This window comes from Rhizobium sp. P38BS-XIX (genome assembly GCF_012641435.1).
GTDB lineage: Bacteria > Pseudomonadota > Alphaproteobacteria > Rhizobiales > Rhizobiaceae > Rhizobium.
Window position 1 is genome coordinate 111961 of the sequence record NZ_JABAIJ010000001.1, and the last position, 110250, is coordinate 222210.

Here is a 110250-nt window from a genome sequence, read left to right on the forward strand (position 1 = left end):
GGAGAAGATCATGATGAAATAGAGGACCGCCACGAAGCCCCATATCGCGAAGGAAGCGAAGGTTTCGGAGATCACGATCTCGCCCTTGTAGACCAGCTCGGCAATGCCGACCGGCGCGAGCAGCGAGGTGTCTTTGATCGTCTGTGCGGCCTGGTTCACCAATGGCGGGATCATCCGCTTGAAGGCCTGCGGCAGGACGATGTAGCGCATCGTCTGGAAGCCGTTCATCGCGATGCTTGCGGCAGCTTCTTTCTGCCCCCGGTCAACGCCCAGAATGCCCGCGCGCACGATTTCCGTGACGTAAGCACCTTCGTTCAGGCTGAGGGTGAGGGCGGCTGCGAGGATCGGGTAGGTGAGCTGCCCGAACCACGCGTTGACAGGCAGAATAGCCGGCAGTCCGAGCACGATGAAGAAAAGCTGGACCAGTAGGGGCGTCGATCGGAAAATCTCGACATAGGCGGTGGCGATCCATCTCAGCGGCGCAACCTTCGAAAGACGCATGAGCGCCGCGACCAATCCGATGACCACCATCAGGACGATAGCGACGAGCGAATATTCGATCGTCAGGAGCAGACCGTTGAGGATCACAGGTAAATTTTGCCGAATGGCGTCCATGAACCGTGCCTTGTTTGTTTATTGTATTTATCGAAGAATTGAAGAAAGTGCGCAGCGCAAATTTGCGCTGCGCAACCTATCATCCAATCACGGAACTTTCGGGAGGCATGAAATAGCGTCTTTCGAGACTATTCCGGAAGTGCAGCCTTCGCCGGGTCCAGTGCTTCATTGACTTCGCCGCTCGTGTCACCACCGAAGTACTTCACGAAGAGCTGGTGATATTCGCCGCTCTTCTTGATCTTCTCGAGGCCGTCATTGATCTTGTTGACGAGATCCGGCTTGGTCTTGCTGATGGCGATGCCGTAATATTCGCCTGTGAGCAGCGGGCCGACGGTCTGCACGCTGTCGGCGTGCTTAGCCTTGAAGTCGATGTTGACGGGGTTGTCGAAGATCACCGCATCCGCACCGCCAGTCATGAGCGCCTGATAGGCGGCGTCGATGTTCTGGAACTGCTTGATGTAGTCGGCCGAGAAGCCGTGGCCGGTGAGGTAATCGACCGAGGACGTCGCCTTCTTGGTGGCGACGACATGGCCCTTGAGATCGTCGAAGCTCTTGATCTCCGAGTCCTTCTTTACCAGGACCGACAGGCCGGACTTGTAATAAGCGTTGCTGAAATTAGCGTTTTCCAGACGGCTCTTCTTGATCGTGATGCCGGCGACGGCGGTATCGATCGAACCGGCCTGCAGGCTCGGAATGAGGCCGTTGAACGGCAGGGTCTTGACCGTGACCGTCATGCTTTCGGCCTTGGCGATGGCATTGATCATGTCAATGTCAAAGCCCGTAACGGCGCCGTCCTTCTCGCTTTCGAAGGGCGGGAACGTCGTATCGGCGCCAACGACGATGCTGGTCGCAGCATCTTCAGCGACCGCAGCGGACGTTCCGCAAATTGTAGTTGCAAGACCGGAAGCCATTGCGGCGACCAAGAAAATAAGTGCTTTGTTTCTCAAGGGGGCTCTCCTTCTTATGGGAGAGCATACATTTGGGCCGCCGCAACAAAATGGATAGCGCGTAACCTTGGACTGCAAGCATCTCCCAAGAATGGTATTTAACGTCAAACTTCGCGGGTCAAGGGTCGAGCGGAAACATTTTGAGCACGATAAAGTGTTTGGATATCCCGAAGATCGGGAATTCTTGTCTTGAATCGTCGAAAATCCGAAAATGCGTGAAGGTTAAGAGTCTTGCTCATAGCATATCGTTTTTCGACCATCCGACGTCCTTGTTGTTGTAATGATGCGGGCAGAAGCCCGTCGCCGCGCCGCAATCCGACTTCAACTTACACGACAGGTTGGCGATGGCGACGAGTGGGCGTGCTTTACCCTTAAAGCTTGTTTGACCTTTTTCCTGCACTCTGATGCCGTCATTTCGATGCGGGCTATCATGAATCAGAAATCCCACGACCTGCTGCTGTCCATCGTTGCTCCCTGCCATAATGAGGAGGAGGGGCTTCGCGAATTTTGCCGCCGGTCGGTCGTGACTGCGCGGGGGATCGCCGGCGAAGCCTTTGAGATCATCCTGGTGGATGACGGCTCCACCGACGGAACCTGGGGTGTCATTGCTTTGCTTGCCGAGGAGGTGCCGCAGGTTCTCGGCGTCCGGCTCATGCGCAATCACGGCCACCAGCTCGCCGCCACGGCCGGCCTTGCCGCTTCGCGCGGTGAACGCGTGTTGCTGATTGACGCCGATCTGCAGGATCCGCCGGAACTGTTGCTGATGATGATGCCGATCATGGATCGCGGCGCGGATGTCGTCTATGGCCAGCGCGTGCGCCGGCAGGGGGAGAGCTGGTTCAAGCTTGCATCGGCTTCGCTCTTTTATCGGTTGCTGTCACGGCTCGCCTCGGTGGCGATCCCGCGCGATGTCGGTGATTTCAGGCTGATGCGTCGGCGCGTGGTCGACATTCTGCTGGCGATGCCGGAGCGCGATCGGTTCATCCGCGGTATGGTCAGCTGGATCGGCGGGCGGCAGGTGGCGCTACCTTACGAGCGCGATGCGCGCTTTGCCGGCACGACGAAATATCCGCTGCGCAAGATGATCAATTTCGCGATCGATGCCATCACCAGCTTCTCGACTGTTCCCTTGCGGATCAGCACATGGCTGGGTCTTGCCAGCGCCGGCTGCGCGGCCTTGCTCTTGATGTATACGCTTGCCCGCTGGATCGCCGGCGAGACCATCGTCGGCTGGTCGAGCATCATGGCCGCGATCACGGCCTTCAGCGCCATTCAGCTGATCTGCATCGGTATCATCGGCGAATATGTCGGCCGACTAGTTCAGGAAAACAAGCGGCGTCCGATGTTCATGATCGAGAGCCTGCTGCAGGGAAATCGTTCCATGGAGATCCCCGGCGATTTCTCCGATATGACTGCAGCTGCCAAGCGCAATGCGCTTGAGGAACTGCTGGCCCAGCCGGCTGAAGTGACGGGCGGCATGCCGCAGGTCAGGGCCAGCCGTTGATGGCACATCAATCCGCGGAAGTGCATACGGACGGCAAAACGAACATGCCCGCCAGCGCAGAAGGCCAACCTTCAGCCGATGCGGATGCCGTCATCGTCAAGCAAAGGCCAGGGATCGTCATCGCCGTCTTCATCGCGACGGTTGCGGTCTTTGTCGCGGTCTTCAAGTTTCCGCCGATCCTCGACTATCCCAACCATTATGCGCGCATGTGGCTTCTCGCCGGCGGTATCCATACGCCGCCTTTCCAGCAGATTTATACCATCGACTGGAACAGAAGCTTCACGAATGTCGGCATTGATTTGCTGGCCTATTGGCTGGGGCCGCTGATCGGTGTGTCGCTGCTGGCACGCAGCCTGCTTTTCCTGGCGATCGTCCTGCCGCCGCTTGGCGCGATCGCCCTTCACCGGCGTCTCCATGCCGGCAGCTATTACTGGCAGATCGCCATCCTCTATTTTGCCTGGTGCGCGACGCTGATCGGCGGCTTCATCAATTTTCAGATCGGGCTTGGCATGGCGCTCCTCTTCGCCACTGCCGATCATGCGCTACAATCGCGAAATTGGCTCTCGCTGTTTGCCTGGCGCCTCCTGGCCGGCCTGTTGTTGACGGTCATGCATATCTTCTCGCTGGGTTTCTATGTGGCGCTGGTCTGCGGCCTCGAATTCTCCCCGACGCTGGCAGCCTTGAGATCGCCGCGGGATTTCCTGCGGCTGTGCGGCAGGCTTGTCGTGGCGATGGTCGCCTGTGCGCTGCCGGCGATCTGCCTCTTTCTCTATCAGCCGGTGTTGCCTAACGGCGGGGATGGTGGCCTTGGCGCGTCCTGGAACGATAATCCGGTTCTGATCCTTTCCAACCTCATGTCTGCCATCTGGAGCTACACGCTTCTGGCGGATATGTTGCTTCTGATCCCGATCGCGCTCATCTGCAGCAATGCGATGCGCACACGCCGGCTGACTTTGCATGCCGGTCTTGCGGTCACCGCCGTTGGTTTGCTGTTGCTTGCCTGCGTCTCGCCCCGTCACGTCCTTGGAACCGGCTGGATCAGCTGGCGGTTTCCCATCATGGCAGCGTTGGCGGCCATGATCATGATCTGCCCTTTGCCGCGTCTGTCGCGCAAACAGGCATTCTCAGTTCTTGCCGTGCTGACCGTAGTGACGCTCGGCCGCACGGCCTGGATCGGCTTCAACTGGTGGGAGGCCGATAGCGAAGTCACCGATGTCCGCACCGTGCTTGCTGCCGTCCCGCAAGGTTCCGCAATCCTGCCCGTTACGATGCAGAGCAAGGACGGACCTCGCATCGCCGATCCCCGCTATTTCGCCTGGAGCCAGGATACATTCCGGCACCTGCCGACGCTCGCCGTGCCCTATGCGCATAGCTTCGTGCCGACAGTGTTTACCGCCAAGGGCAAGCAACCGCTCGGCGTCTTGCCGCCCTGGAGCGATATCGCCGTGCCGGAAGGCAATCTCTTTTCCATCAGCGTGCTGGACTGCCCGCATGAAATCGAGGGAATCTCCGGCTTCACGCCGTATCTTCTCCATTGGCGTCAGCGTTTCGATTTCATCTTGCTCGTCAATGCCGACGTTGAGGATCGCTTCGGCGGGACGATCCCCGGCGGCGTCACATCGGTCGCCGAGACCCCCTTTGCCAAGCTTTATGCCATCGACAAGACCTTCGCGCCGTCTGCCGATGCGCCCCCGCCGAAGAGCTGTGCCGCCTTTGCCGCCGAAAATCATTGACGCTGGAAACGACAACAGGCGGCCCTTGCAGGCCGCCCGCTGGTATTATCTCGTGATGAAGCTTTAGCCTCAGCTGTCAGCGTCAGCCTTGTCGGCCTTTTCCGGCGGCGCCAGAAGTTCGGCGCAGTAGGACGAGCTGTTGACGCCGGGCTGGTCGCCGAGAATCTTGACCGAGCGGATTTCGTAATTCTTGTCGGTGACGATGTCGGCCTTGCAGCTCAAAGAGCGCTTGCCAGCCTTCTTGCCGTCCTTGTTGACGACGGAGACGTTCTTGTAGCCGCCACGCCAAGTGTAGACGCGATCGCCGCTTTCGTCGCGATCGGAGATCGGCGGACCGTAGGCGGCAAAGAAGCGGCCTGCGGACTGGCCCTGCCAGCGATCCTGAACGGGGTTTTTCGCCAGCAGCGGCAGGGCTGCTGTCGTTGTCGTCGTCGTGGTGCTGCAGCCGGCCAGAGCCAGCAACAGTCCAGCCGCGGTGATCATGCGGATATTCATCGTTTCGTCCTTGAGCTTCTGTCACGCATTCGGTCGCGGAAAAGCCGCTGTCCCACGACGTTTCCACCTGTCCCGCCTAGCGCTTTACCGCCAAAGCCGGCAAAAGAAAATTCCCATCCGCGTGTACAAGTCGGATTTTACTTAATCTGTTGCGTGTTTTGCACGCCGGTGGTTTTGGCGCATCTTTCCTGCCGATTTTATAGGCAGCCGCCGCTGTAATCTTTTCGTCAAAAATCAAAAGTTTTTCTGAGATAGGTGCTTGTGCATCAAAAATGGCTGGTCTATAGAAGCGCCGCTGGTCACGGAGTGTAGCGCAGTCTGGTAGCGCACCACGTTCGGGACGTGGGGGTCGAGTGTTCGAATCACTCCACTCCGACCAGCTTAAATCACTGATCTTTTTCCCGAAAAATCCCCTCACATTTTACGCAAAGCCAATTGGCGTCAGAGCATTTTGCGCCATTCTGTCAGCCCGCACGGTCATGCTCCCGATGCCGCGGTTTCGCGCATCCTGTTTCGCTCTGCGCATGCTTTTGCAAAACCTGCTCTTTTTGTCGCGGCAAGCACTATATAGAAGGGAGAAGCGGATGCGGCCGACTCAGGGTACGGGGCGGCTTGTGGGCGCTGGAGCGGAGTGACGGGATGAGTTTTATTGCAGGAGTGGCCGATTTGGCCAGGGAGGGGCTGGCATCTTTAAGGCGGCGCGGTGGCGCTTGGTCCTGCGGTGTCGTCGGCCAAAAGCTCGGGGTAGCAGGCGGCTACGGCATGTTGGCGCTGAGCACTGCTTTCCTTCTGACATCCAGCGACGCTACGGTGCGAGCCGCCGATTGTGGCAATGTCGCCGGTCCTGGCCTTGACTGGAGCGGCTGCAGCAAGTCCAACATCATGCTGCAGAACAGCGACCTCAAGGGTGCAAATCTTTTCGGTGCGCATTTCGACAGCACGGATCTCAGCGACACCAATCTGACCTCGGCCAATCTTGAGAAGGCAACGCTGGTGCGCGCGTGGGTGAAGAACGTCCATGCCGATGGCGCGAACTTCAAGCGGATCGAGGCATATCGTTCCGATTTCAGCAACGTCTCCGCCAATGGCGCATCCTTTGCGAATGCGGAGCTGCAGCGCGCCGTCTTCCGTGGGGCTCAGCTTGTCAATGCCGATTTCCAGAAGGCGGAGCTTGGTCGGGCCGATTTCAGCAAGGCCAATCTCACCGGCGTCAATTTCTCCTTCGCCAATCTTTCCCGTGCGGGGCTGAGCGGTGCCGTCATGCAGGGGCCGGTCTCCTTCAGCGGCGCTTTCATGTATCTCACCCGCATAGAAGGTCTCGACCTGTCGAACGCGACGGGTCTTCAACAAGCCCAGCTCAATCTGGCGTGCGGCGACAAGGACACCAAGCTGCCATCGTTTCTGAAGGCGCCGACAGGTTGGCCATGTCCGCCGGACGATCCGGATGACAAGGACTGAGTTCGGTCCTAAACGGCGAGACTTTCAGGAAGGCGGAATAAGATGTTTGCAGAGAAGACGATCCAGAGTGAGAGCAAGCCCGAATTCTTTCGGGAGTTGGCATCCCAGCTTGAGGCCCTGCTTGCAGGTGAGGCGGATCCGATCGCCAATGCCGCCAATACCTCCGCATTGATCTTTCAGATGCTGCCGGATCTCAACTGGGCCGGCTTCTATTTCCTGAAACAGGAAAACGAACTCGTGCTCGGACCGTTTCAGGGCAAGCCGGCTTGCGTGCGTATCGCAGTCGGCCGTGGCGTCTGCGGGACAGCAGTCGAGCATGCGCAGTCTGTCCTCGTCGAGGATGTGCACGCTTTCCCGGGCCACATCGCCTGCGACGCTGCGTCCCGCTCGGAGTTGGTCGTGCCGCTTCTTCGCGATGGAGCCGTGTTGGGCGTGATCGATCTCGATAGCCCGATTGTCCGTCGCTTCGATCGTGATGACCAAGCCGGAATCGAAGCTCTTGCCGCGATCTATGCTGCGTCATGCAAAGCGGATCGTTGAGAAACCGTCTGAGCCAAGGCGTCACGCAGTCGTGATCGATATGGCAAATCGACTGCGCGATACCTATATTGGCTCTGCAACCACTCCCTTAGCGCTGATCGAGCTTCATCCGGCCCTTTCGAGTCCTCATTCAGGACACCCGGCCAAGCTCGGAAGGCGTGCCGAGGGGCAAGGAGAATAACAATGGGCACATACAGCAAGACGGCAGAGGCGATAGCCAAGCTTACCCCCGAGCAGTATCGCGTGACGCAGGAAAGCGGCACGGAACGTCCCGGCTCCGGTGAATATCTCTACAACAAGAAGTCGGGCATCTATGTTGACATCGTCTCGGGCGAGCCGTTGTTTGCCTCGGCGGATAAATTCGATTCCGGCTGCGGCTGGCCGAGCTTTACCAAGCCGATCGAACCCGCGAATGTCAGCGAACTCACCGATATCTCGCACGGCATGGTGCGTACGGAAGTGCGCTCGGCCAGCGGCGACAGCCATCTCGGCCATGTGTTTCCGGACGGTCCCATCGATCGCGGCGGACTTCGCTATTGCATCAATTCGGCTTCGCTTCGTTTCGTGCCGCGTGACCGCATGGAAGCAGAAGGTTATGGTGCCTACATCGATCAAGTGGAGGATGTAAGATGACAACGGAACGTGCAGTTCTCGCCGGCGGTTGCTTCTGGGGCATGCAGGACCTCATCCGCCGCTATAACGGCGTCATCTCGACGCGCGTTGGCTACAGCGGCGGTGATGTCCGCAACGCCACCTATCGCAACCATGGCAGCCATGCCGAGGCGATCGAGATCATTTTCGATCCGCAGAAGATCAGCTATCGGGACCTCCTGGAATTCTTCTTTCAGATCCACGATCCGAGCACGCGCAATCGCCAGGGCAACGATGTCGGCATGAGCTATCGCTCGGCGATCTTCTACGCCAGCGAAGAGCAGAAGCAGGTTGCTCTCGACACGATCGCCGATGTCGACGCGTCAGGCCTGTGGCCTGGCAAGGTGGTCACCGAGGTAACGCCGGTCAGTGATTTCTGGGAGGCCGAGCCGGAGCATCAGGATTATCTGGAGCGCTATCCGAACGGCTATACCTGCCACTTCCCACGGCCGAACTGGAAGCTGCCACGTCGCCAGGTCGACGCGGCACAGCGCGCGGCTTCCTGATGGGAGGATCGGCCGGCATCGACCGGCTGAGCGCTTTCCTCGGCACGTGGGACGTGAAGCGACGGATCATCGATCGCTTCAACCGCTCCCTGATCACATTCGAGGGGCAGGCGTTCGTAACGCCTGTCCAGTTCGAGGAGCACGGCGATACGCGTAGCGAACACGCGACGCTGAGAAGCAGCCGTACCTACCGGCTCGACAACGCAGGCGGCGATCTCGTCGTGCGTTTCCCCAATCTTTCGGAATTCGTTCGCGTCGGTGTAGGAGCCTCGCAGCGCGTTACCCATCATTGCGGCGCCGATCTATATCGCGGTCGCCTGTTCTTTCGCTCGCCCGATATATGGGCAGAGATGTGGCATGTGCGCGGGCCCAGAAAAAACTATCTGAGCCTCGCGCACTACCGGCGGATTTGACCCGAGCCAGTCTCCCGCAAGGGAGGCGGTATCAGCGCGCCTGTCGTCGAGCCTGGACGGCCTTGGCCAGATCTTCCAGCGTCTTCACGGAGGTCGGCCAGTCGATGCAGCCATCGGTGATGCTTTGGCCGTAGACCAGCGGCTTGCCGGGAACGAGATCCTGGCGACCGGCCACCAGATTGCTTTCCATCATCATGCCTTTGATCCGCTGATCACCCGCCGCGACTTGCTCTGCGACAGACGCAACGACGAGCGGCTGGTTCTCCGGATTCTTGCTGCTGTTGGCATGGCTCGCATCGATGATGATGCGCGGCTCCAGCCCGACCTTCTCAGATTGCTCCGCCGTCGACTGCACGCTGGCCGCATCGTAATTGGTCTGCTTGCCGCCGCGCAGGATGATGTGGCAATCCTCATTGCCGCGCGTCGAGGCGATTGCCGCCAGGCCTTCCTTCGTCACGGCGGGGAAGTGATGCGGCTGTGACGCGGCGATGATTGCGTCGAGCGCGATGCGCACGTCGCCATTCGTACCGTTCTTGAAGCCGACGGGGCAGGAGAGACCTGATGCCAGCTGACGATGCACCTGGCTCTCGGTCGTTCTAGCGCCGATCGCGCCCCAGCTGACGAGATCTGAAATATATTGCGGCGTGATCGTATCGAGATATTCGCAACCAGCAGGCAGGCCGATCTCATTGACATCGACCAGAAGCTTGCGGGCGATGCGCAGGCCTTCCTCGATACGGTAGCTGCCGTCGAGGTGCGGATCGTTGATCAGGCCCTTCCACCCCACAGTGGTGCGCGGCTTCTCAAAATAAACACGCATGATAATTTCGAGATCACCGGCGAAGCGACCGCGCTGTTCCTTCAGCCGCGCGGCATACTCGCGTGCAGCCTCCGGGTCATGGATGGAGCAGGGGCCGATGACGACGATCAGGCGGTCGTCCTCGCCGCGCAGGATGTTGTGAACGGCATTGCGGGCCTGGGTGACAGTGTTCGTCACGGCCGCATCGCGGGGGATTTCGTCTATGATGCCAGAGGGCGGCGTGAGCGCGGTGATCTCGAGGATGCGCAAATCATCAGTAGAATTCAACACGGTATCGGTTCCTTGTGGGGTCCTACCGTGGCGACAAAAAAGCCGCCAGGTAGACTAGCGGCTGTTCGGGTCTTTGCTGTCGTGTCTTGTTTAACTACGCACAGGCCCGGCTCCGCTGGAAGCAGCGGTACGAATAAAATCGCGAGGCATATGCGTAAACGTTCGACATAGGCTGTCTCTACGACAAAAAAAGCTTGTTGTCGATGAGGGGCAAAGAGAAACGGAGAAGTCGGCTCATGGTGTCGCCATTCGGCATCAACACACCAGTGTAAGCGCGGTCGGGAAAGGGCTGCCAAAATAGATTAACCCCTGCCTCGGAAAGACCGGTCCGACTTCGCTGGAAGCCGGACCAGTCCCCATCCGATCAGGGGTCAAGTCAGATCAGATCTCGTAAACGAGGTATTAGAAGCTACGCTGGAAGCGAAGAACGCCAGCCCACTGGTCCTGGTTGATGGAGTCCCAGTTGGTGTAGGAAACTTCCGGCTGAACCAGGAGGTTCTTGACCGGGTTCCAACGCAGGTTGGCGGTAGCAGCGAAGATCTTCGAGTCGGTGTAGGCAACCTGAGCGTTGGCCTGCAGCTTTTCGTTGAACGGAACGGTTACGCCGCCCCAAACAGCCCAGTCACCCCAGCCGATGGTCTTGGCCGGGCCGGTGCCGTTCGAGCTTGCGTACTTGTTCAGCTTGTCGCCGTCGGTGTTCCAGCCACCCATGACGAAGGCCTTGAAGACGCCGAAGTCGGCATCGACGCGAGCCTTGATCGCGCCTTCTTCAACGATCGAGTCGTAACCGCCGACGATCTTGAAGCCGAAGTTGCCAGCCTTGTAACCAGCACCGGCAACAACGTCCGGAGCGTAGTGGTTGGAGCTGTCTTCGCCGTTGACGCCCTTGGCGCCCGAACCGGAGTTGCTATCTTCGAGCGAGACGACAGCGGTGAAGCCGTTGCCTGCGTCGTAGTTGTAGGTCAACTGGTTGAGTTCGTACGGGCCGTCATAGACAACGTCGTCGTTGATGACGTTGCCGGCGTAGCCGACGTACAGGTTGTACTGCGAGTCGAGCTTACCAACGGTGAAGCCGCCGAGGCTGATGTTTGCGAACAGCAGCTTCGAGGTGGTTGCGCCGCCATCCTGCCAGTCGAAACGGTAGATGGTGTTGGTCTTCAGCGGACCGTATTCGGTGTCGCTTGCGGTGTCGATGCTCAGCTGAGCGCGGGTGTGCCAAAGGGTGCCGTAACGGTCAGCCGGGTTGTAAGCATTGTACCACTTACCTTCGGTACGAACCATGCCGCCGATCTTCAGGCAGGTTTCCGTGCCCGGAATGAAGAAGTAGCCAGCGCCGTACGCGTCGCAGATGCGAACGTATTCGAGCGGTTCCGGCTCGGCAGCAACGATTGCGTCAGCAGCGTGAGCACCGGAAACGGCTGCCAAAGCGGCAGCGGAGCCGAGAAGAAGGCTCTTGATATTCATAAAAACTCCAATCCAATATAGATTGGGCACAGGCTATAGCGCCGAAAAATCGACGTGCCTTAACCCCATCCCTGTTTAAAAACCCCGACTCGGGAGAAACGGGCCCCACCCGCTTCTGGTCGCTATTAAAGACGAATACCGAGAAAGTTATATGATATATTTTTCTCCGGATGACGTTTTTGTGATTTTAAAAACTTAGTTGCATGATTGCCACATACACAAACATAGATGGTAAGTATCCCATAATATTGGGCACGCAATAGTCATTGGACGGGACAAAGTATATCTTTGAGAACATCCGGATATACTTCTGCAACGATAGGAAAGTCTGGAATCTAAGCTTGCAATTAAATGTTGTGCATGCCGACGGCTCGCTCCGGCTTAACCGGAGGCGTGCGTTCTGACGAATTCAGGTTCGCTTTTATCAGTAGGATGGAGTGCGCTTGGCCGCTGGTACAATCAGCTTGCTCAGGACCGAACCGAGCATGATCCCCCAAAGCCCGCTCGCCATGCCGACGATGATATCAAGCGTCGAGCCGTAATTCCCGTCCACCAGGAAATGTGAGAAGGACAGGGCAAGAACGCTGCCGATCATGAGAAGGCAGGTGAAAGAGGGGGATTGCGGATAGGCGAGCCGTGCGAGCATGCCCGCCAGGCAAAGAGCCCCGGCACGGAAGATATCGAACGGATTGCCCAGCGCAGCCTGCCAGTTGAGATGCGCAAAGGTCACGGCAACGAGTGCCGCGATATAGGTCCATGCGATGATCTTCAAAAACCGGTCTGATATCATGAGGATATGCTATAGCAGCGAGACGTTTAAACGCCAGTATCGTACCGTTTCAAACATCGAGGCGGATGGCATTTCGGTGCGCACATTTTATGTGGCTGCGAAACATTCTGTTGCGACGCAAAATCTTTCCGACGTCTTTCCGCCTTCGATTAGCCGCGTTGCCATGCCGGCCGGAGGTCTTGTCCGGCCGACATATGGGCGCATCACGCCTTTGAGACGCAGAGCGCTTCTTCCTCTTCCATCAACGGCGCCGTTTCATCGGCCTGCGCATCGGATGATCCTCGGCCGAGGAAGGAAAAGACGACGATCGCAGTGATGACGGTGATCGCGGTCAGCAGCCAGAGCAAGGCGCTGAAGGCATTGCCATAGCCCAGGATCAGCGCGTCGTGGCCGATTGCCGGCACGCTCGAAGCTGCGGCGACAACATCGCCGGTCACCAGCCGCTGCGCCGCCGCCGATGCATGCTCGCCCGCGGCAGTCCCGAGCCGCGATTGAATGAAGGCGGACAGGATGGCGCTGACCACCGCAAGTGCAACACCTTCGCCGGCAACGCGGGTCGTGCTGAAGATGCCCGTCGCCATGCCCGCGCGCTCCTTCGGAACGACGCTGACCGCAAGACCGTCCATCAGGCCCCACGGCAGGCTGATCCCGACGCCGATCGTCAACAGCGGACCGATCAATGCCGACGGCGCGGAGCCGGTGGTGAAATGGCTGAGCCAGAAAAGTCCTGCGGCCGAAACAAGAAGGCCTGTGCCGCAGATCGTTGCCGGGCTGAACCAGCGAGTGAGAAAGCCGGCGACGATCGGCAGGATGAGAAGCGGTGCCGACAGCGCGACCATCATGCGGCCGGCACCGATCTCGCTCATGCCTTCGATACCGACAAAGCGCACCGGCAGCAGGATCAGAAGCACCACGAAGGCATAGGCGGGCGCGGCCGCCAGCAATTGCACGCCGACAAACCGGGGATAGCGAAAGAGGCTGAGATCCAGCATCGGTCGCTTCACAACGCGTTCGATGATGCCGAAGGCGAGAAACAGGATGGCCGCGCCGGCAAGGAGGGCAACGACGAGCAGATCGCTCCAGCCGGTTTCGGGTGCGCGCAGCACTCCATAGGTGAAAAGGGTGAGAGCGAGCGTAAAGGTGAGGGCGCCGGCCCAGTCGAGCCCCGCCGCTTCAGGATCGCGGGATTCGCGCAGGAAATATGCGCTGAGCGCAAGAGAGAGTATCGCCAGGCCGACGACGAGCAGAAAAATCGAAGGCCAGCCGAAGGCATCGATCATCAGTCCGGATGCAATCGGTCCGAAGGCGAGGCCGATCCCGAAGCTGGAGCCGACGATGGAGAACGCCCGCATGCGGGCCGCGCCATCGAATTCCTGTGCAAGCGACGCCATGCCGCCTGAGAAGGCTGCCGCCGCGCCGAGCCCCTGCAAGGCTCGCAATATATCGAACCAGACGATGTTGCCTGCGAAGGCCAGTCCCGCCGAAAAGAGCGCGAAGCAGGCGACACCGGCGAGAAAAACACGTCGGCGGCCAAAGCTGTCGGCCAGAGCGCCTGCCGCCATCAGGCTGCTGCCGAACGTCAGCATGAAGGCGTTGGTGACCCAGTTGAGCGCGATGGGGCTACCGCCAAGCGTGCGGCTGATGGCCGGTAGCGCGACGGCTGGGCCGGTGAATGTGAGCGGCATGGCCGCTGCGGCGCAGCAGACCGCGACGAGCACAAAAAATTTCTCGGTCGGACTTGCGACCCTTGTCTTGCTGGGGGGCATCGGATTTCCATTCGATTTGATGCGGGCGAACGATGAGCGTTCTTGGACAGGATGCCGTCGCTCACGGGTTTGAATGACCCAAGCAAGATAGTTTTGCTGTAATCTCATGATAATAAGGCTATAACTCCACATATACCGGAAGAAAACGCTCGAATGGAGTGCCCGTGGATCGTCTGAGTGGCTTGAATGCTTTTGTGAGGACGGCGGATCTCGGCAGTTTCACCGCCGCCGGCCGGGTGCTCGGTCTTTCAGCCTCTGCTGTCGGCAAGGCTGTCAGCAACCTGGAGCGCCAGCTCGGTGTTCGGTTGCTTCAACGGTCCACACGCAGCATTCGGCTGACCGAGGAGGGCCGTCTTTTTCACGAGCGCTGCCGGCGTGTGCTCGATGATCTGGACGGCGCCCAGGCCTCTCTTGCACAGGCCGTGGCCATGCCGCGCGGAAAGCTGCGTGTGAGCGTTCCCATCATCAGCTACCACTTCCTGCTGCCGGTGGTGCCGGAATTCGTGGAGCGCTATCCCGAGGTCGAACTCGATATCGATTTCAACGACCGTATCGTCGATCTCATCGAAGAAGGGGTCGACGTCGCGATCCGCAGCGGCGATCTGCCGGATTCGCGCTTGATCTCGCGCACCCTGCGGCCTTTCCGCATGCTGCTTTGCGCTGCCCCGCGCTATTTGGAGCGCCATGGCGTGCCGCATTGCCCGCGAGCGCTGGATCAGCATCTGGCCGTGCGCTTTCGCTATCCCAACAGTGGCAAACTGCAGGACTGGCCGTTGACCTTGCCGGAGGGAGAGCCGGAGCTGCGCATGCAGACGGCACTGTCCTGTAACAATATGGAGGCGGTGCGCGGCGCCACCGTCGCCGGTCTCGGCATCGGCTGCATGCCGGATTTCCTGGTGGGCAGTTCGCTTGTTGACGGCGTGCTCCAGATCGTTCTTGGCGATTTTGTCGATGAGCCGGGTCACTTTCATCTGCTCTGGCCGTCCAGCCGCCATCTGTCGCCCAAGGTCCGTGTTTTCGTCGATTTCTTGAGCGAGCGTCTCTTTTCCAACAACTGTGATCTGCTGCCGGGCATGGCCGCGGCGTAGTCGCGCAACCGGCGTCAAGGCCACGTTGCCCGCGATCATTCCGCTCGGCATATTTTCAGCAAAACGCCTTTAAGCTGTTGCCGTGAAACGCTGTTTTTGCAACGGTGCGGGCGTTATCAGCATCGGCCGGAATCCTCGGCCGCTAGAATTTGGAACTTACGATGAGCCGCTTCTGGAGTCCTATTGTTCATTCCTTGACGCCCTATGTGGCCGGCGAGCAGCCTGCCATCAGCGACATCGTCAAGCTGAACACAAACGAAAACCCATACGGCCCATCACCGAAGGCGCTGGCGGCGATTGCGAAGGCAACTGCCGATACGCTTCGCCTTTATCCAGATCCGACCGCACAGAGTTTGCGTGCTGCGATCGCTGAAAGCCATGGTCTCGACAAGAGCGAGGTGTTCATCGGCAACGGGTCAGACGAGGTGCTGGCGCACACATTCCAGGCGCTGCTCAATCACGATCAAGCGCTGCTGTTCCCCGACATCACCTACAGCTTTTATCCGACCTATTGCCGGCTCTACGGGGTCGAATTCCAGGAAGTACCGCTCGATTCCGAGATGCGCGTCCGAGTGGAGGATTATCGCCGGCCTTGCGGCGCGATCATCCTGCCGAATCCGAATGCGCCCACGGGAATCGGCCTGCCTTTGTCCGAGATCGAGGCGCTCGTTAAGGAACATCCGGATCAGGTTGTTGTTATCGATGAAGCCTATGTGGATTTCGGCGGCGAGAGCGCCATTCCGCTTGTGCGCCAATACCCCAATCTGCTGGTCATCCAGACCTTCTCGAAATCCCGGGGGCTGGCCGGGCTTCGCGTCGGCTTTGCCGTTGGGCAACGCCCGCTGATCGAGGCTCTCGAGCGGGTGAAGGACAGCTTCAACTCCTATCCCATCGACAGGCTCACGCTTGCAGGCGCCGTTGCGGCCTGGGAAGATCAAGAGTGGTTCGATCGCCATCGCGCAATGGTCATTGCCAGTCGGGAGCGTCTGGGCGATCGACTGAAGCAACTCGGTTTCGAAGTGCTTCCCTCGTCGGCAAATTTCGTATTTGCGAGACATCCGCGCAAATCCGGCGCGGATCTGGCAGCCGAACTTAGGAGCCGGTCGGTGCTGGTCAGGCGCTTCTCGTCTACCCGCATCGCCGACTTTCTGCGCATCAGCATCGGCACCGACGCCGAATGCGATCGCCTGCTGGCCGCGCTCGGCGAGATATTGAGCTAACGGCAAGGACAGAAACCGTCACGAGTTCATAAAGAAAGAGGCCGATCGATGTCGGCCTCTTTGCTTTCAGCTATGAAGCGGGCGATCAGATGTCGCTGGCCGCATTGGCCCAGATCTCCGCAGCCTGTGCGGAGGTCACGCGACGCACATCCGTCTCGTCGCGGCGGCTGGCGAAAAGCTCACTCGCCATGATCTGCTCGGCGAGATCGGCCGGCAGGGACAGGAGCACGCGCTGGCCGTCCTTATGAAGGCCGCCAACATCCGAGCGCTTGCCGGTGATCATGCCGCCAGCGACCGTGTTGTTGGTTTCCGGATCGATCAGGATGAAAGAGCCGGTCGAGCGGTTCTGGTCATACGGATCGAATACGGCGGCCTCGTCGAAGGAAAGGCGAACCTTGCCGATGGCGTTCATCCAGAGCGCCTGTGCCGGAGCCCAGGCGCCCGTCTTGAGTTCAAGCTGGGCAATCGGCTGCACCTGAACCCGCTGGCGGCGGCTGCCGCTCTTCAGCCAGTAGCGCTTGCCGGGTTCGATGCCCTCAGGCTGCAGTGCGACGATCTGCGCATCGAAGGAAAGACCAGTTTGCGGCTGGCTGTCGATCGCAACGATCATATCGCCGCGCGACACATCCACCTGGCGATCGAGAACGAGCGTGATGGCGTCACCCGCAACCGCTGCATTGCGCACGAGATCGAAGGTCACGATCTTCGAGACATTGGCGACCATGCCCGACGGCAGGATCATCACGCTGTCGCCCGGCTTGACCGAGCCGCCGGCAACCGTGCCCTGATAGCCGCGGAAGCTTTCGCCGGGGCGCGAGACACGCTGCACGGACAGGCGGAAGCCGACCGTCTGCGCTGAGCGAACGGTTGCCAGCTCCAGCGTTTCGACCAACGTCGGGCCAGTGTACCAAGGCATGGCAGCCTTGCCGGAATAAACGACGTTTTCGCCCTTCAGCGCCGACATCGGGATGGCCGTAATCTGCTTGACGCCGAGCGACAGGGCAAATTCGCGGAAGTCGTTGGAAATTTTCTCGAAACCGGCGCGATCGTAGTTCGTCAGGTCGATCTTGTTGATGGCCAGTACGAATTGCTTGATGCCGAGCAGCGAGGCGATCGTTGCATGGCGGCGGGTCTGTTCGAGAATGCCCATGCGAGCGTCGATCAGCAGCACGGCGAGATCGGCGGTCGAAGCGCCGGTCGCCATGTTGCGGGTATACTGCTCGTGGCCGGGCGTGTCGGCGACGATAAAGGAGCGCTTGTCGGTCGAGAAATAGCGATAGGCGACATCGATGGTGATGCCCTGTTCGCGCTCGGCCTGCAGTCCGTCCAGCAGCAATGCGAAATCGGGCAGGCCGAGATCGTTCTGCTTGCCGGTGGAATCGCGCTGGAGCGTGGCGGCCTGGTCTTCCTTGACTGCCTTGGTATCCCAGAGGAGACGACCGATCAGGGTCGACTTGCCGTCATCGACGCTGCCGCAGGTAATCAGGCGAAGCGGGCGCGAGTCGCGAACGGCCTTGGCAGGCTCGGCGGCCAGTCCGGCAGCCGGAATCGTAACGACGTTTGCGTTTACGGTCATCTCAGAAATATCCTTCGCGCTTCTTCTTTTCCATGGAGCCAGACTGGTCGCGGTCGATAGCGCGACCTTGGCGTTCGGAAACCGTGGCAATTTCCAGCTCTGCAATAATCTCTTCCAGCGTCGTGGCCGTCGAGCGGATGGCGCCCGTCAGCGGGAAGCAGCCGAGCGTACGGAAGCGGATATGCTCCTCACGCTTCACCTCGCCGGGCAGCAATTCGAGACGCGGATCGGCCGCCATGATCATCATTCCGTCGCGCTCGACGAAGGGCCGCTTTGCCGCAAAATAAAGCGGCACGATCGGGATCTCTTCGGCCTGGATGTAGCGCCAGATATCGACTTCGGTCCAGTTGGAGAGCGGGAAGGCACGCACGCTCTCACCCTTGCGGATCTGGCCGTTGTACACGTTCCAGAGTTCCGGCCGCTGGTTGCGCGGATCCCAACGATGGTCAGGCGTACGGAAGGAATAGATGCGTTCCTTGGCGCGCGAGGCTTCTTCGTCGCGGCGGGCGCCGCCGAAGGCCGCGTCGAACTGGCCGGCATCGAGCGCATGGCGCAGGGCTTCCGTCTTCATGATGTCGGTGTAGCGCGCCGAGCCATGCGTGAAAGGCGTGATGTTCTCGGCCTTGCCGCGCGGATTGATGTGCTCGATCAGATCGAGATCATATTCTTTGACGATGTTGTCGCGGAACGCGATCATCTCGGCAAATTTCCAGCCGGTGTTCACATGCAGCAACGGAAAGGGCACGCGGCCGGGATAGAACGCCTTGCGCGCCAGATGCAGCAGCACGGACGAATCCTTGCCGATCGAATAGAGCATCACGGGGCGCTCGAATTCGGCGGCAACCTCGCGGAAAATATGAATGGACTCGTTTTCCAGTGCTTTCAGATGCGGGTCGAGCGGCGGCTTGGTGCTTTGCGGATTGGAGATTTCCGTATCAGGACGGCTATCGGGCATTGATGACTCCAGAACTTTCAAGTGTGCCGACCGAAGCTTGGCCGGAAAGATGGATGCGTTGGTTCCCGAGAGATCGGCGGCGTATAAGACGCGCCTTGTATCGGAATTCAGGAACTGGCGGGTATTTTATTGTGCGGCGGCGGCGCCTTCTTCATGGACATGAAGGCCGCATTCGCGCTTCTCGTCGTTTTCCCACCACCAGCGGCCGGCGCGCTCAGGTTCGCCCGGCTTGATGGCGCGCGTACAGGGCTCGCAGCCGATCGAAGGATAGCCGCGCGCGTGCAGTGGGTTTACCGGCACACTGTTGTCGGCGACATAGGCGCGGATGACATCGATATCCCAATCGGCGAGCGGGTTGATCTTGATCAGATTCCGTTCGGGATCGAATTCGGCGAATGGCGTGTCGGCGCGATTGGCGGACTGGCCACGGCGCAGGCCGGTGATCCAGATGGTGGCACCTGAAAGAGCGCGCGCAAGCGGCTTCAGCTTGCGCACGCCACAACAGGCATGCCTGGCTTCAACACTCTCATAAAAACCGTTTAGACCGTATTTTTCAGCATAGGCATCGATATCTGCCTTTTCCGGCTCGTAGCTGACGATATCGATATCGTACTGGCTTTTCGTCTCGTCGATCAGCGCGAGCGTTTCGGGGAAAAGGCGACCGGTCTGGAGGGTCGCAACTTCGATCGGCAGGCGGTGATTGCCGATCTCCGCCGTGATCACCTGGTCCTCAATACCGAGCGATGTTGTAAAGACGACGCGGCCACCGAGGCTGGAGACGAGGGACAGACGGCCAGCAAGATCGAGCGATGCGAGCTGGCTGTTGAGCGTCGCGGCGTCTTCAATGGATGTAATGGCAGTCATGGGAGGATCCTGTCCTTATGTTGCCGGGAGTATCGCAGCTCGGAAGGATCGCGGACAGAAAAATAGATATCGAAAGCACGCGGATGGAGGGTAAATATCTCCATGAAGCAGCGTCGATAAGGAAAAGCGACCGCCTCGGCTGTTAACCAAGGCGTTTTGCCGTCAATTACGGCTTATCGAAAGCGCTTTGCACGGTCATCCATGTTTCAGCGCTTGCTTTAATGTCTATAGAAATAGTAGAGTTACACATAGCTTGTCAAATGGAAATCGGAAGTGATGCCCGAAATGATGCGCTGCGGCGGATTTTGAGCTAAACTATGGGCATAGCGACGAAGAACGACGACAAGTCTGGGTTGCTGGCGTCTCCTGGCATTGCGCCATGGGTGTGAGTGCTTCGACATTGCCCGGGGACGAGGGCTGAGGAGTTCTGGAGCGGACCGGCCGAATCGATCGGCCGAACGTATCGCATGTGTGTGTGAAGCGGTTCGATAATGATTACTCAGAAAGCAAAGTATGCGCTGCGCGCGCTATCGGCCCTGGCTCAATCCGAGGCAGGCGAGCCGATGATGATTTCCGACATCGCGACTCAGCAGAAGATCCCGAAAAAATTCCTGGAACAGATCCTCCTCGATCTGAAGCATCAGGGCATCGTGATCAGCCGTCGCGGCAAGCAGGGCGGTTATCTCCTGCGAAAGCCGGCAAACGAGATCACGTTCGGCGAGATCCTGCGGGTCATCGATGGGCCGTTGGCCCCGCTGCCCTGTCTGTCGCTGACAGCCTATCGCCGCTGTGACGATTGCGATGGTGAGCAGACCTGCGAAATCCGTCATGTCTTCGCCCGGGTGGCGGATGCGACCCGCAAGGTCCTCTTCTCGACGACGATCGCCGATGCGATCGAGCGGCCGGAAGGCGCCGAAGTCACGCGGCTCATGGCCTGACACAACTGACGGTCTCTCAAGGCCAAGCGTCGCCCGTCAGCCGGCGGCGTGCTCTTCGCTGCCTTCCTTTTCCATCGCCCGCCGGGCGCGGATGGCCGCCGCGATGAAGACGCGCGACAGCCCATGATACAGTGGCTCGCGTGACAGCAGTCGCGAGGTCACATAACCGATCATCGAAACGGCCATGATCGGGATGACGGCCTGGTGATCGCCGGTCATTTCCAGAATGATGACGAAGGCCGTCATCGGCGCCTGAACGACGCCGGCGAAATAACCGGCCATGCCGAGGATCGCGGCGAGCGCGATGCTGCCGCCGACCAGCGTGCCGACCGTGCTGCCGAAGCCGGCCCCAACCGCAAGCGATGGCGCGAAGATACCGCCTGGAATGCCCGAGATCATCGACAGGAAGCTCGCAAGCAGCTTTTCGACAAAGAAAAGCAGGGGAAGGGCGTGTCCTTCCACAGCGCCGCGGGCCTGGTCGTAACCGGTACCGAATGTCTGGCCGCCGGTCACGACGCCGACGGCCGCGACCACGAGACCGCAGAACCCGGCCAGGATCAGCATGCGCTGCAGCGGCTGCGGCTGCGCCCAGCGACGGATGCGGATGCCGGCGTAAAGCGCCAGTCCGCTGAACGTCGCGCCGAGCGCCCCGCCGCCGACACCGCAGATCAACATGACGATCCAGTCGCGCAGCATCGTCGGTGCGGCATCGGCCGTGCCGAAATAGTTGTAGCTGCCGGAAAGTCCGAGTGCTGCAAGGCCTGAGAGAATGACGGCCATCAGCACCAGGCCGTTGGCGCGGGATTCATAAGTTCGGCTCATTTCCTCGATGGCGAACACGATACCGGCCAGTGGCGTGTTGAAGGCTGCCGCGATACCCGCTGCCGAGCCGGCAAGGATCAGCCCCTTTGCCTGCGCCATGCCGCCGAAGCGGGCAACGGCCAACATGAAGGAGGCGCCGACCTGCACAGTCGGTCCTTCGCGACCGATCGAGGCGCCGCTCAAAAGACCCAATATTGTCAGCACAATCTTGCCGAAGGCAAGCTTGAGGGAGAGCAGCTTGGTGCGATCCTCGTCGTGATGCAGGTGTCGCGCCGCGATCGCCTGCGGAATGCCGCTGCCTTGCGAATTGGGAAAGAGGGTTGCCGCCAGATAGGCCGACAGAACGAAACCGAGCGGGGTGAGCAGCAACGGCAGCAGCCAGGTCCATTCGCCTGATTGGGTGACGCCTGTAAAAGCCTTCTGCGCGAAATCCGCCAGCTTCGCAAAGCCAACGCTGATCACGCCGATCGCCAGAGCCCCGGTCCAGAAAACCAGACGCGGCCGCCAGAGATTGAACGAGCCCCAGATGACACGGGAACGACGGAGCAGCTTGGACTTGCGGTAGATTGGGGGCATGGGGCGTGTGACCAGCAGATTGATGGACGGGTCTTTACGGACTCTGTTCTGGCAATCTGCTTAAAAACGACGTCTTAAGATAGTCACACTGTCTTACAGAGCTTCACTTTGCTGAAGGTCTCTTTGCGCCCCCTAAGCATCGACGTCAACCTATTATGTTCATCTCTCGGCTATCAGCGATCGCTCATCTCCCAACGCGGATTGATCCACGGCTCCTGGTTCGAGCGCGCGAGCCTCGGCTTGCCGAGAATATGGTCGGCGGCCTTCTCGCCGGTCATGATCGAAGGGCCGTTCAGGTTGCCGTAGGTCACATGCGGGAAGATCGAGCTGTCGGCGACGCGCAAGCCATCGACGCCGATGACGCGGGTGTCGGGGTCTACGACCGCCATCGGATCGTCCTTCGCGCCCATACGGCAGGTGCCGCAGGGGTGATAGGCACTTTCCAGATGCTCGCGCAGGAAGGCGTCGATCTGGTCGTCGGTCTGGACGTTTGCTCCCGGCTGGATTTCCGCGCCGCGATAATCGTCGAAGGCCTTCTGCCCGAAGATCTCGCGGGTGAGGCGCACGCAATGGCGGAATTTCTCCCAGTCTTCCGGGTGGCTCATATAGTTGAAGCGGATGACCGGATCGGCCTTCGGATCGGAGGAGCGCAGCGTGACGTTCCCGCGCGATTTCGACAGGTTGTAGCCGACATGCACCTGGAAGCCGTGGCTCTTGGCGGCCGCCTTGCCGTCATAGCTGATGGCGACAGGCAGGAAGTGATATTGGATATCCGGCTGCTTGACACCCGGCGCCGAGCGCAGAAAGGCGCAGGCTTCGAACTGATTTGACGTACCAAGTCCCTTCTTGAAGAAGAGCCACTGCGCGCCGGCGATGCCCTGCATGTACCAGGGCAGCCAGGAATAGAGCGACACCGGCTTCAGGCTCGTCTGCTGGAAATAGAATTCCATATGGTCTTGCAGGTTGGCGCCGACGCCCGGTCGATCAACCTTCACCTCAATCCCCATATCGCGCAGATGCTGGCCCGGTCCGATGCCCGAAAGCATCAGCAGCTTCGGCGAGTTGAACGAGGAGGCGGAGACGATCACCTCGCGGTTTGCCTTGATCACCTCGATCTTGCCGTCCCGTTCGACTTCGACACCGGTTGCGCGGCCGTTTTCGATGACGACCTTGCGGGCGAAGCAACGGATGAGCTGCACGTTCGGCCGCTTGAGGGCAGGCTTGAGATAGGCAGTGGCCGCAGACCAGCGCCGACCCATCCAGGTCGTCTGCTCCATCAGGCCGAAGCCCTCCTGCTTCCTGCCATTATAGTCCTCGGTTGCCTCGAAGCCCGCCTGCTTGCCGGCTTCGATGAAAGCGTGGAAGAGCGGATTGCGAGCGTCGCCCCGGCGCACATGCAGTGGGCCGTTCGTGCCGCGCCATCCCTCTTCGCCACCATGCGAATGCTCCATCCTCTTGAAGTAGGGCAGAACATCGGCATAGCCCCAGCCCTGAGCGCCGAGCGATTCCCAACGATTGAAGTCTTCCGCATGGCCACGCACATAGACCATGCCGTTGATCGAGGAGGAGCCACCGATCACCTTGCCGCGCGGAGCGGTGATGCGGCGATTGTTGAGGTTTGGTTCGGGCTCGGAGAGATAGCCCCAATTGTAGCGGTCCATGCTCATCGGCCACGCAAGGGCGGCCGGCATCTGGATGAATGGGCCGAAGTCGCTGCCGCCGAACTCCAGAACGATGACCGAATGCTTGCCGTCCTCGGACAGGCGGGAAGCCATGGCGGAACCGGCCGAACCCGAGCCGACGATGACGAAATCTGCTTGTTCCATACTCATCTCCTGTGGCCGTCTCGATCCTTCGAGGCCGGCCTTTGGCGGCACCTCAGGATGAGGCGGATTATCGTCCGTGCTTGCGATTAGCTGCTCTCGACCTCACCCTGAGGCGCCACAAGCGGCCTCGAAGGGCGAGGTTGAGCCCCTAGGTTGCATCAATAAGGCGCCTGTACCGGGCCCATGCCGACGTAGACGGTCTTCAGCTCCGAATAATGCTCCAGCGCCGCCAGCGAGTTCTCGCGGCCGAAGCCGGATTGCTTGGAGCCGCCGAAGGGAATTTCGACCGGGCAGAGATTGTAGGTGTTGATCCAGAGCGTGCCCGCCTCGAGCTGATCGACGACGCGGTGCGCGCGGGTCAGATCGGCGGTGAAGACGCCGCCGGAAAGGCCGAATTCGGTTGCGTTGGCGCGGGCGATGACCTCGGCCTCGTCGTCGAAATCGAGAACGCACATGACAGGCCCGAAGATCTCTTCGCGAGCGATCGTCATGTCGTCAGTGACATCGGCGAACACGGTCGGCTGGATGTAATAGCCTTCGCCGGAGACATTGTTCGGGATGCCGCCGCCGGTCAAAAGCACCGCGCCCTCGGCCTTGCCCTTTTCGATATAGGCGAGCACCTTTTCGCGCTGCGCCCAGGACACCATCGGGCCGATCTGCGTTGCCTCGTCCATCGGGTCGCCGATCAGCATGGCATCGGTGCGGGCCTTCAGGCGCCTCAGGAATTCGGACTTGATCTTGCGGTTGACGAAAACGCGCGTGCCGTTCGAGCAGACCTGGCCCGTCGAATAGAAGTTGCCGAGCATCGCGCCGCCGATGGCGCTGTCGATATCGGCGTCTTCGAAGACGATGAGCGGCGACTTGCCGCCGAGTTCCATGGTGACATGCTTGAGATTGCCGGCGGCGGAAGCGGCGACCTTGCGGCCTGTTGGCACCGAGCCGGTCAGGGATACCTTGGCGACGTCAGGATGATTGATGAGCAGTGGCCCAGTTTCGCGGTCACCCTGGATGACATTGTATAGGCCCTTGGGAAGGCCAGCCTCGATGAGGATTTCGGCAATCTTCAGCGCGCCGAGCGGCGTGTTTTCCGAGGGCTTGAATACCATGGCGTTGCCGGCAACGAGCGCGGGGGCACCCTTCCAGCAGGCAATCTGCTGCGGGTAGTTCCATGCGCCGATGCCGACGCAGACGCCGAGCGGCACGCGCTTGGTATAGGCGAAGTCACCACCGAGCGGGATATAGGAGCCGTTGAGGCCGGCTGCTGCGACGCCACCGAAGAACTCGAAGCTGTCGGCGCCCGAAGTCGGGTCGGCAACGATGGTCTCCTGGATTGGCTTGCCCGTATCCAGCGTCTCCAGCTCGGAAAGTTCGCGGTTACGCTCGCGCATGATCTCGGCCGCCCGCTTCAGGATGCGGCCGCGCGCCGTCGGGCTCATGGCCGCCCATTCCGGCTGCGCCCGTTTGGCGGCAGCGATTGCCTGTTCGACGATATCTGGCGTTGCGGCGTGCAGGCGGGCGATTACCTCGCCGGTCGCGGGATAGATGCTTTCGATAAGAGAGCCATCAGCGTCCTCGACATATTCGCCGTCGATGAAATGCGAGGCCTTCGGTTGTGCGCGCATTATAAAACCCTCAATTCTTCGTAGGACACCATGACATGCTCTTGGAAGGCAGGCCGCTCGGTCAGGTTTTCGTAGTAACGCTCAAGCCGCGGATGGGCAGGGCGCTGGATGTCGATCTCGAAATAGCGATAGAGAACATGCCCGAACTGGATGTCGGCCAGCGTCAGATTATCGCCGGCGAGGAAGCGATGCCGTCCGAACTGCGACTCGGCGATGTCTAGCTTCGCAGCGAGCGCGGCGATGCCCGTGGCGATCGCCTTTTCATCCTTGAGGGCCGGCGCCGTACGCACCGCGCGCCAGAAGATCGGACCGGTGAAGCCTTGGGCAACGTTGATCTTGGCCCACTCTGCCCATTTGTCGACCTGGGCGAGCTGTCGTGCACCCTTGGGCCAGAAGGTATCGTCGCCATATTGCGTGGCGAGATAACGCAGGATCGCGCCTGTTTCCCACAAGGGTTCGTCATCGCCATCGCGCAGCACCGGAACGGTGCCGTTCGGGTTCATCGCCAGAAACTCGGGAGTATTGTTGACGCCATAGGTGAAGCCGGCATCGATGCGCTCATAGGCGAGACCCAGCTCACCGATGCACCACATCAGCGCCTGTACGTTGGATGACGATTTGCGACCCCAGACGGTCAGCATGGCTTCAGCCTTTCACCGCGTTCAGGTTGGTCGTCAGGTAATCCTCCGTCAGTGCGATCGACGCATCGGTACTGATCGGCGCCGACCGCAAGCTCTGCCGGATATAGAGGCCGTCGATCATGGCAGCTGCGCCCTCGGCGATGCGCGTGGCATCGGAGGCAGCGCACAAAGCCTTGAGATTGGCGACGAGGTTCGAATGCAGGCGGCGCGCGTAGATGACGAGAAAGCGGCGCGTTTCTTCCGAGCGCTGCGCCTCGGCATAGAAGGCGAGCCAGGCGGCAATCGTCTCAGGCGCGAACTGATCCGCCTGGAAGCTGACGCGGATGACCGCAGACAGCTTTTCGCGCGGCGTTTTCGCCTCGCGGAGCGCCGTCACCACGCTGTCGCGCAGCCGCTGTAGATTCACGCGGACAGTCTCGATCAGCAACTGCTCCTTGCTGCCGAAATAGTGATGCGCCAGTGCCGGAGAAACGCCTGCCTGCTTGGCGATTTCGGACATGGTGACAGCCAGCGAGCCGTGATCGCCGATCACGCGCATCGCAGCATCCACCAGCGCCTTGCGGCGCACCGGCTCCATTCCGACTTTCGGCATGCATCAATCCCCAATCTTGAAGGGATTGTATTTTTGATTGACTGATCAATCAATAAAAAAATGATGCACGCCTAACCCCCTGATGAATCCGCCGCTCTTTTCAAGCTGAAGATCTGCGCCATACTCATTGAGAGGAGGAGGTGCAGTCATGGTTGATAGTTTCGACGAAGTTCCACCATCCGTCATGCATGAAAAATGGGGCTGGTTTGCCGGGCTCGGACTGCTGCTGCTGATCTGTGGGGCTATAGCGCTCGGCAATCTGCTCGTCGCCACGGTGGCGTCGGTCTATTATGTCGGCATGCTGATGTTGATTGGCGGCATCGTTCATCTCGCTCATGCGTTTCAAATGAGGGGATGGGAGCACGTCGTCTTTTGGGTGCTGAGCGGTATTTTATACACGCTTGCCGGCATCCTTGCCTTTGCAAATCCGCTGCTGGCTTCGGAAGCGCTGACCCTCTTCCTTGCCATCGCGCTGGTGATTGCCGGTACGTTTCGCGTATGGGTGGGCCGCAGGTTGAAGCCGTTGCCGGGCTGGTTCTGGATCATTGTCAGCGGCTTGGCAACCGCCGTCGCCGGCATCGCCATCATGGTCGGATGGCCCGGAAACAGTCTCTGGATTTTAGGTCTTTTCCTGGCGTTCGATCTGATTTTCCAGGGGTGGACACTCGTGGTGTTCGGCCTTGTTCTCCGTCGCTAGGCGCTTGGTCGGCTCGGATAACGCGGTGCTATTTTTTGACAAGAAGCGTGAGCGGCAGTAATCTCCTGCTTCTGCCTGACGGGCAGAACGTCGCCGAACTGATGTAGCGACGGTGCCTCGATCTCGAAAATGCATGTCGAAAGGACATGTTTCGAAGGCACCGCTGAACACCGCGGAATAGGCTGTTAGCGAAAATTCCGCCCGATAACATCAAGGGAGGACTATCATGCCAATGGTAACGGTTTCCATCTCCCCGCTTCAAGCTGCCGGCATCCGTGATGCGGTCGATACCGGCACCTATGCCTCGAGCAGCGAAATCGTGCGCGAAGCGCTTCGCCTGTGGGATGCAGCCCGCAAGCGCGATGGCGTTTACGATTTACGCAGCGCCGCAAACTATCGGGAAAAGACGGCAGGTGGTGGCCGTTGCGTCGCTGACATGTTCGCGGATTATGAGGCTGAGAAGCACTCGCATAATTAGTTGCGAGACATTGATTGCTGCCATTTACGGGATATTGGTCCAAGAGCGGGAGCATCCTGTAAATGGTTAATATTGCTTTACCATTCACGAAACTTTCACACAGGGGAAAGGTTTCGTTGATGGTTCTGGCGCATCTTGGGCCGAAAACGCGGTAAATCCAAAGTTTTACCAAAAATAATTTGAGTCAAGAATTCGCAAGTGGAGATGGGCATGTCCCTGACTGCCGCAATCGAGCCGGGCGTGTTGCGCCGGTATGCCAGCGACCAGATCGTCACTCTCGCCAAACTCGTCATCGAGAATGCCTTTCAGCCGATCGTCGAGGCCGGCACCGGTGCGGTCTTCGGTTATGAATCCTTGATGCGGGGCCAGGAGCGCATCGGCTTTGAAACCCCCGTCGACATTCTTGATGAAGCAGAGCGCACCGGCCAGCTTCTCGGTCTGGAACAGATGGTCACCAGCCGCGCGCTGGCCAAATTCGCGACGCTTCCCAACATCGCTTCGGCAACGCTCTTTCTCAATCTCGATGTTCGTCTGATCCCGCGGGGAGAAGTCCTGGTCGACAGCCTTCTGCAGCATATGAAAAAGGCCGGAATCGCGCCGTCCTCCGTATGTTTCGAATTCTCCGAGCGCTTCGACAATACCATCGTGCCCGAGTTCGGCGATCTCGTCGCCAAGATGCGCAATGCCGGCTTCAAGCTGGCGATCGACGATTTCGGCGTCGGCCATGGCGAAATGAAGTTATTGTCCGACTACCCGATCGACTATCTCAAGGTCGATCGCCATTTCATCGTCAATATCGATCGCAGCGCCCGCAAGCGCCATATTCTGAGAAACATCGTCAATATCGCCCATGTGCTTGGGACGCGCGTCATCGCGGAAGGTATCGAGACCGAGGCGGAGTTCCTGACCTGTCGCGAATTCGGCGTCGATCTCGTGCAGGGCTGGTTCATCGCCCGCCCGACGACCCTCGTCAACGAACTGAAGCCGAGCTTCCCGCATCTCCAGGATCTGGGCAAGACGGTGCGCAATAGTCAGTCGCTCGATGAAATCCTCATCCGCAAACAGATCGAGGTCCTGCCGACGATCCGTGAGAGCGACAGCATCGACAGCGTCTTCGAGCTTTTCCGCCGCAATCCGCGTCGTGCTTACTTCCCGGTCGTCAACGCCAATGACGAGCCGCGCGGCATCATCCACGAATATCAGCTGAAGGAATATATCTATCAGCCCTTCGGCCGCGATCTTCTGAAGAACAAGGTCTATGAACGTTCGATCTCGCATTTCGTCGAGATGGCACCAATCGTCGGGCTTGATTCCGATGCCGACACGCTGATGGCGATCTTCGCCAATATGGAAAGCAGCGATTGCCTGATCGTCACCGAAGGCACGCATTATGCCGGCATTGTCTCGGCCGCCTCGCTCATCAAGGTCATCAACGAGAAACAGCTGAAAATCGCCCAGGACCAGAACCCGCTGACCGGCTTGCCGGGCAACAGGGCGATCCATGATTTCATGCAGCATGCCGGTCGCGATGGCGATGAAGTCAGGCACTTCTGCTATTGCGATTTCGACAACTTCAAGCCATTCAACGATGCCTATGGCTTCCATCTCGGCGACCATGCCATTTCGCTGTTTGCCGCGCTGATGCGCCGTTATTTCTTTGCTGAACGGCATTTCCTCGGCCATGTCGGCGGCGACGATTTCTTTATCGGCGTTTCCGGCTGGAGCACGCAGGAGGTGCGCGAGGTTCTGGACAGGCTGCTTGCCGATTTCCATGCCGATGTGCTCGAGCTCTACTCGCCGGAAGATCGCGCCGCAGGGCGTATCCGTGGGCATGACCGCAGTGGCGCCAAAGCGGAGTTTCCGTTGATGCGCTGCTCGATCGGCATCCTGCAACTGCCCGAGGGGCTGGTCATCGATAACATCAACCGCGTCAGCACCTCGATCGCCGGCATCAAGGCGAAGGCAAAAGAGAGCGCCGCCGGCGTTGCTTTCCTCGGTTTAACCGAGACGAATTGACGCCCTGGCGCCGCGCCACCTTTTCAAGCGCGCTGCGCTAAACTATCTCCACTGCTTTGCTGGGAGAGGAGAGCGCCCCATGTCCTTGCCAACTGAAATGCGTTTCGTGGATCTACCGTCCTTCGGCGGCCCTGAAGTCATGACCATCGGCCGCAAGCCTTTGCCGGTGCTGAAACCGGGGGAAATTCTCGTCAGGGTCGAAGCGGCCGGCGTCAACAGACCCGATATCGCGCAGCGACAGGGCAATTATCCCGCGCCGAAGGATGCCAGTCCCATTCTGGGGCTGGAGATTGCCGGCGAAGTCGTCGATGTCGCGCAGGGCGTGACGGAGTTTTCGATCGGCAACAAGGTTTGCGGTCTCGCCAATGGCGGCGGCTACGCGGAATATTGCGTGCTCCCTGCCGGTCAGGCGCTCCGTTTCCCCAATGGCTATGATGCCGTGCGCGCCGCGGCCGTGCCCGAAACTTTTTTCACCGTATGGGCCAATCTCTTCCAGATGGCGGGCCTCACCGAAGGAGAAAGCGTGCTGATCCACGGCGGCTCCAGCGGGATCGGCACGACGGCGATCCAGCTTGCCCGCGCGTTCGGCGCCACGGTCTACACGACCGCCGGATCGAAGGAAAAGTGCGAGGCTTGCGAGAAGCTCGGCGCCAAGAGAGCCATCAACTACAAACAGGAAGATTTCGCCGAAGTCATCAAGGCGGAAACGGAGCATGGCGTCGATATCATTCTCGATATGATCGGTGCTGCCTATTTCGAAAAGAACCTTGCTTCGCTCGCTCGCGATGGCTGCCTTTCGATCATCGCGTTCCTCGGTGGTGCCGTGGCCGAAAAGGCAAATCTGCAGCCGATCATGGTCAAGCGCCTGACGGTGACCGGTTCCACCATGCGCCCGCGCACGGCGGAGGAGAAGCGGGCCATTCGCGACGATCTTGTGTCGCAGGTCTGGCCGCTGCTGGACGAGGGCACGGTTGCCCCCGTCATTCACAAGGTGTTTTCCTTTGACGACGTGGTCGAGGCACATCGCCTGCTGGAGACCAGCGATCACATCGGCAAGATCATGCTGACGCTGGCCTGATCGTCACCGACAGCACGATCGCGATCAGGCCCGGGAGCGCCATAAGCGCAAAAAGCCAGGTGGCGGCCGAAAGGCTGCCGGCTGTGCCTCCCGGGTGAGTGAGGCCTGCGCCGTTGACGATGACGCCGGCGAGAGCGGCACCGAACGCGCCGCCCAGGGATTGGGTCATCGAGATTGCCGCCGAAGCCTTGTCCTGTTCGCTCTTTCGAGCGATCGCGATGACCTTGGTGATTAGATGTGCCCATCCGAGGCCGACGCCGAAGCCCATCAGGAACATGGAAATCACGGCGGGCGCCAGCTCTGCAACCCCGTCGAAAGGCGTTGCCGTTGCCAGGAACGGGATCAGCGAGGCGGTCGCCGCAGTTTCCAGAATGCAGCCAAAGATGATTGCGATTGCCGCCTGCCTGCCTGAAAAGGATGCGCTGAAAAAGGCGGCGATGGTCCAGCCCAAGGCGACAAGCGCGACCAGATATCCTGAAACCAGCGGCGTGACCCCATGCAGCGTCTGCAGGAAATAGGGAATGTAGATGTCGCTGGTCAGCACCATCATCAGCGTGAACATCGTCAGATACAGCGCGGAAATCGGATTGCTCAGCATGACGGCGCCATAGGGAAGCAGCCGGATGTCGCTCTTCCGTTCGACGACGACCATCGCGGCGACGAGCGCCAGGGAGGCCGCAATCAATATGGTCTTGTATGATCCATGCTCGATCGTGCTCGCGACATTGACGAACAGGACCGCCACCAACAGCAGCACGATCTGGATCAGCGGCGTGCGCGTGTCGGCGCGGTCGTCGGCAACGTTTGGCAGTAGCCAGCGCGCTGAGAGCGCCATGATGACGGTCAATGGCACGAGGATGATGAAGGCCTCGCGCCATGCGCCGCCGGCGGCAAAGAAGCCGCCAAGCGTCGGGCCGAGCACCGTGGCGACACCCCAGATGGCGGCATAGAGGGTGGAGGCCTTGCGCCACAGAACTTCAGGATAGACGAAGCGAATGAAGGCATAGGCGAGGCCGGACAGCATCCCGGCGCCATAGCCCTGGATGGCGCGCCCGGCGATCAGCACGGGCATGATCGGCGCAATGGCGCAGACCAGGCTGCCGATGCCGAAAGTGATCGCCGCCGCCACATAAACGGCGCGCAGTCCCATGCCCTGCGGCCGCGTCGCCACGGTGATCGAGCCGAGCACGCCAGCGGCCACAAAAAGCGTCGTCATCCACGAGAAGAGCTCGAGGCCGCCGATGTCGCGGACGATCGAAGGGGCGATCGTGGCGGTGATGTAGGACTCGACGGCGTAAAGCGTCACGCCGCCGCCGAGCATGAGTGTCGCGGGCAGAAGGTTAGGCGAAAACAATGTGAAGACGGATGAGGATGGGGTGGCAATTTCGATGTCGGACATCGGAGGGTCCTCGGCATTTCCTAGGGGATGATTATTTTCAAAGATATTAATTGGAAAATTGCATAGGCTACAAAATAAAACAAGAAAAAACTTGGAAAATTAACCGACCTTCGCCGCGCGGCGTTTCGGTTTATTTGCAAAGGCATGGTGCGCGTGTGGGACGGCTGACGCAGCAAGCGACGCTCCCGAGACGAGCTTTGGCGGCGGATCGACAGCCAGGCGATTGGCAATTCCGGACGCAGAGGCTATCACTGGCCATCCCGCAAATCAGAGGCCGCTTTCATCATGTCCAATCCCGTCTGCGTCGAAGTCACCCGTGGCAATCTGGTCGAAAGCAGCCACAGCGGTTCCGTCGTTGTGGTCGATGGCGATGGCAAGGTGGTCTTCTCTCTGGGCGATATCGAAAGTGGCGTCTTTCCGCGTTCGGCCTGCAAGGCGATGCAGGCCCTGCCGCTGGTCGAAAGCGGGGCGGCGGATGCCTATGGCTTCGGCGACAAGGAATTGGCGCTCGCCTGTTCCTCTCACAATGGCGAGGATGAACATGTCGCCCTGGCTGCTTCGATGCTTCAGCGTGCCGGTCGCGATGTCGGGGCGCTCGAATGCGGCGCGCATTGGTCCTTCGATACCAAGACCGTCATCCATCAAGCCCGCACGATCGATAAGCCGACCGCGTTGCATAATAATTGCTCGGGCAAGCATGCCGGCTTCGTCTGCGCCTGCTGCCATCAGGACATCGATCCGAAGGGTTACGTCGGTTACGATCATCCGCTGCAGCAGCAGATCCGCGATGCGATGCAGAGCCTGACTGGCGCAGTTCTCGCCCATGACAATTGCGGCACCGACGGCTGCTCAATTCCGACCTATGCGGTGCCGCTCAAGGGGCTGGCGCATGGCTTTGCCAAAATGGCGACGGGTGTCGGCCTGGAGCCGTTGCGCGCCAAGGCGTCGCGCCGCCTGTTCGAAGCCTGCATGGCCGAACCCTTCTATGTTGCCGGGACAGATCGTGCCTGCACCAAGCTCATGCAGATCGCGCCGGGCCGCATCTTCGTCAAGACGGGTGCCGAGGGCGTCTTTTGCGCCGCGATCCCGGAGCAGGGGATTGCCGTCGCACTCAAATGCGATGACGGCACCGGCCGTGCGGCGGAGGTGATGGTGGCGGCGGCGCTTGCCCGCTTTTTCGAGAAGGATAGCGCGGTTCATGCCGGCCTGATGGCGATGGCCAGCCGCTCCTTCAAGAATTGGAACGGCATTCATGTCGGCGATATCAGGCCGGCTTCGGCCCTGATGGCATAAGCCGCCTCTGTCTTCAGCCTCGAGCCTGTCCTGCCGGCAGATGGTGCCGTACGATCCGGTATTCCTTCCAGATCAGCACCATGACGATGAGGTCGAAGACGGTGAGGACGATAAGCCCGATACCATGCGTATCGGTGAAGCGGTAAAGCTGGTAGGCGATGAAAAGCCCCAGTGCGATCAGCGATGCCGGATAGGCCCACATTTTGCCTCTGAGCAGGCCGATCACCAACAGCACCTTCACCAGCCCATGGCTGAGCAGGTAATAGGCGTAAAAATTCTTGGTGCCGACGGAGAAATCCTGCGCCCATGTCAGCAGATGCGTTGCAACGAAGTCATGGGGATCGTTCAGCAACTCCGGCTGCGTGATCCTGTTTGCCAGACGCAGAATGGACTCGGTGCTGACGAGCGCCAGCACGATGCCGCCGACGCACTCGATCAGCGCATGCGCCCCTTTTAAGAGGACGCTGATTTCGAAGAGCTGGTGAATGCGGTGTTCGTTCATGGACGCTCGCAACCTCTGATCAGGAATGAGGTAGGTTCGATCGGCTGTGACGGCAAGGCGAGCCGCCATCCGGATGGCATAGGATCAATCTTCGACGGCATCGTGATGATGACGACGAAATGCAGAGCGTATGGCTTTAGAGCAATTCCAAGAAAAGTGCGCAGCGGTTTTTCGTCCGGAATTGCGCGAAAACTAAGAGATAGAGCGGTTCGAGGATTCCGTGAAAAGCTGAACCGCTCTAGGTGAGGCCTTTGTCACGCCAGGAAGATCTGGATTTCCTTATCCCGATAGGGCGCGAGGCTCGCATCCGGAACTTCCGCCGGCATGATCAGCCCGGAAACACTCTGGAGCGGCAGGATTTGGCATGGCGAGGCAGCGTCGAGCTTTTCGCTCGTCGCCAGCACATAGGTTTCCGCCGAACATTGCGCGATATGCCGCTTGATGGCCGCTTCCTCGAAATCGCCGGTCGAAAAGCCGCGGGCAGGATGGATGGCGGTTGCGCCGAGGAAGAAGATATCGGCCCTGATGGATGCGATGGCGGCCATGGTGATGGCGCCCGTCGCGACCATGGAATGCTTGTAGAGCTTGCCGCCGATCAGGATTACCTCAGCCAGCGGATGATGCTCCAGTTCGCCCGCGATCGTCGGGCTATGGGTGACGATGGTGACGGCGAGGTCCCGAGGCAGCTGACGCGCAATCTCGGCATTGGTGGTGCCGCCGTCGAGGAATACGGTCTGCCCCGGCTGGATCATGCTGGCCGCATAGGCCCCGAGCCGCCGCTTCGCATCCGATGAGACCGCCTGACGCGCAGTAAAATCCGGCAGCGCCGGCGAAAGCGGCAAAGCGCCGCCATGCACCCGCTTCAGCAATTTTTCCGCCGCCATTTCCCGCAGATCCCTGCGGATCGTGTCTTCGGACAGACCGAGATCGTCGGCCAGAGATTTGGCGACGATCTGGCCGTCTCGGCGCAATCTGTCGAGAAGGAGGGCTTTGCGTTGGCTGGTCAACATGATGGTCTCTGCACGATATTTCACGAATAATCCCGAATTTACCAGATTAGATTCGACATTCAAGAAAATATGCGCATATTCGTGCAAATTCCTGCAGGAAGCGGGTGTATAAAAATGGAGACATGACATGTTGATCCTGATTGCCGGCCCTTATCGCTCCGGTACTGGCGACGATCCAAAGAAGATGGCTGAAAACCTCAAGCGCCTCGAAGAGCCGTCCTATGCGCTCTTCAAGGCCGGGCATCTGCCGATGATCGGCGAATGGGTCGCGTTGCCGGTCTGGCACGCCGCCGGCGGCAAGAGCATCGGCGACGATCTCTACGAGGAGATTTTTCATCCGACAGCGGGCCGTCTGCTGCAGCTTTGCGAGGGCGTGTTGAGGTTGCCGGGCGATTCCAAGGGGGCGGATAATGACGTCCGCATCGCCCGCGAGCGCGGCATTCCCGTCTGGCACAGGCTGGAAGACGTGCCCGGCTGCGCCTGACCTCTATCGCCCATCTCCGTCAAGTCAGCCGATGGAGATGGGCATCGCTTCCGAATCATCAAAACCTTTTGTAGCGCCCATTCGCGCCAGCCACTTCCGTATTGGCCGGGTTGCCTTTAGCTTCCCGTGGAATCCAATCGAGGAATGAAACATGCTGACATTCTATTTTGCGCCTGGAACCTGTGCGCTCGCCAGTCTCATCGCCCTGGAAGAAGCCGGTCTGGCTTATGAGCCTCATCGTCTCGTTTTCGCCAACAACGACCAGCGCCAGCCGGACTATTTGGCTATCAATCCCAAAGGGCGCGTTCCCGCACTGGTAACCGATAAGGGCGTGATTACCGAGAATATCGCGATCCAGGCCTATATCGCCCAGATCGTACCGGCCGCGAAACTTGCGCCGCTCGACGATCCCTTTGAGTTTGCCCAGATGCAATCGTTCAACAGCTACCTGTCATCGACCGTTCATATCAATCATTCGCACAAGGCGCGCGGCGCGCGATGGACCGACGATGCGGCGGCCATCGAGTCGATGAAAGCAAAGGTGCCGCAGACCATGGCCGAGAGCTTCGCGCTTCTCGAAGACAAGATGTTCAAGGGGCCTTGGGTGATGGGTGACCAGTACACTGTCGCCGACGGCTATCTTTTCACCATGGCCCGGTGGCTGTCGGTAGACAACGTCGATATCAACAGATTCCCCAAGGTGAGCGCTCACTACGCGCGCATGCTCGAGCGTCCCGCAGTCAAGAAGGCACTTGAAGTCGAGCAAGGTAATCCCGGTTGATGGAGAGTGGCGAGATCTGGTTTGGCAGGCCATGAGTGATAAAACATATCCGGCAAACATGGACTGCATGTGGCTGGCAACTGATCAAAATGGTCAGTTGGCGGCCTTCCTTACGGCAGGCTTCGGTCCGATTCCGATGGACGCCCTGATGCAGGTGAATTCTGAGTCCGGACGCGTCGAGCGGTTGGTTCAGGATATGGTGGCAACGGGCGAGGCGCATTTGTTGGTGACGGTTCCTCGCCCGGATGACTTCACTGATCTTGCTCGACGCGGCTTCTTCGTCTTCGATTGGACCGACATTCACAGGACTGCCCGCCAGAAAGTTGACGGATATGAGGTTGTCGCGGTGCCGAATGAGCCAAAAAAGCTGGGAGCGCTCCCGCACGAATTAGCGCTGCTGGTGCAGCCTGTGAAGTTTGCAGGAATTACGTTTTCGACCAGTTCGCGACTGGATGTGCGCGAGTATTTCAATAGTGTTGAAGCGTAATCGGCGGACGCCATACGTCATGCTTCGTTAAAAGCCGCCCGCAGCTTCTTCGGCGCGCGGTATTGCCAAGCCTCGATCAGACGTTGCTGCAGCTCTTCGTCGCCGATCGCAGCGATACGAAGGGGCAGGGACGGCCAGCCGACATAGTGGTCGGTCTGGAAATAGATATCCGGCGCCATTTCGATGAGCTGTTCTTTGCGATCGATTGGCAGCGAGAGCACGATGGTCTCGTTGTTCTTGATCGTCACGAACGCTTTGCCGCCGACTTTGAGAGCGGGCAGGCCGTAATGCGTCCCGGCTTCGACGTCAGGCAATCCAGCAGCGGACGCAAGACGTTGAACCCGCTGAAAAATGGCATCGATATTGAGGTGTACTACCATTCCTGCGCTCGGTTCGATTGTATATGCGAAAAAGAGAGTATATCTCTATTTTCAGGAAACAACCTGGAACCTGTCGCCAATGCGATTGAGCCGCGAAGCCCGCGTATCGCTTTCCAGCTTTATCATCGCCACGGCGCTGCTAGCGACTATAGCAGGTCATTTCCAATATCATGAAAATTGGAGCGCCGCTTTCGGTACGATCATCGCGGGCGATACGGAAGATGTTGTCCTTCGCAAGCTCGGGTCTCCGACGGCGCGCGAGAAACCCGACCACCTCTACCCCGGTTACGCCTTGGCCAATTGCGTCAGCCCGTGTGCCGAAAGGCTATGGTATGAGAACTCAGTCCTAGGCCTCGAGGCGTGGTCCGTGTCTCTCTCGGACGATCGGCGCGTTCTCAGTACCTATCATTGGGTTTCGCCCTGAGAGATCAGGCGCATTGTTTCAAATGTGCCTGCTGGCTCTCAATCTGCCGCCCAAGGTTTTCCGGCATCAGCGGCAAGTCGGCGAGTTCTTCCAAGGACATGGTTGCGAGCAAGGGATGTTGCAGCGGATCATTGTCCGGCTCGCGAGCCTCATCTAGAAGGTGACTGAAGAAAAGCTTCACGATCGACATGGCATGCCTCCTCATTGGCGGCAGTTTCTCGTTTCACGCTGCTATAATCGCGCCTATCTTTCCGTCGTTCAATTGAGAATGCCGAGACACTCCTATAGATATTCTATAATGAGAAACCTCAACAATGTTCATCTGAACGGCCTGCGCGCCGTCGAAGCGGTCGGTCGGCTGGGCTCGTTGCAGGCGGCGGCGGAAGAACTCGGCGTGACGGTCGGCGCGGTCAGCCAGCAGGTCATCAAGGCAGAGGCGCAGCTCGGGCGTCCGCTTTTTGAACGAACGCCGAGAGGTCTGGCGATCACGCAGGCGGGAATTGCGGTGCTCGCGAGACTTGGCGAAGGCTTTCAGGCGCTTTCGGCGGCAATCTCTCTGGCGCAATTCAAGGACGAGAACATTCTGACCATATCGGTGGCCCCGGTGTTTGCCGCTCGTTGGCTGGTATACCGGCTCGACCGCTTCGCCAGCCGCCACCCAGATATCCGTCTGCGCATCGATGCCACCACGCGCCTGATCAATCTGGCGACATCGGATGTCGATATCGGCATTCGGGTCGGTACGGGTCAATGGCCCGACGTCAAATCGGAGCTGTTGCTGGCGCAGGAGGTGTTTCCCGTCGTGACGCCACAGATCGCCGCATCGCTGAAAGAGCCCGCCGACCTGCTGAAAGTGCCTGCCGTCATCGACGGGCACGCGATGTTCGGCTGGGATGTGTGGTTGCGCAAGGCTGGGTTATCGGGCCACGGCATGGAAGAGCGGCATATTTTCAACGATGCGTCGCTCTGCCTGGATGCGGCTATGGCAGGGCAGGGCGTAATGCTTGCCTGGCAGACGCTGGCGGCCTATGCGCTCGAGCAGAAATGCCTTGTCGATCCGTTCGGCATTCGCGCCAAAACCGGCTTTGGCCATTATTTCGTTGCAGCCGAGAGCGTGCGCGAACCGAAGAAGGTAACCGCTTTCAAGGCCTGGATCCGCGAGGAAATGGAAGAGAGCATGCGTCTCTTCCAATAAATCTCGTCGCACATGTCGCGTGCTGCTTTGCGCGAAGCAATTTGGCGCCTGTCAGATCGTCTCTTTGCCGCGTGTTGCCTGCATGGCCTTGTAGGCATCGCGCGCCTGGCAGCGTGCGAGCCACGCCTTCATCTTCGGACGAGCGTCGAACAAATCCTGCTCGGTCTGGGCGTAGCGCATCACTTCCGCAAGATTGAGGTCGGCGGCGGTGAAGCGGTTGCCGACGAGATAGTCCTGATCTTGCAGATGCTTTTCCAGCACGTCGAGCGGCCTCTTGAGCGAGCGGCAGGCAACCGCGATGCCGGCCTTGCCTTGCTCGCTATTTTCCCGGGCGTTGTCATAGATGCGAACGAGCGCGACGCTGTAGGGCTCGACTTCCGTTGCCGCCCACATGGTCCACATCGACATCTGCCCTTCTTCCTCCACCGTCTTGCCGGCAAGAGGACCGACATATTTGCGCGCAAGATAGAGGTTGATGGCAAGCGACTCGTGCAAGACGAGGTCGCCATCCTTGATGCAGGGGATCATGCCCATCGGATTGACCGCCAGAAACTCCGGCGACATCGTGTTGATCGGCGCATCGGCGGCAAGCGGGTTGGGCAGCCGGCCAGCCTGGATGACGGGCACGGAGTTGAACTCGATACCGAGCTCTCCGGCCATCCAATAATTGCGCGAAGCGCGCGAGCGATAAACGCCGTAGATCGTCAGCATATGCGTCTCCTAGATTCGGTCAGGCGCGACCTTATGGGGCAGCTCGAACGCGTAAAAGCCCTTGCGGCTGATATCTGAGATGAAAGCTCGTGATGGATGGGCGCACGCACGGTGGTCCAAGCACGAAAATATCCGTCATCTGCCCCAATTCTTTGCAGATCATGCGGCCGACCCCCAGCCTTCGTTCGGAAATTAGCGTGAGCGCATGTTAGAGTTCCACCATGGTTTTTGTCGGAAGCGGTAGGAGGTTTCCGGCGAAACATTACAGCGCATTCGGTGACTGCGATCTCGGGAGGAGAGCAGATGCTTGCAACCAGCGTATCGTTGGACGACAAATACACAGCTGAAGAAGGCCGCGTTTTCATGACTGGCCTGCAGACGCTGGTGCGGCTGCCGATGACCCAGATGCGCCGAGACCGCGCCGCGGGTCTCAATACGGCAGCGTTCATATCAGGGTATCGCGGCTCGCCGCTCGGTGGCTATGACCAGCAGCTTCTGAAAGCCAAGGCTTACCTGGACGCGTACGATGTCACGTTCCAGCCCGGGATTAATGAGGATCTTGCGGCAACGGCGGTCTGGGGCTCGCAGCAGGTCGGTCTTTCCCCCGGCGCTCGCAAGGACGGCGTGCTTGGCATCTGGTACGGCAAAGGCCCCGGTGTCGACCGTTCGGGCGACGTACTGAAGCATGGCAATGCCGCCGGCACCTCCAGACACGGTGGCGTCCTCTGCATTGCCGGCGACGATCACTCCGCGAAATCCTCGACCATCCCGCATCAGACCGATCATGATTTCATGTCGGCGGTCATCCCGGTTCTCTATCCCTCGTCCATCCATGAATTCCTGGAATACGGCCTGCTCGGTATCGCCATGTCGCGCTATTCCGGCTGCTGGGTCGGCATGAAATTCATTGCCGACACCATCGAAACGACGGCGGCCGTCGATCTTTCCGGCGAGCACCGGCAATTCGTGCTTCCGACTGACTTCGAGATGCCGCCCGGCGGCCTCAATCTGCGCTGGCCCGATCCGCCGCTGATGCAGGATGATCGCCTGCAGACTTACAAAGCCTACGCGGCGATTGCCTTTGCGCGCGCCAATCGCGTCGACGAAGTCACGCATGATGTGCCCAATGCCCGGTTCGGCATCATCTCGTCAGGCAAGGCCTACGAGGATGTGCTGCAGGCATTGCGCGAACTCGAGATCGGCCCGAAGGAAATGGCGGCGATCGGCCTGCGCATCCTCAAGGTGCGCATGCCATGGCCGCTGGAGCCGGAAGCAGTCCGGCATTTCTCCGAGGGGCTGGACGAAGTTCTCGTCGTGGAGGAGCGTCGCGAGATCATCGAAAACCAGATCAAGCAGCAGCTCTTCAATTGGCGCGCCGATGTGCGTCCGCGCATTGTCGGCAAGTTCGATGAACACGACAAACCCTATCTCAGCCTGTCGGCGGCATTGACCGTCGGCGCGGTCGCGCGAGCCATAGCCGGGCGCATCGTCAAGCTCGATCTCGATCAGGGCCTGCATGATCGCATTGCCGCCAAGCTTGCCTATCTTGCCGAGCGCGGCCAGATCAGCCGCAGCCATGTCGCTCCGCTGAACCGCACTCCATTCTTCTGTTCGGGCTGTCCGCACAACACGTCCACCAAGGTTCCCGAGGGCAGCCGCGCCATCGCCGGCATCGGCTGCCACTACATGGTCACCTGGATGGATCGCAACACCGAGACGTTCACGCAGATGGGCGGCGAAGGCGTGCCTTGGACGGCGATCGCCCGTTACACCGACGAAAAGCACATGTTCGTCAATCTCGGCGACGGCACCTATTTTCACTCCGGCATTCTCGCCATCCGCCAGTCCGTCGCCTCCAAGGTCAACGTTACCTACAAGCTGCTTTACAACGATGCTGTTGCCATGACCGGCGGCCAGCAGATCGACGGCTATCTGACGCCGCAACTGGTGACGAAGCAGCTGCACGATGAAGGCGTGAAGCCGATCTACCTGCTGTCGGACAATCCGGATGCCTATCGCGCTTCCGAACTGGCTCCGGGTGTCAAGGTTCTGCATCGCGACCATATCGATCAGGTGATGTTGACGCTGCGCGACACCGAAGGCTGTTCGGCGATCGTTTATGTCCAGACCTGCGCGGCCGAGAAGCGCCGTCGCCGCAGCCGCGGCCTCATGGAAGATCCCGCCAAGCGCGTCTTCATCAACAAGGCGGTCTGCGAAGGCTGTGGCGATTGCTCGGTACAGTCCAACTGCATCTCAGTCGAACCGTTGGAGACCGAGTTCGGTCGCAAGCGCCAGATCAACCAGTCGAGCTGCAACAAGGATTTCTCCTGCGTCAAAGGCTTCTGCCCGTCCTTCGTGACCGTCCATGGCGGCAAGCGCCGCAAGCGCAAGGCGCTCGACCATGCTGAGATCGACGTGCCGATGCCTGAAATTCCCGTCATCGGCGATCGGCCATGGAATATCGCGATTGCCGGCGTCGGTGGCACCGGCATCCTGACCATCGGCGCGATCCTCGGAATGGCCGCGCATCTGGATGGCAAGGTGCCGATGATCCTCGACATGGCTGGTCTCGCGCAGAAGGGCGGCGCGGTGATGAGCCATCTGCGCATCGGTCACAATCAGGCCGACGTCACCTCATCGCGCATCGTCAATGGTGGCGCGGACCTGCTCTTTGCCGCCGATGAAGTGGTGGGCGCCTCCAAGGATGCGATCACGCTCTGCTCGTCAACGCGGACGACGGCAATCGTCAACACCGGCCTCATGCCGGTTGCCGATTTCGTCCGCAATCGCGATTTCGATTTCAAGGTCGGCTCGATACAGCATGCGATCGCCAAGACCGTCAGCGACCAATCGGTGTTCCTCGATTTCAATCGCGTTGCGACCGAAGTGACAGGCGACGCCATATCGACCAATATTCTGCTGACCGGCTTTGCCTGGCAGCGAGGCTTGCTGCCTCTTTCGCTGGAGGCGATCGAAAAGGCGATCGAGCTCAACGGCGTTGCGGTCAAGGCAAGCCTGTCCGCGTTCAAGTGGGGTCGCCTGCTGGCGTATGACCCGCAGGCTGTGCACGCCATGATGGCCGAGCCCGAAGCGGGCAGGACGCTTGCGGATATGAGCCTCGAGGAGCTTATCAAGCATCGCAAGGCGCATCTGACCGCTTATCAGGACGTCGCCCTTGCCGAACGCTACGCAGCCTTCGTTGCCCACGCCAATGCACTGGCGACAAGGGAGCGTCTTTCGGACAAGGTGCCCTTTGCTGTCGCCGTCACCTATGCGCGCGTTCTGGCCTACAAGGACGAATATGAGGTCGCGCGTCTTCTGACCGATCCTGCTTTCGAGGCGCATTTGCGCGATGAGATGGAAGGCGACTTCAAGCTGGCTCTCAACCTTGCTCCGCCTATCCTTGGCGGCAAGGATCCGAACGGTCGTCCGAGGAAGCGCGAGTTCGGCGCCTGGATCCTGCCAGTGCTCAGGGCGCTTGCGCCGATGAAGCGGCTGCGCGGTACGCCTCTCGATCCCTTCGGCTATATGGCGGAACGTCGCTTGGAGCGTCGCCTGATCACCGAATACGAAGGGATCGCCGCGCGGGTGCTTGCTGGCCTGCGCCACGACAACGAAGCGGAAGCACTTGCCATCCTCACACTGTTCGATGAGATAAGAGGCTTCGGCCCTGTCAAGGAGGAAGCCGTCCGCAAGATCATGGTTGGCATCGCTGACAAGCTGAAGGCCTATGAGGCCTCTGAGGAAAAGCCGGCCAAGCAACCTGCGCCCGCCGATGCCGCATGATGGCACCGGCCAAAACTTGAAGCGGGCATAAAGAGATATAGGTTCATACAGATCGCGCGTTCGGGATGATCGGGAGGATAAGCCGGATGTTTGAAGGGGGATTGAACTTCGCGCTGGGAGAGGACATCGAGGCGCTGCGTGAACAGGTGCGCCGCTTTGCTGCCAATCGTATCGCGCCGTTTGCCGACGAAATCGATCGCAACAACAGTTTCCCCATGCATCTGTGGCGGGAGATGGGTGATCTTGGGCTGCTGGGGATCACGGTCGATGAAGCCCTTGGCGGCTCCGGCCTCGGCTATCTCGCCCACACGGTGGCGATGGAGGAAATCAGCCGCGCCTCGGCCTCGGTCGCTTTGAGCTACGGCGCTCATTCCAATCTCTGCGTCAACCAGATCCACCGCAACGGAACGATGGCGCAAAAGGAGCGCTATCTGCCGAAGCTGATTTCAGGCGAGCATGTCGGTGCCTTGGCAATGTCCGAGCCCGGCGCCGGTTCCGATGTGGTTTCGATGAAGCTGCATGCCGTGCGGCGTGGCGGCCACTATGTGCTGAACGGCAGCAAGATGTGGATCACCAACGGCCCGGATGCCGACGTACTCGTGGTATACGCCAAGACGTCTCCGGATGCCGGAGCGCGAGGGATTACCGCGTTCCTCGTTGAAAAGGGCTTTCCCGGCTTCTCCGTCGGCCAGAAGCTCGACAAGCTCGGCATGCGCGGTTCCAACACCTCCGAGCTGATCTTCCTCGATTGTGAGGTGCCGGCGGAAAATGTGCTGGGTCAGGTCGATGGCGGCGTGCGCGTGCTGATGTCCGGGCTTGATTATGAGCGTGTCGTACTGTCCGGCGGTCCCGTCGGCATCATGGCCGCCTGCATGGACGTGGTGCTGCCCTACATGCATGAGCGCAAGCAGTTCGGCCAGTCGATCGGCGAGTTCCAGCTGATGCAGGGCAAGCTTGCCGACATGTATGTGACGATGAATGCCGCGCGCGCCTATGTCTATGCGGTTGCTGCCGCCTGCGATCGCGGCGAGACGACCCGTAAGGATGCCGCCGGCTGCATTCTCTATTCCGCCGAAAAGGCGACAGGGTTGGCGCTAGAATGCATCCAGGCGCTCGGTGGCAACGGCTATACCAATGACTATCCCGCCGGCCGGCTGCTGCGTGATGCCAAGCTTTACGAGATCGGTGCCGGCACCTCCGAAATCCGACGCATGCTGATCGGCCGCGAACTGTTCGGCGAAACCGCCTGATTTCGAATTCCATTTCACTGATCGGCGAGGCCGCATGACCGTCCTGAAATCAGAGATATCGACGCACACGGATCGCTTCCGCGACAATCGCGCCGCCATGCTGGAGGCGATCGGTGTCGCCGAGACGGCGGCGTTGCAGGCGGCCGAAGGCGGCGGCCCACAGGCGCGTGAGCGGCATGTCAGCCGAGGCAAGATGCTGCCGCGCGATCGTGTCGCCGGCTTGATCGATCCCGCCACGCCGTTTCTAGAGATCGGAGCGACGGCCGCGCATGGTCTTTATGGCGGCGATGCGCCGGGTGCCGGCCTGATCGCCGGCATCGGCCGGGTTTCCGGCCATGACTGCATGATCGTCTGCAACGACGCCACGGTCAAAGGCGGGACCTACTACCCGATCACCGTGAAGAAGCATCTTCGGGCGCAGGAGATTGCGGCGGAAAACAACCTTCCCTGCATCTATCTCGTCGATTCCGGCGGGGCCAATCTGCCGAACCAGGACGAGGTCTTTCCGGATCGCGATCATTTTGGCCGCATTTTCTACAACCAGGCCAACATGTCTGCATCAGGCATTCCGCAGATCGCCGTCGTCATGGGCTCCTGCACGGCAGGCGGCGCCTATGTGCCCGCCATGTCGGACGAAACGATCATCGTCGAAAAGCAGGGAACGATCTTTCTCGCCGGTCCGCCGCTCGTCAAGGCGGCGACGGGCGAGGTCGTCTCGGCCGAGGATCTCGGCGGCGGCGATGTCCATACACGCCTCTCCGGCGTTGCCGATCATCTGGCGCGTGACGATGCCCATGCCCTTGCGCTCGCTCGGCAGGCAGTCGCAAACCTCAATCGCCGCAAGCCCGAGGGTGTCGAGCTTCGCAAGCCCGAAGCGCCGCTCTACGATCCAGAAGAAATACCGGGCATCATCCCCTCGGATCTGCGCACACCCTATGACGTGCGTGAGGTGATCGCGCGCACGGTGGACGGTTCCCGCTTCGACGAGTTCAAGGCGCGATACGGCACGACGTTGGTCTGCGGCTTCGCTCATATCCACGGCATTCCCGTCGGCATCATCGCCAACAACGGCGTCCTGTTCTCTGAATCGGCGTTGAAGGGCGCGCATTTCGTCGAGCTTTGCTCGCAGCGCAAGATTCCGCTGGTTTTCCTGCAGAACATCACCGGCTTCATGGTTGGCCGGAAGTACGAGACCGAAGGCATCGCCAAGAACGGCGCCAAGCTGGTGACGGCTGTCGCCACGACCAGGGTCCCGAAGGTGACGATGTTGATCGGCGGCTCCTTCGGAGCAGGCAATTACGGCATGGCCGGTCGCGCCTATTCGCCGCGCTTCCTCTGGACATGGCCCAACAGCCGGATTTCCGTCATGGGCGGAGAGCAGGCGGCGGGCGTGCTCGCCACTGTGCGCGGGGAATCGCTGGCGCGTGCCGGCAAACCCTGGACGGCAGAGGAAGAGGCCGCCTTCAAGGCGCCCACGCTCAGGATGTTCGAAACCCAAAGCCACCCGCTCTACGCCTCGGCCCGCCTCTGGGACGACGGCATCATCGACCCGCGCAGGAGCCGCGATGTGCTGGCTCTGTCGCTTTCGGCAGCACTCAACGCGCCGATCGAAGACACGCGCTTCGGTCTGTTCAGGATGTGAGGCGCCGATGTTTTCAAAGATATTGATCGCCAATCGCGGAGAAATCGCCTGCCGGGTCATTCGTACGGCGAAGCGCCTGGGTATCCGGACGGTAGCGGTCTATTCCGATGCCGATAGGGATGCCTTGCATGTGGCGCTGGCCGACGAGGCCGTTCACATCGGCCCGGCAGCCGCGAGCGACAGCTATCTTTCGAAGGAAAAGATCATCGCGGCAGCGAAGCGGACCGGCGCGGAGGCCATCCACCCCGGTTATGGGTTTCTCTCGGAGAATGCCGGTTTTGCCGAAGCCGTCGAAGCGGACGGCCTGGTCTTCATCGGTCCGTCGCCGGCCTCCATCCGGGCCATGGGCCTCAAGGATGCCGCCAAGGCGCTGATGGAGAAGGCAGGCGTCCCCGTCGTTCCCGGCTATCACGGCGATGGGCAGGAGGCCAGCTTTCTTGCCGAGCAGGCGGCTGCTATCGGCTTCCCCGTTCTTATCAAGGCGCGGGCGGGCGGCGGCGGCAAGGGCATGCGCCGTGTCGACCGGCCGGAGGATTTCGGCGTGTCTCTGGAAGCGGCAAAGCGCGAGGCGAAATCCGCCTTCGGCGACGACGCCGTGCTGATCGAGAAATATCTGATCAAGCCGCGCCATATCGAGATCCAGGTCTTCGGCGACAGCCAGGGCAATGTCGTGCATCTCTTCGAGCGCGACTGCTCGCTGCAACGCCGGCATCAGAAGGTGATCGAGGAGGCCCCGGCGCCGGGCATGACTGCGGAAATGCGCAGCGCCATGGGCGAAGCGGCTGTTCGCGCCGCCCGCGCCATCGATTATCGCGGCGCCGGCACCGTCGAATTCATTGCCGATGTCTCCGACGGCCTGTCGCCGGATCGCTTCTTCTTCATGGAGATGAACACGCGGCTGCAGGTGGAACATCCCGTCACCGAGGCGATCGCCGGCGTCGACCTGGTGGAATGGCAGTTGCGGGTCGCCAGTGGCGAACCGTTGCCGAAGATCCAGGACGAACTCACCATCAACGGCTGGGCCTTCGAAGCGCGCATCTATGCCGAAGATCCGGCACGCGGCTTCCTTCCGGCGACCGGCACGCTCGCGCGCGTACGCTTTCCAGAAAGTGATGTTCGCATCGATGCGGGCGTGCGCGAGGGCGATAGCATCACCCCGCATTATGATCCATTGATCGCCAAGCTGACGGTTCACGCACCGGATCGGGCCGCCGCCCTTGCCAAACTCACAGGAGGGCTCGAGCGGACGCAGGTCGCAGGAACCATAACCAATCTCGATTTTCTCGTTCGGTTGAGCCGCCAGCCGGACTTCGCCGCCGGCTCTCCCGATACGGGATTGATCGACCGGGACATGGAGGTGCTGACCTCCGTACAACAGCCTGGCGATACGGCCCTTGCCATCGCCGCTATGGTCGAGGCAGGCGGTTTTGCGCCATCCGTCGGCAGCGACCCGTGGCTTTCGCTTGGCGCCTGGCAGATCTGGGGGCAATCAAGCCGTCCTGTCACGCTGCATTTTGCCGAGGATCAAAGGAATGTTCGGGTGATCGCAAAGGCACCGTCGCTCTTCGACATTGTCTTCGATGACCGCTCCATTTCCGTGCGCCTTCTCGAGAATGATGGCGTCTCCCGACGCGTCGAGATCGACGGCCGGCAAACCCATGTCGATCTTTTCGAGACATCCTCAGGCGTGACGCTTTTCCTGGATGGGCACACACATCAATTCCATCGCCTTGATCCGCTCGATGGCGGCGAGGAGGCGGCGAGCGGCGGCGATCGCGTGATTGCGCCGATGCCGGGCCTCGTCAAGATCGTGCGTGTGCGTGAGGGCGATGCCGTGTCCAAGGGACAGGCGCTGATCGTCATGGAAGCCATGAAGATGGAGCTGACCTTGTCCGCCGCCCGGGATGGCATCGTGGAAAGCCTGCATGTCGGCGAGGGCGATCAGACCAGCGAAAGCGCCGTGCTTCTGTCGCTTCGGCCGGAGGATGCGACATGAGCGAGAAGCCTTCCAACCACGTGACCATTGTTGAAATGGCACCGCGCGACGGCCTGCAGAATGAGAAGCAGTCGGTCGATACCGCCCGTAAGATCGAGCTGGTGGACCGGCTCTCCGATTGCGGCTTCGAGCGCATCGAGGTTACGAGCTTTGTCAGTCCGAAATGGGTGCCGCAGCTTGCCGATGCCGCCGCCGTCATGGCCGGAATAGAGCGGCGTCCGGGTGTTCGCTACGCAGCGCTGGCGCCCAACATGCAGGGGTTCGAAGCAGCGCTTGCGGCCGACGCCGATGAGGCGGCGATCTTTGCGTCCGCGTCCGAAACCTTTTCGATGCGCAATATCAACTGCTCGATTGCCGAAAGTATCGAGCGCTTCCGACCGGTTGCCGCGGCCAGCCGGGATCGTGGCGTTCCTTTGCGCGGTTATGTCAGCTGTATCGTCGAGTGCCCCTATGAGGGTGCTGTGCCGCCGCAGAATGTTGTCAGTGTCGCATGGCAGCTGCGTGCGCTTGGCTGCTACGAAATCAGCCTTGGCGATACGATCGGCAAAGGCTCGCCTGAAGCCGTCGACCGTATGCTCGCCGCAGTGCTGGGCGAACTGCCCGCCATGGTGCTGGCAGGACATTTTCACGATACGTCGGGTCGCGCGCTGGAGAATATTGCCGTTGCCCTGGAGCGCGGCCTGCGCGTCTTCGATGCGTCGGCAGGCGGTCTTGGCGGCTGCCCTTTTGCCCCAGGCGCCAAGGGAAATGTCGATACCGTCGCGGTCTGCGACTATCTGGAGGCACAGGGTTACGAAACCGGTCTCGACAAAGACAAGCTTGAAATGGCCGCCGCCTTTGCCCGTAGCCTCAGGAGTGCGTCATGACATCGCAAACGATCCGTATCACCACCGACGAGCGCGGTGTCGCCCATCTGATGCTGGCTCGCCCGGAAAAGCACAATGCCCTGTCGGCCGAGATGATCGATGACGTCACGAACGCAACGCGCGAGCTGGCCCAGGACAGTGCCGTCCGGGTCGTGGTGCTCACCGGCGAGGGAGCAAGCTTCTGCTCCGGCGGCGATCTCGGTTGGATGCGCGCGCAGTTCGACGCTACGCGCGATGGGCGCATTGCAGAAGCTCGCCGGCTCGCCATGCTGTTCAAGGCGCTGAACGAGTTGCCGAAGCCGCTGATCGCCCGCGTCCACGGCAACGCCTTTGGCGGCGGTATCGGCATCCTGAGCGTCTGCGACATGGTGATCTCGGCATCGACGGCGCGCTTCGGCCTGACGGAAGTGCGCCTCGGCATCATCCCGGCAACGATCAGCCCCTATGTCGTTGCCCGGATCGGGGAGACGAACGCCCGCCCGCTTTTCCTTTCCGGCAAGATCATCGATGCGTGGCAGGCGCATGCGACAGGTCTCCTGTCACGCGTCGTCGCGGAAGAGGCGCTCGATGAGGCCGTGGAAGCCGAAGTCCGCCATTTCCTGGCGGCATCTCCGCAGGCGGCCGCCCGCGCGAAGGTTCTGGCCCGCTCGGTCGGCAGGCCGATCACCGATGGCATGATCGATCACGTCGTCGAGCAACTGGCGGATGCGTGGGAAACGGAGGAGGCGAAGGAGGGTATTACCGCCTTCTTCGAAAAACGGCAGCCAAGCTGGCGAATGGCCTAAACGAGCCTGTTGTTTTCAACAGTCAGCTGCGGGAACTGCGTGCTTCCCTTGATGAGATCGCCGGATGCAGGCTTGTCCCAGCGGAAGCCCATGATCGCGGCCTGTTCCATTTTCTGGAAGAGATTGCCTGTAATCACGGCCGACCCGGCGCCGTCCGCAACCGAAACGACGCAGCCGATACCCGCATGCTTGACGATATTGCCTGTCGCGACGACGTTGCGGAGATACTGACCCCAGCCGAGCCGCATGCCCCAGAGCGGCGCATTCTCGATGACATTGTCTGAAATCAACGTATCGGCCTCTGCCGAGATGCCGATACCAAAGCCGCCATCCTGCGCGTAAGGGGCGGTGAGCGACAGGTTGCGGATGACATTGCCCGTCACCGAAGCGAGCCTTCCGCCCTTATCAAAATTGGTGACCGCAATGCCATTGGCAGCGCCATCGACGAGATTATTGTTGATCGTGGCGCCGACGAACTCGAATTCGCAATAGATGGCGGTTTCGCCTGAGCGCAGGCACTGATTATTCGATATCTGCACATTCGAGGCCGAATTGGCGCGGATCGCGGTGAAGGCGCAATCGGCAATCTGGTTGCCCGAAACCGTTACGCCATCGGCGCGGAAGACATTGATGCCGTTGCCATTCTGGCCGGTGCCTCCATCATTGGCGCGGATGCGCGCAATGCGGTTGTCGATGACGCTGCTGCCGTCCTCCGCCTTTTCCCACCGATGGATCAGAATGCCGCCATTGCCGCAATCCTCGACGCGATTGCCGGTCACCGTCAATCCGGTTGATTGGACGGAATAGATGCCGGCTCCGGCGGCACCCGAGATTCGACTGCGTTCGATCCGGCCGCCGCAGCGCTCCAGCTGCAGCGCATGCTTGCGGCTGCCGGTTACTTCGCAATTGTCGATGAGCACCTCGTCGACGCCGGTGAACTGCAGCAGGCCGCCGGCATAGTCGGCAAGCCAGCGATTGCCGCCATCAAGCACGAGGCCGGAAAGCTCGATGCGCTTGGCCTTGTCCGCATTCATCATATGGCCATCGCCGCTATAGACGAGCCGCGAAGCACCGGGAACGCCGGTGATGCGCGTATTATCGGGCAGTGTCAGATTTGAGATGCTGTATGTACCCGGCGGAAGGAAGAGCGGCATGTTCGTGCGCGCCGCATTGTCGATCAACGACTGGAGCTTGCCGCTCTTGAAGTCGCTGGCGCCCGGCGTGGTCTTGAGCGCGATAGCGTCGATCGGTCCACGCAGATCGGCACCCGTCATTTTGGCCAGCGGCGCGGCAAAGACGCGGGGTGCGAGCAAGCTAGCCGCTGCCGAAGCGGCGAGTGAAGCGATGACTGCGCGGCGTTGGATCATTGCAAACTCCTGAATATCATCGCTGAAGCAGAAAACATGCCAGCTCCATCTGTCCCGATTTGATACATAGGCGCTATCATCCGCGCGTTCAGGGCCGGCTTTCATTGACCAATCTGTTTGCCGTAGGAGCGACTCGCGGCAGATGTTACCCCTGCCGCATGCGGATAGCGGCCTTTCAACGTCTGGCACTTTTTGACGCCGTCGAGCAAGCGGCCGAGGTTTTGGCGCGTGATCTGGCTTGGGCGGAAGCGCAGGGCATCGATCTCGCCCTTTTTCCCGAATGCTATCTGCAGGGCCACAGTTACGACAAGGCCATCGCGAGACGGCGCGCAATGTCTCTGGATGATCCGCATTTGAGCGCTCTTGTTGCTCGTTTCGCCGCCAGAAAAACCACGGCAATCGTCGGTCTTTTCGAGCGCAGGAGCGATGGCATTTATAACAGCGCCCTCGTCGCCAAGTCCGGACGGATCAGCGGGGTCTACGCCAAGGCTCATCCGCTTGAGAAAGGCTGCATGCCGGGACAGGATTTTCCGGTATGGGACGAGGGACATTGGCGCTTCGGCATCAATATCTGCGCCGATCTCAGATATCCCTATACGGCGCGTCGACTGGCCCGAAAGGGAGCGGGGCTCATCTGCAATCCCGTCAATCTCATGCTCCGGCCCCACAAGGCGGAAAGATGGCACAAGCCTGGGATTTCGGGCCTGCAGACCTGCGCCAGACATACGGGCTGCTGGGTAATGGCATCGGATGTCGTCGGCAGCAACGATGATGGGTGGGTCAGTTACGGCAGCAGCGCCATCGTCGATCCAAACGGTGTCGTTGTCGCCAAGGCCAAGCCTTATTGCGAGGATGTTCTCGTTTTCGATCTGCCGGACCGGCAACCCGAGCGCAGTTTCGATCAAAAAGCTGCTGTGATCGCTACCTAATCGTGCAAATCGCGCTATCCTCATAACTTATGAGACCTGATCAACTGCTTTATCCGGCGCCTGAGGGCCTGTTCTGTCCGATCGGCGGCTTCTACATCGACCCCGTCCAGCCGGTTGAGCGTGCACTTGTCACGCATGGTCATTCCGATCATGCCCGCTCCGGTCATGGCCGCGTTCTCGCCACGCGCCAGACGCTCGATATCATGCGTATCCGCTACGGCGATGATTTTGCCGGTTCGGAGCAGGCGGCCGCCTTCGGCGAGGAAGTGACGATCAACGGTGTCAAGGTTCAGTTCTATCCGGCCGGTCATGTGCTCGGCTCGGCGCAGATCGCCGTCGAGAAGGATGGGCTGCGCATCGTCGTTTCCGGCGATTACAAGCGCCGGCCCGATCCGACCTGTGAGGCCTATGTGCCGGTCCCGTGCGATGTCTTCATCACCGAAGCCACCTTCGGCTTGCCGGTCTTCCATCATCCCGATCCTCTGGCCGAAACGCGTAAGCTCCTGGCCTCGCTTCGCCAGTTTCCAGAGCGCACGCATCTGGTCGGCGCCTATGCGCTCGGCAAGGCGCAGCGCGTCATTCGCCTGCTACGCGATGCCGGTTACGACAAGCCGATCTACATTCACGGCGCGCTTGAAACACTGTGCGATTATTATGTGAGCCAGGGCATCGCACTCGGCGAGCTCAAGCCGGCGACCATCGAAAGCCGCGATCAGTCGATCTTCCACGGCGCCGTCGTCGTCGGGCCGCCCTCGGCATTTCAGGATCGCTGGGCGAGGCGCTTTCACGATCCGCTCCCAGCCTTCGCCTCAGGTTGGATGATGGTGCGCCAACGCGCCAAGCAGCTCGGCGTCGAGCTGCCGCTGGTCATATCGGATCATTGCGACTGGCCGGAACTGACCGAGACGATCTCCGATCTGAAACCGAGCGAGGTCTGGGTCACCCACGGGCGTGAAGAGGCCCTGGTGCGCTGGTGCGAGCTGCAGGGCATCGCCGCAAAGCCACTACATCTCATCGGTTATGAAGACGAGGGCGATTGATGAAAGCCTTTGCCGACCTTCTAGACCGCCTGGTGTTGACGCCGAGCCGCAACGGCAAGCTGAAGCTGCTGACCGACTATTTTCGCGATACGCCCGATCCTGATCGTGGCTATGGTCTGGCTGCTATCGCAGGCACGCTCGAAGTCCGCAACGTCAAGCCCGCCATGCTGCGCGAACTTGTTCTTGAGCGCATGGACGATGTGCTCTTCCGCTATTCCTACGATTATGTCGGCGATCTCGCAGAAACGATCTCGTTGGTCTGGGACAAGGAGAGCGACATCGAGCGTCCTCCCGGCGAGCAGCCGAGACTTGGCGACGTCGTGCGCAACATGAATGCGCTTGGGCGCACCGAGGTGCGCGGCTTCGTCCGAGATCTGCTCGACAGGCTGGATACATCAGGCCGCTTTGCCTTCCTGAAGCTCGCGACGGGCGCGATGCGCATCGGCGTCTCGGCGCGACTTGCCAAACAGGCTCTGGCGGAGCTGAGCGGCAGGGACGTCACCGAAATCGAGACGCTCTGGCATGGCCTGCAGCCACCCTATGAAAGCCTGTTCCGCTGGCTTGAGGGCAAGGGCGATCGGCCGATATTGGCGACGCCGGCGATCTTCCATTCCGTAATGCTTGCCAATCCGGTCGAACCCGGCGATCTCGATGGGCTCGACCCCGCAAATTTCGCCGCCGAATGGAAATGGGACGGCATTCGCGTTCAGCTTTCGCGCGCCGGGGAAACCAGCAAGCTCTATTCGCGCTCGGGCGATGACATATCCGGCGCTTTTCCCGATATCGTTGATGCGATGAATTTCGAAGGCGTCATGGATGGCGAGTTGCTGGTTGGCGGAACTGTGCGGTCCAACAGTCCGACGCGCTCCTTTTCCGATCTGCAGCAGCGCCTGAACCGCAAGACCGTGACCTCGAAGATGCTGGAGGAATTTCCAGCCTTCATCCGCGCCTATGATCTCCTGTTCGATGGCGCCGAAGACGTGCGTGCTCGCGGCTTCCTCGAGCGGCGCGAGCGGTTGACCGAGATTATCGAAGCTGCGCCGCATGATCGTTTCGATCTGTCACCGCTCGTCGATTTCACCTCATGGGAGGACCTCGACCGACTGCGCTCCTCGCCGCCCGATCCGGTGATCGAAGGCGTGATGATCAAGCGAAAGGATAGTTCCTATCTTGCCGGCCGCGCCAAAGGCCCGTGGTTCAAGTGGAAACGCGATCCCTACAATGTCGATGCCGTGCTGATGTATGCGCAGCGCGGCCACGGCAAGCGATCCAGCTACTATTCCGATTTCACCTTCGGCGTTTGGGCGACGACGCCGGAGGGTGAGCAGCTTTTGCCCGTCGGCAAGGCCTATTTCGGTTTTACGGATGCCGAGCTGGAAGTGCTCGACAAGTTCGTGCGCAACAACACGGTCGATCGTTTCGGCCCTGTGCGAGCCGTGCGCGCCGATCGCGATTTCGGCTTCGTTGTCGAGGTTGCCTTTGAAGGGATCAACCGATCCAACCGCCATAAATCCGGCGTTGCCATGCGGTTTCCGCGCATCGCCCGGCTGCGGCAGGACAAGCCACCTTACGAGGCCGACAGGCTGGAAACTTTGATCGCGATGATTGACGCGAAGGCTCCCACTGTTGATGAATAGCGCAGGGCGATTCCTCACCACAATGTGAGTTGGCCTTGCCGCGCAACCCGTGCAGATTTCAGCTGGCGCCGGGATATTTGGACAGAGCCTATGACCCAGTCTGACGACAATATATTCCGTCCCAACCGCCGCGGCGTCCTTGCCGGCCTTGCTGTATCTTTGTTTGCGCCGGCCATAGTCAGGGCTGCCGATGACAGCACCACCGCCACCAAGCCGGCGGAAAACAAAGTTGCCATTCCCAGAAGCGATGAGAAGGCGGCCGATGCGCCGCCGCAATTGTCGGGCGATTATGCCAAGGAACGACATGTCTTCCGCACGGATCTCCTGAGCAAAGGGCCTGCACCGGATATTTATGAGCCGTTGGTGACGCCCTCGAACGCCGATCAGCTGTTTTACCGCAGCGGCCTGGGGAGCCAATTGGAACTCGTCGCCTGGGTATCTCGCTACACGCGCACGCCCAAGCCAAAGCCGGCGGTACTTTTCCTGCACGGCGGCAACGCCATCGGCCAGGGCCATTGGCAGTTGATGAAGCCCTACATCGATGCCGGCTATGTCGTCATGATCCCTTCGATGCGTGGCGAAAACGGCCAGAAGGGTAATTTCTCGGGCTTTTACGATGAAGTTTCGGACGTGCTGGCCGCCTCCGATCGGCTGCGGCACCTGCCGGGTGTCGATCCGCATCGCATGTTTATCGCCGGGCACAGCATCGGCGGCACCTTGACGATGCTGGCTGCCATGTCGACGAAGCGTTTTCGTGCGGCCGTGCCGATCTCGGGCAATCCGGATGCCTACGCCTTTTTCAGCCGCTATCCCGAGGATATCCGTTTCAACACCAAGAACCCGCGTGAATTCCAGATGCGGTCGCCGCTTTGCTATGCCCACAGCTTCAAATGCCCGATGAAGCTCTTTCACGGTACCGAGGAGGCGCATTTCGATGCTCGGCTGGCTCTGCTGACAAAGCGGGCAACGGCAAGCGGCGTGAAGATGGAGATGGCGACTGTGGCAGGCAGCCATAATTCCGCTCTGCCGGCCGAAATCGAACAGAGCATCCAGTTCTTCAAGAGCGTTGCCGCCTAAAGCACGTTCGTTTCAAGGAGCGATGGAAACGCTCTCTCTGTTTTGCGTTCAGGCAATCGCGGAAAACCCGAGATGGTTTTGCTTTCGTTGAAACGCCGCGCGACTGTCTGTGCTTATCCCGTCAGCTTCTCGATCAGCGCAGTCGCTGCCTGAGCAATGACAGTGCCGGGCGGGAAGATCGCATCGGCGCCGGCTGCCTCCAACGCGGCAAAATCCTGAGGCGGTATGACACCTCCGACGGCGATCAGGATATTGCGGGCGTTGCGGCGGATCAGCGCTTCCTTCAATTCCGGCACCAGCGTCAGATGGCCCGCGGCCAGCGATGATGCGCCGAGAATATCGACGCCTTCGCGCACGGCGACATCGGCCACTTCTTCCGGCGTCTGAAACATCGCGCCGACGACAACATCGAAGCCGAGATCGGCAAAGGCCGTGGCGATGACCTTCTGTCCGCGGTCGTGCCCGTCCTGGCCCATTTTGGCGATCAGGATACGAGGCTTCTCGCCGCGCTTCCTGCGGAAGGCTTCGACGGTGGCGACGGCCTTGTTGAAGACGGGATCCGCTTCTCCGACCTCCTGGCGATAGACGCCCGAAATGGTTCGGATTTCGGCGACGTGGCGACCGTAGGCTTTTTCCAGCGCCAGCGAGATTTCGCCGACCGTGGCTCTGGCCCTTGCGGCCTTCACGGCAAAATCGAGCAGATTGCCCGTGCCGTTGCGTGCAGCATCAGTGAGGGCGTCCAGAGCCGTTTCGACGGCTGTCGTCTCTCGCGTGCCCTTCAACTGCTGCAGCTTGGAGAGCTGCCGTGCCCGCACCTCGGAATTGTCGACCTTCAGAACATCGACTTCGATATCCTTTTCCGGCTTTGAGAAATTGATGCCGACCAGGATCTGTTGGCCGCTGTCGATACGGGCCTGCGTGCGGGCGGAGGCCTCCTCGATCCGCAGTTTCGGAATGCCCTTCTCGATCGCTTTCGCCATGCCACCCAGCGCCTCGACTTCTTCGATGTGGGCAAGTGCACGGGCGGCAAGATCATGGGTCAACCGTTCGACGTAAGCCGAACCGCCCCATGGATCGATGATCCCGGTCGTGCCGGATTCCTTCTGCAGCAGGATCTGCGTATTGCGCGCGATGCGGGCGGAATGATCGGTAGGAAGGGCAAGCGCTTCGTCGAATGAGTTCGTGTGCAGCGATTGCGTATGTCCCTGCGTCGCCGCCATCGCCTCGACCATGGTGCGGATGATGTTGTTCATCGGATCCTGCGCCGTCAGAGACCAGCCGGAGGTCTGGCTGTGCGTCCTGAGCGCCAGGGATTTCTGATCTTTCGGTGCGAAATTCTTCTGCATCAGCGCAGCCCAGATCAGGCGTCCGGCACGCATCTTGGCGACCTCCATGAAGAAGTTCATACCGACGGCCCAGAAGAACGAGAGGCGCGGCGCGAAGCTGTCGATATCAAGACCTGCCGCGACGCCGGCCCGTGCATATTCGATGCCGTCGGCGATCGTATAGGCAAGCTCTAGGTCGGCGCTCGCTCCCGCTTCCTGCATGTGGTAGCCGGAAATCGAGATCGAGTTGAATTTCGGCATGCGCTCGCTGGTGTAGCTGAAGATATCCGAGACGATACGCATCGAAGGCTGTGGCGGGTAGATGTAGGTGTTGCGAACCATGAACTCCTTGAGGATATCGTTCTGGATCGTACCCGACAGCTTGTCTTCGGAGACGCCCTGTTCCTCCGCCGCGACGATATAAAGCGCCATGATCGGCAGCACCGCGCCGTTCATCGTCATCGACACGCTCATCTCATCGAGCGGAATGCCATCGAAGAGCTGGCGCATGTCGAGGATGGAATCGATCGCCACACCGGCCATACCGACGTCGCCGGCAACGCGCGGATGATCGCTGTCATAGCCGCGGTGAGTGGCGAGATCGAAGGCGACGGAGAGGCCCTTCTGTCCGGCCGCGAGATTGCGGCGGTAGAAGGCGTTGGATTCCTCGGCCGTCGAGAAGCCGGCATATTGCCTGATGGTCCAGGGCTGCTGGACATACATTGTGGGGTAGGGACCACGCACGAACGGCGCGGCTCCGGGATAGGTGCCAAGAAAATTCAGGCTAGCGAGATCGCTTTCAGTATAGGAGCGCTTGACGGCGATGCCCTCGGGAGTTTCCCAAGTGGCAGCATCGGTCGTTGGCGCCATTGCTTGCGACTTGGCCCAGGGAATGCTGGCGAAGTTTGGGATATGGGTCATGGAGCCGATGCCTCCCCGGATGCAATATTCATTCTCATCCCTCCACCCCGTCACTCAATCGTATCGGCATCAGCCCCATGCCGCCGGTAATCGGGCCCAAAGATCCCAAAACGACAACCGGCCGCTCGGTCTTCATCGCAAACAGCGTCGTTCCGACGATCGGCTTGGCGACGCGACTCTGCCGCGCTGTCGCAACCATTGCCATAAGCTCGCCGCTGGCGATCACCTTTGGGAGGCCGCCTTTGCGCTCGATATCGGCAAAGATGTTCCACGCCTGTTCGGCCAACGCGTCCGTCAGGGCCTCGATAGCGCCGGCTCCGGCAGCGGGGTCGATGACGTGATCGAGGTGGCTCTCGGCCACGAGGATCGTCTGCATGTTGCGCGCAAGGCGTCGCGCGAGCGGATCGGGGATCCCGTGCGTGAGACTGTGCGGCAAAACGGAAATCTCGTCGGCGCCGCCGACGCCGGCCGAAAAGGCGGCGATCGTGTTGCGCAGAATATTCGTTTCCGGATCGAGCCGGGTGAGCATGCGATAGCTCGTTTCGGCATAGAGATGCGCCTGCGGCGGCTCGGCGACGCCGCATGCCTCGGCGATGCGGGCAAAGATCAGCCGCGCAGCGCGCATCTTTGCGATCGTAGTGAACTGGTTCTGGTCGGCCGATAGGCAAAGGCTGGCGGCCGCAAGCGCGGCTTCCAGAGAAAGGCCGGTTTCTTCAAGCAATCGCAGGTGGCCGACGAGGCTTGCGGCCATAACGGCGAGCTCCTGCGCCTCCGTTCCCCCCGCATTGTGGACAGAACGTCCGTCCGCGTTGATGACGGTGCCAGCCACGTTCAATTCCAATAAATGACTGATGTCGTTATGGAAATTTGAAGAATAAACGGCTGCCAAGAAGGCGTCGAGGCCGAGATGCGCGCTTTGAACTCCGGCATCCGCCAACGACCCAATCAACCCTTTGACGGTGAAAGGCGGAACGCCGTCGAGGCGCAATGTTGTCGCTCTGCCTGCTGCTGCGGCCACTTTCGAGATGTTTGGTTCTGCCGCATCCATGCCGATGCCGAACGAGGAAGCGGAATCCTGCGCGACGAGACAGATGCCGCTCGCACCGTTGGCCAGATCGTCGTCGAGCTGTGCCATTGCCCTTTCGTGATTCGGATCGTCCACGCGCTGCGTTATCGTCCAAGGCAGCTCGGTGTGTTGACGAGAAAGCGGCATGGAATCTCCGCGTCGCTGATAAAGCGGCTCTATGGCGATGCCGTCATCCGTTCGCGACACCAGCGTTTCCTGGAAGTCTTTGCCCTTGAGCGCCCGGTCCACCAATTTCAGCCAGGCCTCGTGATCCGTTTGGCTGAAGATGTCCGGGTCGAGACTGTCGATGTTCATGCGATCCTCCGTCCCGTAAAGGTCTAGCCCATGACGTGGCAGGGGAAAACAGCAGTTTGGCCAATCGGTGCAATATCTTGCCGGTGTAGACCTTGATGTCGACGCCAGCCTCGCTCCAGCCGCGCCGTTCATCATGCGGCCGATCCGACATATGTTCCAACTGGTTCCCGATGATGGCCGATCTGCTGACCGTTTCCCGCTACCTGCTCTCAACTGCCGCCTTGGCGACATTGTCGGCCTGCAGCATCATTCCCGATACGGGCGCGACCGACCCCGATCGCTTCGTGCAGGAGACCACGCCAGTCTTCTATCGTCCGGAGGGCATCGATCCGCAGAAGGTGCAGCGCCTGCCGGTGCAGCCCGTGCCGCAGTCGCGTGATCTTTTCCGGACTCAGTTCCATCAGACCTACGGCTTGCCGACCTTCAATCCAGTGCATCAGGCGATGTATGCTCAGCACAGTGAAGACGACTTCACGCTGCCGGCAATCCCTTACAAGCGCATCGATCCGCGTTTCCTGCGTCAGGAAGTGGACTACAGAACCAATGAGCGCCCGGGCACGATCGTCGTCGATACCAAAGACCATTTTCTCTATTTCATCGAGCCGGGCGGAAAGGCCATGCGCTACGGCGTCGGGCTTGGCGCGGCGGGTTACGCCTGGCATGGCAGGGGCTTGATCCAGTGGAAGCAGAAATGGCCGCGCTGGACGCCGCCGGCCGAAATGGTTGCACGCGACCCGCAGATACGACCGCTATCGGCCGAGCGCGGCGGCATGAATCCCGGGCCGACCAATCCGCTCGGCGCGCGCGCTCTTTACATCTATCAGAACGGCAGGGACACGCTTTATCGCGTTCACGGAACCCCGGATTGGCAGTCGATCGGCCATGCGGCTTCCTCGGGTTGTGTGCGCATGCTCAACCAGGACGTGATAGATCTCTACAACCGAGTGCCGAATAAGGCAGAAATCGTCGTTTTGTAGTGACATTTTACCACAAATTTTCGTGATGTTGCATAAGTGCGATAGCGGCGCCCTGCGGCTCTCTTTAGTTTCGCCTTTGTCTCTGCAAACCTCTCGGGGAGCCGAATCAGCTGATGTTGGCGGGTTCTCGCTTCCTCTTCAACAGGAACTATGCTGTCGACATGAGCCTCCCTTCATCCATATCCAGACGTAATTTCCTCACCCTTGCTGGTATCGGCGCCGTTTCGACGCTCGCCGGCTGTGCCTCCTCAATCAACAGCGGTCCTGTCGTCAGCCCGGTTCAATATACCGGTTCGCCCAGACCGTTCCGTACCTGGTTTTCCAGCTACGATGGCGAGCAGCCTGATCCAGCCGTGATCTATGCGGCGCTGGACGATGGTGGCTTCCATGTTCCGGCTGTCCCCTATCAGCAGATCGATCCGCGCTTCTATCGCCAGCGCGTCGTCGACCCGACTGGCGAAGCGCCCGGCAGCGTTGTCGTCAACACAACCCAGCGCATGCTTTACGTCACCGAGCAGGGCGGCACTGCGATGCGTTACGGCATCGGCGTCGGCCGCGAAGGCTTTGCCTGGCAGGGTCGCGGCGTCATCCAGTGGCGCAAGAAGTGGCCGCGCTGGAACCCGCCGAACGAAATGGTCGACCGCCAGCCGGAACTCGTCAAGTATTCCATCGCCAATGGCGGCATGGATCCGGGTCTCAGAAACCCGCTCGGTGCGCGCGCACTCTACATTTTCGAAGACAAGCAGGATTCGCTGTATCGTCTGCACGGCAATCCCGAATGGCGCTCCATCGGCAAAGCCGTTTCGTCAGGCTGTGTCCGCCTGCTGAACCAGGATGTCATCGATCTCTACGATCGCGTGCCCGAGCATGCGCCGATCCTCGTGACGACGTGATCGACGCACATCATTGCAAACAAAAGGGCGCCGCATGCGGCGCCCTTTTGTTTTCGGTCTATTGCATGGCCCCGCTGGACGCAGCGTCTATTCCGCCGCCAGATTGACCTTTAACTGCTGCAGCCGGTCACGCAGATTGGCCATTTCCGTCATGTCGCAGCCGGTCGCTTGACCGATGGCATCCATGATCACGCCGACCTGGCATTGCATGTCCGCACCTTTTTGCGTCAGCGAAATGATGACCTGCCGTTCGTCCCTGGGATCGCGTGCACGGCTGATGAGGCCGGCTTGCTCGAGACGCTTCAAAAGAGGGGAGAGCGTGCCGGAATCGAGATCGAGCTTCTCGCCGATGGTCTTTACGGACAATGTGCCCTTCTCCCACAGCACGAGCATGACGAGATATTGCGGATAGGTGAGGCCGACTCGGTCAAGAATCGGTTTGTAAGCCCGATTGAACGCATGCGCAGCGCTATAAACGGCAAAGCAAAGCTGCCTCTCCAGCCGCTTTTCCTCATCCTGTATCATGGTTTGCCCATCCACCTTATCCGTCATTGCTGCTCCGTCTTTTTTCTTGTTGGATGCATTGTCACAAATTCACTTTGCAAAATCAAATTGCAAAAAATACATGTTGCGCACGATTAAATCGTGGCGTATATAAAATCCATCCAAACCGAAAAGGAGATCTGACATGCCTATTCTCTACACGACCAAAGCTTCCGCCACCGGTGGCCGCGCTGGCCATGCAGTTTCCGAAAATGGCGTACTTGACGTCACGCTGACCGTGCCGAAGGAACTCGGCGGCGACGGCGCCACCGGCACCAATCCCGAGCAGCTCTTTGCGGCAGGCTATTCCGCTTGCTTCCTCGGCGCTTTGAAATTTGTAGCTGGCCAGCAGAAGGTCAAGATTCCGGAGGACGCCAAGGTCACCGCGACCGTCGGCATCGGCCCGCGCGCAGATGGCGGCGGCTTCGGCATCGAAGTTTCGCTGGCAGTTCACATCCCCGGCATGGACAAGGCCGAAGCTGAAAAGCTCGCCGCTGCCGCTCACATCGTGTGCCCCTACAGCCACGCGATGCGCACGTCGACCGAAGTGGCTTACGCCGTCGTCTGAGCAATCGGCCGTCATACGCTGCCGAATAACGTAGTATAAAAGAAAAGGAGCGACGGCATTGCCGATCGCTCCTTTTCTTTTGCAAGAAATATGCTATATATTTTCCGAGGAAAGGATATGGCGATGGCAAAAGCTCAAGCAATAGGCCAGACAATACCCAGTGAAGCGCTTGTGATCACAAAGGCCGTGGTCAACGCCGCTGACCGTCTGGGATTGAATGCGCGCATACTCGCTGCTGTTATCGGCGTTTCCGAAGCGACCGTCTCGCGCATGAAGCGGCAGGATCATCTTCTGGAGCGCGATAGCAAGCCGTTCGAACTCGGTGTGTTGTTCATCCGCCTCTTTCGCTCGCTCGATGCCATTGTCGGGGGAGACGAGGTCGTCGCACGGCAATGGCTGCGCAACGCCAACCTGGCTTTGGGTGCCGCTCCGCTCGATAAGATCACCTCGATTTCTGGTTTGACCGATGTCCTTGGATACCTGGACGCCCGCCGCGCTCTCGTCTGAGGCAAAGGCGATCTCCGGCCGCTATTGGCGGCTGGTGGAATCGCAGCATCAGGTTTCGACGCTGAAGCTGGTCGATACGCTCGAGGAGCAGGCGCTGCTCGAAAATCTGCTGGAAGAAAGCAAGCCGGTGCTGCCGCCGGAGTGCGCCGGGCTGGACTATCTGCTTGCCACGCCCTTTCGCTACGGCGCGATCTATCCGCATGGCTCCCGTTTCCGGAGGGCCGGTCGCACGCTCGGCGTCTTCTATGCGTCGGAGCATGTGGAAACGGCTTTGGCGGAAATGAGCTTCTATCGGCTGCTTTTCTTCCGCGATTCTCCCGAGACTGCGTTGCCGACGAATGCCGCGGAATACACGGCGTTTGCAGCCGCTATCGCCACCAAGCAGGCGATCGACCTGACGGGGGCGCCATTCGATCAGGATAACCAGCGATGGACGGATCCGGTCGAATATGAGGCGTGTCAGGCTCTTGCCGAGGCGGCGCGGGTGGGTTGCATCGATGCGATCCTCTATCGTTCCGTTCGCGATCCGCAAGGTGGCCGGAACATCGCACTGCTGACCGCCAGGGCCTTTGCCGCGCGCGAACCTGTGGAGCGTCAGACCTGGCGCATTCGGCTGTCGCGTGTCGGTGTGCAGGCGCTTTGCGAATTCCCCCGCCGCCGCATCGGCTTCGAAAGGCAGGATTTCGGCAACGATCCACGCCTGTCCGATTAGAGCAATTCCAGGAAAAGTGCGCAGCGGTTTTCCGTCCGGAATTACGTGAAACAAAGAGATAGAACGGTTCAGGGGTTCCGTGAAAACCTGAACCGTTCTAGGTCCTAAAGCAGGATTGCCAGGTCTTGGCGCAGGCGGTCGCCATTGCCATCGGGCAGGCGCTCTTCGAGCAATGCATGCGTGATCTTCCAGGTCGGCACGGCGGCGGCGAGGGCCGATTTGCCTGCTGCCGTCAGGGTCAGAAGACGCGCACGGCGATCGGCGGGATCGGCTTCCACATTCACCCATCCGCGGCGCTGCAGCGGCTTCAGCGCGGCCGTCAGCGTTGTCTGATCGATCGCAAGCAGTGTGCAGACGGATTTCATCGACGCCGGCACCGGTCTGTTCAGCGACATCATCAGGGAAAACTGGCCGTTGGTCAGCCCGAAGGGTCTTAGCGCATCATCGAAACGGCGAGCCAGGGCCCGTGCTGCGCGCTGCACATGCAGGCAGAGACAGCTGTCGCGCACTAACAGCGTGGTTTCAAAGGGAATTTCAACTGCGTTTGACATGCGTTATTAATATTGATATCAATGTAATTGTCAAGCTTTGGGAAAGAGTAAGCGCCGGAGGAGGGCGCGAACGATGAACCAGGTTGTTTCAAGGGATGTATGGCTCGAAGCCCGTCGTCAATTGCTTGCCAGCGAGAAGGAAGCGACGCATCTGCGCGATCGCGTCAATGCGGAACGTCTCGCTTTGCCTTGGGTGAAGGTGGACAAGACCTACGTCTTCGATACGCCCGCCGGCGAAAAGACGCTTGCCGATCTATTCGATGGTCGCAGCCAGCTTATCATCTATCATTTCATGCTCGGTCCGGACTGGGATGCCGGCTGCACCGGCTGTTCCTTCCTTGCCGATCATTTCGATGGCACAATTGCCCATCTCAATCATCACGATGTTTCGTTGGTCGCAGTCTCCCGCGCGCCGCTGGAAAAGGTGGAGGCTTACAAGAAGCGCATGGGCTGGCGTTTTCCCTGGGTGTCGTCCTATGCGAACGATTTCAATTTCGACTATCATGTCTCCTTCTCGAAAGAGGAGCTCGCAGGCGACAAGGTTTTCTACAACTTCACGGCCATGGATGCGGCCGAAGGATTTGATGAGCTTCCGGGCCTGAGCGCCTTCTACAAGGACGAAGCCGGAAATGTCTTCCACACCTACTCGAGCTACGCCCGCGGTCCGGAGGAGTTGATCGGAACGCTGATGATCCTTGATCGCGCGCCCAAGGGGCGCAATGAAAGCAGCACGATGAATTTCATCCGCCGACATGACGAATACGAGGATGCTCCAAAGGCGGATTCCTGCTGCCATTGAAGCGGATAAAGGCTCGCTATCGGGATGGGGGTCGAATTATTTCAGCTCGTGCCTACTTAAAAGATGAACGCTTGCTTGTCGGGGAGGCGGCTGGATGTGTCGATCGACCATTGCTTGGCCGTCATTGTCATCGGCAATAATGCGCCCTGGCCGTCACAGGCGCGGGACGAAACGAATGAATGCAGCGATCACAATAGGGAGAGAGATGCGATGGCTGAGAAGGGATATTTTGTCTGGTATGAGCTGATGACCTCGGACATGAAAGCCGCTGAGGCTTTCTACACCAAGGTCGTCGGCTGGGATGCCGCCGATGCCGGCATGCCCGAAGTTGGCATGGACTACACGCTGTTCAGTGCAGGTGCGGGGCCTGTTGCCGGCCTGATGATCTTGCCCGACGAGGCAAAGGCCATGGGAACGCCTCCCTGCTGGACAGGCTACATCGGCGTGCCCAACGTCGACGAAGGCGCCAAGACCGTGGCAGCCAAAGGCGGCAAGGTCTATCGCGAACCGACGGATATTCCGGGCGTCGGCCGATTTGCCGTCGTTTCCGATCCCTATGGCGCTGCCTTCTGCCTGTTTACCCCGCTGCCCGGTCAGGATTGGGAGCCCCCGGCACCCGCCACTCCCAGTTATTTCGGCTGGCATGAACTCTATGCCGGCGATGGCCCGAAGGCGTTCGATTTTTACAGCGATATGTTCGGCTGGGAGCTGAGCTCCGATTTCGACATGGGCCCGATGGGCAAATACAAGATCTTCAAGATCGGCGACCGAGACTTCGGCGGCATCATGACCAAGCCAGCGGAAATGCCGGTGCCGGCCTGGAATTTCTACATCAATGTCCCGGCGATCGATGCGGCCATCACCCGTATCACCGAAGGTGGCGGCAAGATCGTCAACGGTCCGATGGAAGTCCCCGGCGGCAGCTGGATCGTCCAGGCCACCGACCCGCAGGGCGCATTCTTCTCGCTGGTCGCGCCAGTACGCTAAGGCCAGTACGCTAAGGATGGAATAGAATAGCCCTCCCGCTAAAGCGGGAGGGCTATCTCTTATCGCTTCAGGCTGCCGAGGATGCCTCGGACCAGCGCCCGCCCGACCTGCGTGGCAACCGTGCGCGCCACGCTTTTCAATGCGGCTTCCATGATTGTTTCACGCTGGTAGCCGGATCGGCGGCCAGTCGATTTGTTGCTGTCGCCGCCAAAGCCCGGCAGGGTCCAGCCGTCCCCGGCGCTTTCGTTTTGTGGCGCGGCTGCCTTGCGTGCACGCTCCGTCAGAATTTCGAATGCGGACTCCCGATCGATCGTCTCGTCATAAACACCGGCAACCGGGCTGGCGTTGATGATGGCGCGGCGCTCCGCATCGCTTACCGGGCCGATGCGGCCGGCGGGCGGCCGGATCAGCGTGCGCTCGACGACGGAGGGCGCGCCTTTGCCTTCGAGCATCGAGACCAGCGCTTCGCCGGTGCCGAGCGTCGTGATGACTTCGGCGCAATCGAAAGCCGGGTTGGGCCGGAATGTCGAGGCCGCCGTCTGCACCGCCTTCTGCTCGCGCGGCGAATAGGCACGAAGTGCGTGCTGCACACGATTGCCGAGCTGCGCCAGCACCGTTTCCGGCACATCGAGCGGGTTCTGCGTGACGAAGTAGACGCCGACGCCCTTGGAACGGATCAGGCGCACCACCTGTTCGACACGCTCGATCAGCACCTTCGGCGCGTCGTTAAAGAGCAGGTGCGCCTCATCGAAGAAGAAGACCAGCTTCGGCTTCTCCGGATCGCCGACTTCGGGCAGTTCCTCGAACAGCTCGGACAGCAGCCACAGCAGAAAAGTGGCGTAAAGACGCGGGTTCATCATCAGCTTGTCGGCGGCAAGCACCGAAACCTGGCCATAGCCATCATTGCCGACCCGCATGATGTCGGAGATCTTCAACGCAGGCTCGCCGAAGAAGTTTTCGGCGCCTTGTTGCTCCAGCACAAGCAGAGCGCGCTGGATCGAGCCGACGGAGGATTTCGAGATCAGGCCGAATTTGCTGGAAAGCTCGCTGGCATTCTCGCCCATGTAGTTGAGCAGCGCCTGCAGATCCTTGAGGTCGAGAAGCGCCAGTCCGTTTTGATCGGCGATCTTGAAGGCGATGTTGAGCACGCCTTCCTGTGCTTCAGATGCATCCATCAGCCGTGCCAGCAGCAACGGACCCATCTCGGCGATGGTCGTGCGCACGCGATGGCCTTTTTCGCCGTAGAGATCCCAGAATATGACCGGAAACTGATCGAACTCATAGGGCGCAAGGCCGATTTCCTCGGCGCGCTTCAGTAGGAAATCCTTCGGCTCGCCTTTGACCGCGATGCCGGAGAGATCGCCCTTGATATCGGCGCAGAAGACGGGCACGCCAGCCTTGGAAAACCCTTCCGCCAGCACCTGCAGCGTCACCGTCTTGCCGGTCCCGGTCGCGCCGGTGACGAGGCCGTGTCGGTTGCCGAATTTCAGCGTCAGAAATTCGTCCTTGTTGATGCTTTCATCCGGATTGCGGCTTGCGCCGACGAAAATCTGTCCGTCCTGCTGCGGCATGGTGTCGTCTCCCTCAGCGCATGATGCCGAAAAGTGTCACCGGTTTTCGGACGACATCATGCTCTACCTATCTGATTCTAGAACCGGATGACTTTGCATCGTTTCGATTCAAAGTCATCCGGTTCCAGGGCGGCGGCACGGCAACCGTCCAGGTCGCCAGGGCCATTCATCGATTTGTCCTGACACTGTTATAAGAACTGACTTGAACGGGGACAACCATTCGCGTCGAGGTTCCGCTTCTGGTAGTATGGCGAGCTGCGGCGCGGCTTGTGCCGGTTGATTCATTCAGTTACGTTGACGTTAACGTCGTAAAGGCAGGAGGCCACAGTGAACGAAGTTATTGATCAGATCGCGACCAGAGCCGGCATCGCTCCCGACCTTGCGGAGAGAGCCGTCGGCATGATTCTCGGCTTCCTGCAGCGCGAAGCGCCGGATGGCCCTGTCACCAAGATGATCCAGGCCATTCCCGGTGCCCCTGATCTCGTCGCGCAGTACAATGGCGAAGAGACCACCGGCGGTGGCGGCGGTTTGCTTGGCGGTCTGCTCAGCGCAGTCGGTGGCGGCGGTGGCCTGATGGCGCTCGGCCAGCAGCTGATGAGCAGTGGCCTCAGCATGGGCGAGATCACCTCGCTCGCTAAGGAAACGATCACGACCGCCCGTCAGCATGCCGGCGATGATGTGGTCGACGAAGTCGTCAACTCCGTCCCGGGCCTGCATCAGTTCCTCTAGGAATATCCGCTTCGTTCAGAGGCGGATTGATCGCCGCGATATCGGCGGACCGAGGAAATCTGTTCGGTCCGTCGCCCATAACGGATAGTGCATCAGAATATTTGCAACAGCGGGCCATGCGTTGCATCAGCAAAATATGCACCTCATGGCCGTGGCCCGACTTTCACGCCCAAAGGCGCTTAGTCCCTGACCCGCCCAGCCACTCGCATCCGTCACATTACATCTGTAGGCCGATCCTGAAGCCGCTCATGGCCCTGTAATACTGGGCGGCGATTTTCTCTCTGTTTCATCGAGAGGAGATACCCGCGTTCATGAAGCAGGATCAGCATGTCCCGTGCGATAAACAACCCGTATGCAAGTTGATATGGCTTGGCCAAGAGGTGATTGACAGCAATACGGTTGCAGGGAACAGCGATCCGTTCCTGTCGCGAACTGTTCATCTGCGTCTGCCCGAAACAGAGGCGGCAGGCGCTGTCGTTCCGTCAACCATCACGCCGCAATTCTTCTCTTCAGCAATTATCCGTTATTTAAAAAAGCACCTGTTCGCCATTCGCCGGAAACGAACAGGCAGACGTGAGGTGTCGCAATTAGCGGAGCTCAGCGATCACACTCTCAAGGATATCGGCTTGCAGCGCTGGCAAATCTAGATCTGCGTCGCCACCCGCAATGACGGTCAGTCAGGTGTGAAGTCAGGTTTGGGAAAAATCGTCGCGGCGATCGCGCGGTAGGAAGCGGGCCGATTCCCTTCTAGAAATCGGCCCGTTCGATCTCAAGCTTTTTTACCGTCCAGCTTGTCGTCCGGTTGATGCCATTTGCGACCGTCGCGTTGGATGAGGTCGTCTGCGCAGGCCGGGCCCATGCTGCCGGGTGCGTAAGGATCCGGCTTGCCGCCTTCCGCCCACAGATCGAGAAACGGCTGAACGGCGGCCCAGCCGGCTTCGATGCCGTCGGCGCGTTGGAAGAGCGTCTGGTCGCCGACAAAGAGTTCGTAGAACAGGCTTTCGTAACCCGTCTGCTTGCCGATATCGAAACGATCGGCATAGCGGAAGTCGAGCGAAACCGGTGCGGTTTTCAGCACCAGACCCGGCGACTTGATGGAGATTTCCATATCCAGCCCTTCATCCGGCTGTACCTGGATGATGAGCCTGTTCGGCGGCAGCTCGGGCCGCGAGCCATGGCGCGGAAACTGCGCGAAAGGCACCTGACGGAAGGTGATGACGACTTCCGTGTCGCGCGCCTTCATCGCCTTGCCGGTGCGCAGGTAGAAGGGCACGCCGGCCCAGCGCCAGGTATCGACGAAGAGCTTCAGCGCGACGAAGGTTTCCGTGTGGCTGTCCGGCGCGACATCGGGGGTCGACGTGTAAGCCGGCAGATCGTGGCCAGCAAGCGGACCGGCGATGTAGGCGCCACGAACGCCGTTCTCCGCTGCTTCCTCGCGTGAGTAGGGACGCAGGGCCTTCAGAACCTTACCCTTTTCATTGCGGATGGATTCCGCATCGAAGCTGTTCGGCGGCTCCATCGCCACCATGGCAAGCAGCTGGAAGAGATGGTTTGGCACCATGTCACGCAGCGCGCCGGTTTCATCGTAGAACTTGCCGCGCGTGCCGACATCGACCAGCTCGGCGGCCGTGATCTGCACATGGTCGATGTAGTTGTTGTTCCAGAGCGCCTCGATCATCATGTTGGCGAAGCGCGTCGTCATGATGTTCTGGACCGTTTCCTTGCCGAGGAAATGGTCGATGCGATAGATCTGGCTTTCCTGAATATGGTTCAGAAGCCGGGCGTTCAGCGCCTGTGCCGAAGCGAGATCGTGGCCGAATGGCTTTTCGATCGCGATGCGGCGGAAGGCGCCGGTCGCCTCGTTCATCAATCCGTTTTCGGAGAGCTTCTCGGCGATATCGCCGAAAAAGCGCGGCGGCACGGCGAAATAAAAGGCCGCATTGGCGCTTTGAGCGTGGGAGAGATAATCCGATATTTCCTTGTAGACGCCGTTCTGTGTGAAATCGCCGGAAATGTAGCTGACGCGCTTGCGCAACGCCTGCCACGCCGTCTGGCGGTCGGGATCTTCCATGTCGCCGGAGGTCTTGAGAAAGCTCTCGAACCGTTCCAGCAGCATGTCGACGCCGCCGGTCTCGATGCCGACACCGAGGATGTGCACATCCTCTCCGATCAACCCGTTCCGGGTCATGTTGATGAGTGTCGGAATGAGCAATCGCCGGGTAAGATCGCCGGCGCCGCCGAAGATCACGAAAGTCAGCGGCGGGGCAGGTGCGACGTCGGGTGTGGTCATGAATGTATCTCCTTCCAACGGAGATATAGCGGAGTTCTGTACGACATCGACTATCTCCGGGAGCGATTGCTGTTCAGCCTGGGGCAGCTGGTGTTCTAGCGCGGGCTGACGCCGGTTGTCGATGGGATCGACGCACCGCCGTCAACCAGGATCAGGGAGCTGGTAAAAGTCTATTTCTTCACGGCAACAAGGAAAAGGCGCGGGAAGCGCAGCAGCACCTTGCCGTCGGCAAGCGGCGGATAGGCCTGCTCGATGCGCTTCAGGTATTCGGCGGTGAAGGCATCGCGATGGTCCGCGCCGGCATGATCGAGATAAGGGCGAAGACCGGTGCCCTTGACCCATTCGACGATGGCCGCCGCATTCTCCAGCGCATGATTGTAGTTGGTGTGCCAGATATCGACGCGGGCCGACTTGCCGATCAGCCTGTTGTAATAGACCGATGGTGCCGGCAGCGGATTGCGGCGAACGCTCTTCTTTGCGAAGGCCTCGCTCCAAGGCCCGTTTTTCGAGGTTTCCTCCATCATCAGATGGCTTTGTTCATTAAGATTATCCGGCATCTGGATGGCAAGCGCGCCGCCGGATTTCAGGCCGTCCATCAGATGATCGAGGATGTCGAGATGGTTCGGCAGCCACTGAAATACGGCATTGGCAAAGAGTAGATCCACCGGCTCCTGCGGGCGCCATGCCGCGAGATCGGCCTTGACGAAGCTCGTGCCGGGCATGCGCTTGCGAGCTGCCTCCAGCATGTTGTCGTCACGGTCGAGACCCTCGACACCTGCAGCGCCATAGCGCTCGACAATCAGCTCGGTGGAATTGCCGGGGCCACAACCGAGGTCGATCGCTCGTTCGACGTGCTGCAGCGGCACTTGCGCCAGCAGGTCGCGCGCCGGGCGCGTGCGTTCATCCTCGAATTTAACATACTGGCCGGCAGACCATGCCATGAGCGTATCCTCTTTCTAGATTGCGTATTTCAGTGGTTGAATCCGGACTTTGTCGATATTTCGGCGAGCGAGTTTGACCACTTCGTCAGCGAGTCGGCCAGCCTCGATGGCCGATTGATCGGGAGGGCTTGCCGGGCGCGGCCGTGATGAGCCGGCAAGCCTATCCGGGCAGTGTGACAGTTTCTCAAAATTGGCGGTGGTCGCTTGAACGAGCCAAATGGCTCAAGCCGATGCGGGACCGCCATGCTCCCTGGTCGCGCCTTCAAAATTGCGTGATGACGCTGATGCCCTTGCCCTCGGCCTTGTCGAGCGTCATGAGCGCCGGAACCGCCTCTTCCAGGCTGATCCTGCGGCCGATCAGCTTCTGTGGTGCGATCTTGCCGGCGGCGAGCATGTCGAGCATGGCATCGTAGCGCCAGGCCTGCATGCCGTGGCTGCCATAAATCTCCAGTTCGTGGCCGATGACCTGTGCCATCGGGATTTGCGGCGTCGCATCGTTGCCGAGCATGAGGCCGACCTGCACGTGGCGGCCGCGCCGGCGCAGGTTCTTGATCGAATTGAAGCACGTCGCGGGATGGCCGAGCGCGTCGATCGAGACATGCGCACCACCCTTGGTGATCTCGCGCACCGCCTCGGCCACATCGGCGACACTGGTTGCGTTGATGGTCGCGACGGCGCCGCATTCGCGGGCGAAAGCAAGCTTCTCGTCGGAAATGTCGATGGCGATGGCGTTGGCGCCAAGCGCGCTGGCAATCATGATTGCCGACAGGCCCACACCGCCGCACCCATGCACGGCGATCCATTCGCCCGGCCGTGTCTTCGCTTGGTCGGCGACCGCGCGGAAGGACGTGGCGAAGCGGCAGCCGAGGCTTGCCGCCGTCGCGTCATCGACCGCTTCCGGCAGGTGAACGAGATTGGTGTCGGCATAGTCGATGGCGACATATTCGGCAAAGGAGCCCCAATGGGTAAAGCCGGGCTGGAATTGGCTCGGGCAGACTTGCTGGTTGCCGGAATGGCATTCGGCGCAATGGCCGCAACCGGAGACGAAAGGAACGGTGACACGATCGCCGACCTTGAAGCGGACGACGCCTCGCCCGGTTGCAACCACTTTGCCGGCAAGCTCGTGTCCGGGCACATGCGGCAGCTTGATATCCGGATCGTGTCCCATCCAGCCATGCCAGTCGCTGCGGCAAAGCCCTGAGGCTCCGACGGCGATGACCACGCCATCCTCACCGGGTGTCGGATCGGGCAGGGTGCGGATTTCGGGCGTTGCCTCAAAGGACTCGTAGTACATCGCTTTCATGGGAGATCTCGCTCTTGCCTGACATCTGTCCCATCGATCATTTTTCCTGATGGACCTATTCGTCAAGTTGTTGTTTCGGCGCATGAAAATTGCGTTATGAATGCGGTATGGAGCGCTTTGTTGCAAATGAATTTTTCCGCTCAGTTTCTCCTTGACCGCGAGATTGCGCGGTTATTTGCTTTTCGTCAGGTAAAGCAATTTCAGGAAAAGTGCGTTGCGGCTTTCTGCCTGGAGTTGCGTGAAAACAAAAGATAGGGCGGTTCCTTTGAAAATCTGAGCCGCTTCAAGGGAGGAAATCACCATGTCCGTTGATACATCGCCGCGCACCACAACCTGGACCTATGTCGATGGCGAATGGTTGTCCGGCAATCCGCCGTTGATCGGGCCGACCTCGCACGCCATGTGGCTGGGTTCGACCGTATTCGACGGCGCACGCTGGCTTGATGGCATTGCTCCCGATCTCGATCTGCATTGCCAGCGCATCAATCGTTCGGCCGTTGCCATGGGGTTGAAGCCGCTCAAGACAGCCGAAGAGATCGAGGCGCTTGCCTGGGAAGGCATCAGGAAGTTCGACGGCAAGACGCCGATCTACATCAAGCCGATGTATTGGGGCGAACATGGTTCGCCGGGCAGCGTGGTCGCTGTGGACGCGGAATCGACGCGCTTTGCTCTTTGCCTTTTCGAAGCGCCGCTCAGCGGAAATGGCGGCATCACGCTTACCGTCTCGCCCTTCCGGCGACCATCGCCGGAAACGGCAATGACCGACGCCAAGACCGGCTCGCTTTATCCAAATAGCGGCCGCATGATCCATGAGGCCAGAAGCCGTGGCTTCAACAATGCGCTCGTGCGTGACATGAACGGCAACGTCGTCGAGACGGCCGCATCGAATGTCTTCATGGTCAAGGACGGCATCGTCTACACGCCGGTCGCCAACCGCACCTTCCTTGCCGGCATTACGCGCGCCCGTGTCATGGGTCTGCTGCGGCGGGAGGGTTTTGACGTGCGCGAGGAAACCCTGTCCGTCGAGCAGTTCATGGCCGCCGATGAAATTTTCACGACCGGAAACTACTCCAAGGTCGTCAGCGTTATTCGCCTCGATGATCGCGAACTTCAGGCCGGCCCGGTCGCCCGCAAGGCGCTGGAACTCTACATGGATTGGGCTCACGGCCGCAGCGCCAGCGAAGAGTGAGAAGCGTGGGACGCGTCGCTGTCCCGCAGATGACGGTTGTAGCCTAAAGTTGTTTTGCACTAGTCGGAATCATTTGGTGACGAAGAATGTGCAGCAAGCCATTCCATCAATTCCTCTCGGAAGCGTGTGTCCCCGATTTTAAACATGTCGAGATAGAGCGTCGAGGCGAGTGAGTCATAGAAATGTTCCGGGTTGCGATTCGTGACGAAGGCATATAGTTCCCATGCCCTCGTGAGCGCCGTCTCCATCGTTTCTTTATCTTGGTCTACGGTGACCAACGCGTGTTCAGCTAGAGCCCTGATGAACCAGGGATGATGTTCTTTCGCTTCCAATAGCCACCGGTCAGCCCGAGCGGCCTCGGCGATTTCCTCTGGCTGATTTCCTGTCTGTAAAAGCACCAGATTTAACATCTTGGAGGAAGGGGGCCAGCGATGTTTAGGATCATTGACAAAATTTAAACCGCAGGGTCGGCACCGAAAGCGCTGCATCTTTCGAACTTTCCCATTCTTCACGAAGTCTCTGGCGTAACAGCTAGGGCAATGGATATCTTCATCATCGTCCATATAAGCCACGCTACTTTCGTACTCTTGACGAGCGCCTACGCCAGCTTCGCAGCTCTCGGAGAAGCGCGTTTATTGCGGCGATCAAGCCAGTGATGGCAACGATTACGGCCGTTAATGAGAGTATATCCAACTGTCGTCCCTTCTGGCTATTTGAGATGCCATCAGGATATGATTTGCTGCCTTTGCTGCAACGATGAATTTTACACAAAATTAAGAGATAGATGGGGCGATACAAAATGGGTGGAGATGCAGCCTGGCTTACTCCACTTCCTTCTTCGGGCTGACCCACCAGCAATAGACCGCTCCTATCGCGAGCAACACGCAGGTGCCGAGGAAGACGGCGCGCATGCCGATATGGCCGCCGACGAAGCCGCCGATGACGGGACCTGCCACCTGGCCGACATATTGCGACGAGATGGAAAGGCCGAGGATACTGCCGGTGGCCGCGTTGGGAACGCTATGTCGGATGACGGCCGTAATGCAGGGTAACAGGCCGCCGAGCGCTATCCCCATCAGGAAGCGGAGCGCGATCAGCTGCCAGGCCGAGGTCACGAAGGCCTGCGGAATGAGCAGCAGCGCCGCAACGGCAAGAGCCGCCATGATGACGGTCCAGTGGCCGATACGATCGGCCAGCTTGCCGAGCCACGATGCCGACAGGATACTGCCGAGCGCGGCAGCGGCCATGACCACGCCCGATACCATCGTCACCTGCGCGTCGCTGACGAACTGCGCGACATAAACGGTAATGATCGGCTCGATCGACATATTGGCGAGCATCAGCAGCAGGCCGAGCGACAGCATCGCCATGACAGGGCGCTTGTCCGGAATGGATGCCCAGCTGCCGGCGGCTTTGGCAGCCTTCTTCCTTGCCGTGGACTTCTCCTCCTTGATCAGGAATGTCGTTGCCAGGAAGGTGAAGAAGATGATGCCACCCGCAAGCAGGAAGGTGCCGCGAATGCCGATCAGCGGCGGCAACGCGCCACCGATCAGCGGTCCGACAAGATTGCCTGCCATGATGCCGGCAGAGAGCGTGCCCAGCGCCCAGGCGGAACGATGCTTCGGCGTTTGTGCCGCCACCAGCACCATCGAGCCCGAGGAGTAGCCGCCGGCAAGGCCGGTGAACAGGCGCAGCGCCACCAGCTGCCAGACGTTGCCGGCCATGCCCATCAGCGAGATGGCGATCGTCATGCCGAGGCTGGCGCGCACCAGCATCAGCTTGCGGCCATATATATCGCCGAGCCGCCCCCAGAGCGGGGCGACGAAGGCGGCGGCAAAGAAGGTGGCGCCATAGGCGATGCCGGACCATTGCACGATCGCGGCCTTATCCGTGACGCCGAGTTCTTCGACATATAGGGGCAGGAACGGGAGCAGCAGCGTCATCGCCACGATCGTCGTGAACGAGCCGAGGAGGCAGATGATTAGGTTCCGCATCCAATGCGCGGTTTCCGGCTCGGCTGGTGCCGCCGCATCCCATCTCGTCTCAGTCATTTCTTGGCCTTTGCATTCAATGTGTAAAACAGTTCCTGGCTGCCCGATGCCAGGATATGACCCTTTGCTGCAGCGAGGAGATCGGCGCGGGTGAAAAGGTCCGGCAGGTTCAGTCTGTTGACGTCTAGCGCATAGACGGTGACGTGGTAGCTGTGGATGTGCTCGTCATTCCAGGGCGGGCAGGCGCCCATATAACCGCCATGCGGCCCATCCTTCAAGTTGCCGCCGCCGGCGCCGTTCTGGCCGCGCCGTCCATAGGCGGTGCGCTCGAGCTTTAGTCCCTGAGCTGAAGAGCCGTTTCCATCCGTGCCCTCGGCAAGGTGGGTACGCGACGCCGGGATATCGGCGAGCACCCAATGAACGAACTCCATCCGTTTGAAATCCTTCGGGATGGTCTTGTCGGCCTTGTTGAACAGCGAGAAGTCGCTGGGAACGTCCGGATCGACCATGGTCAGCGCATAGGAACGCGTGCCCTTGGGGCCCTTCGACCAGGATACGGCCAGGCTTTTGTTGGGTCCGGGTGCCGATTTGTCGTATGGCGTGGAGATGCAGGAGGCATTTTCCGGCAGCAGCATCCGGCCATCGCTCTTGGCAAACGTCACCTTCAGATCGGCCGATAGGGCCGGGCTGGCGACAGCTGCTGCGATGACGGTGGCGTTCAGAAGGTTGAGCATGTTTTTCATGATGTTGCCCTTTCGCGGTTCGCTCCTGTGAGCTTCGAGGGCAGGGTCTAACAAATCGGTGGCGAGCGTCGGCGCACGCAAACGCTCAAAATGCTGTCGCAAACGCTCACGCGCGGCGAAGTCGTTCTGCAAAGCGGCGAGGCGAGCGATAGCCGGTGGCGAGCGCGGCTTCCCGCAGCGAAAGCCCGTCTTCGGCAAGAAGGGTCGTTGCCAGCGCCACGCGCTCGCTTGTCAGCACATCGCGCAGGGACGTTCCCTCGCGCGACAGGCGCCGGCGCAGCGTCGCGTTGCTCGTGCCGAGTTCGGCGGCGATGAGATCGGCCGTCCATGGGCGATCGGGTTGCCAGCGCACCAATCCCCGCACTGCTTCTGCGGTGGTCCCGGTTGAACGGGGCAGGGCGCCGCGCATCCCGAGAACCATCAGGATTTCGAGAAGACGGTGTTCGATCAGCGGGACCGGCATGTTGCCGCCGGCAATGCCTTCGCCGGCATGGCTGATGGCGGCGGCCAGCAACGGATCGAGCGGCAGGTCGATCTGGGATGCGGGCCGGGCCGGCGGGAAGGCCTTTGCCGCGCGGCGCGTCAATTCCTCAGGAAAGGTAATGAAGATTGCCCGATAGACGCCGGTCTGTGGATCGGGGTCGTTCACGACATCGCCGCTCCACCCGGCCGGCAGCACAAGCACCGTACCGGCCGCGAAATGCCGCTGTCGTCCCATGCTGATGATTTCCTTGGAACCTTCGAGGATGGCGACGATTGAAACCTGTGAAAAGGCGGAGCCGGCAATGCGCTCGCGTTCGCGTGTGACGAAGGTGAAAAGCGTCGAATAGCTGCCGATGCCGCTCGGCGCGGCGACCGGGCGATTGTCCTTCGCCGCCAGGCGGCGCAGCTTTTCCAAGATGTGATGATGAGCCTCGGACACGGCGATGGCTTCCTGCTGACATGGGGGTATCGCAGAGTTTGAACCACCGAGATGGCAATGCCAAGTCCGCAAAGCGCCTTGTCGGTTCTCCTGGCTCATGTTATAAACTGATTGCATATTGCAATCAGTTTATTGAACAAACCTCGATTGCCTGATGTAAAGGAGGAGAAACATCATGGATTCTCTCGAAAATGCGCGTTGCGATACGGTCAGGCGTCTGTTTGCCGCCTACCTTGCCCAGCATCCCGATATCGTCGAGCCGATGCTGACGGAGGATTTCACCTTTTCCAGCCCACGCGACGACCACATCGACCGCAAGAGCTATTTCGAACACTGCTGGCCGAAGGAGAAGGTCTTTTGCGATATCCATATCGAGCATCTCGTTGCTGACGGCGACGACGTGATCGTTGGCTATCGGGCAGAGAAGATCGATGGCGGCAGCTTTCGCAATGTCGAGATGATCCGCTTCGCCGGGGATCGGATCGCTGAAGTGAACGTTTATTTCGGGCGGAACGTGTAGCGGTTCAGCCGGCGGCGCTCTTCGCCACCGCTGCCGCAAGGGCTGCCGCCGGGCCGGTCATCGGTCGTTCTACATGGTCCGGCAGAAGGTCGGCAGCATCCGTCATTGAAGCCTGCGCGAAAGCGATCGTGGCGGCACCCTCGCTATTTGCCACTTTCACTGCATCGGCGATGCAGAAAAGATAAGCCTTCAGATCGCCCGCCCGGAAGTGCGCCCATGCGCCGGGAACCAGTCGAACCTCGATTTCGGCGCGCGTCGCTCTTGCAGCCGCTTCGAAAAGCGTTGTTGTCGGTGCGATGGTCGTTTCGACGGTACAGAGGACGACAACCTTGCCGCCCTTCTTGACGGCTTGCTCCGCCAGCATCGCATCGGCCCGAATGATCGGTACCGCAGCACCTGCCGCGACCTTCGATGCCGCCGGTCCGAGCGTCGAGCAGTTGAGCACCACGGCATCGGCGTCTCTCGCGAGAGTTAGCAGGAGCGCCGCGGTCTCGTCCGAAATCTCTTCTGTGAGGTGGCCTACCGCTTCGGCGGCAAGAAGCAGATCGGATCGGACATGGTGGCGCAACATGCCGGGCGGCAACCCCAATGCATTTGCCGCGGCCTCATAGACGGCGATGTTGCTTTCGGCGGTGTGCAGGCAGGCGATGGTCACGGGATGTCTCGCGGCTGTCAAAAGGTCAGCGAACTTAGCTTTGCTGGTGCAGCGTGTCGACGTCTGCATAGCGCCGTCAGTCATCTATCCAAACTTGATCATATGCCGTAAGGAAAACTTCTAAGTCGATGCTATACCTGATTGAAAAATAGGGCAATTTTTGCTCTCGCGTGCAACTTTTTTGGCATGTCGCCGGTTGCTCTTCCAGGCGACCGCTCCTATGTTCCGGTTCACCTGCCGACGCAATTTTTTGCCAAGAGGAGATATGACCATGGCTTTCGAATTGCCTGAACTTCCGTACGATTACGATGCACTTTCGCCCTTCATGTCGCGTGAGACGCTTGAGTATCACCACGACAAGCACCACAAGGCTTACGTCGACAACGGCAACAAGCTTGCTGCAGAAGCAGGTCTCGCCGATCTGTCGCTCGAAGAGATCGTGAAGAAGTCTTTCGGCACCAATGCGGGCCTCTTCAACAATGCAGCCCAGCACTACAACCACATCCATTTCTGGAAGTGGATGAAGAAGGGCGGCGGCGGCAACAAGCTGCCGGGCAAGCTCGAAGCAGCTTTTGCCTCCGATCTCGGTGGCTACGACAAGTTCAAGGCTGATTTCGCCGCTGCAGGCGCCACTCAGTTCGGCTCCGGCTGGGCATGGGTTTCCGTCAAGAACGGCAAGCTCGAAATCTCCAAGACCCCGAACGGCGAAAACCCGCTCGTTCACGGTGCAGATCCGATCCTCGGTGTCGACGTTTGGGAACACTCCTACTACATCGACTACCGCAACCTGCGTCCGAAGTACCTCGAAGCCTTCGTCGATAGCCTGATCAACTGGGACTACGTCCTGGAGCGCTACGAAGCCGCTACGAAGTAAGGTTCGCCGTACAGGCTGGCTTTCGCACCCGGCGTCTTTTTGGGCGTCGGGTGTTTTCTTATCCGCAAGCATCTCATGATATCATCCGCGTGCCGCTTACCGCCCCCAAAGGAGGCCGCCCAAGGAGGCTGAATGCAGTCCGCACCGCTCTTCCGCTTTGGCGTTATCGCTGATCCGCAATATGCCGATCTCGAGCCTAATCTCGCTCTCAATCGCTATCCCGCCGATAGCCTCCTCAAGCTCCGCGCGGCAATCGATGAGTTCAATCGACACGATCTCGCCTTCGTCGTCACGCTCGGCGACATCATCGATCGTGAATGGAAGAGTTTCGACGCCGTTCTGCCAGTCTATGAGGCACTGCGTCACCCCAGGCATTTCCTGCTCGGCAATCACGATTTTGTCGTGGGAGCCGAACATCTCGCTACGGTGCCCGCTCGCGTCGGCATGCCTGCCGCCAATTACGATTTCGTCCTTTCCGGCTATCGCTTCATCGCGCTCGACGGCAACGAGATCAGCGTTTTTGCCTCGCCGGAAGGCGACCCGCGTCGCCAGCAGGCGAAAGACATGATGCTGGCGCTCGAAAACGCTGGCGCGCCCAACGGACAACGCTGGAACGGCGCGATCGGAGACGAACAATATGATTGGCTTGCCGCGAAGCTCACGGCAGCAAAGCTGGCGGGCGAGAGGGTTATCGTCATGAACCATTATCCGGTCTTCCCGGATGATGCGCATAATGCCTTGAACAGCGACCGCATGCTGGCATTGCTGGCCGAGCACGACCATGTCGTTGCCTACCTTAATGGCCACAATCACGCCGGTAATTTCGGGGTGTCGGATGGGACCTACTTCGTCAACTTCAAGGGCATGGTCGATACGCAGGATACCAGTGCCTACGCCATCGTCTCGGTCTATGAGGACCGCTTGGAGATCACCGGCTTCGGCCGCGAGACCGATAGAACGCTGATGCTTCGCTGATGCTCACTCCGCCGCCATCCGCATTTCGGTTACATCCTTTTTCGGCGGCGTGCCGAACATGCGGGCATACTCGCGGCTGAACTGCGAGGCGCTTTCATAGCCGACCTGATAAGCCGCACTCTCCACATTGGCATAGCCGGCGGCCATCAGGCGGCGAGCCTCCAGCAGCCGCATCTGCTTTTGATATTGCAGCGGCGTCATGGAGGTCAGCGTCTTGAAATGTTGGTGGAAGGATGAAGGGCTCATGCGCGCGGCGGCGGCCAGTTGCTCGATGCGCATCGGCTCCGCAAAGTGGTCGCGCAACAGGCGGATGGCATCGGCAATGCGCCGGGTCTGACCGTCCGGCAATACCAGCTTGCAGACCTCGCCACCATTCGGGCCGGTGAGCAGCCAGAAGCAGATTTCCCGCATGATCGCCGGATAAAGCACCGGAATGGCGCTCGGCGTCGCAAGCATGCGGGTCAGTCGCACAAGGCAATCTTCCAGCGACTGGTTCAGATCTTCAACGAAGATGGCGAGCCGGGCGCTGCCTGTCGGCTTTGGTGGCTTGTCGAGCTGTTCCATCACCTCGCGCAGAACGCCGACATCGAATTCGAGCGAGATCGCCATGTAGGGCTTCTCTTCGCTCGCTTCGATCACGCGGCCGGAGGCGGGCAGCTCGATGCTGATGATCAGCGCCTGCATTTGCCGATAGTCGATGACCCTTTCGTTCAACATCAGCTGTTTTGCACCCTGAACGATGACGCAGAGTGCAGGCCGGTAGACCATCGCATGCGGCATTTTCAGTTCCGTCGAACGCATGATGTGCAGGCCATCGATGCCGGTCGGAAAAACGCCGTTCGCGCCGCCGTCGCTGGCTTCGATGAAGCGCGATATCGCCTCTTTCAGGGCTGATGACATGACCAATCTCCGCGGCAGGATGTGCTGTCCTTATCATAGCAGCGCGAAGCGCACCGGCAAGGCACTTGGAGGAATAGGCAAGAAATTCGAGAGTTCCGGCATTCAAGGAAATGGTCGCCAAGGCGTAACCTGTTGTCATCATGCATCCCCTGGAGAACGCTTATGACAACGGAAATTGCAGAAAAATCAAAGGGAAAGATTGCGATCATCACTGGCGGCAGTCGTGGTCTCGGGCGCAATGCCGCCATTCATTTCGCCGGCCGAGGCGGCGATGTCATTTTGACCTATAATGCAAATAAGGCAGAAGCCGATAGCGCCGTCGCTGAGATTGAAGCGCTCGGTCGAAAGGCTTTTGCCTTGCAGCTCGATGCCGGAAATGTTGCGTCCTTCGATGCGTTCGTGGCAGAAGTCGGCCGGGTGCTGCAGCAGGTGTGGGGCCGCGATCGTTTCGATTTCCTCGTCAACAATGCCGGCACGTCCTACCACGCGTCAATTGTCGAAACGACGGAAGCCGAGTTCGACAAGCTCTACAACGTCCATCTCAAGGGCGTATTTTTCCTGACACAGAAGCTGTTGCCGCACATCAATGACGGCGGCCGCATCGTCAATATTTCATCGGGTCTTGCCCGCTTCAGCAACCCCGGCTCGTCTGCCTATGCGTCCATGAAGGGTGCGGTCGAAGTTCTCACGCGCTACCTCGCGAGAGAGCTTGGCGCTCGCGGCATTGCCGTCAACACCGTGGCGCCCGGCGCGATCCAGACGGATTTCAGCGGCGGCATCGTTCGCGACAATCCCGAGGTCAACAAGATGGTCGCCTCCATGACGGCGCTCGGTCGTGCCGGCCTGCCCGACGACATCGGTCCGATGATCGCCTCGCTGCTCTCGGACGACAATCGTTGGATCAACGGTCAGCGTATCGAAGTCTCCGGCGGCATGGTCGTCTGATCCGGATTGCATGGCTGTCGACGTCGAACATCTCAGCCGGTCGCGGCTGGGGTGTTTATCTGCCAGCCATTGACCCAGATCCGGCGCAAGGCGTCTCCTTCGCCCTTGAACCAGAGGCCGGTCGACTGGCAATCCTCGATCCGGTCGCTGCGGAAATTGCGGATGGCCTCACGCAGCTCGCACCATGCGACGATATTGGCCGTCTCGGCATAATAGATCAGCGCAATCGGCCGGATGGTGCGTTCGGTGGCGCGACCGAGTTCGTCGCGATAGGCGAGGTCGAGTTTTTCCTCTTCGCGAATGGCGCGGCGGATGAGCGCCAGATCGATCGCGGATGCAGACGGGGCGGCAAAGCCCCAGGCATGCAGTGCATTGGCATCGAGCGTCTGGCGCAGCGGTGGCGGCACTGCACCGGCGATCTTGGCGGTGACGCGCTTGGCCGCCTCCTTCAGCTCCGCATCGCCCGTCCGTTCCAGCAGCGCCAGCGACAGGACGATCGCCTCCATTTCTTCGATGGAAAACATGAGCGGCGGCAGGTCGAAGCCGGGCCGCAGTATGTAGCCGATGCCGCGCTCGCCCTCGATCGGCACGCGCATGGACTGAAGTGCTGAAATATCGCGATAGACGGAGCGCACCGTCACTTCCAGCTGGGCGGCAATCTCCGCTCCGGTCACCGGTCGCTTGGCCAGACGCAGGATCTGGATGATTTCGAAAAGGCGCGATGCCTTGCGCATTCCTGCCCCTCAACATGAAGGCTACTGACAATACCCCGTCAGTTGGCTCATTTTATAAGACTGCCTATCGATTTGAAAATCAATCATTTCCTCTCCGATTTCCAAGGTGAGGACGATAGGCAACTGACATGGGTTACGCAGAAAATCTCTGGCTTTTCTTCATCCTTCTCTTAGGAATCATCATCGTGCCGGGCATGGATATGCTGTTCGTGCTCGCCAATTCCCTGACGGGCGGCAGCAACCGCGGTCTTGCCGCAACGGGCGGCATCATGCTTGGTGGGGCGGTGCATTCGCTGAATGGCGCAATCGGCATTGGGCTGCTGATGCATTTCGTACCTGCACTGTTCAATCCGCTGCTCATTGCCGGCGGCGCTTACATGGCCTTTATCGGCTACACGCTCATGCGCAGCTCCATCACAGTAGGAGGCGAGGGGCCGGCCGGCAGCCGCTCTGCCTGGAAGGCGTTCCGGCAGGGGGCGATCACTTGCCTGATCAATCCCAAGGCCTATCTCTTTATCTTCGCCGTCTATCCGCAATTCCTGAAACCGGATTACGGCCCGATGTGGATACAGGCCGTCATCATGGGAGCGATGACCATCACGACGCAATTTGCCGTCTATGGAGCTCTTGCCGTCACTGCCGGGCGTAGCCGCGACTTGCTGGTCGCCAATCCGCAGGCAACCGCCTTAGCCGGCCGCGTCGCCGGACTGCTGCTTGTCGCGGTGTCGGTATTCACGGTCTGGGAAGGTTTGAAAATGACGTGAAATCCGGTGAGATGGGGGGAGTGTGTCTATAGCATGACACTGATTTCATTCGGTTCTCACCATTTTGTGACTTCATTGCCGGAAGGGAAACCGGCAAACATGTCGACGTTATCATGCGCCGGGCCGCTGACGCGGTCTTGATCACTCTGAGAGGTAGGAGAACGAAATGAAGTGGAGAACGATTGTGGCGGCGACGGCTTTGGCCGGCATCGCCTTGGGTTCTGTTGTCGCGGCCGACGGTACGCATGACTCCCGCATCGCGATGATGAAGAAGATCGGCGGCGCGACCGGCGCTCTCGGTGCGATTGCCAAGGGCGACAAGCCCTATGATGCCGATATCGTCAAGGCGTCTCTGACGACGATTGCCGAAACCGCGAAGGCGTTCCCGGATCAGTTCAATCCGCAGAGCGACAAGAGCGATGCCGAGGTCAACCCGAAGATCTGGGACAACCTCGATGACTTCAAGGCGAAGGCAGCCAAGCTTTCCACCGATGCCGAAACAGCGCTCGCACAGCTCCCCGCCGATAAGGCTGGCGTTGGCGCGACGCTGAAGACACTCGGCAGCAGCTGTGGCGCCTGTCATCAGGCCTACCGCGTCAAGAAAGACTAAGCGGTAGGTCGGCCTCGTCTGCAAATCAGTTTTGGCATCCGCACCGGTTTGCCCGGTGCGGAGCTTTTTGGCTTTTAAGCTAGGGGGTAATGTGATGGCGCGGTTTATCCGGTGGTTGCTTTGTCTTTTCGGCGTGATCATCCTCGGCTGTGGCGCATTCTATGTCATCACCGCGCCGTCACCCTTGCCGGCGAGCCATTGGGCCAATCTCGGCGATCCAGACATCAAGAGCGGTCAGCAGGTCTTCTGGGCCGGCGGCTGCACGAGCTGTCACGCGGCTCCCGGCGCGCAGGGCGATGCCAAGCTGGTGCTTTCGGGCGGCTTGGCGCTGACCAGCCCCTTCGGCACCTTCCATGTTCCGAATATCTCGCCGGACGAGAAGGCCGGGCTTGGTAGCTGGACGCTTGCCGATTTCGGCAATGCCATGAAGCGCGGCGTCGGCAAAAACGGCGAACATCTCTATCCGTCCTTTCCCTACGGCTCTTATACCCGCATGAGCGACAAGGACATCAACGATCTCTGGGCCTTTCTGAAGACGCTGCCGAAGAGCAACAACGTCGCGCCGCCGCACGAGCTGCCCTTTCCCTTCGACGTCAGGCTCGCGCTTGGCGCCTGGAAATTCCTGTATCTCAACGATCAGCCGCGTGTCGTGCTCGCCAGTGCCGATGACAAGATCAAGCGCGGCCAGTATCTGGTCGAAGGACCGGGTCACTGTGGCGAATGCCATACGCCGCGCGACAGCCTCGGCGGCTTCGTGAGCGGCCAATGGCTGGCCGGTGCGCCCAATCCGGAAGGCAAGGGCCAGATCCCGGATATCACGCCCGGCTCCAAGGCAATCGGCAACTGGAGCGCCGGTGACATCGCCAATTACCTCGAAACCGGCTTTACCCCGGATTATGATTCCGCCGGCGGTTCGATGGCCGAAGTCCAGCAGAACATAGCCCACCTGCCGGCAAGCGACCGGGAGGCGATCGCAGCCTATCTGAAGGCGCTTCCGGCGAAATAAACCGAGAGAAGCTCAAGCCGCTCTTTGGCGCTTGGCGAGGTAGAGATGCGTTTGATAACGCAGCTCGAATTCACCCCCATGTGCGTTGATCGCATCGGCAAGCGCGGAAAGCAGCGCTTGCCGCTGATCTTCGGCCAAAAGCCGGTAGCTTGAGAGCGTGCGCAGCAGATCTATATAGCTTTGCGCCGTATGCAATCGGCTCCAACGATAGCAGTGATGGACCGGTGTTTCGAAATGGTTGGACTGCTGTAGGTCCCGGGCAAAAGGCCCGTCGGGCAGATACCAGGCTTCTGCGGGCGGGCCTGCAAGCTGCGGTGCATGGTGGGCATAGACCTCGGCGAATTGTTTGGATAGCGGCTCATCGAGTGGCATCGGCACATTGCCGAAGACTGCGAGTGTTCCTTCCGGCGAAAGGAAAGCGGCAGTCCTGGCGAAGCGTCGCTCCGGTGAAACCCAGTGGAAGGATTGTGCCGCGGCTACCAGCCTGAAGCTTCCCGGCTCGCCCGACCATGCTTCGAAGGTGGTTTGCTGGAATTGTACCTGCGGAAATTGAGCCAGTCTTTTCCGCGCGACCGCAATCAGCTCAGCGCCGGGATCAAGCGCGAGAACGCAGAGGTCGTGACGGGCGAAGCCTTCCATCGCTTGTCCGGTGCCGCATCCGATCTCCAGGATCTTATCCGTGGCTTCCAGCCCGGCGAAGTCCATGACATCGGCAAAAAGCGCCTCCGGATAGAGGGGACGGGAGATATCGTAGAGCGTGGCGACGCCATCGAATGTGAACCGCTGTTCCAACGCGCATCTCCAGTTTCCGATCGGGGCCGATAGCCATTTTTCTAGCGCATTTCCCGGCAAGCTTACAGCTTCGGGATTCGGCAACGGGAGAGGGTGCTCGTGGACGCAAGGGTGACGCAGAAGGTTCCGTATTTCAGCCAGTGGGAAACGCCTGACATGACGCTGGCGGTTGTGGCCGAGGGAGCACAGTCGGCCTTGCTGAAGGATCCGTTTTGGGCCTCTTCCGGCGCCGACAGCGTCGAGGACTATGCGCGCTGGGCCGGCAATCTCTGCGGCATGGCCTGCCTGAAGATGGTGCTTGCCGCCCGCACCGGCAAAGCCGTGCCGATCATGGATCTCGCCATGGGCTGCCGTGATTATGGTGGCTATGTCGAGGAGGCGGATGGCCGGATCAAAGGTCTGATCTACGCGCCCTTCGTTCCGTTCGTCCGCGATCGTTTTGATCTGAATGCCCAAGTCGTCACAGGGATTTCCGTCGATGACATCGCCGATATCCTCACGCAGGCGGAGTTCTTCATTGCGTCGGTGCACCATTCCATCCGGTGGCCCGAGGCCGAGCCGCCGACCAAGGGTGGCCATCTGGTGCTGGTGACGGCTGTGGACGGAAGCAGGATCCGCTTCCACAATCCCTCGGGCCACGTCGATGCGACGCGTGAGAACGCGGAAATGTCGCTGGAGGTGTTTGAGAGGTTCTTTGCAGGCCGCGGGATCGCCATCGATCGCTAAAGCATTTCCAGTCGCAATGCCGGAAAGCGCTAAAGATCAGTTTTCGACGACGATCCTGTTAAAGGCCGGCATCAGGCAAGGGCCTGCAGATAGCGCATGCCGGTGACCGGACGCGGCTTGAAGTCCATGTTTTCGTAGAAGCGGTGAGCCTGAAAGTTCCCAGTCGCAGCTCCCACGGAAAGGTAGCTGCAGCCGGCCTTGCGGGCAATATCCCGGGCGCGGTCGACGAGATGCTGTCCGACGCCATGACCACGATGGCCGTCACGCACGAAGAGATGGTGCAGGTCCATGCCGCGCTGGCCTTCCTGCGCCTTGTAGAGCGGCACGAGGATGGCGTAGCCGAGTAGTCCATGTTCGCCTTCGGCAACCAGCGCGGTGATCCAGGGGATCGGGCCGAAGAGATCGCGCTCAAGCTGCTCGGGCGTCGTGTCGGAAGGATCGCCATGATGGGCGGCTAGCAGCCGGATCATGTCGTTCAACTCGGGCAGATCGCGCTGCTGCGCGCTGCGGATTGTCAGCACAGGCGGCCGTAGGAGTGAGATTTCGCTGTCGTCTAGCATGGCATTCTGCGTCCTTGTTTTCGAGTAAGCCGTCAGGACGCTGCCGATACAACAAAGCCGCCTGACGGCGGCTTGTTGACATATGATCTGTCTTGGCCGCCCCTTACAGGTACAGCCAAAAATACGAGCAATTGTGGAGCGCGTTCGTGATCATGGGCGCATCAATGATCCGGTTCCGCGCATTTGTCAATGGGGCCTTATAGACGGATGATTTTAGGTCTGTTCGAGCGAAAATGATCCGTCTCTGGAATCAAATAAGTAGAGCATGATGTCGTTCGAAACCCGCCTACACTTTTCGGCATCATGGTCTAGTGCTCGTGTTCGCATAGCCCATGGTCGGAAAGCGCACGGATCACATAGCAGTCTTCGATGCTGTGTCCGTCGCAATGCGAGACGATGCGCTCCAGCTCGTGCTCCAGTCGCTTCAGCTGCGCGATCTTGCCGCGCACATCGTCCAGATGTTCCCTGGCGATGCGGTCGGCGCCGACGCAGGGGCGGTCGGGATGCTGGCTGAGCGAGATCAGTTCCTTGATGGCGTCGATGGTCAGTCCGAGGTCGCGGCCGTGACGGATGAAGGCAAGGCGCTCCTGGTCGGCCTTGGAATAGCGCCGCTGGTTGCCTTCGCTGCGTTCCGGCTCCGAGATCAGGCCCATCTGTTCATAATAACGGATCGTCGGCACTTTTACACCGGTCCGCTTGGATAGATCGCCGATCGTCAGCATCGCATAATCCTCAAAAGCTCTAGTCTCTAGAGAAATATATGCGTTTGTCTGTAGAAATTGCAAGGTCACGGGAACCCGATGGGCGACATGACGCATTCCAACAAGCCTTGATGCGAGATGTTTCCGCATCAAAAGACCGCTTCCCATCCGCAGTCGACAATAGTATACCCCCCTATATTATTTTTTGAGGCCACGATGTCCCACACCATTCGCCAGCAAGCCAAACTCCTCTCCCGCGTCCGCCGGCTCAAAGGCCAGATGGAGGCTGTGGAGCGGGCACTCGAGGCCGAGAGACCGTGTGGAGAAATCCTGCAGCTCCTCGCTTCCATTCGTGGCGCATTGACGGGGCTGACCGGAGAGGTGCTCGAAGATCATTTGCATGAGCATATTCTCCATGCCGAAAGCGAAGAAGGCCGCCGTCAAGCGGTCGATGAAATCGCCGATGTGCTGAAGACCTATCTGCGATGACCAGGGCACGGCGGAGAGAACGGCGGGACAGGATTTAACAGGAGAGCGATGTGATGAGTATTTCCTCCGAAATGGGCCACAGCCATGTGTTTCTGGGCTCCGATCACCAGCGCAACGAGCGGCGCATCTGGCTCGTCATCGCGCTGACCGCCGTCATGATGGTGATCGAGATCGGCGCGGGCACGGTCTATGGCTCGATGGCACTCGTGGCGGATGGCTGGCATATGTCGACGCATGCCAGCGCCATGCTGATTTCGGCGCTCGCCTATCTCTACGCACGCCGCCATGCGCACAATGCGCGCTTCACCTTCGGCACCGGCAAGCTCGGTGATCTCGCAGGCTTCGCAAGCGCCATCATTCTGGCTTTGATCGCGCTGATCATGGGCTGGGAAAGCATCTTGCGGCTCGTGGATCCGGTCGCGATCAATTTCCGTGAAGCCATTGCCATCGCGGTGCTCGGTCTTCTCGTCAACCTTGCCAGTGCATGGCTGCTACGCGATGATCACAGCCACCACCATCATGGCCACGCGGGCCACACTCACAGCCACGATCACGCCAATCAGCATGATCATCATCATGCTCACGATGAAGATCACGACTATGGCGAAGATCAAAGCAAGAGCGGCAGCAGGGATAACAATCTCCGCTCGGTCTATGTTCATGTGATCGCCGACGCAATGACATCGGTTCTCGCCATCGCCGCCTTGCTGCTCGGCAGCCGTTTCGGCTGGACCTTCCTCGATCCGGTCATGGGCATCGTCGGCGGTCTGGTGATCCTGCAATGGGCCTGGAGCCTGCTGCGCGTGTCGGGCGCGGTGCTCCTCGATTTCATTCCGAAGGGCGAAGACTTGCCGGAGGAAATCCGCGAGGCGATCGAAACGGAGGAAGATCGCATCACCGATCTTCACGTCTGGCAGGTCGGTCCCGGACATCATGCCGCGATCGTTGCCGTCGCAACGCCAGTGTCGCGCGATCCGTCCTTCTACAAGGCGCGGCTTGCGGAGATCCACGAGCTTTCGCACGTGACTGTCGAAGTTACCGTCGACAAGGCCGCATAAAATCCGCTAGCAATCGGGGAGGTCAGAGGCTTGCCATATTCCTCGCATAGCCCGAAATCTGCCCGATTCTGCTGGAGGCCCCTCATATGCCCACATTGCTCACCCGCCGCCGCCTCATGGCGGGCTCGGCATTGCTCGTTCCCGCTCTGACGCTCGGGCCTGGCGCTCTTTTTGCCCAGGACAGCGCTGCGCCGGCGCAGACGCCGCCCGCAACGGATAGTACCCCGGCGCCAGACGCCGATAGTCAGGGAATGGACAGCGATGGCGGGGCTCAAGGCAACTCGCAACTGACTGACGATGTCGACAAGCAGCTTGCGGACCTCGAGAAGAAGACCGGCGGCCGGCTCGGCGTGTCCGTGCTCGATACCGAAACCAACATCTCTCTCGGCCACCGCGAGGAGGAGCGTTTTCCGCTTTGCAGCACCTACAAGGCGCTCGCCGCCGGCTTCGTGCTGGCGCGCGTCGATCAGGGCACGGAAAAGCTCGACCGCCGCGTTACCTATGGCAAGGACAAGGTCGTCACCTATTCGCCGGCAACGGAGAAGCACGCAGATGCCGACGGCATGACCGTGGCCGAGCTGTGCAGCGCGGCGATCACCCTCAGCGACAACACCGCCGGCAACCTGCTGCTCGAAAGCTTTGGTGGCCCGGCTGCGTTGACAGCATGGCTGCGTACGACCGGCGACACGGAAACCCGTCTCGACCGCAACGAGCCCGATGTGAACCAGGCGGTGAAGGACGATCCGCGCGATACGACCACCCCGGACGCGATGCTTGACAGCATTGGCCTTCTGACGCTCGGCAACACGCTGTCGGAGACCTCGAAGGATCAGCTGATCAACTGGCTTGTTGCCAACACCACGGGCAACAACCGCCTGCGCGCCGGCCTGACAAAGGAATGGAAGGTCGGCGACAAGACCGGGACCGGAAACAATGGTTCTTATGCCGATATCGCCGTCATCTGGCCGCCGGATCGCGGCCCGATCCTGGTGACGACCTTCGTTGCAGAGGCAACGGCGTCCGCAAAGGATGTCGAAGCGATCTTTGCCGAAGTCGGCAAGATCGTCGTTGGCATGGTTGGCCAGTAACGATGAAGAGCTGAGACAAAACAAAACGATACGATCGAGATGTGAATCAGGATCGTATCGTCTTCATGCAATATAGTAGTTTCGTCAGGCGAGCGACAAAGCCGAAGCAGCGCTGTCGGTCTGCTTGTCGTTGCCGTTGGCGTCGATGTTTCCAACGCCGAGCTTCTGCTTGATCTGTTCGGCAATCTGATCGTTGATCGCCTTCTGGTCGTCGGCGGAAAGCGCCCGGAAGGACTCTTCGGTCAGGCCGTGCGATTCCAGATATTGCGCCCTGATCTTCTGGGCAGGCGTCATATTCGCCCATTTGGAAAATTCGTCGAGAATATCCTGGTTGGACTTCTTGCTCGATGCAGTCGAAGCGCTGGCGCTTGCCGTAGACGAATCATCATCGCCCGTGCTGCCGTCTGATGACGCTGCGGCAACCTGGCTGAGCCAGAGACCGGAGGAAATCGAGGAAGGAACGCCGCTCGATGCAATCGAAGGCCCCTGCGAATCGTCCTGTTGGCCGCCGCTGTTGCCGCTGCCGCCGGGCAGACTGAATGGCGTGCTGTCGTCGGCGCTGGCATCCTGCTTGCTGCGGATCGGTGCGCTGAAATAATTCTGGGTGCTGTGGTGCACTTTCATCGTCGCAATCTCCCTATAGGTTGATGGGACGATGACTCTTCAACCCTGTCCGGGGCTTATGTTCTCGACGTCATCACGTCCCGCAGAAGGTTTGCAGCACGCGTTCCGTCGGCAGGGGTGGCTCAGCATAGGGCGCAAAGGCAGGCTGATCCTCGTATGGTCTGGCCAGAACCTCAAGCAGCGCCTCAAACAGCGAGAAATCGCTATCATCGACGGCGGCCTGGATCGCCTGTTCGATACGGTGATTGCGCGGGATGAAGGCAGGATTGACCCGTCGCATGGCGACCGCACGCGCCGCCGGCGTTTGCGGGTCGCGGACAAGCCGCTCGCGCCAGCGTTCAAGCCAAGGCGTGACAGATTGCGCCTCCTGGAAGCTGGCGGCAAAATCCGAGACGTCTTCGTCTGCAGCGAGTGAAGCAAGACGGCGGAAGACGAGCGTGAAATCGGCGCTCTGCTGCTGCATGATCGCCAGCAGTGACTGGATCAGATCGAGGTCGCCGTCCTCCTCGCTCGCAAGACCGATCTTGGCGCGCATGCCGGCCAGCCAATAGGCCTGGAAGCGTTCGCCATAGGCTTTGATGATGGTGTTCGCGAGATCGATGGCCGTGTCGGCGGATGGATCGATGAGCGGAATAAGCGTCTCGCCGAGGCGCGCGAGATTCCATTGGCCAATGCCCGGCTGGTTGGCATAGGCATAGCGGCCGTTGCGGTCGATCGACGAGAAGACCGTTGCTGGATCGTAGGCATCCATGAAGGCGCAGGGCCCGAAATCGATCGTCTCGCCGGAAACGGTCATGTTGTCGGTGTTCATCACGCCGTGGATGAAGCCGACATGTAGCCAGCGTGCAATCAGCGAAGCCTGCCGGTCAGCAACCGCTTCCAGAAGGGAGAGGTAGGGGTTGGCTCGATCCCTGATCTCCGGATAATGCCGGGCGATGACATGATCGGCCAACACCTTCAAGCTCTCGGTATCGCCGCGTGCGGCAAAGAACTGGAATGTGCCGACGCGAATGTGGCTTGCCGCCACCCGCGTGAAGACGGCGCCCGGGAGCACCTCTTCGCGATAGACGGGTTGGCCCGTCGTTACAGCCGCAAGCGCCCGCGTCGTCGGGATGCCAAGCGCGTACATCGCCTCGCTGACGATATACTCACGCATCACCGGACCGAGCGCCGCACGCCCGTCGCCGCGGCGCGAAAACGGCGTCGGGCCTGGCCCTTTGAGCTGAATGTCGCGGCGTCTGCCGTTGCGGTCCTTCACCTCGCCGAGAAGAATGGCACGGCCGTCACCCAGCTGCGGCACGAAATTGCCGAACTGATGACCGGCATAGGCCATGGCGAGCGGTTGCGAACCGGGCAAGAGTTCGTTTCCGGAAAAGATTGCAGCTGCATCGAGCCTCAAAGCGTCGACGTCGAGCCCCAGCTCGCGCGCCAGCACCTCGTTGAACTTGATCAGCTTCGGCGCGGAAACAGGTGTCGGCGCCTGCTCGGCAAAGAACTGCGGCGGCAGGCGCGCATAGCTGTTGTCGAATGCGATCGGTGGCGCCTGAAGCGCGGTATCGTCGTGAAAATCTGAGCTCATGCATCTAACGTAGGGTTGCCAGAGGAGAGGCGCAAGGCGATTATTTAATGCGGCGGCTCGCCCTGTAGGATGCAGAGGGACTTGGAGGAAAGTTAACATGCGCTTGAATCAAGTGACTGTAACGATGCCAGATCTCGATGCAGGCTGGAGCTTTTACTGCGCACTTGGTCTTAAGCCCGTAGTCGATGCGCGCCCACGATATGCCCGTTTCGTCTGTCCGGACGGAGACAGCACGTTCTCTTTACACCGAGGCGAAGCAGGTGGCGGTGGCACGACCGTCTATTTCGAGTGTGACAATCTGGACGAGGTCGTCGAAGGCTTGAAGACCGCAAAGATCGCCTTCGTAAGTGGGCCGGCCGATAAAAGTTGGCTTTGGCGCGAGGCAGAACTTTTCGATCCGGGAGGAAATCGCGTCATCCTTTATTTTGCGGGATCAAATCGTATCAATCCTCCGTGGCATGTAGCGTCGCGATAGCCGCCGCGCCCTTAACTTTCCTCCATCTCACGCGCCATCTCAGCGAGCTTCTTCACCGTGTTGAGATTTCTCGATGTTCCCGCCTTCAGCGCCGGCAGCTTCAGCTTGGAGCGCCCCGAGCCATCGGGATAGTGCACGTAGATTTCCTTGCCGGCGATATGGACTTCCTCACCGCCGGGGGCGACGAGCTTGTCGAGAGCATCCGCCGGGGCGGCTTCCGGCAGGAAGGTCACCAGCAGGTAGTTCGGCTTGGCGTGGGGAAAGGGCGAGCCTTCCGCGGCGGCTTCCAAGGCCTTTCGGCTGCGCAGGATCACGCCGGGCGATTTACCCATCCTCTCCGTCAGCGCCTTTTCCAGATGAGCGTGAACTTTTGCCTCGTTGTCATCAGAGCGAAAAAGCACGTTTCCGCTCTGAATATAGGTCTTCACATCCCGAAAGCCTGCGCCTTCGCAGAGAGACTTCAGATCCGCCATCGGTAACGTGCCGGTGCCGCCGACGTTGACGGCACGCAGCAAGGCAACAAAGACGTTCATCCGCGTTCTCCCGAGGCTGGGTTACATCTTGCCCGCGACCTTGATGGCGAAGGAATATTCAAACGCCACTTCCTCCAGGCGCTGGAAGCGGCCGGAGGCGCCGCCATGGCCGGCATCCATATTCGTCTTCAGCAGGATCGGCGCATCGCCCGTTGTGCTGTCGCGCAGCTTGGCGACCCACTTTGCGGGCTCCCAATAGGTGACGCGCGGGTCGGTAAGGCCGCCGAGCGCCAGGATCGGCGGGTAGGCCTTTTCGCCGACATTGTCATAGGGGCTGTAGGCGGCAATCTGCTCGTATTCTTCCTTGCTGTCGATGGGGTTGCCCCATTCGGGCCATTCCGGCGGCGTCAGTGGCAGGGTGTCGTCAAGCATGGTGTTGAGCACGTCGACGAAAGGTACGGCAGCGATGATGCCGGCGAATTTTTCCGGCGCCATGTTGGCCACGGCCCCCATCAGCATGCCGCCGGCCGACCCGCCCTCGGCGATGATGTTCGCGTAAGAGGTGAACTTCTCCTGATTCAGATAGTCGGCTGCCGCGATGAAGTCCTTGAAGGTATTGGTCTTCTTCTCCATCTTGCCGTCTTCGTACCAGGCAAAGCCCTTGTCCTTGCCGCCGCGGATATGGGCGATGGCGTAGACGAAGCCACGGTCCGCCAACGACAGGCAATTGGTGTTGAAGCCGGCCGGAATGGCGATGCCGTAAGCGCCGTAGCCATAGAGCAGGCAGGGTGCGGAGCCGTCGAGCGGCGTGTCCTTGCGATAGAGCAGCGTCACCGGCACCTGTTCGCCGTCCCATGCCGGCGCAAAGACGCGACGGGTCACGTAATCGGCGGGGTTATGGCCGGAGGGTACTTCCTGGGTCTTCAGCAAGGTGCGTTCGCGCGTCACCATGTTGTAGTCGTAAAGCTGGCTCGGCGTCGTCATCGACGAGTAGGAGAAGCGGATGACATCCGTGTCGTATTCCGCAGCGCCCTGCAGGCCGAGCGAATAGGCTTCTTCCTCAAAGGCGATCGAATGCTCCTCGCCGCTGCGGCGATCACGGATGACGATGCGCGGCAGGCCATCCTTGCGTTCCAGCCAGATGAGATGACGGGCATAGGCCATGTGGTTGAGGAGCAGCGTGCCAGGCTTGTGCGCGACGATTTCGCGCCAGTTTTCCTTGCCCGGCTTGTCGGCCGGCGTCTCCATGATCTTGAAATCCTTGGCGTCGCCGTCATTGGTGAGGATGTAGAAGACATCGCCGCCTTCCGTGATCTCATATTCGATCCCAGTCTCGCGTGCCGCCACCAGCTTTGGCTTGGCGGTCAGATCGGCGGTCGGGATGATGCGGTATTCGCTGGTTTCGTGATCGTGGATATCGATGAAGATATAATCGTCGAGCAGCGAGCCGCCGACGCTCATGAAGAAGCCCGGATCCTCTTCCTCGTACACAAGACGGTCTTCAGACTGCGGGGTGCCGATGAGGTGATGGAAGATTTTCGACGGACGATGGTTCTCGTCCTGCAGCGTGTAGAAGAAGCTCTTGCCATCGGGCGCCCAGACCCCGCCGCCGCCGGTGTTCTCGACGACGTCGGCAAGATCCTCGCCCGTTTCGAGGTTGCGGACCTTCAGCGTGAAATATTCGGAGCCCTTGTCGTCGTAGCCCCAGATGCCATGGCTGTGATCGGTCGTGTGATCGAGGCCGGACAGACGGAAGTAGGACTTGCCTTCATTCTCCTTGTCGCCGTTGAGAAGCAGCTTGCGACCGCTGCCGTCGCGGGCCTCGCGAAAATAGTGCGGCTGCTCTCCGCCCGTGACGAACAGCGTGCCATAGGCATAAGGGCCGTCCTTGACCGGCACCGAGCTGTCGTCTTCCTTGATGCGGCCCTTCATCTCGGTGAAGAGCGCCTTCTGGAGGTCCTTCGTGTCGGCCATGGCCGCGTTCATGTAGGTGTTTTCGGCATCCAGATGTGCGCGGATTTCCGGCGCCAGGATCGATGGATCCTTGAACATCGCCTGCCAGTTATCGGCACGCAGCCAGGCATAGTCGTCGCTGCGGGTAATGCCGTGCCGGGTATCCGTAACGGGCTTTTTCGGGGCAGCGGGCGGTGTGGAAAGGTTCTTGAAAACTGACACGGAAGCGCTTTCTCTGGAATGAAAGTCGGATGCGAAGAGAAGAGAGAAATAGAGGGCGGGCGACGGCGGTTCAATAGCTAAGTATGCCCTCAAGTTTCATGCAAGTCGCCGGGATTAGTCTCGATCGGACAGGCAGCTTGCGGGAAGAGCCTTTTATGACCCTGCCTTGATGAGACCACATTTGTTACGGAAGTCGGCATACACTGCGTCGACATAAAGGCAGTCGAACTGCCTTCCCTGATGGTACAGACGCGCTCAATTCAGAACAATGCAAGGGACCGGTCTTTATGCTGAAACTCGTTGCCATCCTTATTCCATTGGCTTCCATCGCGACCTCCGCCTATGCCGTCGATCCGGCCATCAAGAAGCAGCTGGAGAAGCTCGACCCGTCAGAACGAATGGAGCAGGCCTGCGATGTCGAGGCCATGAAGCGGATCGGCACGGACAAGACAGGTTTCAGGCCGGACAAGGTGATCGCCTATGCGTTCGGGGATCCGGCCATGAATCCCGATTCGATGAACGCGCCGGGCGCCGTTTTCCGCAGCAAGGGTGACTGGTATCACCTCTCGTATAACTGCGTCACCGGCCCGCAGCACATCCATGTCCGGGATCTCAGCTACCAGATCGGCGACAAGGTGCCGCGCGATGCCTGGCAGAAGCATTATCTCTACGACTGAGCCGTAAAGGCTTCATGAGGCGCTAGCGTCGCTTCTGAAAGTCGACGCGATTGAGTTCCGACAGGATCAGCTCCTGCACATGCGACGGCTGCTGGCGTACGGCGTCCGTCAAATCGCGAAGAGTTGCCCTGAGGCTGTGAAGCTGGTCGACGAGGTCCATGACGACGTCGACACCCGGCTCATTAACGCCCATGGCGTTGTGGAGGTCGAGGATAAGCTGGCCGCGTGCGATATCTGCCTCGCGGAAGCTGCGGCCTTGGGCGGTCTCCTCAGGCACCAGCCAGCCTTCTGATATCCAGACTTCCAGCACGGTGGTTTCGATTTCGAGGTGCAGTCGAAACTCTCTCTCGTCCATCGCTTATTCTCCCATGGCTTTTCTGGGATCTTGTGCCTTGCCTGCCTCCCATTCGGAGACGAACCGCGTCAGTTCCGGGTCCGGCGTATCTGGCAGCACGATCTTCAGGGATACATAGGCATCGCCGTTTTCCTTGCCGCGCACAGGCGCGCCCTTGCCTTTCAGGCGCAGCACCTTGCCGGTGTTGGTGTTCGGCTGCAGCGTGACGGTGACGGCGCCGGATGGGGTTGGAACTCTTATCTTGCCGCCGAGCACCGCTTCCGTCAGCGAAATCGGCAGTTCCATCCGGATGTCGTCGCCATCGCGGGTATAAAACCGATGCGTGCCCACATGCACCGCTATCAGTGCATCGCCGTGGGCGCCGCCGCCGAACCCGGGGTCTCCCTTGCCTTTGAGGCGCAAAGTCTGGCCGTCACGCGTGCCTGGCGGTATCTGGACGTCGAGGGCCGGTCCATCAGGCAGGCTGATCTGCTTCTTCACGCCGTTGATGGCGTCGAGGAAGTCTACCTCCATCGTATAATGACGATCTTGACCCTGCATTTGCGATTGGCCTCGGGTGCGCCGTGAGAAGAAATTGGAGAAAATGTCGTCCGCATCGCCGAAATCGGCAAAACCGCCGGCGTTCTGATAGCGGCCGCGTTGGCCTTCGCCGGCGGCATAATCGCGATAATAGTTGCGTGGCGCCTGTTCCGCGCCGCTGCTGTCGATCTCGCCACGGTCGAAGCGCGCGCGTTTTTCCTCGTCGCCGACAATGCCATAGGCGGCCGAAACCTCCTTGAACCTGTCCTCAGCCGTCTTGTCGCCGGGGTTCAGGTCGGGGTGCAGCTTCTTGGCAAGCTTGCGATAGGCGCTTTGGATATCCTTCGACGGAGCGTCGCGTTTGACGCCCAGAACTTCATAGGGATCGCGGCTCATACATGTCTCTCTTCAGGCGCGCATAAAAATACTGAGATAGTACTACGGCAGCTTCATATCAATCGTAGCATGTGCGCCGCGAAGTTGGAGTGGAGGCCTTGCGCTTTGTTCGCTCGGCGCATTTGTGATGCGAATTAGGCGGGTTGCCGCCAGTTTGCCATATTTCCGGCGTGTTGCCGGAAGATGCGAGCGTTCAAGGAAAATATTTCGAAGGCTGCCCGATGAACCGTTTCTTGCTCACGTCCGCCTTTATCGTCGCTGCGGTTTCGGCCGTTCAGGCTGCGCAAACTGCACAGGCGCCACAGCAGCCTGCCGGCTGGCCGCAACTGCCGCCGAAGGCAGCCGTCAGCAACATCAAGCTGGTCGAGCCGCATCTGCATGTCGATCGGGCGGGGAAGGGCGCGCCGCGCATTGCGCTGACCTTCGACGCCTGCATGGGCAAGACCGATCCGCGCATTCTCAGCACGCTTGTGGAGCAACGTATTCCCGCGACGATCTTCGTAACAGCTCGTTGGTTGCGGACCAATCCGGATTCTCTTGCGGTCTTTCTCGCCCATCCCGATCTCTTCGAGCTGGAAAATCACGGGCAGAACCATATTCCGGCCGTCGACGTGCCTACCAAGGTCTATGGCATTGCCGCGGCCGGCTCGCCGCAGGCCGTGGCGCAGGAGGTCAAGGGCGGCGCGGACGCGATGCTGACGGCCGGTATTCCGCAGCCGCGCTGGTTCCGGGGCGCGACGGCGAAATACAGTCCGACGGCGATCATGCAGATCCGCAGCATGGGCTATCGCATTGCCGGTTATTCGGTGAACGGCGACAGCGGCTCTTTGCTGCCGGCGAAGATGGTGGAAAAGCAGTATGCCTCTGCCAAGGACGGTGACGTCATCATCTCCCACATCAACCAGCCGACCCATGCTGCCGGCGAGGGTGTCGCCGCCAGCATTCTTGCGCTGAAGGCGAAGGGTGTGCAGTTCGTTCGTCTTCAGGACATTCCTGAAAAAGGCGACGACGGTACGACCAACTGACCTGCGGCCGGGCATCGATCAGCCCGGCAATTGCGGCTGCGTCTTTTCCTCGATGAAGAGCTCGTTGATGACGGTCATCATGATCAGCGACAGCGGCAGCGCAAGCATCGCGCCGACGGCACCCCACATCCATGTCCAGAAGATGATGGCGAAGAAAACGACAAAGGGGTTGAGCTCCCACTGACGGCCCATAACGGCCGGAAAGACGAGGTTTTCGACCGCCATATGCACGGCGAAGAATACAACGGCCGGCGCAAGGCCCAAAATGATGTCCGAATGGGTGATGATACCGGCAATGGCGAGCGCGATCGTCATGGTGGTGACGCCGAGAAACGGAATGAAGCTGGAGACGAACGCGAATACGCCCCAGAGAACCGGCACGCTCATGCCGCCTACATAGGCAATGATCGTCATGGCGACGCCGATGCCGGCATAGATCAGCGATGCCGTGGCGAAATAATAACCCAGCACTTGCTCGATCGCGTTGATGATGCGGATCGCCGTCAATCTCGCAGCTCTGCTGGAGAAGGTCATGATGATTGTCTTGCGCAGGCTCACCCGGCCGGCCAGGAACAGCAGCAAGGCGGCGAAGAAGATCAGAATCTGAACGATCGCTGGCGTCAGGCTGCTTGAAACGACATGCAGGACATTGCCGCTGTTTTCCAGAAGCGTGCTGATGGACATGGGGCCGCTCTGAAGGGTCTCTGGCGAAATATGCAGCCATTTGAACCGGTCCAGATATGGCATCAGCTTATCCGAGGTCCGCTGGAAGAAATCAGGAGCTTCCAGAGCGAGCTTGGCAAGCGGGCCTGCAAGCGCGTTGATGACAAGAAAGATCGCCAATGCCACCGCTGATGACAGAAGGACGGCATTCAGGATGCGGGGCACCCCGAGCTTGGTCAATTTTTCCGCCGCCAGCCCCAGGATCATGCCGACGACCACTGCCAAAGTCACCGGAACAAGAATGAGCTGCAGCATGTAGACGCCGGTCAGCGCCAGGATCAGGAAGATCCCGATGACAGCCCAGGAGGCAGTCATATCGAGCTTGCTCCTGCCGGAATGGCTTGTCGGCAAGGAGGCGTCGGGCTCCTCGCCGTTTGGGTACGATATGCCGTGTCCGGCCCTCGAACCCATCTCGCCAATCGCTGCACTGGCCGCCAGCTTTCCAGCTACCTTGTCTAATGTCATGACCACCAACCCCCGAAGGCTTGATCGCCTCGCCACTCAAACGCGAAAAGCCCGCTGCGGTTCCGCAACGGGCTCATGGAAAACATATTCGATGATGTGGATCAGGCGACCAGATTGAGCCCGATGCCCCAGGGATCGCGCAACGATACGCCGCCATCGCGCTTTTCGGTCTTGATTTCATGCTGGTCGAGAGCGGAGATCGCCTTGTCCAGCGAAGCCTTGTCGTTGAAACGCAGGGTATAATCGGAAAGGCCCGTCATATGCTGCGAGCGCACGCCGGCACCGCGGCTGTTCCAGGTATTGGCGCCGAGATGATGGTGGTAGCCGCCGGTTGCAAGGAAGGTTGCGCCGGGATAGCGCGCCGCCATGACCTTCATGCCGAGCACGTCGCGATAGAAGGCGTTGGCTTCGGCGACATCGCCCACCTGCAGATGGATATGACCAATGGCCGAGCCGTCGGCCATGCCGTCCCAGCGGTCCTGCGGGGCGCTTTCATAAAGCTTCTGCAGGTCAAGCCGGAGCGTTGCCATCTCTACGGTGCCGTCGCTATGAAACGTCCATTCCTCATGCGGCCGATCGGCGTAGATCTCGATGCCGTTGCCTTCAGGGTCGGAAAGATAGATCGCCTCGCTGACGATGTGGTCTGAAGCGCCTTCAAGCGCGACATTGTTATGCGCGGCGTGACGCAGCCAGCGAGCAAGCTCAACCCGGCTCGGCATCAGAAAGGCGGTGTGAAACAACCCCGCTGCGGTTTGCGGCGCGCGCTCTGCGGCGCGATCGGTCGTCAGCGTCAGCAGAGGCTGACCAGAGACGCCGAGGACTTCGCCGCTCGCGGTCTTCTCGATAAGCTTGAGGCCAAGCATATCCTGATAGAAGCGGGAAACCCGGGATAGGTCGGTGACCACGAGATGCGATTGGCCGACATAGGCAGGGCGTGTCAGTGCGTAGGAAGGGGTAATTTCGGTCATGGGGTCAGTTCCAACCTCGATGGTCTTGAAAAAGGCAACCGGCTTGGATGGCACTGGAGCCATCGGTGGCGAGCGGACGTCTCTCGCCGGCTGATATGCCTCTTCGATATCCTCTGCTCGCTGTACTTGAATGACTATATGGCGGATTTCGATTGTTCACAAAAGGCTAGAAATTGCGGATTGAGCGTTCGCTTGGCGTTGACGAACTGGGCGATGCCGGTCACGAAGATTGATCAAAATGCGCGTTTGATGCGGTTGCGCCCACCTCGTCGAGGTGCAAGGATCGCGCCATGATGAGATCTGGAACGCGTGTACCGATGGCCGAATACAAGGGCATCCGCTGGGCCTACGACCGATATGAGGTCATCGCCGACAGCATAGTGAACGGCGTCGGCGTCATTCTTGCGTTGATCGGCGCGACGGTGCTGATCTTCTACGCCACGGTCTGGAGTTCGCACGGTGAAATCGCCGCCGCCTGGATCTATGGCGTTGGTCTCGTCCTGACGCTCGGGATGTCCTTCACCTATAATCTATGGCCGGTCTCGCGGACGAAGTGGTTCCTGCGTCGCTTCGATCACTCCTTCATCTATGTATTGATCGCCGCCACCTACACGCCGTTTCTCGAGCGCGGGGCGCAAGATCCGCTGCTCTTTGCAATGCTCATTGCAGTCTGGGTTTTCGCAGCTTTCGGCATCGTCTTGAAATGCCTGTTCCCGGGACGCTACGACAAAGTGGCGATCTTGCTCTATCTGGCCATGGGCTGGAGCGGCATTGTGGTGGCCAAGCCGGTTTCGACCTATATTCCCTCGGCCTCGATGATGCTCATCGTCATCGGCGGGGTGATCTATTCGCTGGGGGTCGTCTTCCATGTCTGGGAGAAGTTGCGCTTCCAGAATGCGATCTGGCATGCCTTCGTGGTTGCCGCCGCCGCCGTACATTACTCGGCGGTGCTGACCTGTTTCAGCCTGTCACCGGAAAACTTTTGATCACCTGCGCCGTCGGCGTGCATTTCCTGGTCGATCGCAGGCTGCGCGCCAGACGCATCACGATGGCGTCATAGCGCTGCATGTCCGTCTTGGAGTAATCCATCTGGAAGAACGCAGCGCCGCCATTGCAAAGCGCGACACCGCGCACATAGACGATGCGTCCTTGCTTCGTGCCGGAAAAGCTGATGCCGCGCGAGTTCGACTTGGAATAGGAAATCTTCCAGCCTTGATCCTTGGCGAGCGCAACGCGTCCATTCGCCTCTGTCGTAAAGTCGCCGTTGCCGATCGCAGTGCCGAAAACCTGCAGCACAGCCGACCGATCCGCGGGCGAAAGCGAGAGACGATCGGTATCGTTGGAAGGGTCCGAAAGATGGAACTCCGGTGGCAGCTCGATCGCATAGCCTAGGCCGGCATTGTCGTAGGACCACCAATCCGCAGCAAGTGCAGAGGTCGGGCAAAGAAGCAGTAGGGCGATCAAGCGCGCGAGCATTGCGGTTTCCGGGAGGCGGGATCTGCAAACCGGTCAAGAATAGCGCATTTTTCAGCGAAAATTCCATAGCGATTCTGGAAGTGAGTGAAAAATAGCGCAAATTCATTACATCTTCATTGCGAGCCATGCGAGATTGTCAACTCATTCGGCCCGTCCGGCGCGTTTTCGAGCCGCAGGATGCCAAATATTGGGACTCCGGATGTGCGTGGCGCCGATTTCGGTGGTTTGGTTTCGGTTTTTGCCCTGTTGTACTTGAGGCGGTTTATGCTTTCGCCTATCCCTGAAACATAGTTCCGGCTGCGTCGGATTCCGCGTGGACGTTCAACAGGGAGAAGGCATGGCCGGTGTTGAAGGCCTGACATTCCTGGCTCTATTTCTGCCTTTTTTAGGCGCGTTGATCGCGCCCGTTATCGTTCGCAGGCTTGGACACAATGCGGCGTGGCCCTTGGCGGTCCTTCCAATGCTCGCTTTTCTGCGTTTTGCCGGGTTTCTGCCTGGGATCGCTGCGGGACAGGCCATCCGGGGTGGTTTCGATTGGGTTCCGAGCCTGGGTGTCCGCTTCTCATGGCTATTGGATGGGCTGTCGCTGACCTTCGCGTTGCTGATCACCGGCATAGGCACGCTGATTGTTCTTTATGCCGGCGGTTATTTGAAGGGGCATGCGGATCTCGGGCGCTTCTTCTCCTTCATCTTTTTGTTCATGGGCTCGATGCTCGGCCTCGTGGTTGCCGACAGCTTTCTCACGCTGTTCGTTTTCTGGGAGCTGACATCGATCACCTCCTTCCTGCTGATCGGTTTCGACCATCAGCGCGAGGCCTCTCGTCGGGCGGCTCTGCAGGCTCTGGTCGTGACCGGTGGCGGAGGGCTCCTGCTGTTGGCGGGGCTGCTGCTGATCGGGCAGATCACCGGCATGGGCGCCATGTCCGATCTGCTGAAGACCGGTGATACCCTGCGATCCAGCCCGCTCTATCTCGTTGCGCTGGTTCTCGTTATCGGCGGTGCCTTCACGAAATCGGCGCAGTTTCCCGTTCACTTCTGGCTGCCGAATGCGATGGAAGCGCCAACACCCGTATCGGCCTATCTGCATTCCGCGACCATGGTGAAGGCCGGTGTCTATTTGCTGATGCGGCTCAATCCGGTGATGGGGGATACGTTTGCCTGGCACACCATCCTGACCGCTTTCGGTGCTACGACGCTTCTCGTCGGAACCTTGCTGGCGATAGCTCAGACCGATCTGAAGCTGAAGCTTGCCTATACGACGGTGTCGTCTCTCGGACTGCTGGTATTGCTGACCGGCTTCGGCACGGATTATGCGATCGAGGCGGCAATCCTCTATCTGGTGGCTCACTCCCTGTTCAAAGGCGCGCTGTTCATGGTCGCCGGTATCGTCGATCATGAGACGGGAACGCGTGACATCACGCGGCTGGGTGGCTTGCGCTCGGCTATGCCGCTTACATTTGCTGCCGCATTGATCGCCGCCATCTCCATGGGGGGCCTTCCGCCGGCCTTCGGTTTTCTTGCCAAAGAGGAAATTTACGCGTCGCTGGCGCAGGCCTCCATCGGAGCGATCCTGCTGACCGCGATCGTGGTGATCGGCAATGCTTTGATGTTCGCCATTGCTTTCGCGGTAGCGCTGAGGCCCTTCATCGGACCGAGACCCGAAACGCCGCGCCTTCCGCATGAGCCGCCGCCGCTGCTATGGCTCGGACCAGCCCTGCTGGCTCTGCTCGGCGTGGCCGCCGCGCTCTTCTCCGGCGTGTGGCATGCTTACGTTTCATCGCCGATGGCCAGCGCCGTCGGCGGCAAGGAGTTGCATGTCGCGGTCTCGCTCGTCCCGCATATCGGTTTGCCGCTGATCTTATCTGTCATCACAGTGCTGATCGGCATTCTCGTCTACTGGCGGCTCGATCGCGCCCGTTCGATGATGTCGGACATTCTAAGACGGATTGGATCAGGACCGGATCGCGGTTTCGATAGCGTTATCTCAGGTCTTGTACGGATATCGCACGGCCTTTCGCGCATCCTGCAGCCGGGTCGGCTGGAAATCTATATTGCGGTGACGTTCCTCTGCATCACCGCCATGTTGCTGCTTCCTCTCGCTATCCACGGTGAACTGCCGGCACTGCCTCGGTGGCCAAGCCTGCAATGGCACGAGGCGGCCATCTTCCTGATCGCCATCATCGGTCTGGCGGCCGTCATTCTCGCGGATAACAGGCTGACGGCGATCGTATCGCTCGGCATTCAGGGTTTTGCGGTCGCCGTCATCTTTCTTTTGTTCGGCGCCCCCGATCTCTCCTTTACCCAGTTCATGGTCGAGACCCTCTCCGTCGTGATCCTGGCCCTGGTGATGACGCGCCTGCGACTGTCGCCCTCCGATCGGCGGCCGCCGCTGAAAATGGTAGCGCATGCCGCACTGGCTATCGCCTGTGGTCTCGGCTTCGCTCTCCTTCTGTTGAAGGCAACCCAGGCTCCTTTCGACCTCACGCTGACGGCCTTTTTCAACCAATATTCGAAGCTGATCGCGCATGGCGACAACGTGGTGAATGTCATCATCGTCGATTTTCGCGGCACAGACACGCTTGGCGAAATCGCCGTTGTTGCGATGACCGGCCTCGCCATTCTGGCGCTGATCCGCATCCGGGCGGGTGGCGAGCGCAAACTTGCCGCCAACGATCCCGATCTTGAGGAAACGATGGAAGGGGACCGCCGATGAACACGTTGATCTTCCGCACGGCCGCGCCTTTTCTGACGGCTCTCATGTTGCTTTTTTCCGTGTTTGTCCTGCTGCGCGGCCATAATGAGCCAGGCGGCGGCTTCATAGGCGGCCTGGTCGCGGCCTCGGCGCTCGCGATCTACGGCATTGCCTGCGGTGTGACGGCGGTTCGAAGGGCCATCGTCTTCCATCCGCTGGCGATTGCGGGTTTCGGTCTGCTGGCATCCACCGTTGCCGGGTTCATGTCGGTTTTCGCCGGGGTGCCGTTCATGACGGGGCTCTGGGTCTATCCCCATCTGTTCGGCGTCGAGGTTGCGCTGTCCACCGTGATGCTTTTCGATATCGGTGTCTATCTGGTCGTCGTGGGCGCCATCACCTCGATCGCGCTGGCGCTCGAAGAAAGGGAGGTGGATTGATGGAAGCCGTATTTGCCGTCCTTGTCGGCCTTTTCTTTGCCGCCGCGATCTACCTGATGCTCTCGAAATTCTCGATCCGCATCATGCTTGGTATCGCGATCCTCGGGAACGCCGTCAACCTCTTGCTTTTCACCGCCGGTCGTATAACCCGCGAAGTCCCGCCCATCATTCCAAAGGGTGCGACCGCGCTCGATCTGTCCGCCGCAAACCCGCTGCCGCAAGCGCTCATCCTGACAGCGATCGTCATCTCGTTTTCGTTTCTCGCCTTTCTGTTGGTTTTGACCTATCGGGCCTATCAGGACCTCAAGACGGACAACACCGGCGAGATGCGCGTGGCCGAACCGGACGAGCGGCCGCTGCCGCCTTTGGGATACTGACCTTATGGCCGGGCCAACCGAAACCTCCGTCGATCTGTCCGCTGCACTGGTGTCGGCACCGGTGTCGTTTGGACACTGGCTGGTTATCCTGCCGGTGGCACTATGCATCGGTCTGGGTGCCATATTGCTGATGCTGCGCAATCGTACGGAATGGCAGGCCTGGATCGCCATTCCCGGTCTCGTTCTGCTTGTGCTGGTCGACGTGGCTCTGCTTTGCAAGGTTTTGCGCGAAGGAGCGGTGACGATGGTCATGGGCCGCTGGCTGCCGCCCTTTGGCATTGCTTTCAGTGTCGATCTTCTCGGTGCGGCCATGGCGTTGACGGCTGCAATCGCCGCATTGGCTGCCGGCATCTATGCGCTTGGGGAGATCGGCATCAGCGGCCGCCGCTATGGCTTTTTTCCGTTCCTGATGCTGCTTCTTGCCGGCGTCAGCGGCGCTTTCCTCACGGGTGACGTCTTCAACCTCTACGTCTGGTTCGAGGTGCTGCTGATTTCGTCCTTCGGCCTGCTCGTCCTTGGCTCGGAACGAGAGCAGATCGACGGCGCACTGAAATATGCCGTGCTTAATCTCATCGCCACCACGCTCTTTCTTGTCTGCGTCGGCTATCTCTATGCCATCTTCGGCACGCTCAACATGGCCGATATCGCCGTCAAGGCGAGAGCCGCGGATAGCACGGCGCCGTTGGCGACACTCGCCGGCCTGTTCCTGCTGGCATTCGGGATGAAGGCCGCGGCCTTCCCCGTCAATTTTTGGCTGCCGGCCTCGTACCACACGCCCCGCATCACAGTTTCGGCGCTGTTCGCCGGCCTGCTGACGAAGGTGGGGATCTATGCGCTCATCCGCGTTCTGGTCATGTTGCTCCCTGTGGAGCGAGCCGATCTCGGTTGGCTGATCGGCGTCATCGCGATAGCCACTATGCTTGCCGGCGTGTTGGGTGCGCTCGGGTCGAACGACATCCGCCGTCTGCTGGGCTATATCGTCATCTCCGGTATCGGTACGATGCTGGCGGGCGTCGCGCTCGGGAATGTCGCAGGTCTTGGCGGCGCCATCTTTTACGCGCTGCACTCGATGGTGTTGATGACCGCGCTGTATTTGGCAGCGGGACAGATTGCCCGGCTTGGTGGCAGCTTTTCGCTCGGCACGCTCGGTGGCCTTTATCGCCACAGCGGCTGGTTCGCCGGCCTTTCCCTGGTGCTGTTTTTCGCCATCAGCGGTCTGCCGCCATTCTCCGGCTTCTGGCCCAAGGTCGTGTTGGTCAAGGCCGCGCTCGCCAGCGGAGCGGGATGGCTTGCCGGCGCGATCCTGCTCACAGGCTTTCTGACCACCATTGCATTCGGACGCGTTTTTCTTTTGGCCTTTTGGCGACCAGCTGCGGAGGGTGCCACTATCGATCCCGAGCCGATCCGATGGCAGGCGGCTTTCCCGTTGCTGACGCTCACCGCATTGGTTGTCGTCTTCGGCCTCTTCCCCGAAAGACTTCTTCAACTCACTCAGCTTGCCGCAGTCGGCCTGGAACAACCCTCGGCCTATATCCATTCCGTCTTCCCGCTGCAGGCAGGAGCGGCGCAATGATCCTCTTTGTCTTCAACCTGATGCTTGCCATCGTCTGGGTCGCCATCACGGGCAGCGCATCCTTTATCAATCTGGTTTTCGGCTTCGTTCTTGCCGCAATCGCGCTCGCCATCGTCCGATCCTCTTATGGCGGCGTGCTTTATCTCGGCCGAGTTCGTCGCATCGTTGCTTTGTTGACGCTGTTTCTATCCGAGCTCGTCAAATCGGCATGGGCCGTCTCGGTCGCCGTCATGAGTCCGAAAATGGACGTGAAACCCGGCATCTTTGCTTTCCCCTTGGCGGTGGATCGCGATTTCGAAATCGCTCTCCTCGCCAATCTGATTACCCTGACCCCCGGTACTCTGTCGGTCGATGTCTCCGACGACCGCAAGACGCTATATGTGCATGCGCTCGATTGCTCGGATCCGGATGCGATCCGGCACAGCATCGCTAATGGCTTCGAGCGCCGGATCATGGAGGCCTTTCGATGATGGCCGCCTCTGTCGTTTCGGCTGCAGCCCTGGTCGCACTCGGCATTCTCAGCCTTGCTTTTCTGCTGACCGTTTATCGCGTCGTGGCCGGGCCGACTTTGCCGGATCGCATCCTGGCGCTCGACATGCTGGTTGCGATCGTGATCGGTTTCATCGCGGTCATCGCCATCAAGACTGGCTTCACGCTCTATATCGATATTGCTATTTCGCTCGGGCTCGTCGGATTCCTGGCCACCGTCGCCTTTGCGCGCTTCGTTCTGGCACAGGCCGAGCCTGATCCGATGCAACAATCTCCAGGCGATGAAAGAAACGAATCATCGCAAAAGAAGAGTCGCAAGAATAACAAACGAGCGAAGGGAGGGCGGTAGATGGATTTGCTTTGGGCAATCGTCGTGGCTTTCATCCTTCTGGCGGGGGCTCTGTTCTCGCTCATCGCCGCCATCGGGGTCGTGCGTTTGCCGGATCTCTATAGCCGCATGCATGCCGCCTCGAAGGCAGGAACCGTCGGCTCCGGTCTTTTGCTACTAGCGGTCGGTATTCATTCGCAGGACATGTCGATATTGGCGAGAGCCTTGGCCGGCTTTGTTTTTTTCGTGCTGACGGCGCCGATCGCAGCGCATCTCCTGGCGCGCGCATCCCACAAGGCCGGACACCATCTGACCGAGCCGTCCGTACGGGATGAATTGCGGTTGCAGGAGCAGATCGCGAAACGCGAGTATCGGAAAAGGCGTCAATAAACGCAAAGATTGTCGAAGAAGCAATAGTGGTTCGTCTCTTTAGTTATCTATTTTTTAGTAGATGAATTTTTTGCAAAGAAATGTTTGGATTAAAAACTGGACATTTGGGTAAAGAGTGCTAATTCAGATTCAAGTAGAGTTCTGATGTTGAGTTAGTCTCAGCCGGGTTTAAGCTCTCAATGCTTTTAACTTTCTTGGGGAAAAGCTGAGAAAAACTTTCCTGCGGTTAACGATTGGAGATCATTTTGATGGTCGCTAATCCTGACATCAGACAGTAAGAGGGCGGCTTTCGTTGCGCGAAGTCTAGGGGTGGATTTCGCGCGATAAGAAATATGGCGTTATGCACCGTTCTTTTGCTGGTCGCTGCTACGAATGCGGGCAATACGCTTTTGCGGCTTGCCCGGCGTTACGGGACTTGGGGATCAACCGATTTCTAGGCTGTGCGCGGATCTTTCAGCAACGTTGTGCCTGACGCGCTCTCTTGAGGCGCGGCGCAGCAAGCAAGCCGATGAACAGGAGAACGAAATGTCAGATACGGCCCTTGGCAATGGGCAGGAATTACTGGTTGAACTGACGGCCGATATCGTCGCGGCCTATGTCAGCAACCATGTCGTACCGGTCAGCGACCTTCCGAATTTGATTTCCGACGTACATTCCGCCTTGAGCAACACCTCTGTTCCGGCCCCTGCCGTTACCGTGGTTGAAAAGCAGAAGCCGGCCGTATCCGTCCGTAAGTCGGTCCAGGATGACCAGATCACTTGCTTGGAATGCGGTGGCAGCTTCAAGTCTCTG

Annotated in this window: 112 protein-coding genes and 1 tRNA gene (2 of these 113 cut by a window edge); 64 read left to right on the forward strand and 49 right to left on the reverse strand. The window is 59.8% G+C overall.

Annotated elements, in window-relative coordinates; all coding sequences use genetic code 11:
• Nucleotides 1-615: the 5' portion of an amino acid ABC transporter permease gene (locus HGP17_RS00540; RefSeq protein ID WP_168804955.1), read on the reverse strand. Its footprint begins 54 nt before the window's first position; 615 of the gene's 669 nt are visible here — the first part of the coding sequence; the start codon lies at nt 613-615; its stop codon lies off the left edge, out of view.
• Nucleotides 616-743: 128 nt separating this feature from the next.
• Complete coding sequence (locus HGP17_RS00545) at nt 744-1562, reverse strand: transporter substrate-binding domain-containing protein (RefSeq protein WP_205925766.1); 819 nt, start codon at nt 1560-1562, stop codon at nt 744-746.
• Between the two features lie 430 nt (nt 1563-1992).
• On the opposite strand from HGP17_RS00545, the gene HGP17_RS00550 reads away from it, so the two are divergent.
• Together HGP17_RS00550 and HGP17_RS00555 are read left to right on the forward strand one after the other, a co-directional pair.
• Nucleotides 1993-3066, forward strand: coding sequence for a glycosyltransferase family 2 protein (locus HGP17_RS00550; protein ID WP_168804957.1), 1074 nt, complete (start codon nt 1993-1995; stop codon nt 3064-3066).
• Entirely contained in the window at nt 3066-4799 is a 1734-nt protein-coding gene (locus tag HGP17_RS00555; RefSeq protein WP_205925767.1) for a hypothetical protein, read from the forward strand. The genes HGP17_RS00550 and HGP17_RS00555 overlap by 1 nt, the downstream gene beginning before the upstream one ends.
• 69 nt (nt 4800-4868) lie before the next feature.
• Here the strand turns inward: HGP17_RS00555 and HGP17_RS00560 are convergent, their stop codons facing one another.
• Nucleotides 4869-5294 carry a hypothetical protein gene (locus HGP17_RS00560; RefSeq protein ID WP_168804959.1) on the reverse strand — a complete coding sequence of 142 codons (426 nt, stop codon included), beginning with the start codon at nt 5292-5294 and terminating at the stop codon, nt 4869-4871.
• 302 nt (nt 5295-5596) lie between these two features.
• Between HGP17_RS00560 and HGP17_RS00565 the strand changes: the two genes are divergently transcribed.
• The 6 genes from HGP17_RS00565 (at nt 5597) to HGP17_RS00590 (ending at nt 8862) form a co-directional block, all read left to right on the forward strand.
• A tRNA-Pro gene (locus HGP17_RS00565) sits at nt 5597-5673 on the forward strand.
• Between the two features lie 383 nt (nt 5674-6056).
• Nucleotides 6057-6752, forward strand: a complete 696-nt coding sequence (locus tag HGP17_RS00570) for a pentapeptide repeat-containing protein (protein ID WP_168808011.1) — start codon at nt 6057-6059, stop codon at nt 6750-6752.
• 42 nt (nt 6753-6794) lie between these two features.
• A complete protein-coding gene (locus HGP17_RS00575; protein WP_168804961.1) occupies nt 6795-7292 on the forward strand; it encodes a GAF domain-containing protein in 498 nt (165 codons plus the stop codon).
• A 183-nt stretch (nt 7293-7475) separates the two neighbouring features.
• Entirely contained in the window at nt 7476-7925 is a 450-nt protein-coding gene (gene msrB, locus HGP17_RS00580; RefSeq protein ID WP_168804963.1) for a peptide-methionine (R)-S-oxide reductase MsrB, read from the forward strand.
• Nucleotides 7922-8449, forward strand: a complete 528-nt coding sequence (gene msrA / locus HGP17_RS00585; RefSeq protein WP_168804965.1) for a peptide-methionine (S)-S-oxide reductase MsrA — start codon at nt 7922-7924, stop codon at nt 8447-8449. Before msrB ends, msrA begins: the two co-directional genes overlap by 4 nt.
• A complete protein-coding gene (locus HGP17_RS00590) occupies nt 8449-8862 on the forward strand; it encodes a DUF6314 family protein (RefSeq protein WP_168804967.1) in 414 nt (137 codons plus the stop codon). The genes msrA and HGP17_RS00590 overlap by 1 nt, the downstream gene beginning before the upstream one ends.
• 31 nt (nt 8863-8893) lie before the next feature.
• Here HGP17_RS00590 and HGP17_RS00595 read toward each other — a convergent pair whose 3' ends face one another.
• The 4 genes from HGP17_RS00595 to HGP17_RS00610 form a co-directional block, all read right to left on the reverse strand.
• Nucleotides 8894-9952: a 3-deoxy-7-phosphoheptulonate synthase gene (locus HGP17_RS00595; protein ID WP_168804968.1), complete on the reverse strand. Its 1059-nt coding sequence runs from the start codon at nt 9950-9952 to the stop codon at nt 8894-8896.
• 402 nt (nt 9953-10354) lie between these two features.
• Entirely contained in the window at nt 10355-11416 is a 1062-nt protein-coding gene (locus HGP17_RS00600; RefSeq protein ID WP_168804970.1) for a porin, read from the reverse strand.
• Nucleotides 11417-11840: 424 nt separating this feature from the next.
• Nucleotides 11841-12206 (reverse strand): hypothetical protein, encoded by a 366-nt coding sequence (locus HGP17_RS00605; protein ID WP_246703937.1) that lies wholly within the window; start codon nt 12204-12206, stop codon nt 11841-11843.
• Between the two features lie 203 nt (nt 12207-12409).
• Entirely contained in the window at nt 12410-13972 is a 1563-nt protein-coding gene (locus HGP17_RS00610) for an MFS transporter (protein ID WP_168804972.1), read from the reverse strand.
• 164 nt (nt 13973-14136) lie between these two features.
• Here HGP17_RS00610 and HGP17_RS00615 point away from each other — a divergent pair, with 164 nt between their 5' ends.
• On the forward strand, nt 14137-15060 hold the full coding sequence (locus tag HGP17_RS00615) for a LysR substrate-binding domain-containing protein (protein WP_168804974.1): 924 nt from the start codon (nt 14137-14139) through the stop codon (nt 15058-15060).
• A 161-nt stretch (nt 15061-15221) separates the two neighbouring features.
• Nucleotides 15222-16280, forward strand: coding sequence for a histidinol-phosphate transaminase (hisC, locus tag HGP17_RS00620; protein ID WP_168804976.1), 1059 nt, complete (start codon nt 15222-15224; stop codon nt 16278-16280).
• 85 nt (nt 16281-16365) lie between these two features.
• Here the strand turns inward: hisC and cysN are convergent, their stop codons facing one another.
• The 3 genes from cysN to HGP17_RS00635 form a co-directional block, all read right to left on the reverse strand.
• Entirely contained in the window at nt 16366-17856 is a 1491-nt protein-coding gene (cysN, locus tag HGP17_RS00625) for a sulfate adenylyltransferase subunit CysN (RefSeq protein WP_168804979.1), read from the reverse strand.
• A gap of 1 nt (nt 17857) precedes the next feature.
• Nucleotides 17858-18811, reverse strand: coding sequence for a sulfate adenylyltransferase subunit CysD (cysD, locus tag HGP17_RS00630; protein WP_168804981.1), 954 nt, complete (start codon nt 18809-18811; stop codon nt 17858-17860).
• A 126-nt stretch (nt 18812-18937) separates the two neighbouring features.
• Nucleotides 18938-19675, reverse strand: a complete 738-nt coding sequence (locus HGP17_RS00635; RefSeq protein WP_168804983.1) for a phosphoadenylyl-sulfate reductase — start codon at nt 19673-19675, stop codon at nt 18938-18940.
• A gap of 491 nt (nt 19676-20166) precedes the next feature.
• On the opposite strand from HGP17_RS00635, the gene HGP17_RS00640 reads away from it, so the two are divergent.
• Entirely contained in the window at nt 20167-20613 is a 447-nt protein-coding gene (locus HGP17_RS00640) for an Rrf2 family transcriptional regulator (protein ID WP_168804985.1), read from the forward strand.
• 36 nt (nt 20614-20649) lie between these two features.
• On the opposite strand, the gene HGP17_RS00645 is transcribed toward HGP17_RS00640, so the two are convergent.
• The 5 genes from HGP17_RS00645 to betI all read right to left on the reverse strand — a co-directional run bounded on the left by HGP17_RS00645 (nt 20650) and on the right by betI (nt 26692).
• Entirely contained in the window at nt 20650-22011 is a 1362-nt protein-coding gene (locus tag HGP17_RS00645) for a chloride channel protein (protein ID WP_168804987.1), read from the reverse strand.
• Between the two features lie 173 nt (nt 22012-22184).
• On the reverse strand, nt 22185-23837 hold the full coding sequence (gene betA / locus HGP17_RS00650; RefSeq protein WP_168804989.1) for a choline dehydrogenase: 1653 nt from the start codon (nt 23835-23837) through the stop codon (nt 22185-22187).
• 158 nt (nt 23838-23995) lie between these two features.
• Complete coding sequence (betB, locus tag HGP17_RS00655) at nt 23996-25459, reverse strand: betaine-aldehyde dehydrogenase (protein ID WP_168804991.1); 1464 nt, start codon at nt 25457-25459, stop codon at nt 23996-23998.
• On the reverse strand, nt 25459-26100 hold the full coding sequence (locus HGP17_RS00660; protein WP_168804993.1) for a glutathione S-transferase family protein: 642 nt from the start codon (nt 26098-26100) through the stop codon (nt 25459-25461). Before HGP17_RS00660 ends, betB begins: the two co-directional genes overlap by 1 nt.
• Nucleotides 26101-26104: 4 nt before the next feature.
• Nucleotides 26105-26692 (reverse strand): transcriptional regulator BetI, encoded by a 588-nt coding sequence (betI, locus tag HGP17_RS00665; RefSeq protein ID WP_168804995.1) that lies wholly within the window; start codon nt 26690-26692, stop codon nt 26105-26107.
• A gap of 148 nt (nt 26693-26840) precedes the next feature.
• Between betI and HGP17_RS00670 the strand changes: the two genes are divergently transcribed.
• The 4 genes from HGP17_RS00670 to HGP17_RS00685 all read left to right on the forward strand — a co-directional run bounded on the left by HGP17_RS00670 (nt 26841) and on the right by HGP17_RS00685 (nt 30961).
• The gene (locus HGP17_RS00670; RefSeq protein ID WP_168804996.1) at nt 26841-27389 is read left to right on the forward strand and encodes an HdeD family acid-resistance protein; all 549 of its coding nucleotides are present in this window, start codon (nt 26841-26843) and stop codon (nt 27387-27389) included.
• Nucleotides 27390-27615: 226 nt separating this feature from the next.
• On the forward strand, nt 27616-27867 hold the full coding sequence (locus tag HGP17_RS00675; RefSeq protein WP_168804998.1) for a type II toxin-antitoxin system ParD family antitoxin: 252 nt from the start codon (nt 27616-27618) through the stop codon (nt 27865-27867).
• Between the two features lie 210 nt (nt 27868-28077).
• Complete coding sequence (locus tag HGP17_RS00680; protein ID WP_168805000.1) at nt 28078-29883, forward strand: EAL domain-containing protein; 1806 nt, start codon at nt 28078-28080, stop codon at nt 29881-29883.
• Between the two features lie 79 nt (nt 29884-29962).
• Complete coding sequence (locus tag HGP17_RS00685) at nt 29963-30961, forward strand: NAD(P)H-quinone oxidoreductase (RefSeq protein WP_168805002.1); 999 nt, start codon at nt 29963-29965, stop codon at nt 30959-30961.
• Here HGP17_RS00685 and HGP17_RS00690 read toward each other — a convergent pair.
• Nucleotides 30942-32360 (reverse strand): MFS transporter, encoded by a 1419-nt coding sequence (locus HGP17_RS00690; RefSeq protein ID WP_168805004.1) that lies wholly within the window; start codon nt 32358-32360, stop codon nt 30942-30944. The genes HGP17_RS00685 and HGP17_RS00690 overlap by 20 nt on opposite strands.
• A 285-nt stretch (nt 32361-32645) precedes the next feature.
• On the opposite strand from HGP17_RS00690, the gene HGP17_RS00695 reads away from it, so the two are divergent.
• Nucleotides 32646-33653, forward strand: coding sequence for an asparaginase (locus tag HGP17_RS00695; protein WP_168805006.1), 1008 nt, complete (start codon nt 32646-32648; stop codon nt 33651-33653).
• Nucleotides 33654-33666: 13 nt separating this feature from the next.
• Here HGP17_RS00695 and HGP17_RS00700 read toward each other — a convergent pair whose 3' ends face one another.
• A complete protein-coding gene (locus HGP17_RS00700; protein ID WP_168805008.1) occupies nt 33667-34155 on the reverse strand; it encodes a DUF2127 domain-containing protein in 489 nt (162 codons plus the stop codon).
• A 254-nt stretch (nt 34156-34409) separates the two neighbouring features.
• Nucleotides 34410-35165: a DeoR/GlpR family DNA-binding transcription regulator gene (locus HGP17_RS00705; protein ID WP_168805010.1), complete on the reverse strand. Its 756-nt coding sequence runs from the start codon at nt 35163-35165 to the stop codon at nt 34410-34412.
• A gap of 127 nt (nt 35166-35292) precedes the next feature.
• Between HGP17_RS00705 and HGP17_RS00710 the strand changes: the two genes are divergently transcribed.
• From HGP17_RS00710 to HGP17_RS00720, 3 genes are all read left to right on the forward strand, one after another.
• The gene (locus HGP17_RS00710; RefSeq protein WP_168805012.1) at nt 35293-35649 is read left to right on the forward strand and encodes a DUF4406 domain-containing protein; all 357 of its coding nucleotides are present in this window, start codon (nt 35293-35295) and stop codon (nt 35647-35649) included.
• 151 nt (nt 35650-35800) lie between these two features.
• Nucleotides 35801-36430: a glutathione S-transferase gene (locus HGP17_RS00715; RefSeq protein WP_168805014.1), complete on the forward strand. Its 630-nt coding sequence runs from the start codon at nt 35801-35803 to the stop codon at nt 36428-36430.
• Entirely contained in the window at nt 36402-36917 is a 516-nt protein-coding gene (locus HGP17_RS00720) for a hypothetical protein (RefSeq protein ID WP_168805016.1), read from the forward strand. Before HGP17_RS00715 ends, HGP17_RS00720 begins: the two co-directional genes overlap by 29 nt.
• A gap of 17 nt (nt 36918-36934) precedes the next feature.
• Here HGP17_RS00720 and HGP17_RS00725 read toward each other — a convergent pair whose 3' ends face one another.
• Nucleotides 36935-37297: an MmcQ/YjbR family DNA-binding protein gene (locus HGP17_RS00725; protein ID WP_168805018.1), complete on the reverse strand. Its 363-nt coding sequence runs from the start codon at nt 37295-37297 to the stop codon at nt 36935-36937.
• A 79-nt stretch (nt 37298-37376) separates the two neighbouring features.
• Here HGP17_RS00725 and HGP17_RS00730 point away from each other — a divergent pair, with 79 nt between their 5' ends.
• Complete coding sequence (locus HGP17_RS00730) at nt 37377-37721, forward strand: hypothetical protein (protein ID WP_168805020.1); 345 nt, start codon at nt 37377-37379, stop codon at nt 37719-37721.
• 4 nt (nt 37722-37725) lie between these two features.
• Here HGP17_RS00730 and HGP17_RS00735 read toward each other — a convergent pair whose 3' ends face one another.
• Nucleotides 37726-37911 (reverse strand): hypothetical protein, encoded by a 186-nt coding sequence (locus HGP17_RS00735; RefSeq protein WP_168805022.1) that lies wholly within the window; start codon nt 37909-37911, stop codon nt 37726-37728.
• Nucleotides 37912-38019: 108 nt separating this feature from the next.
• Between HGP17_RS00735 and HGP17_RS00740 the strand changes: the two genes are divergently transcribed.
• The gene (locus HGP17_RS00740; RefSeq protein ID WP_168805024.1) at nt 38020-38916 is read left to right on the forward strand and encodes a LysR substrate-binding domain-containing protein; all 897 of its coding nucleotides are present in this window, start codon (nt 38020-38022) and stop codon (nt 38914-38916) included.
• A gap of 51 nt (nt 38917-38967) precedes the next feature.
• Here the strand turns inward: HGP17_RS00740 and HGP17_RS00745 are convergent, their stop codons facing one another.
• Nucleotides 38968-39627 (reverse strand): glutathione S-transferase family protein, encoded by a 660-nt coding sequence (locus HGP17_RS00745; RefSeq protein ID WP_168805026.1) that lies wholly within the window; start codon nt 39625-39627, stop codon nt 38968-38970.
• 303 nt (nt 39628-39930) lie between these two features.
• Here HGP17_RS00745 and HGP17_RS00750 point away from each other — a divergent pair, with 303 nt between their 5' ends.
• The 6 genes from HGP17_RS00750 (at nt 39931) to HGP17_RS00775 (ending at nt 49952) form a co-directional block, all read left to right on the forward strand.
• Nucleotides 39931-43413: an indolepyruvate ferredoxin oxidoreductase family protein gene (locus HGP17_RS00750; RefSeq protein ID WP_168805028.1), complete on the forward strand. Its 3483-nt coding sequence runs from the start codon at nt 39931-39933 to the stop codon at nt 43411-43413.
• Nucleotides 43414-43499: 86 nt separating this feature from the next.
• Nucleotides 43500-44663 carry an isovaleryl-CoA dehydrogenase gene (locus tag HGP17_RS00755; protein ID WP_168805030.1) on the forward strand — a complete coding sequence of 388 codons (1164 nt, stop codon included), beginning with the start codon at nt 43500-43502 and terminating at the stop codon, nt 44661-44663.
• 34 nt (nt 44664-44697) lie between these two features.
• Complete coding sequence (locus tag HGP17_RS00760) at nt 44698-46305, forward strand: carboxyl transferase domain-containing protein (protein WP_168805033.1); 1608 nt, start codon at nt 44698-44700, stop codon at nt 46303-46305.
• A 7-nt stretch (nt 46306-46312) separates the two neighbouring features.
• Nucleotides 46313-48301, forward strand: coding sequence for an acetyl/propionyl/methylcrotonyl-CoA carboxylase subunit alpha (locus tag HGP17_RS00765; protein ID WP_168805035.1), 1989 nt, complete (start codon nt 46313-46315; stop codon nt 48299-48301).
• A complete protein-coding gene (locus tag HGP17_RS00770) occupies nt 48298-49167 on the forward strand; it encodes a hydroxymethylglutaryl-CoA lyase (protein WP_168805037.1) in 870 nt (289 codons plus the stop codon). Before HGP17_RS00765 ends, HGP17_RS00770 begins: the two co-directional genes overlap by 4 nt.
• A complete protein-coding gene (locus HGP17_RS00775) occupies nt 49164-49952 on the forward strand; it encodes a crotonase/enoyl-CoA hydratase family protein (protein ID WP_168805039.1) in 789 nt (262 codons plus the stop codon). The genes HGP17_RS00770 and HGP17_RS00775 overlap by 4 nt, the downstream gene beginning before the upstream one ends.
• On the opposite strand, the gene HGP17_RS00780 is transcribed toward HGP17_RS00775, so the two are convergent.
• Nucleotides 49949-51319 carry a TIGR03808 family TAT-translocated repetitive protein gene (locus HGP17_RS00780; protein WP_168805041.1) on the reverse strand — a complete coding sequence of 457 codons (1371 nt, stop codon included), beginning with the start codon at nt 51317-51319 and terminating at the stop codon, nt 49949-49951. The two genes, HGP17_RS00775 and HGP17_RS00780, sit on opposite strands and share 4 nt — an antisense overlap.
• 158 nt (nt 51320-51477) lie before the next feature.
• Between HGP17_RS00780 and HGP17_RS00785 the strand changes: the two genes are divergently transcribed.
• The 4 genes from HGP17_RS00785 (at nt 51478) to HGP17_RS00800 (ending at nt 56002) form a co-directional block, all read left to right on the forward strand.
• Nucleotides 51478-52248 (forward strand): carbon-nitrogen hydrolase family protein, encoded by a 771-nt coding sequence (locus tag HGP17_RS00785; protein ID WP_168805043.1) that lies wholly within the window; start codon nt 51478-51480, stop codon nt 52246-52248.
• 29 nt (nt 52249-52277) lie between these two features.
• Nucleotides 52278-53288, forward strand: coding sequence for a ligase-associated DNA damage response exonuclease (locus tag HGP17_RS00790; RefSeq protein ID WP_168805045.1), 1011 nt, complete (start codon nt 52278-52280; stop codon nt 53286-53288).
• Nucleotides 53288-54925 carry a cisplatin damage response ATP-dependent DNA ligase gene (locus tag HGP17_RS00795; protein WP_168805047.1) on the forward strand — a complete coding sequence of 546 codons (1638 nt, stop codon included), beginning with the start codon at nt 53288-53290 and terminating at the stop codon, nt 54923-54925. Before HGP17_RS00790 ends, HGP17_RS00795 begins: the two co-directional genes overlap by 1 nt.
• 90 nt (nt 54926-55015) lie before the next feature.
• Nucleotides 55016-56002, forward strand: a complete 987-nt coding sequence (locus HGP17_RS00800) for an alpha/beta fold hydrolase (RefSeq protein ID WP_168805049.1) — start codon at nt 55016-55018, stop codon at nt 56000-56002.
• 113 nt (nt 56003-56115) lie between these two features.
• Here HGP17_RS00800 and scpA read toward each other — a convergent pair whose 3' ends face one another.
• Together scpA and HGP17_RS00810 are read right to left on the reverse strand one after the other, a co-directional pair.
• On the reverse strand, nt 56116-58248 hold the full coding sequence (gene scpA, locus HGP17_RS00805; RefSeq protein WP_168805051.1) for a methylmalonyl-CoA mutase: 2133 nt from the start codon (nt 58246-58248) through the stop codon (nt 56116-56118).
• A gap of 34 nt (nt 58249-58282) precedes the next feature.
• Nucleotides 58283-59629 (reverse strand): methylmalonyl-CoA mutase family protein, encoded by a 1347-nt coding sequence (locus HGP17_RS00810; RefSeq protein WP_168805053.1) that lies wholly within the window; start codon nt 59627-59629, stop codon nt 58283-58285.
• 173 nt (nt 59630-59802) lie between these two features.
• Here HGP17_RS00810 and HGP17_RS00815 point away from each other — a divergent pair, with 173 nt between their 5' ends.
• Entirely contained in the window at nt 59803-60606 is an 804-nt protein-coding gene (locus HGP17_RS00815; protein ID WP_168808015.1) for a L,D-transpeptidase, read from the forward strand.
• A 161-nt stretch (nt 60607-60767) separates the two neighbouring features.
• Nucleotides 60768-61499: a L,D-transpeptidase gene (locus tag HGP17_RS00820; protein ID WP_168808016.1), complete on the forward strand. Its 732-nt coding sequence runs from the start codon at nt 60768-60770 to the stop codon at nt 61497-61499.
• An 87-nt stretch (nt 61500-61586) separates the two neighbouring features.
• On the opposite strand, the gene HGP17_RS00825 is transcribed toward HGP17_RS00820, so the two are convergent.
• Complete coding sequence (locus HGP17_RS00825; RefSeq protein ID WP_168805055.1) at nt 61587-62051, reverse strand: MarR family transcriptional regulator; 465 nt, start codon at nt 62049-62051, stop codon at nt 61587-61589.
• A 136-nt stretch (nt 62052-62187) separates the two neighbouring features.
• Here HGP17_RS00825 and HGP17_RS00830 point away from each other — a divergent pair, with 136 nt between their 5' ends.
• The 3 genes from HGP17_RS00830 to HGP17_RS00840 all read left to right on the forward strand — a co-directional run bounded on the left by HGP17_RS00830 (nt 62188) and on the right by HGP17_RS00840 (nt 63829).
• Complete coding sequence (locus HGP17_RS00830) at nt 62188-62610, forward strand: organic hydroperoxide resistance protein (RefSeq protein ID WP_168805057.1); 423 nt, start codon at nt 62188-62190, stop codon at nt 62608-62610.
• Between the two features lie 123 nt (nt 62611-62733).
• The gene (locus tag HGP17_RS00835; protein ID WP_168805059.1) at nt 62734-63117 is read left to right on the forward strand and encodes an MbcA/ParS/Xre antitoxin family protein; all 384 of its coding nucleotides are present in this window, start codon (nt 62734-62736) and stop codon (nt 63115-63117) included.
• Nucleotides 63077-63829, forward strand: coding sequence for an RES family NAD+ phosphorylase (locus HGP17_RS00840; RefSeq protein ID WP_168805061.1), 753 nt, complete (start codon nt 63077-63079; stop codon nt 63827-63829). Before HGP17_RS00835 ends, HGP17_RS00840 begins: the two co-directional genes overlap by 41 nt.
• A 104-nt stretch (nt 63830-63933) precedes the next feature.
• Here HGP17_RS00840 and HGP17_RS00845 read toward each other — a convergent pair whose 3' ends face one another.
• Entirely contained in the window at nt 63934-64380 is a 447-nt protein-coding gene (locus HGP17_RS00845) for a MarR family transcriptional regulator (RefSeq protein WP_168805063.1), read from the reverse strand.
• Between the two features lie 73 nt (nt 64381-64453).
• Here HGP17_RS00845 and HGP17_RS00850 point away from each other — a divergent pair, with 73 nt between their 5' ends.
• Nucleotides 64454-65179, forward strand: coding sequence for a thioredoxin family protein (locus HGP17_RS00850; RefSeq protein ID WP_168805065.1), 726 nt, complete (start codon nt 64454-64456; stop codon nt 65177-65179).
• A gap of 210 nt (nt 65180-65389) precedes the next feature.
• The gene (locus HGP17_RS00855) at nt 65390-66166 is read left to right on the forward strand and encodes a VOC family protein (protein WP_168805067.1); all 777 of its coding nucleotides are present in this window, start codon (nt 65390-65392) and stop codon (nt 66164-66166) included.
• 59 nt (nt 66167-66225) lie between these two features.
• Here HGP17_RS00855 and HGP17_RS00860 read toward each other — a convergent pair whose 3' ends face one another.
• Complete coding sequence (locus HGP17_RS00860; RefSeq protein ID WP_168805069.1) at nt 66226-67737, reverse strand: helicase HerA-like C-terminal domain-containing protein; 1512 nt, start codon at nt 67735-67737, stop codon at nt 66226-66228.
• A 327-nt stretch (nt 67738-68064) separates the two neighbouring features.
• Here HGP17_RS00860 and HGP17_RS00865 point away from each other — a divergent pair, with 327 nt between their 5' ends.
• Both HGP17_RS00865 and HGP17_RS00870 read left to right on the forward strand, forming a co-directional pair.
• Nucleotides 68065-68466, forward strand: a complete 402-nt coding sequence (locus tag HGP17_RS00865; RefSeq protein ID WP_168805071.1) for a DUF937 domain-containing protein — start codon at nt 68065-68067, stop codon at nt 68464-68466.
• Nucleotides 68467-68777: 311 nt separating this feature from the next.
• Nucleotides 68778-69113, forward strand: a complete 336-nt coding sequence (locus tag HGP17_RS00870; protein WP_168805073.1) for a DUF1127 domain-containing protein — start codon at nt 68778-68780, stop codon at nt 69111-69113.
• A gap of 122 nt (nt 69114-69235) precedes the next feature.
• On the opposite strand, the gene zwf is transcribed toward HGP17_RS00870, so the two are convergent.
• The 3 genes from zwf to HGP17_RS00885 form a co-directional block, all read right to left on the reverse strand.
• Nucleotides 69236-70756 (reverse strand): glucose-6-phosphate dehydrogenase, encoded by a 1521-nt coding sequence (gene zwf, locus HGP17_RS00875; protein ID WP_168805075.1) that lies wholly within the window; start codon nt 70754-70756, stop codon nt 69236-69238.
• A 170-nt stretch (nt 70757-70926) separates the two neighbouring features.
• The gene (gene tam / locus HGP17_RS00880; protein ID WP_168805077.1) at nt 70927-71697 is read right to left on the reverse strand and encodes a trans-aconitate 2-methyltransferase; all 771 of its coding nucleotides are present in this window, start codon (nt 71695-71697) and stop codon (nt 70927-70929) included.
• Between the two features lie 262 nt (nt 71698-71959).
• Nucleotides 71960-73000 carry a zinc-dependent alcohol dehydrogenase family protein gene (locus HGP17_RS00885; RefSeq protein WP_168805079.1) on the reverse strand — a complete coding sequence of 347 codons (1041 nt, stop codon included), beginning with the start codon at nt 72998-73000 and terminating at the stop codon, nt 71960-71962.
• Between the two features lie 301 nt (nt 73001-73301).
• Between HGP17_RS00885 and HGP17_RS00890 the strand changes: the two genes are divergently transcribed.
• On the forward strand, nt 73302-74189 hold the full coding sequence (locus HGP17_RS00890; RefSeq protein WP_168805081.1) for a branched-chain amino acid aminotransferase: 888 nt from the start codon (nt 73302-73304) through the stop codon (nt 74187-74189).
• A 59-nt stretch (nt 74190-74248) separates the two neighbouring features.
• Here the strand turns inward: HGP17_RS00890 and HGP17_RS00895 are convergent, their stop codons facing one another.
• The 4 genes from HGP17_RS00895 to HGP17_RS00910 form a co-directional block, all read right to left on the reverse strand.
• On the reverse strand, nt 74249-74752 hold the full coding sequence (locus HGP17_RS00895) for an IS1 family transposase (protein WP_246703971.1): 504 nt from the start codon (nt 74750-74752) through the stop codon (nt 74249-74251).
• Between the two features lie 258 nt (nt 74753-75010).
• Nucleotides 75011-76240 (reverse strand): MFS transporter, encoded by a 1230-nt coding sequence (locus HGP17_RS00900; protein ID WP_168805086.1) that lies wholly within the window; start codon nt 76238-76240, stop codon nt 75011-75013.
• The gene (locus HGP17_RS00905; RefSeq protein WP_168805088.1) at nt 76237-76923 is read right to left on the reverse strand and encodes a YbhB/YbcL family Raf kinase inhibitor-like protein; all 687 of its coding nucleotides are present in this window, start codon (nt 76921-76923) and stop codon (nt 76237-76239) included. The genes HGP17_RS00900 and HGP17_RS00905 overlap by 4 nt, the downstream gene beginning before the upstream one ends.
• Before the next feature lie 106 nt (nt 76924-77029).
• A complete protein-coding gene (locus HGP17_RS00910; protein WP_168805090.1) occupies nt 77030-77845 on the reverse strand; it encodes an AraC family transcriptional regulator in 816 nt (271 codons plus the stop codon).
• Between the two features lie 175 nt (nt 77846-78020).
• Here HGP17_RS00910 and HGP17_RS00915 point away from each other — a divergent pair, with 175 nt between their 5' ends.
• Nucleotides 78021-78365, forward strand: coding sequence for a nuclear transport factor 2 family protein (locus HGP17_RS00915; protein WP_168805092.1), 345 nt, complete (start codon nt 78021-78023; stop codon nt 78363-78365).
• Between the two features lie 4 nt (nt 78366-78369).
• Here the strand turns inward: HGP17_RS00915 and HGP17_RS00920 are convergent, their stop codons facing one another.
• On the reverse strand, nt 78370-79020 hold the full coding sequence (locus HGP17_RS00920; RefSeq protein WP_168805094.1) for an aspartate/glutamate racemase family protein: 651 nt from the start codon (nt 79018-79020) through the stop codon (nt 78370-78372).
• 271 nt (nt 79021-79291) lie between these two features.
• Here HGP17_RS00920 and HGP17_RS00925 point away from each other — a divergent pair, with 271 nt between their 5' ends.
• Nucleotides 79292-79894 (forward strand): superoxide dismutase, encoded by a 603-nt coding sequence (locus HGP17_RS00925; protein WP_168805096.1) that lies wholly within the window; start codon nt 79292-79294, stop codon nt 79892-79894.
• 132 nt (nt 79895-80026) lie between these two features.
• Nucleotides 80027-80869 (forward strand): metallophosphoesterase, encoded by an 843-nt coding sequence (locus HGP17_RS00930; RefSeq protein WP_168805098.1) that lies wholly within the window; start codon nt 80027-80029, stop codon nt 80867-80869.
• A gap of 3 nt (nt 80870-80872) precedes the next feature.
• Here the strand turns inward: HGP17_RS00930 and HGP17_RS00935 are convergent, their stop codons facing one another.
• Nucleotides 80873-81769 (reverse strand): AraC family transcriptional regulator, encoded by an 897-nt coding sequence (locus HGP17_RS00935; RefSeq protein ID WP_168805100.1) that lies wholly within the window; start codon nt 81767-81769, stop codon nt 80873-80875.
• A 162-nt stretch (nt 81770-81931) separates the two neighbouring features.
• Between HGP17_RS00935 and HGP17_RS00940 the strand changes: the two genes are divergently transcribed.
• Complete coding sequence (locus tag HGP17_RS00940) at nt 81932-82714, forward strand: SDR family oxidoreductase (protein WP_168805102.1); 783 nt, start codon at nt 81932-81934, stop codon at nt 82712-82714.
• Nucleotides 82715-82746: 32 nt separating this feature from the next.
• Here the strand turns inward: HGP17_RS00940 and HGP17_RS00945 are convergent, their stop codons facing one another.
• The gene (locus HGP17_RS00945; protein WP_168805104.1) at nt 82747-83448 is read right to left on the reverse strand and encodes a YafY family protein; all 702 of its coding nucleotides are present in this window, start codon (nt 83446-83448) and stop codon (nt 82747-82749) included.
• A gap of 128 nt (nt 83449-83576) precedes the next feature.
• On the opposite strand from HGP17_RS00945, the gene HGP17_RS00950 reads away from it, so the two are divergent.
• From HGP17_RS00950 to HGP17_RS00960, 3 genes are all read left to right on the forward strand, one after another.
• Complete coding sequence (locus HGP17_RS00950) at nt 83577-84212, forward strand: LysE family translocator (protein ID WP_168805106.1); 636 nt, start codon at nt 83577-83579, stop codon at nt 84210-84212.
• Between the two features lie 166 nt (nt 84213-84378).
• Nucleotides 84379-84822 carry a cytochrome c gene (locus tag HGP17_RS00955; protein WP_168805108.1) on the forward strand — a complete coding sequence of 148 codons (444 nt, stop codon included), beginning with the start codon at nt 84379-84381 and terminating at the stop codon, nt 84820-84822.
• Between the two features lie 91 nt (nt 84823-84913).
• A complete protein-coding gene (locus HGP17_RS00960) occupies nt 84914-85828 on the forward strand; it encodes a cytochrome c (protein WP_168805110.1) in 915 nt (304 codons plus the stop codon).
• 12 nt (nt 85829-85840) lie between these two features.
• Here HGP17_RS00960 and HGP17_RS00965 read toward each other — a convergent pair whose 3' ends face one another.
• Nucleotides 85841-86620: a class I SAM-dependent methyltransferase gene (locus HGP17_RS00965; protein WP_168805112.1), complete on the reverse strand. Its 780-nt coding sequence runs from the start codon at nt 86618-86620 to the stop codon at nt 85841-85843.
• A 99-nt stretch (nt 86621-86719) separates the two neighbouring features.
• Between HGP17_RS00965 and HGP17_RS00970 the strand changes: the two genes are divergently transcribed.
• Nucleotides 86720-87346, forward strand: coding sequence for a C39 family peptidase (locus HGP17_RS00970; RefSeq protein WP_348648876.1), 627 nt, complete (start codon nt 86720-86722; stop codon nt 87344-87346).
• A gap of 71 nt (nt 87347-87417) precedes the next feature.
• Here the strand turns inward: HGP17_RS00970 and HGP17_RS00975 are convergent, their stop codons facing one another.
• Together HGP17_RS00975 and HGP17_RS00980 are read right to left on the reverse strand one after the other, a co-directional pair.
• Nucleotides 87418-87906: a GNAT family N-acetyltransferase gene (locus HGP17_RS00975; protein WP_168805114.1), complete on the reverse strand. Its 489-nt coding sequence runs from the start codon at nt 87904-87906 to the stop codon at nt 87418-87420.
• 308 nt (nt 87907-88214) lie between these two features.
• Nucleotides 88215-88628, reverse strand: a complete 414-nt coding sequence (locus HGP17_RS00980; protein WP_168805116.1) for a helix-turn-helix domain-containing protein — start codon at nt 88626-88628, stop codon at nt 88215-88217.
• Between the two features lie 195 nt (nt 88629-88823).
• Between HGP17_RS00980 and dmeR the strand changes: the two genes are divergently transcribed.
• The 3 genes from dmeR (at nt 88824) to bla (ending at nt 91242) form a co-directional block, all read left to right on the forward strand.
• Nucleotides 88824-89096, forward strand: a complete 273-nt coding sequence (dmeR, locus tag HGP17_RS00985) for a Ni(II)/Co(II)-sensing transcriptional repressor DmeR (protein ID WP_168805118.1) — start codon at nt 88824-88826, stop codon at nt 89094-89096.
• A gap of 53 nt (nt 89097-89149) precedes the next feature.
• The gene (gene dmeF / locus HGP17_RS00990; protein WP_168805120.1) at nt 89150-90154 is read left to right on the forward strand and encodes a CDF family Co(II)/Ni(II) efflux transporter DmeF; all 1005 of its coding nucleotides are present in this window, start codon (nt 89150-89152) and stop codon (nt 90152-90154) included.
• Nucleotides 90155-90240: 86 nt separating this feature from the next.
• Nucleotides 90241-91242, forward strand: a complete 1002-nt coding sequence (bla, locus tag HGP17_RS00995) for a class A beta-lactamase (RefSeq protein WP_168805123.1) — start codon at nt 90241-90243, stop codon at nt 91240-91242.
• 84 nt (nt 91243-91326) lie between these two features.
• On the opposite strand, the gene HGP17_RS01000 is transcribed toward bla, so the two are convergent.
• Together HGP17_RS01000 and HGP17_RS01005 are read right to left on the reverse strand one after the other, a co-directional pair.
• A complete protein-coding gene (locus HGP17_RS01000) occupies nt 91327-91866 on the reverse strand; it encodes a hypothetical protein (protein WP_168805125.1) in 540 nt (179 codons plus the stop codon).
• A 73-nt stretch (nt 91867-91939) separates the two neighbouring features.
• Nucleotides 91940-93445 (reverse strand): protein adenylyltransferase SelO, encoded by a 1506-nt coding sequence (locus tag HGP17_RS01005; RefSeq protein ID WP_168805127.1) that lies wholly within the window; start codon nt 93443-93445, stop codon nt 91940-91942.
• A 97-nt stretch (nt 93446-93542) separates the two neighbouring features.
• Between HGP17_RS01005 and HGP17_RS01010 the strand changes: the two genes are divergently transcribed.
• Entirely contained in the window at nt 93543-93920 is a 378-nt protein-coding gene (locus tag HGP17_RS01010; protein WP_168805129.1) for a VOC family protein, read from the forward strand.
• Between the two features lie 11 nt (nt 93921-93931).
• Here the strand turns inward: HGP17_RS01010 and HGP17_RS01015 are convergent, their stop codons facing one another.
• Both HGP17_RS01015 and HGP17_RS01020 read right to left on the reverse strand, forming a co-directional pair.
• Nucleotides 93932-94453: a DUF1697 domain-containing protein gene (locus tag HGP17_RS01015; RefSeq protein ID WP_168805131.1), complete on the reverse strand. Its 522-nt coding sequence runs from the start codon at nt 94451-94453 to the stop codon at nt 93932-93934.
• Nucleotides 94454-94474: 21 nt separating this feature from the next.
• The gene (locus tag HGP17_RS01020; protein ID WP_168805133.1) at nt 94475-96568 is read right to left on the reverse strand and encodes a S9 family peptidase; all 2094 of its coding nucleotides are present in this window, start codon (nt 96566-96568) and stop codon (nt 94475-94477) included.
• Nucleotides 96569-96855: 287 nt separating this feature from the next.
• Here HGP17_RS01020 and HGP17_RS01025 point away from each other — a divergent pair, with 287 nt between their 5' ends.
• Nucleotides 96856-97245 carry a DUF930 domain-containing protein gene (locus HGP17_RS01025; protein ID WP_168805135.1) on the forward strand — a complete coding sequence of 130 codons (390 nt, stop codon included), beginning with the start codon at nt 96856-96858 and terminating at the stop codon, nt 97243-97245.
• A 22-nt stretch (nt 97246-97267) separates the two neighbouring features.
• Here the strand turns inward: HGP17_RS01025 and HGP17_RS01030 are convergent, their stop codons facing one another.
• Nucleotides 97268-97600 (reverse strand): chaperone modulator CbpM, encoded by a 333-nt coding sequence (locus HGP17_RS01030; protein WP_168805137.1) that lies wholly within the window; start codon nt 97598-97600, stop codon nt 97268-97270.
• 3 nt (nt 97601-97603) lie between these two features.
• The gene (locus tag HGP17_RS01035; RefSeq protein WP_168805139.1) at nt 97604-98515 is read right to left on the reverse strand and encodes a DnaJ C-terminal domain-containing protein; all 912 of its coding nucleotides are present in this window, start codon (nt 98513-98515) and stop codon (nt 97604-97606) included.
• Between the two features lie 221 nt (nt 98516-98736).
• Between HGP17_RS01035 and HGP17_RS01040 the strand changes: the two genes are divergently transcribed.
• Nucleotides 98737-99540, forward strand: a complete 804-nt coding sequence (locus tag HGP17_RS01040; RefSeq protein WP_168805141.1) for a polysaccharide deacetylase family protein — start codon at nt 98737-98739, stop codon at nt 99538-99540.
• A gap of 18 nt (nt 99541-99558) precedes the next feature.
• Here the strand turns inward: HGP17_RS01040 and HGP17_RS01045 are convergent, their stop codons facing one another.
• Together HGP17_RS01045 and HGP17_RS01050 are read right to left on the reverse strand one after the other, a co-directional pair.
• A complete protein-coding gene (locus tag HGP17_RS01045) occupies nt 99559-100728 on the reverse strand; it encodes an AI-2E family transporter (RefSeq protein ID WP_246703938.1) in 1170 nt (389 codons plus the stop codon).
• Between the two features lie 101 nt (nt 100729-100829).
• Nucleotides 100830-101696, reverse strand: a complete 867-nt coding sequence (locus HGP17_RS01050) for a VOC family protein (protein WP_168805143.1) — start codon at nt 101694-101696, stop codon at nt 100830-100832.
• Nucleotides 101697-102013: 317 nt separating this feature from the next.
• On the opposite strand from HGP17_RS01050, the gene HGP17_RS01055 reads away from it, so the two are divergent.
• A complete protein-coding gene (locus HGP17_RS01055) occupies nt 102014-102682 on the forward strand; it encodes a hemolysin III family protein (protein ID WP_168808022.1) in 669 nt (222 codons plus the stop codon).
• Here the strand turns inward: HGP17_RS01055 and HGP17_RS01060 are convergent.
• Nucleotides 102657-103172, reverse strand: a complete 516-nt coding sequence (locus tag HGP17_RS01060; RefSeq protein WP_168805145.1) for a hypothetical protein — start codon at nt 103170-103172, stop codon at nt 102657-102659. The genes HGP17_RS01055 and HGP17_RS01060 overlap by 26 nt on opposite strands.
• 337 nt (nt 103173-103509) lie before the next feature.
• Here HGP17_RS01060 and HGP17_RS01065 point away from each other — a divergent pair, with 337 nt between their 5' ends.
• The 8 genes from HGP17_RS01065 to HGP17_RS01100 all read left to right on the forward strand — a co-directional run.
• On the forward strand, nt 103510-105885 hold the full coding sequence (locus tag HGP17_RS01065) for a putative monovalent cation/H+ antiporter subunit A (protein ID WP_168805147.1): 2376 nt from the start codon (nt 103510-103512) through the stop codon (nt 105883-105885).
• Entirely contained in the window at nt 105882-106301 is a 420-nt protein-coding gene (locus HGP17_RS01070; protein ID WP_168805149.1) for a Na+/H+ antiporter subunit B, read from the forward strand. Before HGP17_RS01065 ends, HGP17_RS01070 begins: the two co-directional genes overlap by 4 nt.
• Nucleotides 106301-106678 carry a Na+/H+ antiporter subunit C gene (locus HGP17_RS01075; RefSeq protein ID WP_168805151.1) on the forward strand — a complete coding sequence of 126 codons (378 nt, stop codon included), beginning with the start codon at nt 106301-106303 and terminating at the stop codon, nt 106676-106678. Before HGP17_RS01070 ends, HGP17_RS01075 begins: the two co-directional genes overlap by 1 nt.
• Before the next feature lie 4 nt (nt 106679-106682).
• Nucleotides 106683-108251, forward strand: a complete 1569-nt coding sequence (locus HGP17_RS01080) for a Na+/H+ antiporter subunit D (protein ID WP_168805153.1) — start codon at nt 106683-106685, stop codon at nt 108249-108251.
• Complete coding sequence (locus HGP17_RS01085; RefSeq protein ID WP_168805155.1) at nt 108248-108721, forward strand: Na+/H+ antiporter subunit E; 474 nt, start codon at nt 108248-108250, stop codon at nt 108719-108721. The genes HGP17_RS01080 and HGP17_RS01085 overlap by 4 nt, the downstream gene beginning before the upstream one ends.
• Nucleotides 108718-109089, forward strand: a complete 372-nt coding sequence (locus HGP17_RS01090) for a cation:proton antiporter (RefSeq protein ID WP_168805157.1) — start codon at nt 108718-108720, stop codon at nt 109087-109089. Before HGP17_RS01085 ends, HGP17_RS01090 begins: the two co-directional genes overlap by 4 nt.
• Entirely contained in the window at nt 109090-109458 is a 369-nt protein-coding gene (mnhG, locus tag HGP17_RS01095; RefSeq protein WP_168805159.1) for a monovalent cation/H(+) antiporter subunit G, read from the forward strand. It begins immediately after the preceding gene.
• 525 nt (nt 109459-109983) lie between these two features.
• Nucleotides 109984-110250, forward strand: the 5' portion of a protein-coding gene (locus tag HGP17_RS01100) for a MucR family transcriptional regulator (RefSeq protein ID WP_168805161.1). 165 nt of this gene lie beyond the right edge of the window; only the first 267 of its 432 coding nucleotides appear in the window; its start codon is at nt 109984-109986; its stop codon lies off the right edge, out of view.

Bases quoted from the DNA above. Each gene is read 5' to 3' on its own strand.
- HGP17_RS00550 (WP_168804957.1), top strand. From the start codon at position 1,993: ATGAATCAGAAATCCCACGACCTGCTGCTGTCCATCGTTGCTCCCTGC.
- HGP17_RS00555 (WP_205925767.1), top strand. From the start codon at position 3,066: ATGGCACATCAATCCGCGGAAGTGCATACGGACGGCAAAACGAACATG.
- HGP17_RS00560 (WP_168804959.1), bottom strand. From the start codon at position 5,294: ATGAATATCCGCATGATCACCGCGGCTGGACTGTTGCTGGCTCTGGCC.
- HGP17_RS00570 (WP_168808011.1), top strand. From the start codon at position 6,057: ATGTTGGCGCTGAGCACTGCTTTCCTTCTGACATCCAGCGACGCTACG.
- HGP17_RS00575 (WP_168804961.1), top strand. From the start codon at position 6,795: ATGTTTGCAGAGAAGACGATCCAGAGTGAGAGCAAGCCCGAATTCTTT.
- msrB (WP_168804963.1), top strand. From the start codon at position 7,476: ATGGGCACATACAGCAAGACGGCAGAGGCGATAGCCAAGCTTACCCCC.
- msrA (WP_168804965.1), top strand. From the start codon at position 7,922: ATGACAACGGAACGTGCAGTTCTCGCCGGCGGTTGCTTCTGGGGCATG.
- HGP17_RS00590 (WP_168804967.1), top strand. From the start codon at position 8,449: ATGGGAGGATCGGCCGGCATCGACCGGCTGAGCGCTTTCCTCGGCACG.
- HGP17_RS00600 (WP_168804970.1), bottom strand. From the start codon at position 11,416: ATGAATATCAAGAGCCTTCTTCTCGGCTCCGCTGCCGCTTTGGCAGCC.
- HGP17_RS00605 (WP_246703937.1), bottom strand. From the start codon at position 12,206: ATGATATCAGACCGGTTTTTGAAGATCATCGCATGGACCTATATCGCG.
- HGP17_RS00610 (WP_168804972.1), bottom strand. From the start codon at position 13,972: ATGCCCCCCAGCAAGACAAGGGTCGCAAGTCCGACCGAGAAATTTTTT.
- hisC (WP_168804976.1), top strand. From the start codon at position 15,222: ATGAGCCGCTTCTGGAGTCCTATTGTTCATTCCTTGACGCCCTATGTG.
- cysN (WP_168804979.1), bottom strand. From the start codon at position 17,856: ATGACCGTAAACGCAAACGTCGTTACGATTCCGGCTGCCGGACTGGCC.
- cysD (WP_168804981.1), bottom strand. From the start codon at position 18,811: ATGCCCGATAGCCGTCCTGATACGGAAATCTCCAATCCGCAAAGCACC.
- HGP17_RS00635 (WP_168804983.1), bottom strand. From the start codon at position 19,675: ATGACTGCCATTACATCCATTGAAGACGCCGCGACGCTCAACAGCCAG.
- HGP17_RS00640 (WP_168804985.1), top strand. From the start codon at position 20,167: ATGATTACTCAGAAAGCAAAGTATGCGCTGCGCGCGCTATCGGCCCTG.
- HGP17_RS00645 (WP_168804987.1), bottom strand. From the start codon at position 22,011: ATGCCCCCAATCTACCGCAAGTCCAAGCTGCTCCGTCGTTCCCGTGTC.
- betA (WP_168804989.1), bottom strand. From the start codon at position 23,837: ATGGAACAAGCAGATTTCGTCATCGTCGGCTCGGGTTCGGCCGGTTCC.
- betB (WP_168804991.1), bottom strand. From the start codon at position 25,459: ATGCGCGCACAACCGAAGGCCTCGCATTTCATCGACGGCGAATATGTC.
- HGP17_RS00660 (WP_168804993.1), bottom strand. From the start codon at position 26,100: ATGCTGACCGTCTGGGGTCGCAAATCGTCATCCAACGTACAGGCGCTG.
- betI (WP_168804995.1), bottom strand. From the start codon at position 26,692: ATGCCGAAAGTCGGAATGGAGCCGGTGCGCCGCAAGGCGCTGGTGGAT.
- HGP17_RS00670 (WP_168804996.1), top strand. From the start codon at position 26,841: ATGGTTGATAGTTTCGACGAAGTTCCACCATCCGTCATGCATGAAAAA.
- HGP17_RS00675 (WP_168804998.1), top strand. From the start codon at position 27,616: ATGCCAATGGTAACGGTTTCCATCTCCCCGCTTCAAGCTGCCGGCATC.
- HGP17_RS00680 (WP_168805000.1), top strand. From the start codon at position 28,078: ATGTCCCTGACTGCCGCAATCGAGCCGGGCGTGTTGCGCCGGTATGCC.
- HGP17_RS00685 (WP_168805002.1), top strand. From the start codon at position 29,963: ATGTCCTTGCCAACTGAAATGCGTTTCGTGGATCTACCGTCCTTCGGC.
- HGP17_RS00690 (WP_168805004.1), bottom strand. From the start codon at position 32,360: ATGTCCGACATCGAAATTGCCACCCCATCCTCATCCGTCTTCACATTG.
- HGP17_RS00695 (WP_168805006.1), top strand. From the start codon at position 32,646: ATGTCCAATCCCGTCTGCGTCGAAGTCACCCGTGGCAATCTGGTCGAA.
- HGP17_RS00700 (WP_168805008.1), bottom strand. From the start codon at position 34,155: ATGAACGAACACCGCATTCACCAGCTCTTCGAAATCAGCGTCCTCTTA.
- HGP17_RS00705 (WP_168805010.1), bottom strand. From the start codon at position 35,165: ATGTTGACCAGCCAACGCAAAGCCCTCCTTCTCGACAGATTGCGCCGA.
- HGP17_RS00710 (WP_168805012.1), top strand. From the start codon at position 35,293: ATGTTGATCCTGATTGCCGGCCCTTATCGCTCCGGTACTGGCGACGAT.
- HGP17_RS00715 (WP_168805014.1), top strand. From the start codon at position 35,801: ATGCTGACATTCTATTTTGCGCCTGGAACCTGTGCGCTCGCCAGTCTC.
- HGP17_RS00725 (WP_168805018.1), bottom strand. From the start codon at position 37,297: ATGGTAGTACACCTCAATATCGATGCCATTTTTCAGCGGGTTCAACGT.
- HGP17_RS00730 (WP_168805020.1), top strand. From the start codon at position 37,377: ATGCGATTGAGCCGCGAAGCCCGCGTATCGCTTTCCAGCTTTATCATC.
- HGP17_RS00735 (WP_168805022.1), bottom strand. From the start codon at position 37,911: ATGTCGATCGTGAAGCTTTTCTTCAGTCACCTTCTAGATGAGGCTCGC.
- HGP17_RS00740 (WP_168805024.1), top strand. From the start codon at position 38,020: ATGAGAAACCTCAACAATGTTCATCTGAACGGCCTGCGCGCCGTCGAA.
- HGP17_RS00745 (WP_168805026.1), bottom strand. From the start codon at position 39,627: ATGCTGACGATCTACGGCGTTTATCGCTCGCGCGCTTCGCGCAATTAT.
- HGP17_RS00750 (WP_168805028.1), top strand. From the start codon at position 39,931: ATGCTTGCAACCAGCGTATCGTTGGACGACAAATACACAGCTGAAGAA.
- HGP17_RS00755 (WP_168805030.1), top strand. From the start codon at position 43,500: ATGTTTGAAGGGGGATTGAACTTCGCGCTGGGAGAGGACATCGAGGCG.
- HGP17_RS00760 (WP_168805033.1), top strand. From the start codon at position 44,698: ATGACCGTCCTGAAATCAGAGATATCGACGCACACGGATCGCTTCCGC.
- HGP17_RS00765 (WP_168805035.1), top strand. From the start codon at position 46,313: ATGTTTTCAAAGATATTGATCGCCAATCGCGGAGAAATCGCCTGCCGG.
- HGP17_RS00770 (WP_168805037.1), top strand. From the start codon at position 48,298: ATGAGCGAGAAGCCTTCCAACCACGTGACCATTGTTGAAATGGCACCG.
- HGP17_RS00775 (WP_168805039.1), top strand. From the start codon at position 49,164: ATGACATCGCAAACGATCCGTATCACCACCGACGAGCGCGGTGTCGCC.
- HGP17_RS00780 (WP_168805041.1), bottom strand. From the start codon at position 51,319: ATGATCCAACGCCGCGCAGTCATCGCTTCACTCGCCGCTTCGGCAGCG.
- HGP17_RS00785 (WP_168805043.1), top strand. From the start codon at position 51,478: ATGCGGATAGCGGCCTTTCAACGTCTGGCACTTTTTGACGCCGTCGAG.
- HGP17_RS00790 (WP_168805045.1), top strand. From the start codon at position 52,278: ATGAGACCTGATCAACTGCTTTATCCGGCGCCTGAGGGCCTGTTCTGT.
- HGP17_RS00795 (WP_168805047.1), top strand. From the start codon at position 53,288: ATGAAAGCCTTTGCCGACCTTCTAGACCGCCTGGTGTTGACGCCGAGC.
- HGP17_RS00800 (WP_168805049.1), top strand. From the start codon at position 55,016: ATGACCCAGTCTGACGACAATATATTCCGTCCCAACCGCCGCGGCGTC.
- scpA (WP_168805051.1), bottom strand. From the start codon at position 58,248: ATGACCCATATCCCAAACTTCGCCAGCATTCCCTGGGCCAAGTCGCAA.
- HGP17_RS00810 (WP_168805053.1), bottom strand. From the start codon at position 59,629: ATGAACATCGACAGTCTCGACCCGGACATCTTCAGCCAAACGGATCAC.
- HGP17_RS00815 (WP_168808015.1), top strand. From the start codon at position 59,803: ATGGCCGATCTGCTGACCGTTTCCCGCTACCTGCTCTCAACTGCCGCC.
- HGP17_RS00820 (WP_168808016.1), top strand. From the start codon at position 60,768: ATGAGCCTCCCTTCATCCATATCCAGACGTAATTTCCTCACCCTTGCT.
- HGP17_RS00825 (WP_168805055.1), bottom strand. From the start codon at position 62,051: ATGACGGATAAGGTGGATGGGCAAACCATGATACAGGATGAGGAAAAG.
- HGP17_RS00830 (WP_168805057.1), top strand. From the start codon at position 62,188: ATGCCTATTCTCTACACGACCAAAGCTTCCGCCACCGGTGGCCGCGCT.
- HGP17_RS00835 (WP_168805059.1), top strand. From the start codon at position 62,734: ATGGCAAAAGCTCAAGCAATAGGCCAGACAATACCCAGTGAAGCGCTT.
- HGP17_RS00840 (WP_168805061.1), top strand. From the start codon at position 63,077: ATGTCCTTGGATACCTGGACGCCCGCCGCGCTCTCGTCTGAGGCAAAG.
- HGP17_RS00845 (WP_168805063.1), bottom strand. From the start codon at position 64,380: ATGTCAAACGCAGTTGAAATTCCCTTTGAAACCACGCTGTTAGTGCGC.
- HGP17_RS00850 (WP_168805065.1), top strand. From the start codon at position 64,454: ATGAACCAGGTTGTTTCAAGGGATGTATGGCTCGAAGCCCGTCGTCAA.
- HGP17_RS00855 (WP_168805067.1), top strand. From the start codon at position 65,390: ATGGCTGAGAAGGGATATTTTGTCTGGTATGAGCTGATGACCTCGGAC.
- HGP17_RS00860 (WP_168805069.1), bottom strand. From the start codon at position 67,737: ATGCCGCAGCAGGACGGACAGATTTTCGTCGGCGCAAGCCGCAATCCG.
- HGP17_RS00870 (WP_168805073.1), top strand. From the start codon at position 68,778: ATGAAGCAGGATCAGCATGTCCCGTGCGATAAACAACCCGTATGCAAG.
- zwf (WP_168805075.1), bottom strand. From the start codon at position 70,756: ATGACCACACCCGACGTCGCACCTGCCCCGCCGCTGACTTTCGTGATC.
- tam (WP_168805077.1), bottom strand. From the start codon at position 71,697: ATGGCATGGTCTGCCGGCCAGTATGTTAAATTCGAGGATGAACGCACG.
- HGP17_RS00885 (WP_168805079.1), bottom strand. From the start codon at position 73,000: ATGAAAGCGATGTACTACGAGTCCTTTGAGGCAACGCCCGAAATCCGC.
- HGP17_RS00890 (WP_168805081.1), top strand. From the start codon at position 73,302: ATGTCCGTTGATACATCGCCGCGCACCACAACCTGGACCTATGTCGAT.
- HGP17_RS00895 (WP_246703971.1), bottom strand. From the start codon at position 74,752: ATGGACGATGATGAAGATATCCATTGCCCTAGCTGTTACGCCAGAGAC.
- HGP17_RS00900 (WP_168805086.1), bottom strand. From the start codon at position 76,240: ATGACTGAGACGAGATGGGATGCGGCGGCACCAGCCGAGCCGGAAACC.
- HGP17_RS00905 (WP_168805088.1), bottom strand. From the start codon at position 76,923: ATGAAAAACATGCTCAACCTTCTGAACGCCACCGTCATCGCAGCAGCT.
- HGP17_RS00915 (WP_168805092.1), top strand. From the start codon at position 78,021: ATGGATTCTCTCGAAAATGCGCGTTGCGATACGGTCAGGCGTCTGTTT.
- HGP17_RS00925 (WP_168805096.1), top strand. From the start codon at position 79,292: ATGGCTTTCGAATTGCCTGAACTTCCGTACGATTACGATGCACTTTCG.
- HGP17_RS00930 (WP_168805098.1), top strand. From the start codon at position 80,027: ATGCAGTCCGCACCGCTCTTCCGCTTTGGCGTTATCGCTGATCCGCAA.
- HGP17_RS00935 (WP_168805100.1), bottom strand. From the start codon at position 81,769: ATGTCATCAGCCCTGAAAGAGGCGATATCGCGCTTCATCGAAGCCAGC.
- HGP17_RS00940 (WP_168805102.1), top strand. From the start codon at position 81,932: ATGACAACGGAAATTGCAGAAAAATCAAAGGGAAAGATTGCGATCATC.
- HGP17_RS00945 (WP_168805104.1), bottom strand. From the start codon at position 83,448: ATGCGCAAGGCATCGCGCCTTTTCGAAATCATCCAGATCCTGCGTCTG.
- HGP17_RS00950 (WP_168805106.1), top strand. From the start codon at position 83,577: ATGGGTTACGCAGAAAATCTCTGGCTTTTCTTCATCCTTCTCTTAGGA.
- HGP17_RS00955 (WP_168805108.1), top strand. From the start codon at position 84,379: ATGAAGTGGAGAACGATTGTGGCGGCGACGGCTTTGGCCGGCATCGCC.
- HGP17_RS00975 (WP_168805114.1), bottom strand. From the start codon at position 87,906: ATGCTAGACGACAGCGAAATCTCACTCCTACGGCCGCCTGTGCTGACA.
- HGP17_RS00980 (WP_168805116.1), bottom strand. From the start codon at position 88,628: ATGCTGACGATCGGCGATCTATCCAAGCGGACCGGTGTAAAAGTGCCG.
- dmeR (WP_168805118.1), top strand. From the start codon at position 88,824: ATGTCCCACACCATTCGCCAGCAAGCCAAACTCCTCTCCCGCGTCCGC.
- dmeF (WP_168805120.1), top strand. From the start codon at position 89,150: ATGAGTATTTCCTCCGAAATGGGCCACAGCCATGTGTTTCTGGGCTCC.
- bla (WP_168805123.1), top strand. From the start codon at position 90,241: ATGCCCACATTGCTCACCCGCCGCCGCCTCATGGCGGGCTCGGCATTG.
- HGP17_RS01000 (WP_168805125.1), bottom strand. From the start codon at position 91,866: ATGAAAGTGCACCACAGCACCCAGAATTATTTCAGCGCACCGATCCGC.
- HGP17_RS01005 (WP_168805127.1), bottom strand. From the start codon at position 93,445: ATGAGCTCAGATTTTCACGACGATACCGCGCTTCAGGCGCCACCGATC.
- HGP17_RS01010 (WP_168805129.1), top strand. From the start codon at position 93,543: ATGCGCTTGAATCAAGTGACTGTAACGATGCCAGATCTCGATGCAGGC.
- HGP17_RS01015 (WP_168805131.1), bottom strand. From the start codon at position 94,453: ATGAACGTCTTTGTTGCCTTGCTGCGTGCCGTCAACGTCGGCGGCACC.
- HGP17_RS01025 (WP_168805135.1), top strand. From the start codon at position 96,856: ATGCTGAAACTCGTTGCCATCCTTATTCCATTGGCTTCCATCGCGACC.
- HGP17_RS01030 (WP_168805137.1), bottom strand. From the start codon at position 97,600: ATGGACGAGAGAGAGTTTCGACTGCACCTCGAAATCGAAACCACCGTG.
- HGP17_RS01035 (WP_168805139.1), bottom strand. From the start codon at position 98,515: ATGAGCCGCGATCCCTATGAAGTTCTGGGCGTCAAACGCGACGCTCCG.
- HGP17_RS01040 (WP_168805141.1), top strand. From the start codon at position 98,737: ATGAACCGTTTCTTGCTCACGTCCGCCTTTATCGTCGCTGCGGTTTCG.
- HGP17_RS01045 (WP_246703938.1), bottom strand. From the start codon at position 100,728: ATGACATTAGACAAGGTAGCTGGAAAGCTGGCGGCCAGTGCAGCGATT.
- HGP17_RS01050 (WP_168805143.1), bottom strand. From the start codon at position 101,696: ATGACCGAAATTACCCCTTCCTACGCACTGACACGCCCTGCCTATGTC.
- HGP17_RS01055 (WP_168808022.1), top strand. From the start codon at position 102,014: ATGGCCGAATACAAGGGCATCCGCTGGGCCTACGACCGATATGAGGTC.
- HGP17_RS01060 (WP_168805145.1), bottom strand. From the start codon at position 103,172: ATGCTCGCGCGCTTGATCGCCCTACTGCTTCTTTGCCCGACCTCTGCA.
- HGP17_RS01065 (WP_168805147.1), top strand. From the start codon at position 103,510: ATGGCCGGTGTTGAAGGCCTGACATTCCTGGCTCTATTTCTGCCTTTT.
- HGP17_RS01070 (WP_168805149.1), top strand. From the start codon at position 105,882: ATGAACACGTTGATCTTCCGCACGGCCGCGCCTTTTCTGACGGCTCTC.
- HGP17_RS01075 (WP_168805151.1), top strand. From the start codon at position 106,301: ATGGAAGCCGTATTTGCCGTCCTTGTCGGCCTTTTCTTTGCCGCCGCG.
- HGP17_RS01080 (WP_168805153.1), top strand. From the start codon at position 106,683: ATGGCCGGGCCAACCGAAACCTCCGTCGATCTGTCCGCTGCACTGGTG.
- HGP17_RS01085 (WP_168805155.1), top strand. From the start codon at position 108,248: ATGATCCTCTTTGTCTTCAACCTGATGCTTGCCATCGTCTGGGTCGCC.
- HGP17_RS01090 (WP_168805157.1), top strand. From the start codon at position 108,718: ATGATGGCCGCCTCTGTCGTTTCGGCTGCAGCCCTGGTCGCACTCGGC.
- mnhG (WP_168805159.1), top strand. From the start codon at position 109,090: ATGGATTTGCTTTGGGCAATCGTCGTGGCTTTCATCCTTCTGGCGGGG.